Annotated in this window: 105 protein-coding genes and 2 pseudogenes (2 of these 107 running past the window's edge); 53 read left to right on the top strand and 54 right to left on the bottom strand. The window is 62.6% G+C overall.

The features are described from left to right. On the top strand, positions 1 to 914 hold the 3' portion of the coding sequence (locus ACIOAU_RS10700; RefSeq protein WP_150570335.1) for a GTP-binding protein. It extends 61 nt beyond the left edge of the window; only the last 914 of its 975 coding nucleotides appear in the window; its start codon lies beyond the left edge, outside the window; it ends in the stop codon at positions 912 to 914. Here ACIOAU_RS10700 and ACIOAU_RS10695 read toward each other — a convergent pair. Next, positions 905 to 1306 carry a DUF3301 domain-containing protein gene (locus tag ACIOAU_RS10695; protein ID WP_150570353.1) on the bottom strand — a complete coding sequence of 134 codons (402 nt, stop codon included), beginning with the start codon at positions 1304 to 1306 and terminating at the stop codon, positions 905 to 907. The genes ACIOAU_RS10700 and ACIOAU_RS10695 overlap by 10 nt on opposite strands. Before the next feature lie 120 nt (positions 1307 to 1426). Here ACIOAU_RS10695 and pdxY point away from each other — a divergent pair, with 120 nt between their 5' ends. After that, complete coding sequence (gene pdxY, locus ACIOAU_RS10690; protein WP_101322815.1) at positions 1427 to 2299, top strand: pyridoxal kinase PdxY; 873 nt, start codon at positions 1427 to 1429, stop codon at positions 2297 to 2299. Here pdxY and ACIOAU_RS10685 read toward each other — a convergent pair. Then, positions 2296 to 2781 carry an acyl-CoA thioesterase gene (locus tag ACIOAU_RS10685; protein WP_101322816.1) on the bottom strand — a complete coding sequence of 162 codons (486 nt, stop codon included), beginning with the start codon at positions 2779 to 2781 and terminating at the stop codon, positions 2296 to 2298. The genes pdxY and ACIOAU_RS10685 overlap by 4 nt on opposite strands. Before the next feature lie 375 nt (positions 2782 to 3156). On the opposite strand from ACIOAU_RS10685, the gene ACIOAU_RS10680 reads away from it, so the two are divergent. Beyond that, the gene (locus ACIOAU_RS10680) at positions 3157 to 4917 is read left to right on the top strand and encodes a cation:proton antiporter (RefSeq protein ID WP_150572367.1); all 1761 of its coding nucleotides are present in this window, start codon (positions 3157 to 3159) and stop codon (positions 4915 to 4917) included. 50 nt (positions 4918 to 4967) lie between these two features. Here the strand turns inward: ACIOAU_RS10680 and ACIOAU_RS10675 are convergent, their stop codons facing one another. The 3 genes from ACIOAU_RS10675 to uvrD all read right to left on the bottom strand — a co-directional run bounded on the left by ACIOAU_RS10675 (position 4968) and on the right by uvrD (position 8660). Continuing rightward, positions 4968 to 5375 (bottom strand): SMI1/KNR4 family protein, encoded by a 408-nt coding sequence (locus ACIOAU_RS10675; protein WP_101322819.1) that lies wholly within the window; start codon positions 5373 to 5375, stop codon positions 4968 to 4970. A 112-nt stretch (positions 5376 to 5487) separates the two neighbouring features. Then, complete coding sequence (locus ACIOAU_RS10670; protein WP_101322820.1) at positions 5488 to 6342, bottom strand: Tim44 domain-containing protein; 855 nt, start codon at positions 6340 to 6342, stop codon at positions 5488 to 5490. Between the two features lie 134 nt (positions 6343 to 6476). Next, entirely contained in the window at positions 6477 to 8660 is a 2184-nt protein-coding gene (gene uvrD / locus ACIOAU_RS10665; RefSeq protein ID WP_103435517.1) for a DNA helicase II, read from the bottom strand. A gap of 200 nt (positions 8661 to 8860) precedes the next feature. Between uvrD and ACIOAU_RS10660 the strand changes: the two genes are divergently transcribed. Continuing rightward, positions 8861 to 11227, top strand: coding sequence for a bifunctional diguanylate cyclase/phosphodiesterase (locus tag ACIOAU_RS10660; protein ID WP_101322822.1), 2367 nt, complete (start codon positions 8861 to 8863; stop codon positions 11225 to 11227). Here ACIOAU_RS10660 and zwf read toward each other — a convergent pair. Then, complete coding sequence (gene zwf, locus ACIOAU_RS10655) at positions 11224 to 12666, bottom strand: glucose-6-phosphate dehydrogenase (protein ID WP_101322823.1); 1443 nt, start codon at positions 12664 to 12666, stop codon at positions 11224 to 11226. The two genes, ACIOAU_RS10660 and zwf, sit on opposite strands and share 4 nt — an antisense overlap. A 104-nt stretch (positions 12667 to 12770) precedes the next feature. On the opposite strand from zwf, the gene hexR reads away from it, so the two are divergent. Both hexR and ACIOAU_RS10645 read left to right on the top strand, forming a co-directional pair. Then, positions 12771 to 13637, top strand: coding sequence for a transcriptional regulator HexR (gene hexR / locus ACIOAU_RS10650; protein WP_101322824.1), 867 nt, complete (start codon positions 12771 to 12773; stop codon positions 13635 to 13637). An 84-nt stretch (positions 13638 to 13721) separates the two neighbouring features. Next, positions 13722 to 13940 carry a PA3496 family putative envelope integrity protein gene (locus tag ACIOAU_RS10645; protein ID WP_101322825.1) on the top strand — a complete coding sequence of 73 codons (219 nt, stop codon included), beginning with the start codon at positions 13722 to 13724 and terminating at the stop codon, positions 13938 to 13940. Here the strand turns inward: ACIOAU_RS10645 and ACIOAU_RS10640 are convergent. Further along, positions 13882 to 14829: a LysR family transcriptional regulator gene (locus ACIOAU_RS10640; protein WP_181003831.1), complete on the bottom strand. Its 948-nt coding sequence runs from the start codon at positions 14827 to 14829 to the stop codon at positions 13882 to 13884. The two genes, ACIOAU_RS10645 and ACIOAU_RS10640, sit on opposite strands and share 59 nt — an antisense overlap. Before the next feature lie 202 nt (positions 14830 to 15031). On the opposite strand from ACIOAU_RS10640, the gene ACIOAU_RS10635 reads away from it, so the two are divergent. After that, entirely contained in the window at positions 15032 to 16447 is a 1416-nt protein-coding gene (locus ACIOAU_RS10635) for an acetyl-CoA carboxylase biotin carboxylase subunit (RefSeq protein ID WP_101322827.1), read from the top strand. Positions 16448 to 16458: 11 nt separating this feature from the next. Then, positions 16459 to 18267, top strand: coding sequence for a sodium-extruding oxaloacetate decarboxylase subunit alpha (gene oadA / locus ACIOAU_RS10630; RefSeq protein WP_101322828.1), 1809 nt, complete (start codon positions 16459 to 16461; stop codon positions 18265 to 18267). Positions 18268 to 18335: 68 nt separating this feature from the next. Here oadA and ACIOAU_RS10625 read toward each other — a convergent pair whose 3' ends face one another. Next, a complete protein-coding gene (locus ACIOAU_RS10625) occupies positions 18336 to 19154 on the bottom strand; it encodes an amino acid ABC transporter permease (RefSeq protein ID WP_401181799.1) in 819 nt (272 codons plus the stop codon). Next, complete coding sequence (locus tag ACIOAU_RS10620) at positions 19151 to 19969, bottom strand: ABC transporter substrate-binding protein (RefSeq protein WP_312389509.1); 819 nt, start codon at positions 19967 to 19969, stop codon at positions 19151 to 19153. The genes ACIOAU_RS10625 and ACIOAU_RS10620 overlap by 4 nt, the downstream gene beginning before the upstream one ends. Before the next feature lie 107 nt (positions 19970 to 20076). Between ACIOAU_RS10620 and ACIOAU_RS10615 the strand changes: the two genes are divergently transcribed. Next, positions 20077 to 20976, top strand: a complete 900-nt coding sequence (locus tag ACIOAU_RS10615; RefSeq protein ID WP_178080805.1) for a homocysteine S-methyltransferase family protein — start codon at positions 20077 to 20079, stop codon at positions 20974 to 20976. Position 20977: 1 nt separating this feature from the next. Here ACIOAU_RS10615 and ACIOAU_RS10610 read toward each other — a convergent pair whose 3' ends face one another. Genes ACIOAU_RS10610 through ACIOAU_RS10600 form a run of 3 tightly spaced genes read right to left on the bottom strand, consistent with a single transcriptional unit; the run spans position 20978 to position 22754 of the window. Then, entirely contained in the window at positions 20978 to 21652 is a 675-nt protein-coding gene (locus ACIOAU_RS10610) for a GNAT family protein (protein ID WP_312389512.1), read from the bottom strand. A gap of 14 nt (positions 21653 to 21666) precedes the next feature. After that, positions 21667 to 22113, bottom strand: coding sequence for a GNAT family N-acetyltransferase (locus tag ACIOAU_RS10605; RefSeq protein WP_101322833.1), 447 nt, complete (start codon positions 22111 to 22113; stop codon positions 21667 to 21669). A gap of 11 nt (positions 22114 to 22124) precedes the next feature. Beyond that, the gene (locus tag ACIOAU_RS10600) at positions 22125 to 22754 is read right to left on the bottom strand and encodes an FMN-binding negative transcriptional regulator (protein WP_150570339.1); all 630 of its coding nucleotides are present in this window, start codon (positions 22752 to 22754) and stop codon (positions 22125 to 22127) included. Positions 22755 to 22843: 89 nt separating this feature from the next. On the opposite strand from ACIOAU_RS10600, the gene ACIOAU_RS10595 reads away from it, so the two are divergent. Then, positions 22844 to 24370, top strand: a complete 1527-nt coding sequence (locus ACIOAU_RS10595) for a PLP-dependent aminotransferase family protein (RefSeq protein WP_401181794.1) — start codon at positions 22844 to 22846, stop codon at positions 24368 to 24370. 156 nt (positions 24371 to 24526) lie between these two features. On the opposite strand, the gene ACIOAU_RS10590 is transcribed toward ACIOAU_RS10595, so the two are convergent. The 4 genes from ACIOAU_RS10590 to aspA all read right to left on the bottom strand — a co-directional run bounded on the left by ACIOAU_RS10590 (position 24527) and on the right by aspA (position 29386). Continuing rightward, entirely contained in the window at positions 24527 to 25630 is a 1104-nt protein-coding gene (locus ACIOAU_RS10590; RefSeq protein WP_401181791.1) for a polyamine ABC transporter substrate-binding protein, read from the bottom strand. Positions 25631 to 25632: 2 nt separating this feature from the next. Then, positions 25633 to 26673 (bottom strand): histone deacetylase family protein, encoded by a 1041-nt coding sequence (locus ACIOAU_RS10585; protein WP_101322837.1) that lies wholly within the window; start codon positions 26671 to 26673, stop codon positions 25633 to 25635. 116 nt (positions 26674 to 26789) lie between these two features. Continuing rightward, positions 26790 to 27782, bottom strand: coding sequence for an AraC family transcriptional regulator (locus ACIOAU_RS10580; RefSeq protein WP_401181788.1), 993 nt, complete (start codon positions 27780 to 27782; stop codon positions 26790 to 26792). Positions 27783 to 27961: 179 nt separating this feature from the next. Continuing rightward, the gene (aspA, locus tag ACIOAU_RS10575; protein ID WP_101322839.1) at positions 27962 to 29386 is read right to left on the bottom strand and encodes an aspartate ammonia-lyase; all 1425 of its coding nucleotides are present in this window, start codon (positions 29384 to 29386) and stop codon (positions 27962 to 27964) included. 180 nt (positions 29387 to 29566) lie between these two features. On the opposite strand from aspA, the gene ACIOAU_RS10570 reads away from it, so the two are divergent. The 5 genes from ACIOAU_RS10570 (at position 29567) to ACIOAU_RS10550 (ending at position 33181) form a co-directional block, all read left to right on the top strand. Further along, positions 29567 to 30496: a LysR substrate-binding domain-containing protein gene (locus tag ACIOAU_RS10570; RefSeq protein ID WP_101322840.1), complete on the top strand. Its 930-nt coding sequence runs from the start codon at positions 29567 to 29569 to the stop codon at positions 30494 to 30496. Between the two features lie 174 nt (positions 30497 to 30670). After that, entirely contained in the window at positions 30671 to 31162 is a 492-nt protein-coding gene (purE, locus tag ACIOAU_RS10565; protein ID WP_101322841.1) for a 5-(carboxyamino)imidazole ribonucleotide mutase, read from the top strand. A 10-nt stretch (positions 31163 to 31172) separates the two neighbouring features. Further along, complete coding sequence (locus ACIOAU_RS10560; protein WP_101322842.1) at positions 31173 to 32255, top strand: 5-(carboxyamino)imidazole ribonucleotide synthase; 1083 nt, start codon at positions 31173 to 31175, stop codon at positions 32253 to 32255. A gap of 97 nt (positions 32256 to 32352) precedes the next feature. Beyond that, positions 32353 to 32598: a GlsB/YeaQ/YmgE family stress response membrane protein gene (locus ACIOAU_RS10555; RefSeq protein ID WP_101322843.1), complete on the top strand. Its 246-nt coding sequence runs from the start codon at positions 32353 to 32355 to the stop codon at positions 32596 to 32598. 49 nt (positions 32599 to 32647) lie between these two features. Then, positions 32648 to 33181, top strand: coding sequence for a DUF3299 domain-containing protein (locus ACIOAU_RS10550; protein WP_181088500.1), 534 nt, complete (start codon positions 32648 to 32650; stop codon positions 33179 to 33181). A 171-nt stretch (positions 33182 to 33352) separates the two neighbouring features. Here ACIOAU_RS10550 and ACIOAU_RS10545 read toward each other — a convergent pair whose 3' ends face one another. Then, positions 33353 to 34252 (bottom strand): D-hexose-6-phosphate mutarotase, encoded by a 900-nt coding sequence (locus ACIOAU_RS10545; RefSeq protein WP_401181781.1) that lies wholly within the window; start codon positions 34250 to 34252, stop codon positions 33353 to 33355. 70 nt (positions 34253 to 34322) lie between these two features. Further along, positions 34323 to 34721, bottom strand: coding sequence for an acyl-CoA thioesterase (locus ACIOAU_RS10540; protein ID WP_101322846.1), 399 nt, complete (start codon positions 34719 to 34721; stop codon positions 34323 to 34325). A gap of 353 nt (positions 34722 to 35074) precedes the next feature. Between ACIOAU_RS10540 and ACIOAU_RS10535 the strand changes: the two genes are divergently transcribed. The 8 genes from ACIOAU_RS10535 (at position 35075) to ACIOAU_RS10500 (ending at position 45513) form a co-directional block, all read left to right on the top strand. Then, positions 35075 to 36364 carry an MFS transporter gene (locus ACIOAU_RS10535; protein WP_150570346.1) on the top strand — a complete coding sequence of 430 codons (1290 nt, stop codon included), beginning with the start codon at positions 35075 to 35077 and terminating at the stop codon, positions 36362 to 36364. A gap of 161 nt (positions 36365 to 36525) precedes the next feature. Further along, on the top strand, positions 36526 to 37524 hold the full coding sequence (locus tag ACIOAU_RS10530) for a phosphate ABC transporter substrate-binding protein PstS (protein ID WP_150573458.1): 999 nt from the start codon (positions 36526 to 36528) through the stop codon (positions 37522 to 37524). A gap of 137 nt (positions 37525 to 37661) precedes the next feature. Next, positions 37662 to 39950, top strand: a complete 2289-nt coding sequence (locus tag ACIOAU_RS10525; RefSeq protein ID WP_262500194.1) for an ABC transporter permease subunit — start codon at positions 37662 to 37664, stop codon at positions 39948 to 39950. Positions 39951 to 39967: 17 nt separating this feature from the next. After that, positions 39968 to 41638: a phosphate ABC transporter permease PstA gene (gene pstA / locus ACIOAU_RS10520; RefSeq protein WP_401181776.1), complete on the top strand. Its 1671-nt coding sequence runs from the start codon at positions 39968 to 39970 to the stop codon at positions 41636 to 41638. Positions 41639 to 41737: 99 nt separating this feature from the next. Further along, positions 41738 to 42571, top strand: a complete 834-nt coding sequence (pstB, locus tag ACIOAU_RS10515; protein ID WP_101322851.1) for a phosphate ABC transporter ATP-binding protein PstB — start codon at positions 41738 to 41740, stop codon at positions 42569 to 42571. 80 nt (positions 42572 to 42651) lie between these two features. Further along, entirely contained in the window at positions 42652 to 43422 is a 771-nt protein-coding gene (gene phoU / locus ACIOAU_RS10510) for a phosphate signaling complex protein PhoU (protein ID WP_103435538.1), read from the top strand. A gap of 164 nt (positions 43423 to 43586) precedes the next feature. Continuing rightward, a complete protein-coding gene (locus tag ACIOAU_RS10505) occupies positions 43587 to 44486 on the top strand; it encodes a response regulator (RefSeq protein WP_101322853.1) in 900 nt (299 codons plus the stop codon). 127 nt (positions 44487 to 44613) lie between these two features. After that, positions 44614 to 45513 carry a peptidoglycan DD-metalloendopeptidase family protein gene (locus ACIOAU_RS10500; RefSeq protein WP_101322854.1) on the top strand — a complete coding sequence of 300 codons (900 nt, stop codon included), beginning with the start codon at positions 44614 to 44616 and terminating at the stop codon, positions 45511 to 45513. A gap of 145 nt (positions 45514 to 45658) precedes the next feature. Here the strand turns inward: ACIOAU_RS10500 and ACIOAU_RS10495 are convergent, their stop codons facing one another. From ACIOAU_RS10495 to phoB, 3 genes are all read right to left on the bottom strand, one after another. After that, positions 45659 to 46999 (bottom strand): hemolysin family protein, encoded by a 1341-nt coding sequence (locus ACIOAU_RS10495; protein WP_101322855.1) that lies wholly within the window; start codon positions 46997 to 46999, stop codon positions 45659 to 45661. Positions 47000 to 47144: 145 nt separating this feature from the next. Next, positions 47145 to 48455 carry a phosphate regulon sensor histidine kinase PhoR gene (gene phoR, locus ACIOAU_RS10490; protein ID WP_101322856.1) on the bottom strand — a complete coding sequence of 437 codons (1311 nt, stop codon included), beginning with the start codon at positions 48453 to 48455 and terminating at the stop codon, positions 47145 to 47147. Positions 48456 to 48504: 49 nt separating this feature from the next. Then, on the bottom strand, positions 48505 to 49194 hold the full coding sequence (gene phoB / locus ACIOAU_RS10485) for a phosphate regulon transcriptional regulator PhoB (RefSeq protein ID WP_101322857.1): 690 nt from the start codon (positions 49192 to 49194) through the stop codon (positions 48505 to 48507). A 150-nt stretch (positions 49195 to 49344) separates the two neighbouring features. Between phoB and ACIOAU_RS10480 the strand changes: the two genes are divergently transcribed. Next, on the top strand, positions 49345 to 49725 hold the full coding sequence (locus ACIOAU_RS10480; RefSeq protein WP_101322858.1) for a hypothetical protein: 381 nt from the start codon (positions 49345 to 49347) through the stop codon (positions 49723 to 49725). A 54-nt stretch (positions 49726 to 49779) separates the two neighbouring features. Here the strand turns inward: ACIOAU_RS10480 and ubiA are convergent, their stop codons facing one another. Both ubiA and ACIOAU_RS10470 read right to left on the bottom strand, forming a co-directional pair. Further along, positions 49780 to 50670: a 4-hydroxybenzoate octaprenyltransferase gene (gene ubiA / locus ACIOAU_RS10475; RefSeq protein WP_401181769.1), complete on the bottom strand. Its 891-nt coding sequence runs from the start codon at positions 50668 to 50670 to the stop codon at positions 49780 to 49782. Then, positions 50670 to 51227, bottom strand: coding sequence for a chorismate lyase (locus ACIOAU_RS10470; RefSeq protein WP_312391317.1), 558 nt, complete (start codon positions 51225 to 51227; stop codon positions 50670 to 50672). Before ACIOAU_RS10470 ends, ubiA begins: the two co-directional genes overlap by 1 nt. 182 nt (positions 51228 to 51409) lie before the next feature. Here ACIOAU_RS10470 and ACIOAU_RS10465 point away from each other — a divergent pair, with 182 nt between their 5' ends. The 4 genes from ACIOAU_RS10465 to ACIOAU_RS10450 all read left to right on the top strand — a co-directional run bounded on the left by ACIOAU_RS10465 (position 51410) and on the right by ACIOAU_RS10450 (position 53821). Beyond that, positions 51410 to 51577, top strand: a complete 168-nt coding sequence (locus tag ACIOAU_RS10465) for a rubredoxin (RefSeq protein ID WP_101322861.1) — start codon at positions 51410 to 51412, stop codon at positions 51575 to 51577. Positions 51578 to 51610: 33 nt separating this feature from the next. Next, positions 51611 to 52759 (top strand): NAD(P)/FAD-dependent oxidoreductase, encoded by a 1149-nt coding sequence (locus tag ACIOAU_RS10460; protein ID WP_150571437.1) that lies wholly within the window; start codon positions 51611 to 51613, stop codon positions 52757 to 52759. 189 nt (positions 52760 to 52948) lie between these two features. Next, positions 52949 to 53290 (top strand): HU family DNA-binding protein, encoded by a 342-nt coding sequence (locus ACIOAU_RS10455; RefSeq protein ID WP_101322863.1) that lies wholly within the window; start codon positions 52949 to 52951, stop codon positions 53288 to 53290. A gap of 153 nt (positions 53291 to 53443) precedes the next feature. Further along, positions 53444 to 53821 carry a helicase gene (locus ACIOAU_RS10450; protein ID WP_101322864.1) on the top strand — a complete coding sequence of 126 codons (378 nt, stop codon included), beginning with the start codon at positions 53444 to 53446 and terminating at the stop codon, positions 53819 to 53821. A 36-nt stretch (positions 53822 to 53857) separates the two neighbouring features. On the opposite strand, the gene ACIOAU_RS10445 is transcribed toward ACIOAU_RS10450, so the two are convergent. The 6 genes from ACIOAU_RS10445 to exbB all read right to left on the bottom strand — a co-directional run bounded on the left by ACIOAU_RS10445 (position 53858) and on the right by exbB (position 60570). Next, a complete protein-coding gene (locus ACIOAU_RS10445) occupies positions 53858 to 55261 on the bottom strand; it encodes an aminoacyl-tRNA deacylase and HDOD domain-containing protein (RefSeq protein WP_188036947.1) in 1404 nt (467 codons plus the stop codon). A gap of 78 nt (positions 55262 to 55339) precedes the next feature. Continuing rightward, complete coding sequence (gene recG, locus ACIOAU_RS10440; protein ID WP_101322866.1) at positions 55340 to 57418, bottom strand: ATP-dependent DNA helicase RecG; 2079 nt, start codon at positions 57416 to 57418, stop codon at positions 55340 to 55342. A gap of 3 nt (positions 57419 to 57421) precedes the next feature. Further along, positions 57422 to 58348, bottom strand: coding sequence for a LysR substrate-binding domain-containing protein (locus ACIOAU_RS10435; RefSeq protein WP_401181761.1), 927 nt, complete (start codon positions 58346 to 58348; stop codon positions 57422 to 57424). Between the two features lie 93 nt (positions 58349 to 58441). After that, a complete protein-coding gene (locus tag ACIOAU_RS10430; protein ID WP_101322868.1) occupies positions 58442 to 59176 on the bottom strand; it encodes an energy transducer TonB in 735 nt (244 codons plus the stop codon). After that, positions 59173 to 59601, bottom strand: coding sequence for a TonB system transport protein ExbD (exbD, locus tag ACIOAU_RS10425; RefSeq protein WP_101322869.1), 429 nt, complete (start codon positions 59599 to 59601; stop codon positions 59173 to 59175). The genes ACIOAU_RS10430 and exbD overlap by 4 nt, the downstream gene beginning before the upstream one ends. A gap of 3 nt (positions 59602 to 59604) precedes the next feature. Further along, positions 59605 to 60570: a tonB-system energizer ExbB gene (exbB, locus tag ACIOAU_RS10420; RefSeq protein ID WP_401181757.1), complete on the bottom strand. Its 966-nt coding sequence runs from the start codon at positions 60568 to 60570 to the stop codon at positions 59605 to 59607. A gap of 190 nt (positions 60571 to 60760) precedes the next feature. Here exbB and ACIOAU_RS10415 point away from each other — a divergent pair, with 190 nt between their 5' ends. Continuing rightward, positions 60761 to 61624, top strand: coding sequence for an NAD-dependent epimerase/dehydratase family protein (locus tag ACIOAU_RS10415; RefSeq protein WP_401181754.1), 864 nt, complete (start codon positions 60761 to 60763; stop codon positions 61622 to 61624). Positions 61625 to 61676: 52 nt separating this feature from the next. Here ACIOAU_RS10415 and ACIOAU_RS10410 read toward each other — a convergent pair whose 3' ends face one another. The 5 genes from ACIOAU_RS10410 to ACIOAU_RS10390 all read right to left on the bottom strand — a co-directional run bounded on the left by ACIOAU_RS10410 (position 61677) and on the right by ACIOAU_RS10390 (position 66440). Then, on the bottom strand, positions 61677 to 62411 hold the full coding sequence (locus ACIOAU_RS10410) for a hypothetical protein (RefSeq protein ID WP_101322871.1): 735 nt from the start codon (positions 62409 to 62411) through the stop codon (positions 61677 to 61679). A gap of 60 nt (positions 62412 to 62471) precedes the next feature. Continuing rightward, positions 62472 to 62852, bottom strand: coding sequence for a RidA family protein (locus ACIOAU_RS10405; protein ID WP_101322872.1), 381 nt, complete (start codon positions 62850 to 62852; stop codon positions 62472 to 62474). A 24-nt stretch (positions 62853 to 62876) separates the two neighbouring features. Beyond that, positions 62877 to 64985, bottom strand: coding sequence for a bifunctional GTP diphosphokinase/guanosine-3',5'-bis pyrophosphate 3'-pyrophosphohydrolase (gene spoT, locus ACIOAU_RS10400; protein ID WP_101322873.1), 2109 nt, complete (start codon positions 64983 to 64985; stop codon positions 62877 to 62879). Between the two features lie 59 nt (positions 64986 to 65044). Further along, the gene (gene rpoZ, locus ACIOAU_RS10395; RefSeq protein ID WP_101322874.1) at positions 65045 to 65308 is read right to left on the bottom strand and encodes a DNA-directed RNA polymerase subunit omega; all 264 of its coding nucleotides are present in this window, start codon (positions 65306 to 65308) and stop codon (positions 65045 to 65047) included. Between the two features lie 256 nt (positions 65309 to 65564). After that, entirely contained in the window at positions 65565 to 66440 is an 876-nt protein-coding gene (locus ACIOAU_RS10390; protein ID WP_101322875.1) for a LysR family transcriptional regulator, read from the bottom strand. Positions 66441 to 66648: 208 nt separating this feature from the next. On the opposite strand from ACIOAU_RS10390, the gene ACIOAU_RS10385 reads away from it, so the two are divergent. The 3 genes from ACIOAU_RS10385 (at position 66649) to ACIOAU_RS10375 (ending at position 70466) form a co-directional block, all read left to right on the top strand. Then, positions 66649 to 68031, top strand: coding sequence for a glutamine synthetase family protein (locus ACIOAU_RS10385; protein WP_103435549.1), 1383 nt, complete (start codon positions 66649 to 66651; stop codon positions 68029 to 68031). 4 nt (positions 68032 to 68035) lie between these two features. Beyond that, a complete protein-coding gene (locus ACIOAU_RS10380) occupies positions 68036 to 68809 on the top strand; it encodes a gamma-glutamyl-gamma-aminobutyrate hydrolase family protein (RefSeq protein WP_101322877.1) in 774 nt (257 codons plus the stop codon). A 109-nt stretch (positions 68810 to 68918) separates the two neighbouring features. Next, entirely contained in the window at positions 68919 to 70466 is a 1548-nt protein-coding gene (locus tag ACIOAU_RS10375) for an APC family permease (protein WP_101322878.1), read from the top strand. A gap of 34 nt (positions 70467 to 70500) precedes the next feature. Here the strand turns inward: ACIOAU_RS10375 and gmk are convergent, their stop codons facing one another. Together gmk and ACIOAU_RS10365 are read right to left on the bottom strand one after the other, a co-directional pair. Continuing rightward, the gene (gene gmk / locus ACIOAU_RS10370; protein WP_101322879.1) at positions 70501 to 71130 is read right to left on the bottom strand and encodes a guanylate kinase; all 630 of its coding nucleotides are present in this window, start codon (positions 71128 to 71130) and stop codon (positions 70501 to 70503) included. A gap of 13 nt (positions 71131 to 71143) precedes the next feature. Beyond that, positions 71144 to 72007 carry a YicC/YloC family endoribonuclease gene (locus tag ACIOAU_RS10365; protein ID WP_150571444.1) on the bottom strand — a complete coding sequence of 288 codons (864 nt, stop codon included), beginning with the start codon at positions 72005 to 72007 and terminating at the stop codon, positions 71144 to 71146. A gap of 225 nt (positions 72008 to 72232) precedes the next feature. Between ACIOAU_RS10365 and rph the strand changes: the two genes are divergently transcribed. Beyond that, positions 72233 to 72955 carry a ribonuclease PH gene (gene rph / locus ACIOAU_RS10360; protein ID WP_101322881.1) on the top strand — a complete coding sequence of 241 codons (723 nt, stop codon included), beginning with the start codon at positions 72233 to 72235 and terminating at the stop codon, positions 72953 to 72955. A 45-nt stretch (positions 72956 to 73000) separates the two neighbouring features. Here the strand turns inward: rph and ACIOAU_RS10355 are convergent, their stop codons facing one another. Further along, positions 73001 to 73780, bottom strand: a complete 780-nt coding sequence (locus tag ACIOAU_RS10355) for a catabolite repression control protein Crc (protein ID WP_401181744.1) — start codon at positions 73778 to 73780, stop codon at positions 73001 to 73003. Positions 73781 to 73861: 81 nt separating this feature from the next. On the opposite strand from ACIOAU_RS10355, the gene pyrE reads away from it, so the two are divergent. The 4 genes from pyrE (at position 73862) to ACIOAU_RS10335 (ending at position 78595) form a co-directional block, all read left to right on the top strand. Further along, complete coding sequence (pyrE, locus tag ACIOAU_RS10350) at positions 73862 to 74503, top strand: orotate phosphoribosyltransferase (protein ID WP_101322883.1); 642 nt, start codon at positions 73862 to 73864, stop codon at positions 74501 to 74503. A gap of 105 nt (positions 74504 to 74608) precedes the next feature. Further along, a complete protein-coding gene (locus tag ACIOAU_RS10345) occupies positions 74609 to 75127 on the top strand; it encodes a sigma-70 family RNA polymerase sigma factor (RefSeq protein WP_150571455.1) in 519 nt (172 codons plus the stop codon). Next, positions 75120 to 76088, top strand: a complete 969-nt coding sequence (locus tag ACIOAU_RS10340; RefSeq protein ID WP_150571445.1) for a FecR domain-containing protein — start codon at positions 75120 to 75122, stop codon at positions 76086 to 76088. The genes ACIOAU_RS10345 and ACIOAU_RS10340 overlap by 8 nt, the downstream gene beginning before the upstream one ends. Positions 76089 to 76165: 77 nt before the next feature. Further along, a complete protein-coding gene (locus ACIOAU_RS10335; protein WP_401181740.1) occupies positions 76166 to 78595 on the top strand; it encodes a TonB-dependent siderophore receptor in 2430 nt (809 codons plus the stop codon). A gap of 52 nt (positions 78596 to 78647) precedes the next feature. Here ACIOAU_RS10335 and ACIOAU_RS10330 read toward each other — a convergent pair whose 3' ends face one another. From ACIOAU_RS10330 to coaBC, 7 genes and pseudogenes are all read right to left on the bottom strand, one after another. Next, positions 78648 to 79307, bottom strand: coding sequence for a DUF799 domain-containing protein (locus ACIOAU_RS10330; RefSeq protein ID WP_401181737.1), 660 nt, complete (start codon positions 79305 to 79307; stop codon positions 78648 to 78650). After that, the gene (locus ACIOAU_RS10325) at positions 79304 to 79675 is read right to left on the bottom strand and encodes a DUF4810 domain-containing protein (RefSeq protein ID WP_401181734.1); all 372 of its coding nucleotides are present in this window, start codon (positions 79673 to 79675) and stop codon (positions 79304 to 79306) included. Before ACIOAU_RS10325 ends, ACIOAU_RS10330 begins: the two co-directional genes overlap by 4 nt. A gap of 30 nt (positions 79676 to 79705) precedes the next feature. After that, positions 79706 to 80386: a CsgG/HfaB family protein gene (locus ACIOAU_RS10320; RefSeq protein ID WP_101322886.1), complete on the bottom strand. Its 681-nt coding sequence runs from the start codon at positions 80384 to 80386 to the stop codon at positions 79706 to 79708. Positions 80387 to 80535: 149 nt separating this feature from the next. Beyond that, positions 80536 to 81447, bottom strand: a complete 912-nt coding sequence (gene argB, locus ACIOAU_RS10315) for an acetylglutamate kinase (protein ID WP_150571447.1) — start codon at positions 81445 to 81447, stop codon at positions 80536 to 80538. Positions 81448 to 81476: 29 nt separating this feature from the next. Then, positions 81477 to 82850, bottom strand: a pseudogene (locus tag ACIOAU_RS10310) (phosphomannomutase/phosphoglucomutase); the annotation flags it as partial. A gap of 137 nt (positions 82851 to 82987) precedes the next feature. Beyond that, on the bottom strand, positions 82988 to 83443 hold the full coding sequence (gene dut / locus ACIOAU_RS10305) for a dUTP diphosphatase (protein WP_150571449.1): 456 nt from the start codon (positions 83441 to 83443) through the stop codon (positions 82988 to 82990). Between the two features lie 5 nt (positions 83444 to 83448). Next, positions 83449 to 84660, bottom strand: a complete 1212-nt coding sequence (gene coaBC, locus ACIOAU_RS10300) for a bifunctional phosphopantothenoylcysteine decarboxylase/phosphopantothenate--cysteine ligase CoaBC (protein WP_101322890.1) — start codon at positions 84658 to 84660, stop codon at positions 83449 to 83451. A 123-nt stretch (positions 84661 to 84783) separates the two neighbouring features. Between coaBC and radC the strand changes: the two genes are divergently transcribed. After that, complete coding sequence (gene radC, locus ACIOAU_RS10295) at positions 84784 to 85464, top strand: DNA repair protein RadC (RefSeq protein ID WP_150572491.1); 681 nt, start codon at positions 84784 to 84786, stop codon at positions 85462 to 85464. Positions 85465 to 85470: 6 nt separating this feature from the next. On the opposite strand, the gene ACIOAU_RS10290 is transcribed toward radC, so the two are convergent. Then, entirely contained in the window at positions 85471 to 87063 is a 1593-nt protein-coding gene (locus tag ACIOAU_RS10290; RefSeq protein ID WP_150572492.1) for an ABC transporter substrate-binding protein, read from the bottom strand. Positions 87064 to 87424: 361 nt separating this feature from the next. Between ACIOAU_RS10290 and rpmB the strand changes: the two genes are divergently transcribed. Both rpmB and rpmG read left to right on the top strand, forming a co-directional pair. Further along, complete coding sequence (gene rpmB / locus ACIOAU_RS10285; RefSeq protein ID WP_101322893.1) at positions 87425 to 87661, top strand: 50S ribosomal protein L28; 237 nt, start codon at positions 87425 to 87427, stop codon at positions 87659 to 87661. Positions 87662 to 87672: 11 nt separating this feature from the next. Then, on the top strand, positions 87673 to 87828 hold the full coding sequence (rpmG, locus tag ACIOAU_RS10280) for a 50S ribosomal protein L33 (protein ID WP_021702025.1): 156 nt from the start codon (positions 87673 to 87675) through the stop codon (positions 87826 to 87828). Positions 87829 to 87963: 135 nt separating this feature from the next. Here rpmG and ACIOAU_RS10275 read toward each other — a convergent pair whose 3' ends face one another. Then, entirely contained in the window at positions 87964 to 88164 is a 201-nt protein-coding gene (locus ACIOAU_RS10275) for a hypothetical protein (RefSeq protein WP_101322894.1), read from the bottom strand. 96 nt (positions 88165 to 88260) lie between these two features. Then, complete coding sequence (locus tag ACIOAU_RS10270) at positions 88261 to 88620, bottom strand: cupin domain-containing protein (protein ID WP_150571452.1); 360 nt, start codon at positions 88618 to 88620, stop codon at positions 88261 to 88263. Between the two features lie 197 nt (positions 88621 to 88817). On the opposite strand from ACIOAU_RS10270, the gene ACIOAU_RS10265 reads away from it, so the two are divergent. Next, positions 88818 to 90311 carry an aldehyde dehydrogenase gene (locus tag ACIOAU_RS10265; RefSeq protein WP_101322896.1) on the top strand — a complete coding sequence of 498 codons (1494 nt, stop codon included), beginning with the start codon at positions 88818 to 88820 and terminating at the stop codon, positions 90309 to 90311. A gap of 129 nt (positions 90312 to 90440) precedes the next feature. Next, entirely contained in the window at positions 90441 to 91580 is a 1140-nt protein-coding gene (locus tag ACIOAU_RS10260) for an MFS transporter (protein WP_101322897.1), read from the top strand. Positions 91581 to 91710: 130 nt separating this feature from the next. Here ACIOAU_RS10260 and ACIOAU_RS10255 read toward each other — a convergent pair whose 3' ends face one another. Both ACIOAU_RS10255 and ACIOAU_RS10250 read right to left on the bottom strand, forming a co-directional pair. Next, entirely contained in the window at positions 91711 to 93267 is a 1557-nt protein-coding gene (locus ACIOAU_RS10255) for a phospholipase D family protein (RefSeq protein WP_103435563.1), read from the bottom strand. A 60-nt stretch (positions 93268 to 93327) separates the two neighbouring features. Continuing rightward, positions 93328 to 94758: a PLP-dependent aminotransferase family protein gene (locus tag ACIOAU_RS10250; RefSeq protein WP_401181723.1), complete on the bottom strand. Its 1431-nt coding sequence runs from the start codon at positions 94756 to 94758 to the stop codon at positions 93328 to 93330. A 179-nt stretch (positions 94759 to 94937) separates the two neighbouring features. On the opposite strand from ACIOAU_RS10250, the gene ACIOAU_RS10245 reads away from it, so the two are divergent. After that, on the top strand, positions 94938 to 95165 hold the full coding sequence (locus tag ACIOAU_RS10245; RefSeq protein WP_101322900.1) for a DUF1127 domain-containing protein: 228 nt from the start codon (positions 94938 to 94940) through the stop codon (positions 95163 to 95165). A 12-nt stretch (positions 95166 to 95177) separates the two neighbouring features. Here the strand turns inward: ACIOAU_RS10245 and ACIOAU_RS10240 are convergent, their stop codons facing one another. Next, positions 95178 to 96470 carry an FAD-binding oxidoreductase gene (locus ACIOAU_RS10240; RefSeq protein WP_150570449.1) on the bottom strand — a complete coding sequence of 431 codons (1293 nt, stop codon included), beginning with the start codon at positions 96468 to 96470 and terminating at the stop codon, positions 95178 to 95180. A 208-nt stretch (positions 96471 to 96678) separates the two neighbouring features. Between ACIOAU_RS10240 and ACIOAU_RS10235 the strand changes: the two genes are divergently transcribed. Beyond that, positions 96679 to 97032 carry a YkgJ family cysteine cluster protein gene (locus ACIOAU_RS10235; protein ID WP_101322903.1) on the top strand — a complete coding sequence of 118 codons (354 nt, stop codon included), beginning with the start codon at positions 96679 to 96681 and terminating at the stop codon, positions 97030 to 97032. 3 nt (positions 97033 to 97035) lie between these two features. Here ACIOAU_RS10235 and dadR read toward each other — a convergent pair whose 3' ends face one another. After that, the gene (gene dadR, locus ACIOAU_RS10230; protein ID WP_039581953.1) at positions 97036 to 97524 is read right to left on the bottom strand and encodes a transcriptional regulator DadR; all 489 of its coding nucleotides are present in this window, start codon (positions 97522 to 97524) and stop codon (positions 97036 to 97038) included. 155 nt (positions 97525 to 97679) lie between these two features. Here dadR and dadA point away from each other — a divergent pair, with 155 nt between their 5' ends. The 6 genes from dadA (at position 97680) to ACIOAU_RS10200 (ending at position 103665) form a co-directional block, all read left to right on the top strand. Then, positions 97680 to 98981, top strand: a complete 1302-nt coding sequence (dadA, locus tag ACIOAU_RS10225) for a D-amino acid dehydrogenase (protein ID WP_101322904.1) — start codon at positions 97680 to 97682, stop codon at positions 98979 to 98981. Continuing rightward, positions 98953 to 99306: a RidA family protein gene (locus ACIOAU_RS10220; RefSeq protein ID WP_101322905.1), complete on the top strand. Its 354-nt coding sequence runs from the start codon at positions 98953 to 98955 to the stop codon at positions 99304 to 99306. The genes dadA and ACIOAU_RS10220 overlap by 29 nt, the downstream gene beginning before the upstream one ends. Positions 99307 to 99399: 93 nt before the next feature. Beyond that, positions 99400 to 100473 carry an alanine racemase gene (alr, locus tag ACIOAU_RS10215; RefSeq protein ID WP_401181717.1) on the top strand — a complete coding sequence of 358 codons (1074 nt, stop codon included), beginning with the start codon at positions 99400 to 99402 and terminating at the stop codon, positions 100471 to 100473. 109 nt (positions 100474 to 100582) lie between these two features. Next, positions 100583 to 101131, top strand: a complete 549-nt coding sequence (locus tag ACIOAU_RS10210; RefSeq protein WP_101322907.1) for a cupin domain-containing protein — start codon at positions 100583 to 100585, stop codon at positions 101129 to 101131. Between the two features lie 135 nt (positions 101132 to 101266). Continuing rightward, positions 101267 to 101689, top strand: coding sequence for a cytochrome c5 family protein (locus ACIOAU_RS10205; RefSeq protein ID WP_224785531.1), 423 nt, complete (start codon positions 101267 to 101269; stop codon positions 101687 to 101689). Positions 101690 to 101802: 113 nt separating this feature from the next. Further along, entirely contained in the window at positions 101803 to 103665 is a 1863-nt protein-coding gene (locus tag ACIOAU_RS10200; protein WP_150570447.1) for an acetyl-CoA hydrolase/transferase C-terminal domain-containing protein, read from the top strand. 3 nt (positions 103666 to 103668) lie between these two features. Here the strand turns inward: ACIOAU_RS10200 and xpt are convergent, their stop codons facing one another. Continuing rightward, a complete protein-coding gene (gene xpt / locus ACIOAU_RS10195) occupies positions 103669 to 104241 on the bottom strand; it encodes a xanthine phosphoribosyltransferase (RefSeq protein ID WP_101322909.1) in 573 nt (190 codons plus the stop codon). Positions 104242 to 104307: 66 nt separating this feature from the next. Continuing rightward, a complete protein-coding gene (gene rep / locus ACIOAU_RS10190; protein WP_401181713.1) occupies positions 104308 to 106317 on the bottom strand; it encodes a DNA helicase Rep in 2010 nt (669 codons plus the stop codon). Positions 106318 to 106632: 315 nt separating this feature from the next. Between rep and ACIOAU_RS10185 the strand changes: the two genes are divergently transcribed. Further along, positions 106633 to 108297 carry a bifunctional diguanylate cyclase/phosphodiesterase gene (locus tag ACIOAU_RS10185; RefSeq protein WP_101322911.1) on the top strand — a complete coding sequence of 555 codons (1665 nt, stop codon included), beginning with the start codon at positions 106633 to 106635 and terminating at the stop codon, positions 108295 to 108297. A 141-nt stretch (positions 108298 to 108438) separates the two neighbouring features. On the opposite strand, the gene ACIOAU_RS10180 is transcribed toward ACIOAU_RS10185, so the two are convergent. Beyond that, positions 108439 to 109809: a NorM family multidrug efflux MATE transporter gene (locus ACIOAU_RS10180; protein ID WP_101322912.1), complete on the bottom strand. Its 1371-nt coding sequence runs from the start codon at positions 109807 to 109809 to the stop codon at positions 108439 to 108441. A 156-nt stretch (positions 109810 to 109965) separates the two neighbouring features. Here ACIOAU_RS10180 and ACIOAU_RS10175 point away from each other — a divergent pair, with 156 nt between their 5' ends. Both ACIOAU_RS10175 and ACIOAU_RS10170 read left to right on the top strand, forming a co-directional pair. Next, a complete protein-coding gene (locus ACIOAU_RS10175) occupies positions 109966 to 110898 on the top strand; it encodes a LysR substrate-binding domain-containing protein (RefSeq protein ID WP_150572504.1) in 933 nt (310 codons plus the stop codon). Between the two features lie 155 nt (positions 110899 to 111053). Continuing rightward, positions 111054 to 111490: pseudogene (locus tag ACIOAU_RS10170) on the top strand (Cache 3/Cache 2 fusion domain-containing protein); its annotated part runs 685 nt beyond the window's last position; the annotation flags it as partial.

Below are 111490 nucleotides of genomic sequence, written 5' to 3'. Positions count from 1 at the left end.
TGATTGGCCATTTGCTTGTGCAAAGGCCTGCCAATGAGCGCTGGGCAGTGCTGGTCAACGAGTTTGGTCAGATTGGCCTGGACGCTGCGCTGTTGCACCGTGACGAAGACGGCGTTGCCATCGCTGAGGTTGCCGGTGGCTGCTTGTGCTGCGTCAATGGCGTGCCGTTTCAGGTTGGGCTGGGTCGGCTGCTGCGCAAAGCTCGCCCGGACCGGCTGTTTATCGAGCCGTCCGGCCTGGGTCATCCGTTGCAGCTGTTGCAGCAGCTAAGCCAGGCGCCCTGGGCCGGCATACTGCAGTTGCAGCCACTGATGATGGTACTGGATGCGTCAGCATTGGTCAGGGGAGAGCGCTTGGCAGAGGCGCAGCAACAAGCGCTGGCGGCAGCGGAGCTGTTGATAATCAACAAGGCCGACGCTGTGGATAACCCTCAGCGGCTGGCGATAACCGCGCAGTTATCCGGCAAACCCGCTTTCTGGACCGAACAAGGACGGCTGGCGATCGCAGAACTTTTACAGTTTTCCACAGGCCCGACCCATGCTGTGACGGTTGCGCCGTTGCCTGAGGACAACTATCTCCAGCCAGCCGCCTCATTGTGGACAAGTAGCGACAAGCCATTGTTTGCCGCTAAAAAAGGCGAAGGTGGTTGGAGCTGTGGCTGGCGCTGGCATCCATCCCAACGCTTCGAACAAGGCCGCATCGAGCATTTTCTCAGCACCACGGCCTGGCTCAGAGCCAAAGGAGTTATCCACAGCACAACTGGCTGGCAGTCGTTCAACGGGCTAGCTGACGGCGCCTTGAGTTGGCAGCGCAGCGAATGGCGCAAGGATTCACGGCTGGAGCTGATCTTCGAGCAAGAGCAGCCTATAGCTGCGCTGCAGCAGGCCATGACCGACTGCCGTATTCAGCGCTGATCGTTGCTCCAGCGGTTGTGCTCCTGGCGCCACTGCTGCATCTCGATCACGTTGTCGCTGCGCGGCGCCGGTTTGATTTCGAACGGGTAGGGCGCCAGTTCGATCTGCATGGTGTGTGCACCAAACTGTGTGACCGTACCCGGATGGCGCTGCTCGCCCGTCACGGTGAACTCGAAGTTGTAGATCCGCGCCAGGCGCTTGCGGCCGTTGGCGTCGCGGACAAAGCCAATACGCTTGAGCGCTACGGCCTCGTCCAGCAGCTCCAGGTCGAGTTTGGCGCAATGCTGTTTGACCCGCTCGAGGGCTTTCTCGCGCAGCCCGTGGTTATGCCACAGCCAGGCGCCGCCGCTGGCCAGCAGCATCAGGAAGAACAGGTTCTCCAGGGTCAACATTTGCATATGCTCCAAACAGGTAGATCCAGCTTAACTGCGTCCCTGGCCTGTCGTACAGGTGGCAATCGGGTTCATACTGCGCAACGTTCTTATCTTGAAATCAGTTTTGGAAACCTCTGCATGAAACGCACGCCGCACTTGCTCGCGATCCAATCCCATGTGGTCTTCGGCCACGCCGGAAACAGCGCCGCGGTGTTTCCCATGCAGCGCATAGGCGTGAATGTCTGGCCGCTGAACACGGTGCAGTTCTCCAACCATACTCAGTATGGCCAGTGGGCCGGAGAAGTGCTTGCTCCAGCGCAAATTCCTGCGTTGGTGGAAGGCATTGCCAACATCGGCGAGCTGGGCAACTGCGATGCGGTGTTGTCCGGGTATCTGGGCAGCGCCGAGCAGGGACGGGCGATTCTGGCTGGCGTCGAGCGGATCAAGGCGGTCAACCCAAAGGCGCTGTATCTGTGCGACCCGGTCATGGGCCATGCCGAGAAGGGCTGCAGCGTGCCGGCCGAGGTCAGCGAGTTCCTTCTGCAACAGGCCGCGGCCAAGGCCGATATTCTCTGCCCTAACCAGCTTGAGCTGGACAGCTTCAGCGGGCGCAAGGCGCAGTCGCTGGAAGATTGCGTGGCCATGGCGCGCAACCTGCTCGCCCGTGGGCCGCAGGTGGTGCTGGTCAAGCACCTGAGCTATCCCGGCCGCGCCGAAGATTCTTTCGAAATGCTGCTGGTAACCGGCGAAGACTGCTGGCACCTGCGCCGGCCGCTGCTGTGCTTCCCACGCCAGCCGGTTGGCGTCGGTGACCTCACCTCAGGGCTGTTCCTGGCTCGCGTGCTGCTGGGCGACAGCTGGCTGCAAGCGTTTGAATACACCGCAGCGGCTGTCCATGAGGTGCTGCTGGAAACCCAAGCCTGCGCCAGCTACGAACTGCAGCTGGTGCGAGCCCAGGATCGCATTGCCCATCCGCGGGTGCGTTTCGAAGCGCAGCGCCTGAGCGTTTAAATCGAGTCGGTTTTCAGGTCCTGGTAGCGTTTTTCCAGCTCCTGACGAATCTGCCGGCGCTGTTTTCCTTGGAGGAAGCGGCGTTTTTCTTCGCTGCTTTGCGGCAGGCGCGCCGGGACCGGGACTGGCCGGCGATTGTCATCCACAGCCACCATGGTGAAGAAGCAGCTGTTGGAGTGGCGAACGGAGCGCTCACGAATGTTCTCGGTCACCACTTTGATGCCGACTTCCATCGACGTATTGCCGGTGTAGTTGACCGATGCCATGAACGTCACCAGCTCACCGACATGCACAGGCTCGCGGAACACTACCTGATCGACCGACAGGGTCACTACATACGTCCCCGCATAACGGCTGGCGCACGCATAGGCCACCTCGTCGAGGTATTTGAGCAAGGTGCCGCCGTGTACGTTGCCGGAGAAGTTGGCCATGTCCGGGGTCATCAGGACGGTCATAGTCAGCTGGGCGTTTCCAGGTTCCATAGAGTGCTCACGGTGAGGTTGCGCTGAATCGGGGCCGGTATCTGCAGACACTTCTTGGTACCCCTGTTGAATTTCCGATCTAGATACGGGACGCCGCAGAGCGCTCCATCGTCACGCGCATGGGCGGTCAGCGGTGTTGTGCACCACACCCGGGCAGCGGTCACAGCTCACATCACAAAACGTGCAGCAGCACATCAACCGATCTGTTTCTGCATATTGCGCAGACGTTTTGCGTCCGGGCGCGATGGTAACCTGAGTCGGCCCATGCAACATGGGCTTTCCCGCTTTAATCACAGTATGTACTTGCTGCCCGCTCAGGTTCGCCTCAGCGGAGGAGCGGTCTGCTCTGGCACCGTGAACAAGGAGTAGCACGCCATGCATGCCATAAGCTTCATCCAGGATCTTGCCGTAATCATGTTGGTGGCGGGCGTGGTCACCATCCTCTTTCATCGGTTGAAACAGCCGGTGGTCCTGGGTTACATCGTTGCCGGCTTTATCATCGGCCCGCACACCCCGCCATTTGGCCTCATTCACGACGAAGATACGATCAAGACCCTGGCCGAGCTTGGGGTGATCTTCCTGATGTTCTGCCTGGGCCTTGAGTTCAGCCTGCGCAAGTTGTTCAAGGTGGGTGCCACGGCATTTATCGCGGCCTTCCTGGAAATCGTCCTGATGATCTGGATCGGTTTCGAAATCGGCCGCTGGTTTGGTTGGAACACCATGGACTCGCTGTTCCTCGGCGCGATCCTGGCGATTTCCTCGACCACCATCATAGTAAAAGCCCTCAATGACCTGAAGATGAAGAACGAGCGCTTCGCGCAGCTGATCTTCGGCGTGCTGATCGTCGAGGACATCCTCGGTATCGGCATCATCGCCTTGCTCTCGGGTATCGCCGTCAGCGGCTCGGTAAGCTCTGGCGAAGTCTTCTCCACAGTCGGCAAGTTGTCGCTGTTCATGATCGTGGCGTTGGTCATCGGCATTCTGCTGGTGCCGCGGCTGCTGGCCTACGTGGCCAAGTTCGAAAGCAACGAGATGCTCCTGATCACCGTGCTGGGGCTGTGCTTCGGCTTCTGCCTGCTGGTGGTCAAGCTCGAGTACAGCATGGTCCTCGGTGCCTTCCTGATCGGTGCGATCATGGCCGAGTCGCGGCAACTGCTGAAGATCGAACGCTTGATCGAGCCGGTACGCGACATGTTCAGCGCGATCTTCTTCGTGGCCATCGGCCTGATGATCGACCCGCAGGTGCTGGTCGACTACGCCTGGCCGATTGTGGTGATCACCATTGCCGTGGTGCTGGGCAAGATGCTCTCGTGCGGCATGGGTGCGTTCATTGCCGGCAACGATGGGCGTACCTCGCTGCGGGTCGGCATGGGTCTGTCGCAGATTGGCGAGTTCTCGTTCATCATCGCCGCGCTGGGCATGACCTTGCAGGTCACCAGCGACTTCCTCTATCCGGTGGCAGTAGCGGTCTCGGCGATTACCACCTTGCTCACGCCGTACCTGATTCGGGCGGCTGATCCGCTGTCGATCAAGCTCGGCCAGATCATGCCCAGCCGGTTGTCGCGGGTGCTGTCGCTGTATGGCGAATGGCTACGCAGCATTCAGCCGCAAGGTGAGGGCGCCATGCTCGCGGCGATGATCCGGCGCATCCTGCTGCAGGTTGGGGTCAACCTGGCGTTGGTGATCGCGATCTTCTTTACCGGGGGCTACTTTGCCGAGCGGATCGGCCTGTGGCTGAGCGAGTGGCTGGGCGATGTCAGCCAGCAGAAGGCGCTGATCTGGGGCGCCGCGCTGTTGCTGTCGCTGCCGTTCCTGATTGCGGCGTACCGCAAGCTCAAGGCGCTGTCGATGCTATTGGCGGAGATGGGGGTCAAGCCAGAGATGGCCGGCCGGCATACGCAGCGGGTCCGGCGGGTGATCGCCGAGGTTATCCCGTTGTTGTCACTGCTGGTGATCTTCCTGCTGCTGTCGGCGTTGTCGGCGAGTATCTTGCCGACCAACGAGCTACTGCTGGTGATCGTGGTGGTTGCTGCGGTGGTTGTCGCGGTGCTGTGGCGTTGGTTCATCCGCGTGCACACGCGGATGCAGATCGCTCTGCTCGAAACCCTGGAAAACAACCGCGATCAGGCCCACTGACATTCAACGCAATCGCGGTGCAGAGTGCGCCGCGATTGCATTGAGCCGGATCAGCTTTCCAGCCAGACGTCGCGCGCCCAGTGCCAGACCGATTCCCAGCTTTCTTCGGTGACCAGCTCTTCTTCGCCCGACCACAGCACCACGGTGCCGTCTTCTTCGACGCAGTAGTAGTTCTCCCCGTCCTGACAGATCGGGATCAGCTCGCGTGGTACGCCGGCATCCCAGGCGTTGGCAGCAACTTCCGGCAGGTAGGTGTGTGACTGTGGGTCGGTGACGGTGACCGGCTCCAGGCTGCCGTAGATAACGTCGCTGACTGTCAGCAGATATTCCTTGAATACGAACGGAATATTGATGAACAGCTGCTCCTCGACTTCGACCAACTGATCTTCGTCAGGAAGCTCCAGGGGCACCGGCACCGGCTCATTGGCTTCACGCAGTTGTTCGATCACTTCTTCCACGGTTCACATCCTCTCGCTTGATGACAACGCTGCGGGTTATACCCTAGTAGGGCGCTCTGGCAAAAGCAAAAACCCCGGGCAAGCCCGGGGTTTTTTATGCAGCAAGCCTGGATCAGCCGTTTTGGCGGATACCGGCGACCAGCCAAGGCTGGTTGTCGCCTTGGGCGCGCTCCATGTGCCAGCTTTCGCTGAACGCCTCGCCCTGGTCGAAACGCGAGGTTTTCGACACACCGCTGAAGGTCAGGGTGGCGATAGTCTTGTCGGCGCGATCTTCGACACCGTCCAACTGTACTTCGAGGTTGTCGATGTAGGTGGACTGGAAGCCATCACCCAGATCAGCGCGCTCGCGCTTGAGGAACGCAAGCAGTTGCGGGGTCACGAACTCGGAGATCTTGTCCATCTCGTTGGCGTCCCAGTGCTGCTGCAGCGTCTGGAAGTGGCTGCGCGCGGCGTTCAGGAAGCTTTGCTCGTTGAACCAGGCGGGTGCGTTGATCGCAGGTGCGGCAGCAACAGGTGCTGCAGAACCACCGAAGATCGACGGCTGCGCTGCTTGCTGGTTGTAAGCCTCACGCTGGAACGGTGCATGGCCGGCAGCAGCAACTTGTGGTTGTTGCTTGCGGCGACGCGCAGCGATGAAGCGGAACACCAGGAAGGCGATCAGGCCCATGATCAGGAAGTCCATGATCTGCATGCCCTGGAAACCGTCACCCATGAACATGGAGGCCAGCAGACCACCGGCGGCCAGGCCAGCGAGTGGGCCCAACCAGCGCGAAGCACCGCTGGCGGCGGCCGGCGCACGACCTGCAGCATTTGGTGCGGCAGCTGGAGTGTTTGGCGTAGCCTGGCGAGTCTGGTGCATAGGCGCGGCGCCCGAGCTCTTGCCGCCGCCGAAGCGTTTGGCATTGGCGTCCAGGCTCAGCGTCAGGCCGAGGCACAGCGCCAGGGCGATGCTAAGAAAACGTTGCATAAGTGGGATATCCCCTGATTGTGGATTGCACGCGCGTCATGTTGCACATGTTGTAGCAGACATGACCAGCAGCATAATGTTTCGAGCTTTTGCCTGAACGGTCATTCAGCAACCGCTCAGGCATCCGCGTTGGCTTAGATGGCCTCGAGCTTGGCGTAACCAAGCATCAGCCACTTGCTGCCCTCGGCGAAATTCACCTGCACCCGTGCCTGGGCGCCAGAGCCCTCGAAGTTGAGGATCACGCCCTCACCAAACACCGAGTGCTGCACGCGCTGGCCAAGGTTGAACGAGGTCTGCGGGATGTTGGCATTGGCAAAGATACTGCTGGCCGGCGCCTGCGAGCCGCCGAACGGGCGGCTGACCGAGTTCGACAGGCGCACTTCCTGCACCAGCCCAGCGGGGATTTCGCGGACGAAGCGCGAGACCTTGTTGTAGGTCTCGCTGCCATACAGACGACGCGTCTCGGCGTAGGTCATGAACAGCTGGCGCATGGCCCGGGTGATGCCGACATATGCCAGACGGCGCTCTTCGGCCAGGCGGCCAGGTTCTTCCAGGCTCATCTTGTGCGGGAACAGGCCTTCTTCCAGGCCGACCAGGAATACGTAGGGGAATTCCAGGCCCTTGGCGCTGTGCAGGGTCATCAATTGCACGCTGTCTTCGTGTTCATCAGCCTGCGACTCACCGGCTTCCAGCGAGGCGTGGCCGAGGAAGGCCGACAGCGGCGACAGGTCGGCGTCTTCGTCGCTGCTTTCGAAGTTACGCGCAGCGCTGACCAGTTCCTCAAGGTTTTCTACCCGTGCCTGGCCCTTTTCACCTTTTTCTTCCTGGTGATAGATGATCAGCCCGGACTGCTCGATGACGGTCTGGGTCATTACGTGCAGTGGCATTTCGACGGCTTTGGCCGCCAGCCCTTCGATCAACTCGATAAAGGCACCCAGCGCACTCGCGGCGCGGCCTTTGAGGCCTTTGGCGGCGATCAGCTGGCACATCGCTTCCCACATCGACAGCTGCGCATGGCGAGCGTGGTCGCGGATCGCTTCAACCGTCTTTTCGCCGATGCCACGCGGTGGCACGTTGATCACCCGCTCCAGCGCAGCGTCGTTGCCACGGCCCTCGAGCAGGCGCAGGTAGGCCATGGCGTTCTTGATTTCGGCACGCTCGAAGAAGCGTTGGCCGCCGTAGATCCGGTAAGGGATGCGTTCGCGCAGCAGGGCCTCTTCAAGCACCCGCGATTGGGCGTTGGAGCGATAGAGGATGGCGATGTCGCTGCGCGCATGGCCTTGCTTGATCACGCTCTCGATCGACTCGACTACATAACGTGCCTCGTCGTGCTCGTTGTAGGCGGCGTACAAGGTCAGCGGCTCGCCTTCACCGACATCGGTCCACAGCTCTTTGCCGAGACGGTCGGTGTTGTTGGCGATCAGGGCGTTGGCGGCCTTGAGGATGCCGCCGGTGGAGCGGTAGTTCTGCTCCAGGCGGATCATCTCGGCGTCGGGGAAGTCTTCGGTGTACTGATGGATGTTCTCGATCTTGGCACCGCGCCAGCCGTAGATCGACTGGTCGTCGTCGCCCACCGCCATCAGGCTGTCGCCGCCTTTGGCGAGCAGGCGCAACCAGGCGTACTGCACGGCGTTGGTGTCCTGGAACTCATCCACCAACAGGTGGCGGAAGCGCCGCTGGTAGTGCTCGAGCAGGCCCGGGTTGTCGCGCCACAGGTCCAGCGCACGCAGCAGCAGTTCGGAGAAGTCGATCACGCCGGCGCGTTCGCAAGCTTGCTCGTAAGCTTCATAGACGCTGCGCATGGTCGCCAGGAACAGATCGCCGCCCGCTTGAATGTGCTGCGGGCGCAGGCCTTCATCCTTTTGCCCGTTGATGAACCACTGGGCCTGGCGCACCGGCCAGCGCTGCTCATCCAGGCCCAGCTCGCGCATCACCCGTTTGACCAGGCGCTGCTGGTCATCGCTGTCGAGAATCTGGAAGTTCTGCGCCAGCTTGGCTTCCTGCCAGTGTGCCCGCAACAAGCGGTGGGCCAAGCCGTGGAAGGTACCCACCCACATGCCGGCGGGGCTGATCCCCATCAGTTGCTCGATCCGCTGGCGCATTTCGGCGGCAGCCTTGTTGGTGAAGGTCACCGACAGGATCGAGTGCGGCGAGGCCTGTTCGACCTGGATCAACCAGGCGATACGGTGCACCAGCACGCGGGTTTTACCGGAACCGGCACCAGCAAGCACCAGTTGACGCCCGACCTTGGCCGCTACGGCCTGGCGTTGGGCATCGTTGAGGGAATTCAGCAGGAGGGAGAGGTCGTCTGTGCGCATCCGGCCATTCTAGGTTGCTGTGGGGGGAGGGGGCAAATCTCTACTGTATAAATATTCACCTCGGGCGCCAGCCGTTCATCGGTTCTGTGATGTCAATCCGCCGGTAACGGCAGTGGATGACATAGAGCAGTTTGGCCTGCGCCTTCGCTTGTGTAAGATCCGGGCAACTTTTTGTCGCCAGCCAATAACAAGAAAATGACATGACTCAGGATTGCACGGCGGTCGGCGTATTGCCGCAGATGTCGAGGAATGTGCGCAGGCAATTCGCCACTCAGCTTTCCATCGAGCGCACCCGGCTGCTGTATCAAGGCTCGCTGCTGCCTACACTATTGATGCTGTTCAACGGCCTGCTTTGCGCGTGGCTGTTGTGGAGCCCTGGACGCTATCTGCTGCTGGGCACCTGGCTGATCTGGTTGCTGGCGCTGGCGGGGCTGCGCCTGGTGCAGGTCACCGCGTTCGACGCCGCACCGACCCAGCGCCAGGCCAGCCTGAGCTGGCGGCGGATGTTTCTGCTGGGCTCGGCGTTCAGTGGCCTGACCCTGGCCAGCGCAGCGATTGCCCTGGTGCCGGTGGCCAATTTCGTCCAGCAGGCCTGGGTGTTCGGCTTGCTTGGGGTAGCGGCGTTGTCTGCCAGCGTGTCCTATGCCGTCAGCCTGCCGGCGTTTCTCAGTTTCGCCTTGCCCTGCCTGCTGCCGCCGATTGCCTTCCTGTTCTACTTCGACGCCGGCCAGCAACGCGGCTGGGGTTGGTTGGGGCTGATTCTGCTGGGGGCGCTGATGGTGGTCGCCTGGCAGGTCCATCGATTGGTCGATCGCAGCCTGTTACGGCGCTTTCAGAATCAGGCGCTGAACGAAGACCTGCAGCGCATCTACGCGCAAAAGGCGCTTGAAGAACAGCAACGCTTGGCGTCGTCTGTATTTGAAGCCTGCAACGACGGTATCGTGGTGCTCACGGCCGACTTCACCTTGCTTGCCGTCAACCAGGCCTACTGCCAGATGACCGGCTACTCCATTGCCGAGCTGCTCGCCCGCCAGTTGCTCGAGCTGCCCTGCAGCAGCGACGCCCGACGTTATCAGCAGTCCATGGAGCATGCCCTGGCCCAGCACGGCCAATGGCAGGGCGAGCTGGTCGAAGCCCGCCGCAATGGCGAGTTGTATCCGCAGTGGCTGCAACTCACAGCCGTGCGCGGAGCGTCTGGCAAGCTCAACAATATCGTCGGCTTTTTCACCGATCTGTCGGCGCGGCGCGCGTCTGAAGAGCGGCTGCGCTACCTCGCTCACTATGACGAGCTGACCGGCCTGGCCAACCGGGCGCTGTTCCGTTTGCGCGTACATGAGGCCGGCCAGCGCGCGCGGCTGAACGGGCGCAGCCTGGCCTTGCTGCACATCGACGTTGATCGCTTCAAATTGCTCAATGAAAGCCTCGGCCACGAGCTGGCCGACCAGTTGCTGAAAAAGATCGCCCAGCGGATCGCCAATGCCGTGCCCGAAGCCGACACCGTGGCGCGCCTGTCGGGCGACGAGTTTGCCGTGCTGTTCGACGGCTACAGCAACCTGTCCAGCCTCGTCCGGGTGACCACCCGCTTGCTCGACAAGCTGCGCGTGCCGTTGCGCCAGGATGATCATGAGGTGGTGATCAGTGCCTCGGTGGGCATCAGCCTGTTGTCTGACGCGGCGTTCGATGGCAATACCCTGATCAGCCAGGCGGACATGGCCAAGCGTCACGCCAAGCACCTGGGCGGTGACAACTTCCAGTTCTACACCGAGAGCCTTCGCGCCAGCACCCTGGAGCGCCTGCAGCTGGAGATTCAGCTGCGCAAGGCCATCGATGAGGGTCAGCTGTGCGTCTATTACCAACCCAAACTGTGCCTGCGCAGCGGCAAGCTGCATGCGGCCGAGGCATTGGTGCGGTGGCAGCATCCGCAACTGGGCATGGTCCCGCCCAGCGCGTTCATTGGCCTGGCCGAAGAAACCGGGTTGATCGCGCCGATGGGCGAGTTCGTTCTGCGCCAGGCCTGCCGGCAGGCGTGCCAGTGGCTGCGTGAGGGCGTGCAGGTTCGCGTCTCGGTCAACCTGTCGGTCTATCAGCTGCGCCAAGGCAAGCTGGTCAGCCTGGTGCGCCAGGTATTGGAAGAAACCGGGCTGGCGCCAGAGCAACTGGAGCTTGAGCTGACTGAGAGCCAGCTGCTGGATAGCGTCGAGCACATCATCGCCATCTTCGAGCAGCTGCATGCGCTGGGGGTCAAACTGGCGATCGATGACTTCGGCACGGGCTATTCATCACTGAGTTACCTGAAGCGCTTGCCGGTGGACTACGTGAAGATCGATCAGACCTTCATCAGCGGGCTGCACGAGGGCAGTCAGGACGCCGCGATCACCCGTGCGATCATCGTCATGGCCAATAGTCTCGGTTTGAAGGTCGTGGCCGAGGGTGTCGAGACCCAGGAGCAACTGGACGTGCTCACAGCCCAGGGTTGTGATGAGGCGCAAGGCTATCTGATCAGCAAGCCGGTGGATGCGGCAGCCTTTATAGGGTTGCTGAGCAACCCGGCCGCCGCCAAGGCTTAGCTGTACCAGTGCCTGCCGTGGCGGCTGAGCAAGCTGTTGGCCAGCTCTGGCCCATTGCTGCCGGCATGGTATGGCCGCGGCGCCTGGAAGTGCTCTTCCCAACCCTGCAGGATCGGGTCGATCCAGGCCCAGGCGGCTTCTACCTCATCGCGGCGCATGAATAGCGTCGAGTCGCCGTCGAGCACGTCCAGCAGCAAGCGCTCGTAAGCTTCCCAGCGGCGGGTCTGGCCGAACGCCTGAGCGAGGTTGAGGTTCAGCTCGACCGGCTCCAGACGCATGCCTTTGCCCGGGGTCTTGGTCATCATGCGCAGGCTGATGCGCTCATCGGGCTGGAGCTGGATCAGCAATTGATTGACCTGACCGCCGCTGAACAGCTCGTGCGGCACCGGCTTGAACTGGATGACGATCTGCGACGAGCGCCGCGCCATGCGCTTGCCGGTGCGCAGGTAGAACGGCACCCCGGCCCAACGCCAGTTGTCGATCTGCGCCTGAACGGCGACGAAGGTCTCGGTATCGCTGTCGTTGTCGACGTCTTTCTCGAAATAGTAGGCCGGCACTTCCTGGCCGCCGATATGCCCGGCGCTGTACTGGCCGCGCACGGTCTTGTCCTGCACGTCCTGGCCGCTGATGGGCTTGAGCGCGCGCAGAATCTTCACCTTCTCGTCGCGCACGGCCTCGGCCTCGAACTGCGCCGGCGGCTCCATGGCGACCAGGCAGAGCAACTGCAGCAGGTGGTTCTGCAGCATGTCGCGGGTGGCGCCGGCCCGGTCGTAGTAGCCGCCGCGGCTCTCGACACCGAGGGTTTCACACACGCTGATCTGCACATGATCGACCTGGCCATTGCGCCACACCGGCTCCAGCAGGGCATTGGCAAAGCGCAGCGCCATCAGGTTCTGCACGGTCTCTTTGCCCAGGTAGTGGTCGATGCGAAACACCTGCGATTCGGCGAACACTTCACCGATGGCCTGGTTGATCGCGGTAGCCGACTGCAGCGAGTGGCCGATGGGTTTTTCCAGCACGATGCGCGCTTCGTGGTCGGCCAATCCGGCGATGCGCAGGTGGGTGGCGATCGGTACGAACAAGTGCGGCGCGGTGGCCAGATAGAACACTCGGGTCAGCCCGCCAGGCTCGCCCAGATAGCGTGCCAGGCGACCGAAGTCAGCACTCTGCGAGGCGTCCATGGCGAAGTAGTCGAGCCGCGCGCAGAAGCGTCGCCATACCTCTTCATCGAAGTCGTTGCGGGCGATCTGCACCCGGCAATGGCGTTCGGCGAGCTTGAGGAAGTCGTCGCGGTGCAGGTTGCGCCGTGCCAGCGCGATGATCCGTACGGCATTGTGCAGGCGCGCCTCGCGGTACAGGTGATAGAGCGCCGGCAGCAGTTTGTGCAGGGCCAGATCACCGGTGCCGCCAAAGACCAGAATGTCGCAAGGAATCGTCAAGCCACCACTCTCCACGTTCGTTTAACTGGGCGCTTTGCCGGTCATGTAGTATAACTACAAGAAAGCTACATCCCCGGCCAGTCGATCATAACCGAGTCCAGCCCGTGAATCTGTTGCACCATATCGCCCAATCGCGCCACTTGCTGCGTAAATCGGAACTGAAAGTAGCCGACCATGTGCTGCTGGACCCCGCTGCCGTCATGCACAGCTCGATGGCCGACCTTGCCCACAACGTCGGTATCAGCGAGCCGACCATAGTGAGGTTTTGCCGGGCGATTGGCTGTTCAGGGTTTCAGGATCTGAAGCTGAAACTGGCGCAGAGCCTGGCTGCTGGCGCCAGTTTTGGTCAGTTCGCGATCCACGAAGACGACTCGGTTGCCGACTACAGCCTGAAGATTTTCGACACCACCCTGCATACCCTGATGGAGGTGCGCGAGCAGCTCGATCCGGAGGCCTTGCAGCGTGCTGTGGCAGCCATGGCCCAGGCCCAGCGGGTTGAGTTCTACGGCTTTGGTGCATCTGGCGCGGTCGCGGCCGACGCCCAGCACAAGTTCTTCCGCCTGCTGCTCAGCGCGGCGGCGTATTCCGACCCGCACATGCAGGCGATGTCGGCGGTAACCCTCAAGCCCGGTGACGTGGCGGTGTGCATCTCGCAGTCAGGGCGCTCCAAGGACTTGCTGATCACGGCCAATCTGGTCCGTGAGAGCGGCGCCAACCTGATAACCCTGTGCCCAAGCCAGACACCGTTGGCCGAGTTATCCACAGTCAATCTGGCCATCGACGTGCACGAAGACACCGAGATCTACACCCCGCTGACCTCGCGGATTGCCCACCTGGTGGTGATCGACGTGCTGGCCATGGGCGTGGCCATGGCGCGCGGGCCGAGCCTGGTCAACCACCTCAAGAGCGTCAAGCGCAGCTTGCGCAGCCTGCGCCTGTCGCCCAAGTCGATCAAGGCCATGGACGACTGACCAGAAAAGTTAATCGAGCTGTCACCTCACGGTAAACCAGCTCGGTCAGTCTGAAGCTCCCCGCACTCGCTCAGGGAGACAGGCATGACTCGTGACTTCGATGGCTCGTTTCAACCCAACGCCAAAGCGCGCAAACAACAGCAGAAGGATCAGCGCCGGATGGAATTCCGCCGGGCGATCGAAAGCTATTCCGAGCAACGGCAACTGTTGCGCGAAATCGCCGATTATTCCGAACTGAGGGATATCACGGTGTGGCAGGTACTGCCGGGGGCGTCGCCGAAAAACGCTCCACAAGCCCACTGATCAACGCACGTTCGCTGCGGATGAACGCCAGAAACGCCAGGGCAACCGGCGACTGACGCTTGGCTTTGGCCTGCACTACACACCAGCTGCGGTACAGCGGCAGCTCTTCCACTGGCAGCTCCTTGAGCCTGCCAGTGGCCAGTTCCAGGCGCAACGCATGGCGGGTCAGCAGGGCAATGCCGAGGCCGGCGCTGACACACTCGCGCTGCGCTTCTGCCGAGGCTACCTCGAGGGTCTGGGTGAAGTGCACGCGCTTGTCCTTGAAGTATTCTTCACAGGCTTTGCGCGTGCCTGAGCCCTGTTCGCGGATCAGCAGGGTATGCGGCTCGAGGTCTTGCAGGCGCAGCGTGTCGAGCTTGCACAGCGGGTGATCCGGTGGTGCCACGGCAACGATCGGGTTGTTCAGAAACGGCAGAAACTCAAGGCCCATGTCCTGCGGCACCATCGACATGATGATCAAGTCGTCGCGGTTGTCCGACAGGCGCCGGATCACCTGCGCCCGGTTGACCACGGTGAGGGTCAGGTTGACCTCGGGGTGACGCTCCTTGAAGGCCGCAAACAAGTGCGGCACGAAGTACTTGGCACTGGACTCGACGGCCAGTTTCAGCTGCCCCTGCAGCGAGCCCTGCATGTCCGACAGTTGCATGTCGAGGTTTTCCAGGCGGCCGAAGATGTCGCGGCTGGCGCGCTGCAACGCCTCGGCGGCTTCGGTCAGGTACAGCTTCTTGCCGACATACTCGAACAACGGCTGGCCAACCAGCTCTTCCAGCTGGCGGATCTGTAGACTTACGGCGGGTTGCGTCAACGACATCTCTTCGGCAGCGCGACTGTAAGAGCGCAAATCGCACACCTCATTGAAGATCTGCAACTGACGCAATGTCATACGCATCAATGACTTACGCATTTATACCCACCGTTTGGCAAAACCTTGTTACCGAACTATAAGCTTTTGCTAATGCTGCCCCTAACAAATATTGATTTTTGTTTATCGTGCGCTGGCGCTAGGGTGAATGTGCGACTGGCCAGCAGCGTCTGGCCGCGCCGAGCGGTAGAACCGGCTCGTATGTTCCAACGGCTTTGGGAAGAATCCAGTGATAAAAAAAATCCTGATCGCCAACCGGGGTGAAATTGCAGTTCGGATCGTGCGTGCCTGCGCTGAAATGGGCATTCGTTCGGTGGCGATCTATTCCGACGCCGACCGCCATGCGCTGCACGTCAAGCGTGCAGATGAGGCCCACAGCATTGGTGCCGAGCCACTGGCTGGCTACCTGAACCCGCGCAAGTTGGTCAACCTGGCGGTCGAGACCGGCTGTGATGCATTGCATCCTGGCTATGGTTTTCTCTCCGAGAACGCTGAGCTGGCGGAGATCTGCGCCGAGCGTGGGATCAAGTTCATCGGCCCGTCGGCGGATGTGATTCGGCGCATGGGCGACAAGACCGAAGCACGCCGGACCATGATCCAGGCCGGTGTCCCGGTCACCCCCGGCACCGAGGGTAACGTGGCGGATATCCACGAGGCGCTCAACGAAGGTGAGCGCATTGGCTACCCGGTCATGCTCAAGGCAACCTCCGGTGGTGGCGGCCGTGGTATCCGTCGCTGCAACAGCCGCGAAGAGCTCGAGCAGGCGTTTCCCCGGGTGATCTCCGAAGCCACCAAGGCCTTTGGCTCGGCTGAAGTATTCCTGGAAAAGTGCATCGTCAACCCCAAGCACATCGAGGCGCAGATCCTCGGCGACAGCTTTGGCAATGTGGTGCACCTGTTCGAGCGTGACTGCTCGATCCAGCGCCGCAACCAGAAACTCATCGAAATCGCCCCCAGCCCGCAGCTGACCCCGGAGCAACGCGCCTACATTGGCGATCTGGCGGTGCGCGCGGCCAAGGCGGTCGACTACGAGAACGCCGGTACCGTGGAGTTTCTGCTCGCCGATGGCGAGGTGTACTTCATGGAGATGAACACCCGGGTCCAGGTCGAACACACCATCACCGAAGAAATCACCGGTATCGACGTGGTCCGCGAGCAGATCCGCATCGCCTCCGGTCTGCCGCTGTCGGTCAAGCAGGAAGACATCCAGCACCGCGGCTACGCGTTGCAGTTCCGCATCAACGCCGAAGACCCAAAAAACAACTTCCTGCCAAGCTTTGGCAAGATCACCCGTTACTACGCCCCGGGCGGCCCGGGCGTGCGCACCGATACGGCGATCTACACCGGCTACACCATCCCGCCGTACTACGACTCGATGTGCCTGAAGTTGGTGGTCTGGGCACTGACCTGGGAAGAAGCCATGGACCGCGGCCTGCGCGCCCTGGACGACATGCGCCTGCAGGGGGTCAAGACCACCGCCGCGTACTACCAGGAAATCCTGCGTAACCCGGAATTCCGTAGCGGCCAGTTCAATACCAGCTTCGTTGAAAGCCACCCTGAACTGACCAACTACTCGATCAAGCGCAAACCCGAAGAGCTGGCCCTGGCCATCGCCGCCGCCATCGCCGCCCACGCAGGCCTGTGAGGAATACAACAATGTCCAAGAAAATCCACGTAACCGACACAATCCTGCGCGACGCCCACCAGTCCCTGCTGGCCACGCGCATGCGCACCGAAGACATGCTGCCGATCTGCGAAAAGCTCGACAAGGTCGGCTACTGGTCACTGGAAGTGTGGGGCGGCGCAACCTTCGACGCCTGCGTGCGCTTCCTCAAGGAAGACCCGTGGGAGCGCCTGCGCCAGCTGCGAGCGGCATTGCCCAACACCCGCCTGCAGATGCTCCTGCGCGGGCAGAACCTGCTCGGCTATCGCCATTACAGCGATGACGTGGTCAAGGCCTTCGTGGCCAAGGCAGCGGTCAACGGCATCGACGTATTCCGCATCTTCGATGCCATGAACGACGTGCGTAACCTGCGTGTGGCAATCGAAGCGGTCAAGGCTGCCGGCAAGCATGCCCAGGGCACCATTGCCTACACCGTCAGCCCGGTGCACACCATCGACGCTTTCGTGGCCCAGGCCAAGCAGATGGAAGCCATGGGTTGTGACTCGGTGGCAATCAAGGACATGGCCGGCCTGCTGACGCCGTTCGCCACTGGCGAGCTGGTCAAAGCGCTCAAGGCTGAGCAGTCGCTGCCGGTATTCATCCACTCCCATGACACCGCTGGCCTGGCCGCTATGTGCCAGCTCAAGGCCGTGGAAAACGGCGCCGATCATATCGATACAGCCATCTCCAGCTTCGCCTGGGGCACCAGCCATCCGGGTACCGAGTCGATGGTCGCTGCGCTCAAAGGCAGCGAGTTCGACACTGGCCTGGACCTGCAACTGCTGCAGGAAATCGGCCTGTACTTCTATGCCGTGCGCAAGAAGTACCACCAGTTCGAGAGCGAATTCACCGCGGTCGACACCCGTGTGCAGGTCAACCAGGTCCCTGGCGGGATGATTTCCAACCTGGCCAACCAGCTCAAGGAGCAGGGCGCCCTCAACCGCATGAACGAAGTGCTGGCAGAGATCCCGCGGGTTCGTGAAGACCTCGGCTTCCCACCGCTGGTGACCCCGACCTCGCAGATCGTCGGTACTCAGGCGTTTTTCAACGTGCTCGCCGGCGAGCGCTACAAGACCATCACCAACGAGGTCAAACTGTACCTGCAAGGCGGTTACGGCAAGGCTCCGGGTGTGGTCAACGAACAGCTGCGCCGCCAGGCCATCGGTAGCGAAGAAGTCATCGACGTACGCCCGGCCGATCTGCTCAAGCCCGAGATGACCAAGCTGCGTGCCGACATTGGTGCCCTGGCGCAAAGCGAAGAAGACGTGCTGACCTTCGCCATGTTCCCGGACATCGGGCGCAAGTTCCTCGAAGAGCGCGCGGCCGGCACCCTGACTCCTGAAGTGCTCCTGCCAATCCCTGAGGCTGGCGCAGTGGCTGCCCCTGGCGGCGAAGGCGTGCCTACCGAGTTCGTCATCGACGTGCACGGCGAGACCTACCGTGTCGACATCACCGGTGTCGGCGTCAAGGCCGAGGGCAAGCGTCACTTCTACCTGTCGATCGACGGCATGCCGGAGGAAGTGGTATTCGAGCCGCTCAACGATTTCGTTGGCGGTGGCGGCAGCAAGCGCAAGCAGGCCAGCGGGCCGGGCCATGTCAGCACCAGCATGCCGGGCAATATCGTCGATGTGCTGGTCAAGGAAGGCGATGTGGTCAAGGCCGGCCAGGCGGTGCTGATCACCGAGGCGATGAAGATGGAGACCGAAGTGCAGGCGCCTATCGCCGGCAAGGTTGTGGCCATCCATGTTGCCAAGGGCGACCGGGTTACACCAGGCGAGATTCTGATCGAGATCGAGGGCTGAGCAAGGCCTTCATCTACAAGCGGTTAACCTCATTGGGGAGCGGATAGCTCCCCTTTTTTTATCCAATCTCAGCGCTGATAGCCTTTGCTGAAGTAGCGCTCAAGCCTTGCCTGCACCAGTTCCAGCATGATCGACAGCACCCAATAGATCACCGCCGCTGTAGTCAGCATCTCCAGATACCGATAGCTGGAACGCCCATACGACTGCGCCAGAAACATCACCTCCCAAACCCCCATCACCGAAATCAGCGACGAATCCTTGAGCATCGAGATGAACTGGTTGGCGCTCGGCGGGATGATCGTGCGCATCGCCTGCGGCAAGGTGATATGCCAGAAGATCGCTGCCGGACGCATGCCCAGAGCGAGTGCCGCCTGGCGTTGGCCGAGCGCTACGCCGATGATCCCGGCGCGGAAGATCTCGCTCAGGTAAGCACCGTAGTTCAGCGACAGGGCGATGATCCCCGCAGCAATCGCCCCCGGCACCAGCCCCAACTGCGGCAGGCCGAGGTAGATCAGCAGAATCTGGATCAGCAACGGCGTGCCGCGGAAGAACGACGTGTAGAAACTGGCCACGCCAAACAGCACCGCGCTTGGCGACAGTCGCGCCAGCGCTGCGGCAAAGCCCAACAGCACCGACACCAGCATCGAGCACAGGCACAGGAACAACGTCAGCGCCGCGCCCTGCAGAAAGCCGTTAGGGCCCAGCTTGAAGCCCGCTAGATTGGGGAACTTGTCGACGATAATCGCGAAATTCAGATCAAAACTGAGAAAGAAGCCGACAAACAGCAGCAGCAACACCAGCCACGTCAGGTATAGCCGTGTGCGAAAGCCGAACATGCGCAAGGCGGTTTTACCTACGGGCTTGGGAGCGGGTTGATGAGCGTTCATTTACTGATGTCAGCGCCGATCCATTTCTGTGACAGCTTGGCCAGCGTGCCATCGGCTTTCAGCTCGGCAAACACCTGACGCACCTTGGCATCCCACTCCGGGTCGCCTTTTTCGATGGCCACCGAGTTGGGCTCTTCATACAGTGGCGCGCCCGCCAGCTTGAAGCGCTTGTCCTGATTCAGACGCGGTTGCGCGGTCACCAGGTTGGTGAGGATTGCATCCAGGCGTACGCCGGCACCCAGGCCGAGGTCCTGGAAAGCGACGTTGTCGGTGTCATACGGGGCAATCTGGACGAACTCGAACGGGTACTCCAGCTTTTGCTCTTCGGCGCCCTCGATCACCAGGTTCTTGTTCAGATAGCTCTCGTAGCTGGAGGCGCTGGTCAGGCCGACCTTGCGCCCTTCGAGGTCCTTGGCTGAATGAATGCGATCATCCTTGGCATTGACCACGATCACCGCCGGCGAGGCGTAGTATTCAACCGGGAAGTCGAACACTTCAGCGCGGGCCTTGCTCGGCGTCATCGAGCAGATGCACAGGTCATAGCGACCGCTCCAGCGGCCGGCGGCGATCACGTCCCAGGACGGTGTTTCCAGGCGCAGCTTGACCCCGAGTTTCTGTGCGACAGCCTTGGCCACGTCGACGTCAAAACCGTCGAGCTGGTTCTGGTCATTCAAGAAGGAGAACGGCGGATAGCTCTCCATCAATACGTTGACGACTTCCTTGCGCGACTCGACGCGGTCCAAGGTGGCACCGGCAAAGGCAGAGGTAGCGCTCAAGGCCAGCAGGCACGCGCAAAGCAAGGAAGGTAAACGCATAAGGACACCTGCAAAAAGGTTGTTAAAAAAACGCTGATGGTTATTTAATAGTTATAAGTTTTACATCACTAGTGAATATTATTCATATCAATATAAGCGGAAGTTATATGGCCGAGCGAGCGTTGGAAATTCTTGATGGCGGTATGGGTCGGGAGCTGCAGCGCCGTGGCGCGCCGTTCCGCCAGCCAGAGTGGTCTGCACTGGCCTTGAGCGAGGCGCCAGAGGCAGTGATCGCCGTGCACACTGCCTACATCGAGGCCGGTGCCGGGGTGATTACCAGCAACAGTTATGCGGTAGTGCCGTTCCACATTGGTGAAGAGCGCTTCGCCAATGAAGGCTTTGCTCTGGCCGCCACCGCTGGTCAGCTGGCGCGCACGGCTGCCGATGCCAGCGAGCGTGCGGTGAAGGTGGCTGGTTCGTTGCCGCCGCTGTTCGGCTCGTATCGCCCGGACTTGTACGAGCCGGAGCGCGTCAGCGAAGTGCTGTTGCCGCTGGTGGTCGGCCTCGCACCGTACGTCGACCTGTGGCTGGCCGAAACGCAGAGCGCGATCATCGAAGTACAGTCGATTGCCCGGCAGCTGCCGGCGGACGGCAAGCCGCTGTGGGTGTCGTTCACGCTGCAGGATGAAGACGTCGGTGACGTGCCGACCCTGCGTTCCGGTGAGACCGTGACCCAGGCCGCCGAAGCGGTCGCGGAGCTGGGCGTGGCTGCGCTGCTGTTCAACTGCAGCCAGCCAGAAGTGATCGGCGCCGCTATCGACGCCGCCCGTGCGGTATTCGAGCGCCTGGGTGCTGATATCGCCATCGGTGCCTACGCCAACGCCTTCCCGCCGCAGCCCAAGGATGCCACCGCCAACGACGGCCTCGACGAGTTGCGCGATGACCTCGACCCGCCGGGGTACCTGAGCTGGGCGCAGGACTGGCGTCAGCGCGGTGCAAGCCTGCTCGGCGGTTGCTGCGGCATCGGTCCGGAGCATATCGCCGAGCTGAAAAACAACCTGAGCTGATTCAGCTCGGGTTACGACAGGCTTCCAGCGTCTGCGCTTGACCTTCTGGGCGCTGGTTGTCGGCACTCAGCCAACGCTCAAAGCCCGCCGCAACGGTGGGCCATTCGTCATCGGTGATCGAGTACCAGGCCGTGTCGCGGTTCTGGCCCTTGATCACCATGTGCTGGCGGAACACCCCTTCAAAGACAAAACCGAAACGCTCCGCCGCGCGCTTGGAGCGGGCATTGGCGTTGTTGCACTTCCATTCCAGGCGGCGGTTGCCCAGGGCGAAACCCAGCTTGCCGAGCAGATAGACCGCCTCGCTACCTTTGGGCGTGCGCTGCATCGCGCCAGCAAAGGCGATGTGGCCGATCTCGATGCGGCCGTGGTCCTGCACTATCGACATCAAACTGAGAATGCCCTGTACCTGGCCACTGGCGCGGTCGATGACGCTGTAGAACAGCGGGTCGCGGCTGGCCGCGTTGCCGTCCAGCCAGCGATCAAAGCTCGCTCGCTCGCTGAACGGGCCGTAAGGCAGGTAATCCCACAGCGTCGGGTCTGCCTCGGGGCCCTGCAGCACCTCCCACAAGTCATCGCCGTGGCGAGCCGGGTCGAGCTTTTCCAGGCGGATGAAGCGGCCCTCGATCGGCTCGGCTTGCGGAGCTGTCGCGGGTTTCCAGTTACTTGGCTGACTCATCTACGGCTCCTGTCTTACAGCGTTTGCCGGAATTGGATAAAGCCTGGGCGTTCGGCCACCTGCTCGTACAGCTTGATGGCGGTGGCATTGGTCTCGTGGGTCATCCAGTAGACCTTGCAGCAACCGATGGCCTTGGCGGTACTGTGCACATGCTCGATCAACTGGCGGCCGATACCCAGGCCGCGCTGGCTGCCGTCGACGTAGAGATCCTGCAGGTAGCAGGCGTCGCTGACGCTCCAGTTGGTACGATGATAGATCCAGTTGACCATGCCCACCGCCTTGCCATCGACCCAGGCCAGCGCCGAGTGGGTGGGCTGCTGCGGATCGAGTTGGCGCTGCCAGGTTACCGCACTGACCTCGTCGGCCAGCTCGGTTTCATAAAAGCGTAGGTAGGCCTGCCACAGTGGCAGCCAGGCGGCGTGATCGTCGGCGGTGACGGGGCGGATAATAACGGCTGGCATGGGTGATTCCTTCACAGTGGCCGCATCTGCGCGGCGAGTTGGTTGTCTTGCGCGTCGGTGCTGCTGGCCAGGCCGTCGCGCACGCCTGCGACATCTTCGGCGGAGCGGTTCTGGCTAAGCTTGCGTGCGCCCTGTATGCGGCTAATCGGCAAGCGAAAACCGACGATGGCGCGCAACATGCCTTCGATGTAGTCGCTTGGCGCATCGCCTACCTGCCAGGGCGTGTCGCGGCCTTGTTCGTGGCGGTCGGTCAGGTGGCTGACGATGTCGAGCAGGGCGGCGCCATCCTCGATCACTTCAGCGCTACCGTAGGCATGCACGGCCAGGTAGTTCCAGGTCGGCACGACCTTGTGCGTGGCGGCTTTGCTTGGATAGAAGCTCGGGCTGACATAAGCATCGGCACCGGCAAACACCAGCAATGCTTCGCTGCCTTGTTGCAACTCCTGCCACTGGCGGTTGGCCCGGGCCAGGTGGCCATAAACCGTGCCGTACTCACCTTCGCCGGTGTCGATCAGCACCGGGATATGGCTGGCAAGCAAACCCTGTTCGCCGTGGGTGATGAGTACAGCCAGGCGGGTTTCCAGCATCTGTTGCTGCAAGCGCTGTAGATCATGCTCTTGATGGGGTTTGCTGTTGTACATGGTGGGATCCTTGTGCAATGGCTCTATCCTAGGCAGGCTATTGGCTCAGGTTAAGAGCCATTAATGACTGTTTTCATAGGTCCAATGCCATGTGTGATCAGCCGCTTGCACTGCCATTCGACCCGGCCGGGATCGTGCTCGACCGCCGTCGGGGTCTCAGCTTGCAGTTGTATCAGGCGTTGCGCGCGAGGGTGCTGGATGGTCGTCTGAGTAGTGGCACCCGGCTCCCAGCCAGCCGCGATCTGGCCAAGGTGCTGGCGCTGTCGCGCAACAGCGTGGTGCGCGCATACGACCAGTTGTACGCCGAGGGGTACATTGAAAGTCGGGTGGGCGATGGCACCTATGTCAGCCGCCTGCCAAAACTGTCCACAGAAGTATCCACAGGGTTATACCCTAGGTTATCAACAGGGTTATCCACATTTGTGGATAAAAGCACTGAGGATTTATCCAGCAATGCGTCTTCCAGCGTGTGGTTGGACCGTCTGAAAAATCATCATCTACCCGCGCCCCGCAGCGGTCCTCCTCGTGCGTTTCGGGTCGGCGTACCTGCGTTCGACCTGTTCCCCTTCGACGTCTGGGCCAAGCTGCATGCGGGTTTCTGGCGTAATCCCGATCCAGCCCGGCTTGGCTATGGCGACCCGGCTGGTGAACCGCAGCTGCGCGAACTGATCTCCGCTTACCTGCGCCAATCAAGGGGCATCAGCTGCACGGCTGGGCAAATAGTGATCACCAGTGGTGCACAGCAGGCGATAACCCTTTGTGCACAGCTGCTGGTGCAGCCTGGCCAGGCCGTAGCTGTGGAAAATCCGGGCTACCGGGCGGCAGGGCACGCCTTTGCAGTTGCGGGCGGTCAGGTCAAGGGAGTACCAGTGGACGCTGAGGGCCTGGATTGCGCCAGGCTCGAGCAGCTACCGGATTGCCGCGTGGCCTATGTAACGCCGGCTCATCAATACCCCACCGGCGTCACCATGAGCCTCGCCCGGCGCCTGCAATTGCTGGCCTGGGCCGAGCGCAGCGACGGTTGGATCATCGAGGATGATTACGACGGCGAGTACCGCTACAGCGGCGCACCGCTGGCGCCCTTGGCTGCGCTGGATCAGCAGGGGCGGGTGTTGTACGTAGGCACCTTTGGCAAGATTGCCTTCCCGGCCTTGCGGTTGGGGTATCTGGTGTTGCCGCAAAGCTTGGTCGAGCCCTTCAGCCAGGCCCGTGCGCTGGCGGTGCGTCATTCCGAGGTAGGTACGCAGTCGGTGATGGCGCAGTTCATGGCGTTGGGGCATTTCCAGCGCCACATCCGGCGCATGCGGCGGGTGGCACTGAGCAGGCGCAATGTGCTCAAGGCCGGTTGGCCGACCACCGTAGCGGGCTTGGGTGCGATGCCGGAAGTGGCGGCAGGGCTGCACGTGATGGTGCCTGTGGATAACTTTGCCAGAGAACAGGCGCTGGTGGCATTGGCGGAAGCGGCGGGGGTAGAGGTTAATCCGCTGAGCGGCTATTGGCTGGAAGACAGCGATGAACCTGTGGATAAGCGCGCAGGGCTGGTGCTCGGCTTTGCCGCGGTCCCGGAAGCGCAGATTGCAGACGCCGTGATGCGCCTGCGCAAGGCCTGGCGGTAGAAGAACCGCGGTGTGTAGGAGCGGCCTTGTGTCGCGAAAGGGGCGCGTAGCGGCCCCAGATTTCACCTTCGCAGCCGATATCGCCGGGCCAGCTACGCTGGCCTTTCGCGACACAAGGCCGCTCCTACAAAGAGCGGCGTGATGGCCCGAATGCTATCAGGTACCAGATTTGATCCGGGTCCAGGCGCGGGTCCGGGCTCGCTCGGCATCGCGCGCCAAGGGCTTGAGGGTGTACAGCGTTTGCATCGCCTCAGCCGTCGGGTACAGGTTGGGATTGTTGCGAATCGCCGCGCTGACCTTCTCGGTAGCGTCTTTATTGGGGTTGGGGTAACCGACAAAGTCGCTGATCGGCGCGATCACTTCCGGGCGCAGCAGGTAGTTGATGAACGCATGCGCGTCCTCGGCGTTGGCGGCATTCTTCGGAATCGCCAGCATGTCGAACCAGATCGGCGCGCCTTCTTTCGGCAGGCGCATATCCACGACTACGCCATTGTTGGCTTCCCGGGCACGGTTGGCGGCCTGGGAGAAGCTGCCGGAATAGCCGACCGCGACGCAGATATCGCCATTGGCGATGTCTGCCATGTACTTCGAGGAATGGAAGTAGGTGATATACAGGCGAATCTTAAGCAGCAACGCTTCGGCCTTCTTGTAGTCCTCGGCCTTGTTGCTGTTGGGGTCCAGGCCCAGGTACTTCAGCGCCAGCGGCAGCACCTCGGACGGCGAGTCGAGCACGGCCACGCCGCACTGCTTGAGCTTGGCCAGGTTTTCTTCCTTGAAGATCAGGTCCCAGCTGTCCACCGGCGCGTTGTCGCCCAGCGCTGCCTTGACCTTGGCCGGGTTGAAGCCGATCAGCACGGTGCCATACATATAGGGCACGGCGTACTTGTTGCCGGGGTCATTGGCTTCGATCAGCTTCATCAAGGCCGGGTCGAGGTGCTGCCAGTTGGGCAGTTTGCTGCGGTCCAGCGGCTGGAACACGCCGGCCTCGATCTGCTTGGCCAGGAACACATTGGACGGCACTACTACGTCATAGCCCGAGTTGCCGGTCAGCAGCTTGGCTTCAAGCGCTTCGTTGGTGTCGAAGATGTCGTAGATCAGTTTGACCTGGCTGTCTTTCTGGAAATCAGTGAGGGTCTGCGGGGTGATGTAGTCGAACCAGTTGTACACGCGCAACGTGCGCTGTTCGGCCTGGGCCTGAATTGTGCTGCTGAGCAGGCCAACGGCGAGCAACGGGGCGAGCATGTGCTTGAGGGTGATCATGTTCAGGCTCCTGGCTGGGCACGCTGGAAACCTTCCAGCACGTTGACTGCGTTGATGCCGATTTCTTCCACAGCGTAGCCACCTTCCATCACGAACAAGGTCGGCTTGCCCAGCCGTGCAATGTGCTCGCCCATCTCCAGGTAATCCGGGCTGTCGAGTTTGAACTGCGAAATCGGGTCATCCTTGAACGTATCGACGCCAAGCGAGATCACCAGCACATCCGGTGCATAGCGGGCGATGCGCTCGCAGGCCGCCACCAGCGCCTGCTTCCACGCCGTCCAATCACTGCCGGCGGGCAGCGGATAATTGATGTTGCAGCCCTCGCCGGGGCCTTCGCCAAGCTCATCGGCATAGCCGAGGAAGAACGGAAATTCGTCCTGCGGGTCGCCGTGGATCGAGGCGAAGAACACGTCGTCACGCCTGTAGAAGATGTCCTGAGTGCCGTTGCCGTGGTGATAGTCGACGTCAAGGATCGCCACTTTGTTGTGGCCCTGGTCGAGGAATGCCTGGGCAGCGATGGCGGCGTTGTTCAGGTAGCAGTAACCGCCCATGACTTCGCTGGCGGCATGGTGGCCCGGTGGCCGGCACAGCGCAAAGGCGGCGTGGGCGCCTTGCTGGATGGCGTCCTGGGCGGTGAGGGCGACCTGCGCAGCGCTGTAGGCGGCCTGCCAGGTGCCGGCGGTAATCGGTGCACCGGCATCGAAGCTGTAGTAACCCAGCTCACCATGCAGCCCTGTCGGTTTGACCTGGCGCAGAGTGCGCGCCGGCCAGGTGAATGGCAGTAGATCGCCGTCGTGGCCCAGTGCGGCCCAGCGCGCCCAGGCGCCTTCGAAGAAATTCAGGTAGTCGGCGCTGTGGATGCGCTGCAACGGTGCGCGGCCAAAGTCGCGAGGCGCTTGTACCGGGCCAAGATTGCGCGCCTTGACCCGCTCAAGCACATGATCGGCGCGCGAAGGCATCTCGAAGCAGGGCATCAGCTGCCCGTCGATAAGCTCGCAACGGCCGTGGTGCAGGCGGTGATCATCGGAATAGATCGTCAGCATTTTGTTGTTCTCCGAAGTAACTGGCGTGACCCATTGTCAGGGGCGGGCAGCTGAGGGAGAACGGCAGGCATGGCCAAAAGGGGATCAATGTGGCCAAGCTAGCTGGCCACTCAGGGCTAACCGCGAAAGTGGCTCGGCGCTACACCGCTCCAGCGTTGAAAGGCATGGCGGAAACTCGCCGTCTCGCTGAAGCCGAGGGTTTCGGCGATTCGGTAGATGGGCATCTGGTCCTCGGCGAGCAATTGCTTGGCACGCTCGAAGCGCAGGCTGTCGAGGATCTGCTGGTAGCTGCTGCCCAGCAACTGCAGGTGCCGGCGCAGGGTCCGCGATGAGCAGTTCATTTGCCGCGCCAGGCCTTCCAGGCCAGGTGCTGCATCCAGTTGCTGCAGCAACAGCTGGCGAATCCGCCCGAGCCAGGCCTGGCGCCCGGTGAACTCCAGATTTAGCTGGCGGCAGCGCTCGCTCATGGCCTTGTGGGTAATCGGGTCGGCCAGCGGCAGCGGCGTGTCCAGCCAGCGCCGCTCGAAGGCGAAAGCGTTGTCGCGGGCGGCAAAGCCCAGCGGGCAGTCGAAAGTCTCGGCATACAGCCCGTGATAGCCAGGCGCTGGCTGAGCGAAGCGGGCCGCCAGCAACGGTAGCGGCTGGCCGAGCAAGTCTTCGCAGATGGTTTTCAGTGATACCAGGCAGAATTCGGCATTGAAGCTGGCCAAGGCCGGGCTGTCGGCGTAGTCACTGGCACTCAGCCACACCCGCTGGCCATCTTCGATCAGGCGCAGGCTGAACACGGTGCCCAACAACGCCGGGTAGCGCAGCGCCAGGCGCAGGGCGTCACCCAAAGTGGCACTGGAGAGCAAGGCGTAACCGAGCATGCCGTAGCACGACACATGCATGCGCCGGCCGAGCTCCAGGCCGATCTCCTCGCGGCGAGCCACGGCGTTGGCACACACCTGCAATTCCTGCTGGGTGGTGATGCGCGCATCGGCATGGCCAAGGTCGGCCGGGCCAATGCCGCTGCCGGCCAGCAGGCTCGAGGCGTCGTTATGCTCTTCCTGAAAAACCTTGAGGATCAGCGAAACGGCATTGAGGGTGGTCAGGTGGCTGTGCAGCATGCTCGTCTATCCCGTGGCTTGGGAGGGATTAACGAGCAAGTTGTGTGCCGCACCGCAGGCTGATACCCCGCGGCGGCAAAGCGCAGATAAAAAAAGGGCCCGATGCATGCGCTCGGGCCCTTGAAAGGTCGAGAGGTGTCTAGTCCCTCAAACCTGGTGAGACGGGTTACAGCAGCCGGTTATGCCTTGAGTGGCACCAGGCGTGGAGCAATCATGTTTTCCGGACGCAGGATGTCGTTGAGCATCGCTTCGTCGAGCAGCTTCTCTTCACGCACCAGTTCCAGTACGCCGCGGCCTGTTTCCAGGGCGATGCGGGCGATACGGGTGGCGTTTTCGTAGCCGATGTACGGGTTCAGTGCGGTGACCAGGCCGATCGAGTGCTCGACCAGTTCACGGCAACGTTGTTCGTTGGCAGTGATGTCGACGATGCAGTGCTCGCGCAGCATGTCCATGGCGCGCTGGAGCAGGCGGATCGAGTCGAAGATCTTGTAGGCGATCAGCGGCTCCATCACGTTCAGCTGCAGCTGGCCACCTTCGGCGGCGATGGTCAGGGCGAGGTCGTTGCCCATGATCGCGAAGGCGACCTGGTTGACCGCTTCCGGGATAACCGGGTTGACCTTGCCGGGCATGATCGAGCTGCCTGGCTGACGCGCTGGCAGGTTGATCTCGTTGATGCCGGTACGTGGGCCGCTGGACAGCAGGCGCAGGTCGTTGCAGATCTTCGACAGCTTGACCGCAGTACGCTTGAGCATGCCCGAGAACAGCACGAAGGCGCCCATGTCGGAAGTCGCTTCGATCAGGTCGGCAGCCGGTACCAGTGGCTGGCCGCTGATGGCCGCCAGGCGCTGCACGGCGAGCATCTGGTAGCCCGGGTCGGCGTTGATGCCGGTGCCGATGGCGGTGCCGCCGAGGTTGATTTCGGTGAGCAGCTCAGGTGCCAGCGAGCGCAGACGGTTGAGGTCTTCGGTCATGGTCGTGGCGAAGGCGCGGAATTCCTGACCGAGGGTCATCGGTACGGCGTCCTGCAGCTGGGTGCGGCCCATCTTCAGTACGTGGTTGAATTCCTGACCTTTGGCAGCGAAGGCCTGGATCAGGCTGTCGAGGCTGGCCAGCAGAGCGTCGTGACCCAGCAGCAGACCCAGACGGATCGCAGTCGGGTAGGCGTCGTTGGTCGACTGCGCCATGTTCACGTCGTTGTTCGGGTGCAGGTACTGGTATTCGCCCTTCTGGTGACCCATGGCCTCCAGCGCGATGTTGGCGATGACTTCGTTGGCGTTCATGTTGGTAGAAGTACCAGCACCGCCTTGAATCATGTCGACCACGAACTGCTCGTGGTAGTCACCACGGATCAGGCGGGCGCAAGCCTCGCTGATCGCAGCATGCTTGGCATCGCTCAGGTGCCCCAGCTCACGGTTGGCATCAGCAGCAGCCTGCTTGACCATCGCCAGGCCGACTACCAGTTTCGGGTAGTGCGACAGCGGGACGCCGGAGAGGTGGAAGTTGTTGGCAGCGCGCAAAGTCTGGATGCCGTAGTAGGCATCAGCAGGGACTTCAAGGGTACCAAGCAGATCTTTTTCGACGCGGAACGATGCAGCGGAGGACATGATAGATATCATCTCGAGTTTGACCCGGCACCTGCCGGAATGCCGCCAATCCTAGGCTGGAGCGCATTTGTCGGCCAATGCTGTTAGGCGCTATCCTATGCACAAACGGCATAATGATTGATGTGACGTCAACTGACATTCGAGCGTGTTCCATTTTGGTGCATGCCGGGAGATGGCTGCATGAACCTAGAAAGCAAATGGCTGGAAGATTTCAGCGCGCTGGCCTCGACGCGCAGTTTTTCGCAGGCGGCCGAGCGTCGCTTCGTTACCCAGCCTGCTTTCAGCCGGCGCATCCGCAGCCTTGAAGCGGCACTCGGGCTGACCCTGGTAAACCGCTCGCGCACGCCGATCGAGCTGACTGAAGCCGGGCAGCTGTTTCTGGTCACGGCGCGCACTGTTGTCGACCAATTAAGCGAAGTTCTCCGCCATTTGCATCATTTAGAAGGCGGGCAGGGCGAGGTTATCCAGGTGGCTGCGGCGCACTCACTGGCTTCGGGGTTCTTCCCGCGCTGGGTGGCCCAGTTGCGCAACGACGGCCTCAACATCGCCACACGGCTGGTCGCGACCAACGTCGGTGATGCCGTGCACGCCCTGCGCGAAGGCGGCTGTGACCTGATGCTGGCCTTCTACGACCCGGACGCTGCGCTGCAGATGGATGCCGAGATCTTCCCGTCACTGCACATGGGCACCACCGAGATGCTGCCGGTTTGCGCAGTCGGGCCGGATGGTCAGCCACTGTTCGACCTGGAAGGTGAAAACAGCGTGCCGTTGCTGGCCTACAGCGCCGGGGCGTTTCTGGGCCGTTCGGTGAGCCTGCTGCTGCGTCAGCGCAACCTGCGCTACACCACCGTTTATGAAACGGCGATGGCCGACAGCCTCAAGAGCATGGCCCTGGAAGGCATGGGCGTGGCCTGGGTGCCGCGCCTGTCGATGCAGGGTGAGCTGGCCCGCGGCGAGCTGGCGGTATGCGGCAGCAGTGCCTGGCATGTGCCGCTGGAGATCCGCCTGTACCGCTGCGCACTGGTGCGCAAGGCCAACGTAAGGCTGCTGTGGCGCAAACTGGAAGGCGGCACAGTTGACCCGAAAGTCAGCCAAACCCCCGAAAAATAGGCTCGACAGTTGGTCGCCAGGGGTGCCGGGATGCGCTTGCGTTACGTTATACTGCGCGGCCCCTGGACCGGATAGATATTCCGGTCGTGATCAGCATACAAGCCACGCCGGTCGTCCCGCGTGGCTTGTTGTTTTTTGACGCGCCTGCGGGCGCACAAGCGAAGAGGCTCGACGATGAGTGCACTGGTTGGCGTGATCATGGGCTCCAAGTCCGATTGGTCCACCCTTAGCCACACCGCCGATATGCTGGAAAAACTCGGCATTCCCTACGAAGTGAAGGTGGTTTCTGCCCACCGTACTCCGGATCTGCTGTTCCAGTATGCCGATGAGGCCGATGGCCGTGGCATCGAGGTGATCATCGCCGGTGCTGGTGGCGCTGCCCACCTGCCAGGCATGTGCGCCGCCAAGACCCACCTGCCGGTACTCGGCGTGCCGGTCCAGTCGGCCATGCTCTCGGGCGTCGACTCGCTGCTGTCGATCGTGCAGATGCCGGCCGGCGTACCGGTCGCGACCCTGGCCATCGGCAAGGCTGGCGCGATCAACGCCGCGCTGCTGTCGGCGAGCATCCTCGGTGCCAAGTACCCGCAGTTCCACGCAGCGCTCAAGCAGTTCCGCGTAGAGCAGACCGAAACCGTCCTGGACAATCCTGACCCGCGTCAGGTTTGAGGCTTAGCACATGAAGATCGGTGTAATCGGTGGCGGCCAGTTGGGCCGCATGCTGGCCCTGGCGGGTACTCCGCTGGGCATGAACTTCGCATTTCTCGACCCGGCCCCGGACGCCTGCGCCGCGCCGCTCGGCGAGCATCTGCGGGCTGACTATGGCGACCAGGACCACCTGCGCCAGTTGGCCGACGAAGTCGACCTGGTAACCTTCGAGTTCGAAAGCGTCCCGGCCGAAACCGTGGCTTTCCTCTCGCAGTTCGTGCCGGTGTACCCGAGCGCCGAAGCGCTGCGCATCGCACGCGACCGTCTGTTCGAGAAGAGCATGTTCCGCGATCTGGGTATTCCGACCCCAGCCTTCGCCGACATCCTCTCGCAGGCTGACCTCGACGCGGCAGTCGCCAGCATCGGCCTGCCGGCCGTGCTCAAGACCCGTACCCTGGGTTACGACGGCAAGGGCCAGAAGGTGCTGCGCACAGTTGAAGATGTGGTCGGTACCTTTGCCGAGCTGGGCAGCGTGCCGTGCCTGCTCGAAGGCTTCGTGCCGTTCACTGGCGAAGTGTCGCTGGTGGCGGTGCGTGGTCGCGATGGCGAAACGCGCTTCTACCCGCTGGTGCACAACACCCACGACAACGGCATTCTGCGCCTGTCGGTCGCCAGTGAAGACCACCCGTTGCAGTCGCTGGCCGAAGACTACGTTGGCCGCGTGCTCAAGCAGCTCGACTATGTCGGCGTGATGGCGTTCGAGTTCTTCGAAGTCGACGGTGGCCTCAAGGCCAACGAAATCGCTCCGCGCGTGCACAACTCCGGGCACTGGACCATCGAAGGCGCCGAGTGCAGCCAGTTCCAGAACCACCTGCGGGCCATCGCCGGCCTGCCGTTGGGTTCAACTGCCAAGGTCGGTGAGAGCGCCATGCTCAACTTCATCGGTGAAGTGCCGGCGGTGGACAAGATCGTTGCGGTCGACGACTGCCACCTGCATCACTACGGCAAGGCCTTCAAGGCCGGGCGCAAGGTCGGCCACGCCACTCTGCGCTGCGCCGACATGGTCAGCCTGCATGAGAAAATCGCCGAAGTAGAGGCGTTGATCGCAGGCTGAGGGAACCTCTGCCGGTTGCCTGCCCTCTGAGATGGCAACATGCCAAAGCGCTGTCTAGGCTTTGGCATGCCTCATCTTCAAATGCAGAGGGATTGCCATGGGCATCATCGGAACCATTTTCATCGGCCTCATCGTTGGCTTGCTGGCGCGCTTCATCAAGCCAGGCGACGACAGCATGGGCTGGATCATGACCATCCTCCTGGGTATCGCAGGCTCCCTGCTGGCGACCTACGGCGGCCAGGCACTGGGCATCTATCAGGCCGGTCAGGCTGCAGGCTTCTTCGGTGCGCTGGTTGGCGCCGTGGTCCTGCTGGTGATCTACGGCATGATCAAGAAACGCTGATTGCACGGTAGAATGCTCGGCAATTCTCCCCGAGTTGCCGAGCGTTCTCATGCGTGCGTTGTTCCTCCTTCCCCTCCTGCTGGCCAGCACCCTGGCCCATGCCGAGCTGCCCGAAACCGACTGGCTGGAACTGATGCCCAAGTCGGACCAACTGGCGCTGGAGCAGATGCCAGAAATCGACCACGACTCGCCTGAAGCTACCGGTACCTTTACCGACAAGGGCGGCCTCAAGCAGAGCAAAGGCTTGCCGGCAGTGATGTACTCGAGCAAGACCGTGCCGGCCATGAACGGCAAGCAGATTCGCCTCGGTGGTTATCCGGTGCCGCTGGAAAGCGACGCCAAGGGTAACAGCACGTTGTTCTTCCTGGTGCCGTATCCAGGCGCCTGCATCCACGTACCACCGCCACCGCCCAATCAGTTGGTGCTGGTGCGCTATCCCAAAGGTCTAAAGATCGACGATATCTACACACCGCTGTGGGTCAGCGGGCGTCTGCAGGTGGAGAAGGTCAGCAATGATCTGGCGGATGCTGCCTATGCGTTGGAGGCCAAGCAGGTGCGGGTCGTGGAAGATGCGGACCTGTGATGTAGGCCACCAGGATATTTGCAGCACCGCAGAATTTTGGGGCCGCTTCGCAGCCCTTTCGCGACACAAGGCCGCTCCTACAGGGATCGCGCATTACCTGGCAACGCGGTCCCTTGTAGGAGGGGCCTTGTGTCGCGAAATGAGGGCGCAGCCCTCACCGGGGCCAGCAGATCAGAGCGTTTCGCTGGCGATCTGAACGCTCAAGACATTGTGCTCACCAGGCTTGAGCTCGACAACGTCATCCCAGACATTCGCCGTCTCGATGCACAGCATGCGCTGCCAGCCATCGTCTGCCATGTCCGGCAATTCGCGGGCGCGGTCGGTCCAGGGGTTCCAGATCACCGCCGAGCGCGAGCCGCTGCTGGTCAGGCTAATCCGTCGCTGCCAGTGCGGGTCGACAATGCTTAGCTGCTCAGGGCTATCGAGGTAGATGCGGTCGGTTTCGCCGCTGAACGCCAGCGCGCCCTGCTGCGTGCGCTGCTCCCAGTCAGCCAGGGTTTCGATGTAGCTCAGCCCTGCAACACCCTCGACCTGCGCCTGGCGCACATCGCTTACGGCAAAGTAGCTGTGCAAGGCCTGGCTGATGGTGACGCTGTCATCCCCGAGGTTGTGACTGGTGAGGGTGACACTGAGCTGCGCGCCAACTTCGATCAGCAGCTTGAGCTCGACCTTGTGCGGCCAGCCCGGCAGTTCGCCGTTGGCAGCCTCAGGCAGCGAGAACTGGATCTGGACCGTTTCGCCAACCTGCTCGATGCCCAGCAACTGCCAGTCCCGGCCACGCACCAGCCCATGAGCCGGGGCCTCTGTGCCGTTGTACATTTTTTGAACAGGCTGTGGGTTACGTTGCAGGTTGCCAAACCACGGCCAGCATACCGGGACCCCGGCACGCACCGATTTGCCCTGACGAAACAGCGCTTGTTCACTCAACCACAGCAGCGGCGGTTGGCCGATGCGCTGGTAGCTGAGAATCTGCGCGCCTTGCTGAGCAATCAGCAGTTCCGCCTGCGGGCAGCTGACGCGCCAGCAAGCAAGCTCGCCGTGGGTTTCGGTTTCGACCTGAAAGTTAGCCATACGCTCATCTCGTTGTTTGCACCTGGGTTTTCGACCCTGTGCTGTGCAACGAGTTTAACCCCGGCGTGGCTCAGCGACGAGGGACCGAGCGGGTGCGGCCACTGCCATCGATGGCGACGAACACGAACACCGCCTCGGTGACCTTGCGCCATTCGCTGGACAGCGGGTCGTCGCTCCACACTTCGACCATCATCTGGATCGAGCTGCGGCCGATTTCCACCGTTTGGGTGTAGAACGACAGTTGCGCGCCAACCGCCACCGGGACCAGAAAGGCCATGCGGTCGATAGCTACGGTTGCCACCCGGCCACCGGCAACGCGGCTGGCCATGGCGGTACCGGCGAGGTCCATCTGCGCGACCAGCCAGCCGCCGAAGATATCGCCAAAGCCATTGGTTTCGCGGGGCAACGCGGTGATCTGCAGAGCCAAATCGCCTTGCGGAATAGGATCTTCTTGTTCGAGCTCAATCATGCCGTGGGGCCTCTGACCCGTGACGCTTCGTTGGTTGGCGCAATCAAGGTCGCCGTGAAAACGATCAGCTCATACTACGCTGATTTCGTTTTGGAGGGCGGCCGCAGGGAAACTCTGCGAAACCGCCTGAGCATAATGACCGGCGTTTTCGCACAACATCCCACAACGGGAGCATTCTTTTCATTCGAATGGGCAGTATATAGACGCCTGCCGCCAGGCACGACCATGCATTGATGAATATCGAGAGAGTTTTTCTGCCGCTATGAGCGCCGGCAGGCAATTTGTTATCTTCCTCCCTCAACTATCCAGAAGCCGCGTTACAAGCGGCCTGCACGTCCTACAAGAGACCTCCGATGACCTCCGTGCCGAGCAGTATCGAGCAGCCTTCGCGGCCGCTGACCCGCAGTGACTACAAGACGCTCTCGCTGTCCGCCCTGGGCGGGGCGCTGGAGTTCTACGATTTCATCATCTTCGTGTTCTTTGCCACCGTGGTCGGCAAGCTGTTCTTTCCGCCGGACATGCCCGAATGGCTGCGCCTGATGCAGACCTTCGGCATCTTTGCCGCGGGTTACCTGGCTCGGCCCTTGGGCGGCATCATCATGGCGCACTTCGGTGACCTGCTCGGGCGCAAGAAGATGTTCACCCTGAGCATCTTCATGATGGCTCTGCCGACGCTGATCATGGGCCTGCTGCCGACCTACGCGCAGATCGGCCTGTGGGCGCCGATCCTGTTGCTGCTGATGCGGGTGATCCAGGGCGCGGCGATTGGCGGGGAAGTGCCCGGCGCCTGGGTGTTCGTCTCCGAGCACGTGCCGGCGCGCAATACCGGCTACGCTTGCGGCACCCTGACCGCCGGGCTGACCGCGGGCATCTTGCTCGGCTCGCTGGTGGCAACCCTGATCAACACCGTCTACACCCCGGTGGAAGTGGCCGATTACGCCTGGCGCATCCCGTTCCTGGTCGGCGGTGTATTCGGCCTGTTCTCGGTGTACCTGCGCCGCTGGCTGCACGAAACCCCGGTGTTCGCCGAGATGCAGCAACGCAAGGCCCTCGCCGAAGAGCTGCCGCTGCGGGCAGTGCTGCGTGACCACCGTGGTGCGATCGTGCTGTCGATGCTGCTGACCTGGCTGCTGTCGGCAGGCATCGTGGTCGTCATCCTGATGACCCCGGCGCTGCTGCAGACGCTGTACCAGGTCAGCGCGCTGGATTCGCTCAAGGCCAACAGCGTGGCCATCGTCCTGCTCAGCCTGGGTTGCATTGCCGCCGGTAGCCTGGCCGACCGCTTCGGTGCCGGGCGTGTGTTGGTGATCGGCAGCCTGGCGCTGCTGGCCAGCTCGTGGAGCTTCTACCACAGCCTGCCCAACCACCCCGAGCTGCTGTTCCCGCTGTATGCGGTCACCGGTCTGTGCGTGGGCGTGATTGGCGCGGTGCCGTATGTGATGGTCAAGGCGTTTCCAGCGGCGGTGCGCTTCAGCGGCTTGTCGTTCTCCTACAATGTCGCCTATGCGATCTTCGGCGGGCTGACGCCGATGGCGGTGACCGGTCTGTTGAAGATCAGCCCGATGGCGCCGGCTTACTACGTGGCGGTGCTGTGCACGGTCGGCCTGCTGGTGGGCTTGTATCTGCTGGCGAAAAAACGCTGACAAAGGCGTTTCAACTCGAGCAAAAGTGAAAGGCCATCTCGCGGGTGCGATGATGGCCTTTCATCCAATTGTCACATTGAAGTCATAGAGTGTTCATGCGCCCTGCAGATACTGGGGCCCGTTCCATCCAGCACACCCCCTATTCCTGCTAGGAGCAAGGCATGAAACTGAAGCGTTTGATGGCGGCCCTCACGTTCGTCGCCGCTGGCGTTGCAACCGCCAACGCGGTGGCCGCTGTCGACCCAGCGATCCCGACTTACACCAAGACCACCGGTGTATCGGGCAACCTCTCCAGCGTCGGTTCCGATACTTTGGCGAACCTGATGACTCTGTGGGCCGAGGCCTACAAGAAGGAATACCCCAACGTAAACATCCAGATTCAGGCTGCCGGCTCCTCGACTGCGCCACCCGCGCTGACCGAAGGCACCGCCAACCTCGGCCCGATGAGCCGCAAGATGAAGGACGTCGAGCTGCAGGCCTTCGAGCAGAAGTACGGCTACAAGCCAACTGCTATCCCAGTCGCGGTCGACGCCCTGGCAGTCTTCGTGCACAAGGACAACCCGATCAAGGGCCTGACCATGGCGCAGGTCGATGCGGTGTTCTCGTCGACGCGCCTGTGCGGTGCCAAGGCCGACGTGAAAACCTGGGGTGACCTCGGTGTGACCGGCGACCTGGCCAACAAGCCGGTGCAGCTGTTCGGTCGCAACTCGGTATCCGGCACCTACGGCTACTTCAAGGAAGAAGCCCTGTGCAAAGGCGACTTCAAGCCTAACGTCAATGAGCAGCCTGGTTCGGCTTCGGTGGTACAGTCGATCAGCAGCTCGCTGAACGGCATTGGCTACTCGGGCATCGGCTACAAGACTGCCAGCGTCAAGACCGTGCCGCTGGCCAAGAAAGAAGGTGGCGAGTTCATCGAAGACAACGAAGAGAACGCCCTCAACGGTAAGTACCCGCTGTCGCGCTTCCTCTACGTCTATGTCAACAAGGCGCCGAACAAGCCGCTGGCTCCGCTCGACGCCGAGTTCATCAAGCTGGTGCTGTCGCAAGCAGGCCAGCAGGTTGTAGTAAAAGATGGCTACATCCCGCTGCCGGCCAAGGTAGCTGCCAAGGCGCTGGCTGATCTGGGCCTGTCGCATGCCGGCAACGTTGCCAAGCATTAAGTAACACTGGACGGGGTTGGCCTGCGGGCCGGCCCTGTCAGCTATTTTCGGTCCGGCGCCAGGCTTACTGTGCGGCGGGCTTTGTTGCGTCAACGCACTGTCATGTTTTTGTAATATGGGACCGCTAGGGTGTGCGCATGAATGATCTGGCCAACTCCACCATGAGCGACAAGGCTCCGCCGGTGCGCATTGACTTCAATACGCCCGAGTTGCAACGCAAGCGCCGCATGCGCGCCCTCAAAGATCGCCTGACCCGCTGGTATGTACTGGTGGGCGGGCTTGCCGTGCTTGCGGCAATCACCTTGATCTTCTTCTATCTGGCTTACGTGGTGCTGCCGCTGTTCCAGGGCGCCGAGCTGACCCGCAAGCAGGCGTTGCAGCCCACCTGGCTGCAGCAGGATGCCGGCAAGCCGCTGTTGATCGCGCTTGAAGAACAAAACCTGGTTGGCCTGCGCGTGTCCGACCAAGGTCAGGCGTTGTTCTTCGACAGCAAGACCGGTGCCGAGCTGAAACGTGTTGACCTGCCAGTCCCGGCCGCTGCGCACGTGACCTCGATCAGCGCTGATCAACCGGGCAGCCCGCTGATCGTGCTGGGTCTGTCCAACGGTCAGGCACTGGTGTTCAGTCACACCTACAAGGTCACCTACCCGGACAACAAGAAGACCATCAACCCGGGCATCGACTTCCCTTACGGCGAGACGCCATTCGTGCTCGATAGCGCAGGTCGCGCGCTGGAACATGTCAACGTCAGCCTCAATGGTGAGTCGCTGATCCTGGCCGGCTCGCACGGCTCGCAGTTGCTGGTCAGCCAGCTGACCCGCGAAGAAAACATGATGACCGGCGAGGTCAGCAGCGAGCAGACCAGCATCGACCTGCCGCAGATGACCGAAACGGTCAAAGCGATCTATGTCGACCCGCGTCAGCAGTGGCTGTATGTGGTCAACGGTCGCGCCCAGGCCGATGTGTTCAGCCTGCGCGACAAGAATCTCAACGGTCGCTACAAGCTGCTCGAAGACGGCCAGGCAGAAATCACCGCGAGCACCCAGCTGGTGGGCGGTATCTCGCTGATCTTTGGTGATTCCAAGGGTGGCCTGAGCCAGTGGTTCATGGCCCGCGACCCGGATGGCGAGTCGCGCTTGAAACTGATCCGCAGCTTCCAGCTCGGTACCGCGCCGGTGGTGCAGATCGACGCCGAAGAGCGCCGCAAGGGCTTCATTGCTCTGGACAGCGCCGGCCAGCTGGGCGTGTTCCACAGCACCGCGCACCGCACCTTGCTGGTCGAGCCAGTTGCCGATGGCGCAGGCATTCTGGCCCTGTCGCCGCGGGCCAACCGCATCATCATCGAGCAAGGCGGCAAACTGCTGCCGTTGAGCCTGAAGAACCCGCACCCGGAAGTGTCCTGGAGCGCGCTGTGGGGCAAGGTCTGGTACGAGAACTACGAGGAGCCGAAGTACGTCTGGCAGTCGACTGCCTCGAACACCGACTTCGAGCCCAAGCTGAGCCTGTCGCCACTGACCTTCGGCACCCTCAAGGCAGCCTTCTACGCGATGATTCTGGCGGCACCGCTGGCCATCGCTGCTGCGATCTACACCGCCTACTTCATGGCTCCGGGCATGCGCCGCAAGGTCAAGCCGGTGATCGAGTTGATGGAGGCGATGCCGACGGTGATTCTCGGCTTCTTCGCCGGTCTGTTCCTCGCGCCGTACCTGGAAGCGCACTTGCCGGGCGTGTTCAGCCTGTTCCTGCTGATGCCATTGGGTATTCTTCTGGCCGGCTTTGGCTGGAGCCGCCTGCCTGAGTCGATCCGCCTGCGCGTGCCGGACGGCTGGGAAGCCGCGATCCTGCTGCCGGTGATCCTCTTCACTGGCTGGCTGTCGCTGTCCATGAGCCCGTTCCTCGAGAGCTGGTTCTTCGGCGGCGACATGCGCCTGTGGATCAGCAATGACCTGGGCATCACCTACGACCAGCGCAACGCCCTGGTGGTCGGTATCGCCATGGGCTTTGCGGTCATCCCGAACATCTACTCGATCGCCGAAGACGCCGTGTTCAGCGTGCCGCGGAGCCTGACCCTGGGTTCGCTGGCGCTGGGCGCAACGCCCTGGCAGACCCTCACCCGAGTGGTGATTCTGACGGCCAGCCCGGGGATTTTCTCGGCGCTGATGATCGGCATGGGCCGCGCAGTCGGCGAAACCATGATCGTGCTGATGGCCACCGGCAACACGCCGGTGATGGAGATGAACCTGTTCGAAGGCATGCGCACCCTCGCGGCCAACGTCGCGGTGGAAATGCCGGAGTCGGAAGTCGGCGGCAGCCACTACCGGGTACTGTTCCTCGCCGCGCTGGTGCTGCTGATGTTCACCTTTGTGATGAACACCCTGGCCGAGCTGATTCGTCAGCGTCTGCGCAAGAAATACTCGTCGCTTTGATAGAAAGGTAGAGATCCGTGAAAAAGGATTCCCTCAAAGGCTGGTTCAAGAGCGGCGCTCCCGGCGTTTGGATCAGCGGTGGCGCCGTCGCCATCGCCGTGATCATGACCGTTGGCCTGCTGGCGGTGATCGCCGTGCGCGGCCTTGGCCACTTCTGGCCGGCCGACGTGATCCAGGCCACCTACAAGGTGCCAGGGCAGGCCGAGCATATCGTCGTCGGCGAAGTAGTGCAGCAGGAACAGGTACCCCTGGCGCGGCTCAAGGGCGCTGGCCTGCCAGTGCCGGACAACGGCCCGGAATTCATGACTCGGGAGCTGATCAAGGTCGGCAACCGCGACATCAATGGCAGCGACTTCACCTGGGTGGTCGGCGACTGGCTGGTCGATCAGACCGCCCCGGCGGACTTGATCGCCTTGGAGCGCCGCGAGTGGGGCAACTTCTATGGCTACCTGGTCAGCGTCAAGCAGGACGGCCAGGTAGTGGCCCAGGGCGATGCGGCCTGGGGCGAACTGCAAGCCCGCCTGAAACGCGCGAGCGAACTTGCCGGCGAGCTTCAAGACCTTGAGAAGAAAGACATCGGTGCCATCAACCATGGCCTTGAACGCCTGCGCCTGCAGAGCCGCAAGCTGGAGCTGGCGGGCAAGCTGGACGCCACCGCGCAGGTAGACCTTGAGTCCGAGCGTGCCGAGCTGAACAGCCGCTACAAGGCCATCGAAGAACGCCTCGGCGCGCTGCACCGCGATTTCAGCCGGGACAGCCTGGTGGTGCGCGATGGCAATGGCCGCGAGCTGGAGATCAACCTCGACAAGGTCGTGCATGCCTATCAGCCGAACGGCATGGGCATCGTTACCAAGCTGGGCACCTATTTCGCCAAAGTATGGGAATTCCTCAGCGACGACCCGCGTGAGGCAAACACCGAGGGCGGGATCTTCCCGGCCATCTTCGGCACGGTGATGATGACCCTGATCATGGCCATCATCGTCACCCCGTTCGGTGTGCTCGCGGCGGTCTATCTGCGTGAATACGCCCGGCAGGGCCCGGTCACCCGGCTGATCCGCATCGCCGTGAACAACCTCGCCGGCGTCCCGGCGATCGTCTACGGCGTGTTTGGCCTGGGCTTCTTTGTCTACGTGCTGGGCGGCTCGATCGACCGGCTGTTCTTCCCGGAAGCGTTGCCAGCGCCGACCTTGGGTACCCCGGGCCTGCTCTGGGCATCGCTGACCCTGGCGTTGCTGGCCGTGCCGGTAGTGATCGTGGCCACTGAAGAAGGCCTGGCGCGAATCCCGCGGACCCTGCGCGAAGGCTCGCTGGCGCTCGGTGCGACCAAATCCGAGACGCTGTGGAAGATCGTGCTGCCGATGGCCAGCCCGGCGATGATGACCGGCATGATCCTCGCCGTCGCCCGCGCCGCTGGCGAAGTCGCGCCGCTGATGCTGGTGGGGGTGGTCAAGCTGGCGCCGACGCTGCCGGTCAACGGCAACTACCCTTATCTGCACCTTGATCAGAAGATCATGCACCTGGGCTTCCACATCTACGACGTCGGCTTCCAGAGCCCCAACGTCGAGGCCGCGCGGCCGCTGGTGTACGCCACCGCGTTGCTGCTGGTGCTGGTGATTGCCACGCTCAACCTGTCGGCGGTGTGGATGCGTAACCACCTGCGCGAGAAGTACAAGGCGCTCGACCACTGATTCAGCTTCACGCCACAAGCGCCGGGCTCAGCAGCCAGGCGCTTTTGCCCAGACCGCAGCTTGCAGCTCGAAGCCGGCAGCTACAAACGGAGTGAAACCATGCAACATGAAACTCAAGCTCATGGCATCGACATGTCGGCCCTGGGTCGCAACAAGCAGAGCCTGCGCCTGGCTGAAGAAGCTGTAGCCATCGAAGTGCCTGGCCTGTCTCTGTACTACGGCGACAAGCAGGCGCTGTTCGACGTCAGCCTGAATATCCCCAAGCAGCGCGTGACCGCCTTCATCGGCCCGTCCGGCTGCGGCAAGTCGACCTTGCTGCGCACCTTCAACCGGATGAACGACCTGGTTGACGGTTGCCGCGTAGAAGGCGAAATCAACCTCTACGGCACCAACATCTACCGCAAGGGCGAAGACGTAGCCGAGCTGCGTCGTCGGGTCGGCATGGTGTTTCAGAAGCCCAACCCATTCCCCAAGACTATCTATGAGAACGTGGTCTACGGCCTGCGCATTCAGGGCATCAACAAGAAGCGCACTCTCGACGAAGCGGTCGAATGGGCGCTGCGCGGCGCGGCCTTGTGGGATGAGGTCAAAGACCGCCTGCACGAGTCGGCTCTGGGCCTGTCCGGTGGTCAGCAGCAACGTCTGGTGATTGCCCGCACGATTGCCGTCGAGCCAGAAGTGTTGCTGCTCGATGAGCCGTGCTCGGCGCTCGACCCGATTTCCACGCTCAAGGTCGAAGAACTGATCTACGAGTTGAAATCCAAGTACACCATCGTCATCGTCACCCACAACATGCAGCAGGCGGCGCGCGTCTCCGACTACACCGCGTTCATGTACATGGGCAAACTGATCGAGTATGGGGACACCGATACGCTGTTCACCAACCCGGCCAAGAAGCAGACCGAAGACTACATCACCGGTCGTTACGGCTAGTAGCCGCTGCCGGCTTCACGCCGGCACCGACCCGAATACCTTGAAGCTTGCAGCAGCTGGCTTCTGCGCGGAGCGAACGCATGATCAACAAAGAAAGCCTTACCCATCACATCTCCCAGCAGTTCAATGCCGAGCTCGAAGAAGTGCGCAGCCACCTGCTGGCCATGGGCGGGCTGGTCGAGAAGCAGGTCAACGATGCGGTCACCGCGCTGATCGAGGCTGACTCGGGCCTGGCCCAGCAAGTGCGCGAAGTCGATGAGCAGATCAACCAGATGGAGCGCAACATCGACGAAGAATGCGTGCGCATTCTGGCCCGTCGACAGCCGGCGGCTTCTGACCTGCGCCTGATCATCAGCATTTCCAAATCGGTAATCGACCTTGAGCGCATCGGCGACGAGTCGACCAAGATCGCTCGCCGCGCCATCCAGCTGTGTGAAGAAGGCGAGTCGCCGCGTGGTTACGTCGAAGTGCGCCACATCGGCGACCAGGTGCGCAACATGGTCCGCGACGCACTGGACGCATTTGCCCGCTTCGACGCCGAGCTGGCGCTGTCGGTAGCGCAGTACGACAAGACTATCGACCGCGAATACAAGACTGCGCTGCGCGAGCTGGTCACCTACATGATGGAAGACCCACGCTCGATCTCGCGGGTACTCAGCGTGATCTGGGCATTGCGTTCGCTGGAGCGGATCGGCGACCACGCGCGCAACATCGCCGAACTGGTGATCTACCTGGTGCGCGGCACCGACGTGCGCCACATGGGCTTGAAGCGGATGAAAGCCGAGGTCGAAGGCACCGCAGGCCGCGAGGCTGAAATCGCTAATGTTTTGGCTGAATCGGACGATAAATAGGATTGCTCCCGAGCCTCAACGCCCGGCCCAGTGCCGGGCGTTTTCGTTTGCGGTCGAGCAGCCAGCAGGCACCCGCGAACAGTGTGCGACGTCCCGACCTGATTCGCTGCTTGGCAAATGGCCATCAGTGAGCGTTATGCTAGTCGGGATCAAGAGGAGTATCGATGAGTAAAGTCAATGTGCTGGTTGTGGATGACGCCCCGTTCATTCGCGATCTGGTAAAGAAGTGCCTGCGCAACGCCTTCCCGGGTATGGTCATCGAAGATGCAGTGAACGGCCGCAAAGCCATGGCATTGCTCGGTAAGGAGCATTTCGACCTGGTCCTGTGCGACTGGGAAATGCCGGAAATGTCGGGCCTGGAATTGCTCACCTGGTGCCGTCAGCAGCCAGAGATGAAAGCCCTGCAGTTCATCATGGTGACCAGCCGTGGCGACAAGGAAAACGTGATTCAGGCGATTCAGGCCGGGGTGTCCGATTTTGTCGGCAAGCCGTTCACCAACGAACAGCTGCTGACCAAGGTGAAAAAATCCCTGAGCAAGATCGGCAAGCTCGACAGCCTGATGTCGGGCGGCGTGGCCAAGGTCAATTCGGCGTTTGCCAATGACTCGCTGAGCGCCTTGACCGGTGGTCGCCCGGAGGCTGTCAGAGCCGCTCCGGTGGCCGCCGAGGCTGCCCGGCCGCTGGTCGCCGCAGCAGCACCGAAGGCCGCGCCAAGTGCCGCACCGGCCGGTCGTGGCCAAGGCCAATTGCGCCTCGCCAGCGGCGCGCAAGCCTGTGTGATCAAGGCCCTGAGCCTGAAGGAAGCGCTGCTGGTGGTGCGTCGCAGCGCCAACCTGCCGCAGGTGCTTGAAGGCGCGGTGCTCGACCTTGAGCAGGGTGACAACGCTGAAGTCGCGCGTCTGAACGGCTATCTGCATGCAGTGGCGGCGATGGAGCCGAAGCCGGACAGCGACTGGCTGCAGCTGACCTTCAAGTTTGTCGACCAAGACGCGCAGAAGCTCGACTACCTGTCGCGCTTGATTGCCCGCGGCACTACTCAGAAGCACTTCACTCCCGGCGCGTGAGGCGCTGTCCGACGCAGCCGCGGCCCCTGTCAGCACGGGCCGCGGCTGCGCCGACCAACTGCCATACCCAATGGCAATCCGCCTGCTAGGCTTCGACAGAACCCAACTGTCATAAAGCCACCATCCCATGCCCAGCCGCCTGCTGCTGTTCTGTGCCTTGCTCACGGCTTCGGCGTCGAGTGTGGCCATGACGTTGTATCGAACCACTGATGCCTACGGTGTTGTGTCGTACTCCGATCACGACAGCGAAGGCGCCAAGGCCTATGTGATCTTTCGCGAGCCGATCGTCGAGCGCCTCGACGGCCAGGTGCGGCTGTACAGCGAGGTGATTACCGGCGGGATGCGCTTCAGCGCGCACAACGAGCTGTTCGCGCCGGTCGAGGTCGAGTTGCGCCTGCAAGGGCTGAGCAATGCTCAGGGGGGCAACGCGCCGCGGATCGTGCGCAAGGTGCTGCCAGCACGCTCGACCCAGTTGCTCAGCGTGGTCATGGCCCAGCCCGGCAAGCAACTGGGTTATCAAAGCAAACTCGACTACGCCCTCGGCAGCCCGCTGCAGCGGCCGCAGGCATTTCGCTACCCGTTCCCCTGGCGTGGCGGGCCGTTTCGTTTGAGTCAGGGGCCGAACGGGCGCTACAGCCACTTCGGCGCCAAGGGCCGCTATGCGATGGACATCGCCATGCCTGAAGGCACGCCGATCGTCGCTGCGCGCGGCGGGGTGGTGATCAAGACCGAGAACAGCCAGAACGGCCGCGGTACCAATGCCTCAGGCAACTTTGTGCGCATTCTCCATAGCGATGGCACCATGGGCGTCTACCTGCACCTGATGCAGGGCTCGGTGGTGGTCGGCGAGGGGCAGCGGGTCAGCGTAGGGGATGCGCTGGCCAAGTCGGGCAATACCGGCAACAGCAGCGGGCCGCATCTACACTTTGTGGTGCAGCGCAATGTCGGCCTGGCACTGGAGTCGATCCCCTATCAGTTCGACCGGCCCCTTGGCGGGTTGCCTAATTTCACGGCGGGCAATCCGTGAAATTGGGGCCGCTGCGCGGCCCTTTCGCGACACAAGGCCGCTCCTACAGTTGACCGCGCATGACGTACTTGCGCGGACCCTGTAGGAGCGGCCTTGTGTCGCGAAAGGGCTGCGCAGCAGCCCCAAAGATGTGGCAGACCGCTGGTTATTCCAGCTTGAGCACCTTGGCCAGAACGATCTTGGGCCCTTTCATCTTCTTGATGATGATGCGCAGGCCTTCGACTTCGAGCAGTTCCTCTTCTTCAGGCACCCGATTCAGCGTCTCGTAGACCAGCCCTGCAAGGGTTTCGGCCTCGATGTGGTCAAGGTCAACGCCCAGCAGCCGCTCGACCTTGAACAGCGGAGTATCGCCGCGCACCAGCAGCTTGCCTGGCTGGTAGGCGAGGATGCCGCGCTCGGTCTTGCGGTGCTCGTCCTGAATATCACCGACCAGCACTTCCAGCACGTCTTCCATGGTCAGGTAGCCGATCACCTTGCCATCGGCTTCTTCAACCAGCACAAAGTGCGCGCCGCCCTTGCGGAATTGCTCGAGCAACTGCGACAGCGGCATGTGCCGGGACACCCGCTCGAGTGGCCGGGTCAGGTCGTCCAGGTCGACGCTGCCGGGGATATGGTCGAGGTCGGCCAGCTCCAGCAACAGGTCCTTGATGTGCAGCAAACCGGTGAATTCCTCACGCTCGGCATCGTACACCGGGTAGCGGCTGAATTTGTGCCGGCGGAACATCGCCAGGATTTCCTTGAGCGGCGCCTTGGCGTCGAGGCTGATCATGTCCTCGCGCGAGTTGGCCCAGTCGACCACCTCCAGCTCGCCCATCTCGACCGCCGACGCCAGTACGCGCATGCCCTGATCACTCGGGTCCTGGCCACGGCTGGAGTGCAGGATCAGCTTGAGCTCTTCGCGGCTGTAATGGTGCTCATGGTGCGGCCCCGGCTCGCCCTGGCCAGCCACCCGCAGGATGGCGTTGGCGCTGGCGTTGAGCAGGTAGATGGCCGGGTACATGGCCCAGTAGAACAGGTACAGCGGCACCGCCGTCCACAGCGACAACAGCTCGGGTTTGCGGATCGCCCACGACTTGGGCGCCAGCTCACCGACAACGATGTGCAGGTACGAGATAACGAAGAAGGCGATGAAGAACGACACGCCCTTGATCAGCTCCGGCGAGTCGACGCCAAAGTACGCCAGCAACGGCTCGAGCAGGTGGGCGAAGGCCGGCTCACCGACCCAGCCCAGGCCCAGCGAGGCGAGGGTGATACCCAGCTGACAGGCAGACAGGTAGGCATCGAGCTGGTTGTGCACCTTGCGCAGAATGCTGCCGCGCCAGCCGTGCAGCTCGGCGATCGAATCGACCCGGGTCGAGCGCAGTTTGACCATGGCGAACTCGGCGGCAACGAAGAAGCCGTTGAGCAAGACCAGGAACAGTGCAAAAAGAATCATGCCGAAGTCGGCAAACAGGGAGGTGACGCTGATACCAGGGGAAGGGTCCATGATGGGGTTTTACGGGGTCCGTCTGCGAAAATGATGATAAAAAGCCGCCAGCTGTGCCGGCGCAGGACAGCCAATGTAGCGGCTGAGGCGGCAAAAGCAAAGGGGGGGCAGGGCGGCGTCGGTCAGTGCCAGCCACCCGCTGTGGCTATCTGCCCTTGCCGATATCCATCTGCACAGCGGCAAAATGGCAGGTAAAGGTGCTGCCGTGGCCGGGCACGCTGCTGATCTCCAGCCGCGCGCGGTGGCGCAGCAGCACGTGCTTGACGATCGCCAGGCCCAGGCCGGTGCCGCCGGTGTGGGAGTTGCGGCTGGAGTCCACCCGGTAGAAGCGTTCGGTCAGGCGCGGCAGGTGCTTGGCCTCGATCCCCATCCCCGAGTCCTGCACCGACAGGTGCGCGCCCTGTTCATCGGCCCACCAGCGGATGCGGATGTTGCCGCCGTCCTGGGTGTACTTGACGGCGTTGAACACCAGATTGGAGAACGCACTGCGCAGCTCCGACTCGCTGCCCTTGAGGTAGACCCCAGGGCTGGCCTCGAGGCTGATGTTCTGCTGGCGCGGGCCAGACAGCGCCTGGGCATCGGCCTTGATCGCGGTGAGCAACGCATCGACTGCCACGGGCTGGTTGTCCGAGGGGTAGTCGGTGGCTTCGAGCTTGGCCAGCAACAGCAGGTCGTTGAGCAGCGTCTGCATGCGCGACCCTTGCTGGCTCATCTGCTGCAGGGCGCGGGTCCAGCGTGGATTGACGTCTTCGACGTTATCCAAGAGGGTTTCCAGGTAGCCGCTGATCACCGTCAACGGCGTGCGCAGTTCGTGCGAGACGTTGGCGACGAAGTCTTTGCGCATCTGCTCGAGCAGGTGAATGCGGGTGACGTCGCGCACCAGCATCAGGTGCTCGTTGTTGCCATAGCGGGTGATGTGCAGCTGCACCCGCATGCGGTCGTTGATCGGCGAGGGGATTTCCAGCGGCTCAAGGTAGTTTTCTGCTTCGAAGTATTCTTTGAAGCGTGGGTGGCGGACCAGGTTGGTTACCTGCTGGCCGCCATCCTGCGGGGTCTTGAAGCCGAGCAGGGTTTCCGCTGCGCGGTTCCACCATTCCAGATTGCCGTCGCTGTCGAGCATGATCACCGCGTCACGCAGGGCAGCTGTTGACTCCTGGACTCGGTCGATCACTGCCTGCAAGCGCCCGCGCACGCGCTGATCGCGGCGTTGCAGGTGGTAGATGCTGTCGAACACCTCGCCCCACAGGCCGTAGCCGTCGGGTGGTGCTTCGTCGGGTTGATGGTTGCGCAGCCAGTCGTGCAGGCGCAGCAACTGCTTGAGGGTCCAGCCCAGGTACAGCGCCAGGCCGATGGCAAAGCTCCAGCCATAGTAGCCGCTGACCAGGCCGCCAATGATGCAGACGGTGATCAACAGCAGCAGGTGGCGAATCAGGGTCGCATGCCAGTTCTGGTTCAATTGTTACGGTCCTTGTACAACAGTGTGCAGCCAGCTGCGCAGGCGTCGCTCAGCTTTTGGTCGAGAAACGATAGCCAGTGCCGCGCACGGTTTGTACCAGATTTTCGTAGACCTCACCCAGCGCCTTGCGCAGGCGGCGGATGTGCACATCGACGGTACGCTCTTCGACGTAGACGTTGCCGCCCCAGACCTGATCGAGCAACTGGCCACGGGTGTAGGCGCGCTCCTGGTGGGTCATGAAGAACTGCAGCAGGCGGTATTCGGTTGGGCCCATCTCGGCTGGCTTGCCGTCGATGGTGACGCGGTGGCTGATCGGGTCGAGCAGCAGGCCGCCGATCTCGATTGGCGACTCGCTGTCGCTCGGGCCGGTGCGGCGCAGCACGGCTTTCAGCCTGGCGACCAGTTCCCGCGGCGAGAACGGTTTGGTGATGTAGTCGTCGGCGCCGACTTCCAGGCCCTGGATCTTGTTGTCCTCTTCGCCCTTGGCGGTGAGCATGATGATCGGGATGTCGCCGGTCAGTTCATCACGCTTGAGGCGGCGCGCCAGCTCGATGCCCGAGGTGCCCGGGAGCATCCAGTCGAGCAGGATCAGGTCCGGCTTGCGGTCGACGATAATGGCGTGGGCCTGCTGCGAGTTCTCCGCCTCGAGGCAGTCATAGCCGGCCATTTCCAACGCAACGGCGATCATCTCGCGAATGGGCGCTTCGTCGTCGACGATCAGAATGTTCCTGCCAACCATGCTCTCAACCTCTCCTGAATTGGATGTCTTGGCCCGCATTAGATAACGGAATTATTGCAGTCGTGTGACAAGTCGTGGGCTGCCACTGCAAGTATCGACGGCTGAGCTAGGCTGTAAATCCCAACCCCCGAATAAATACGGTGAAATCCAATGACACGATCAACGCTGAACTGGATGGCCTTCTGCGCGGTTTTGGCGCTGCCGGGGGTAGCCCTCGCCGAGCATGGCGGCATGGGCATGGCCAAGGGCGGCATGCTGGTGGATGACAAGGGCATGACCTTGTACACCTTCGACAAGGACAGCGACGGCAAGTCGATGTGCAACGGCGACTGTGCCAAGAACTGGCCGCCGCTGATGGTCAAGGAAGATGACAAGGCTGCGGCAGGCAAGTGGACCCACATCAAGCGCGACGACGGCAGCATGCAGTGGGCCTACGATGGCAAGCCGCTGTACACCTTCGTCAAGGACACCGAAGCCGGCAAGACCACCGGCGATGGCATGAAGGACGTCTGGCATGTAGCCAAGCCCTGACGGCATCGCCGCGCCCTGCGCGAGCGCCTGACAGCGCTGGCACAGGGCGCGCAGTCAGCCCAGGGCGTAATCCAGCACCACGCCGATAAAGATCAGAAAGCCTGCCCAGTGGTTATGCAGAAACGCCTTGAAGCACGCGTCGCGATCCAGCTTGCGCGTCGACCAGAACTCCCAGGCAAAGCACACCAACGCACCCACCAGGCCGAGGTGGAACCAGCCGCCCAGGCCGAACTTGATGCCCGCCAGCAGCAGGCAGGCCAACGACAGCAGCTGCAAGCCAAGAATGATCGCCCGGTCGGCCTCGCCAAACAGGATCGCGGTGGATTTGACCCCGATCTTCAAATCGTCATCGCGGTCGACCATGGCGTAGTAGGTGTCATAGCCCACCGTCCACAGCAGGTTGGCGATGTACAGCAGCCAGGCGCTGGCAGGCAGATCGCCGCCGGCGGCGGTGAAGGCCATCGGGATACCCCACGAATACGCTGCGCCCAGGACCACCTGTGGGTAATAGGTGTAGCGCTTCATGAACGGATAGCAGAACGCCAGGGCGACCGCACCGAACGACAACCAAACCGTCTGGGCGTTGGTGCACAGCACCAGCAGGAAACTCGCCGCCACCAGCACGGCGAACAGCACCAGCGCCTCGCGTGGCTTGACCCGACCGCTGGCCAGCGGCCGGTCGGCGGTGCGTTTGACGTGGCCATCGACCTTGCGGTCGGCGAAGTCGTTGATGCAGCAGCCGGCCGCGCGCATCAGCACTACGCCTAGGCCAAAGATCAGCACATTGGCCACCGTCGGCGCGCCCTGGCCGGCAATCCACACCGCAGTCAGGGTCGGCCACAGCAACAGGTAGATGCCGATCGGCCGATCCATGCGGCTCAGCTGGACGAAGTCCCAGGCGCGCGGGTGCAGGTGGTTGAGTGATTTCAGCAGTTGCAGGTACATCAGCCGGTTACCTCGCTGGAGGCTTGCCACAAGGCCGGCAGAAACACCTCGGCCACCAGTAGTTGCAGGCCATCACGCTCGAAGCGCGAGCGCCGGCCCCACAGATTCGCAGCAGCGACTTCAATCGGTAGCCAGTGCTGCGGGTAGCTGCACACCTCGATAGGGTGGCGCACAAAGGCTTGATCGCAGAACAGCAGCTCACCCAGCGAACGGCTGCCCAGGGTTTCCAGGTCCAGCCCACCGCGCTCCAGCGCGCTGCGCCCGGCCACGCTGCGGGCGAATACCCAAGGCTGGCCATGGCCACGCAGGTAGACCTCACGGACCCAGCCCTGCGCACCAGGCTCAAGGCCAAGCGCCAGGCATTCGTCATCGCGCAGCGGCTGCCAGCCCTGGAACAACGGGGTGACACTGAAATGATCAGCAGACAGGGCAGTCAGGCGGCGGGTCAGCGAGCCTTCATCGAACAGCCAGTCGAGGGTCGGCTGGGCAGGCGTGGTTGCCAGCTGTGGATACGGCAGCCACGCAACAGCGGCTGCTAGCGGGGATTCGTACGACACGTCGGTATGCTTGTTACAGCCAGAGAGGCGCCGAGCTTAGCATGATTGCCTGCGCTGCTTGCATACTGCAGGCTGGGCCAGTAAAAAGCCCGTGGCAGCCGCACGAGCCATAACTCAGCCTGTTGCGTGCAACAGCGCGATAAGCGGCAAGGCCAAGCCTGAACCTGGATGAGGAGCTGTTGATGAAGAAGTGGCAATGCATTGTATGTGGCCTGATCTACAACGAAGCCGAGGGCTGGCCGGATGACGGTATCGCGCCGGGCACCCAATGGCAGGATGTCCCTGAAGACTGGCTGTGCCCGGATTGTGGCGTAGGCAAAAGCGACTTTGAAATGATCGAAATCGCCTGATAGCAACCCTTGGCAACGTAAAAGGAATACGGCATGACCTCCCCAGTAGTGATCATCGGCACCGGCCTTGCGGGCTACAACCTGGCCCGTGAGTTTCGCAAGCTCGACGGCGAAACGCCGCTGCTGTTGATCAGCGCTGATGACGGCCGTTCCTATTCCAAGCCAATGCTGTCCACTGGCTTCGCCAAGAACAAGGACGCCGACGGCCTGTGCATGGCAGAGCCGGGGGCCATGGCCGATCAGCTCAAGGCGGAGATCCGTACGCACACGCGCATCAGCGGCATTGATCCTGGGCACAAGCGGCTGTGGATCGGTGAAGAGGTGGTCGAGTACCGTGACCTGATTCTCGCGCTGGGCGCACAGACAGTACAGCTGCCGCTGCAGGGCGACGCGAGCGATGCGGTGTTTGCGATCAACGACCTTGTCGACTACGCCCGCTTTCGCCGCGCTGCGGCAGGCAAGCAGCGCGTGCTGATTCTCGGCGCCGGGCTGATCGGCTGCGAGTTTGCCAACGACATGAGCCTCGGTGGTTTCCAGGTCGATGTGGTTGCCCCTTGTGAGCAACTGATGCCGACCCTGATCCCGGCTGCCGCCGCAGGCGCGGTGCAGGCAGGCCTGGAGAGCCTTGGCGTGCGCTTCCACCTAGGTCCCGTGCTGGACCGCCTACAGCGCGATGGCGCTAGCTTGCAGGCGCACTTGTCCGACGGCCGCGTGATCGCCTGCGACCTGGTGGTCTCGGCCATTGGCCTGCGCCCGCGCACCGAACTGGCCGCCGCGGCCGGGCTGGCGGTCAATCGTGGGGTGGTGGTGGACCGTCAGTTGCGTACCTCGCACGGCAATATCTATGCCCTGGGCGATTGCGCCGAAGTCGATGGCATCAACCTGTTGTACGTGATGCCGTTGATGAGCTGCGTACGCGCGCTGGCGCAGACCTTGGCCGGCAATCCGCAGGCGGTGGCATACGGGCCGATGCCGATCACCGTGAAGACCCCCGCTTGCCCACTGGTGGTCGCGCCACCGCCGCATGGCCGCATGGGCGTGTGGCAAGTGGAAGGTGACGGCGCCGATCTCAAGCTGACCTGCCGCGATGAGGCGGGTGCGCTGCTCGGCTATGCCCTGACAGGCAGCGCCGTCATGGAAAAACTCGCTCTAAATCGGCAGCTTCCGGCGCTTATGGCGTAAATGGCTGGCGTTCTGTCGCTTATGCCGTTGGCTTGCCGACACAATGGCCGTGCTGATACTGGCGCGGTCCCGGTTGGCGTGCCATTCTCACTCGCGTCTGCCGCAGTTTAGAGCCTGCGGCGCCTTGAGCGCTGCCTCCCCTGGCAGCACGGCAATAACAACAAGAATTCCCGTCCAAGAGGCTTCACTATGCGCAAACCAGAACTCGCCGCTGTCATCGCTGAAAAGGCCGATTTGACCAAGGAAAAGGCCAATGAGGTACTCAATGCGATCCTCGACAGCATCACCGGGGCCCTCGATAAGGATACCGTTACCCTGGTTGGCTTCGGCACTTTCGAGAAGCGTCACCGTGGCGCCCGCACCGGCAAAAACCCGCAGACTGGCGAGCCAGTGAAGATCAAGGCCAGCAACACCGTTGCGTTCAAGCCAGGCAAGGGCCTCAAGGACACGGTCAACCCGACCGGCAAAGCGGCAGCACCGGCCAAGGCCGCAGCCAAACCCGCTGCCAAGGCTGCCGCGAAGAAAAAGTAAGCGGCTCGTTGCTAGCGGTTGCAGAGCCAATGAACGGGCGCCTTTATGGCGTCCGTTTTGCTTTCCATAGGGTAACGGTGGCGGGATTGTATAAAGTGTTCTGAAAGAGGATAAACTCAGCGCTTTCAGTCACATTACAGTCGAGTCTTGCCGATGAAGTTCCGTTTTATTCTGTGGGCCATGGGCTTGTTGATGGCCCGTGCCAGCCGCAACAATCCGGCGTTCCAGCAGCAGCTGCGGGACAAGGATCTGGTGTTCCAGATGCAGACCCTGGATGGCAAGGTCGCCCGTCACTTCATCGTCAGCAACGAGCGCATCAGCAGCAAGGCCGGGCAACATGCGCAGCCAGCCTTCGCGATTGCGTTCAAGGACGCCGCCTACGGCTTCGCCACCCTGCAGGCCAGCAACAAACAGCTGGCGTTCATGCAGGGGATTCAGGACAAGAACATCCAGATCAAGGGCAATCCGGCGCTGGTGATCTGGTTCCAGGGCCTGATGAAGTACCTGAAACCGCGCAAGCGCAAAGCCTGAGCGAGCGGGGCGCCTGACGCCCCGGTGCTGGTCAGCTCAATGCGGAGGGTGGAACTGCGAGGCCAGTTCGCGCAGCAGCGCTTCGGCTTCGAGCACCTTGCTGACGACATCGTCGGCCTTTTCGCGGCTCAGCCCCAAGCGCTCGAGCAGGGCATCGGGGATTTCTTCCTGCGGCCCTGAGCCAATCCCGCGCGAACGCAGCAGGCTGGTCGCCAGGCAGACCAGATTGGGGAACACCGCGAGTTCGCCATCGTAGCCAGGATCGTGCTGGAAGCGCAGCGCGTTGGACAGCTCTTCAGGCATGTCCCACAGCTTCATCAGCCACGCGCCGATCTGCTCACGACTGATGCCGAGCAGATGCTGTTCGATGTAGGTATGGCTCAGGTGCGGGTTGACCTCCAGGTGGCGGCAGATCAGCGAGAAGTGCGGCGGGAACACGTGCGCCAGCAGCAGGTAGCCAAAGTTGTGCAGCAGCCCGGCGAGGTAGGTCAGGCCAGCTTCCGGGCGCTCGGCGCGGGGCATGGCGCGGGTCAGGCCCTCGATCACGGCAGCGGTGTAGATCGACTGCTGCCAGTACGGCGTGGCCTGCTGCGGGTGGTCCTTGGGCAGGCTCAGGGTCTTGCCCAACGCCAGGCCCAGTGCCAGGTTGATCACCAGATCAAAGCCGAGCACACGCACGATGGCGTCTTCTACCGAACGGATCTTGCCAGGTGAGGCGTAGTACGGCGAACCGGCCCAACTGACCACTTGCGCGGCCAGCGCCGGGTCGGTTTCGACCACACCGGTGATGTCGTCGATGCTGGCGTTGGGGTCGACCCGCAGCTTGATGATCTTTTGCGCCGTGTCGGCCAGTGGTGGAATTTCGATGGTTTCTTCCAGGCGCTTCTGGATCCGCCGCGCGGTGAACGCCTGCACCGCCTGGGTGATCTCGTGGGGATCATCGTCAGGACGGTTGAGGTTGGGCTGGATGTCCGCCACGGTCTGGCCGAATTTGCCTGCGCTGGCCTTGCTCAGCATGCGCTTGAACGCGCCGCGCTCGATCTGCAGCAGCAGGCCGCGTTCGCCCGACTGGATCAGCAGCGCCTCGGCCTCGAGCAGGCGTTCGTCATACAGGCAGGGCGAGCTGGTCAGGGCCGGCAGGGCAGGCAGCGCTTTGAGTTTGTGCTTGTCGAGCATCTGGTTCAGGCGCGTCAGCGGCACGGCGTGCAGCTTGCGCCCGGTCAGCTCGGCGAGGCGATTGAGGTCCAGCAACTGAGTGTGCGGGAACAGCACCAGCAGCGCGCCGATTTCGTCATCGAGCAGCACCGCTTGAACACGCGAGGCTGCAGGCAGGGACGGATGCTCCGGCACCTCCTTGTAAGCTACGCCGAGCTTGTCCAGCAGTTGGCGGATAACAGACGGTGCTTGCGGGGATGCGGCGTCCAGGGCTGCTTCAGTCATGAGCTGGATCCAATAGTTTCTTTAAACGCGAAGTATAACCAGTCTGAACGGCAGGCTGGTTGCGTAGTGGGACTTGTGTCACACCTGGCCATATTGCTGGCCATGGCGCAGCCAGCGATCGAGCAACGGGCTGACGTGTGCCGGCCAACGCGTGAGCAGCGCCTGGGCGGCGTCGCGCACGGCTGGCAGCAAGTCGGCGTCGCGCATCAGGTCAGCGACCTTGAACTGGAGCAGGCCGGTCTGGCGCGTGCCGAGCATTTCGCCAGGGCCGCGCAGTTCGAGGTCTTTCTCGGCGATGACGAAACCGTCGTTGGTCTCGCGCATGATGCCCAGACGCTCGCGGCCGACCTGCGACAACGGCGGGTGATAGAGCAACACGCAGTGGCTGGCGGCGCTACCGCGACCGACCCGCCCGCGCAGCTGGTGCAGCTGGGCCAGACCAAGCCGCTCGGGGTTTTCGATGATCATCAGGCTCGCGTTGGGCACGTCGACGCCGACTTCGATCACCGTGGTTGCCACCAGCAACTGCAGGTTGCCCGCTTTGAACTCGGCCATCACTGCAGCTTTTTCGGCTGGCTTCATGCGCCCGTGGATCAAGCCCACGCGCAACTCGCCCAGGGCCGCGCCGAGGTCTTCGAAGGTGCTTTCGGCGGCCTGGCAAGTCAGCTCTTCGGATTCTTCGATCAGGGTGCAGACCCAGTACGCCTGGCGCCCTTCGGCGCAGGCGGCGCGGACCCGTTCGACCACCTCGAAGCGGCGGCTGTCGACCACCAGTACGGTATTCACCGGGGTGCGGCCGGGCGGCAGCTCATCGAGCACCGAGGTGTCGAGGTCAGCGTAGGCGCTCATGGCCAGCGTCCGCGGGATTGGTGTGGCGGTCATGATCAGCTGATGCGGGCATTGCTCGCCGGCCACGCCTTTCTTGCGCAAGGCCAGCCGTTGCTGAACTCCAAAGCGGTGCTGTTCGTCGATGATCGCCAGCGCCAGATGCTTGAACTTGACCTCGTCCTGGAACAGCGCGTGGGTACCGACCACCATCGGCGCGCCGCCGGCGATCTGCTCCAGGGCGCTGACCCGGGCCTTGCCCTTGAGCTTGCCGGCGAGCCAGGCGACTTCGATGCCGAGCGGCTCCAGCCAGCGCTTGAAGGTGATGAAGTGCTGCTCGGCGAGGATCTCGGTGGGTGCCATCAGGGCGACCTGGTAACCGGCTTCCAGCGCTTGCAGGGCAGCCAGGGCGGCGACCACGGTCTTGCCCGCGCCGACGTCGCCCTGGACCAGGCGCAGCATCGGCTCGGGTTGGCTAAGGTCGTAGGCGATCTCGTTGCCGACCCTTTGCTGGGCACCGGTGGGGTTGAACCCCAGGTTGGCCAGGTACTGCGCAGGCAGCCGGCTGGCTTTGGGCAATGCCGGCGCGCGCAGGCTGCGCAAGCTCTCGCGCAGGCGCTGCTGGGACAGCTGGTGAGTCAGCAGCTCTTCGAAGGCGAGGCGGTGCTGGGCCCAGTGATGACCCACCGCCAGCTCTTCCAGATCAGCATCGGCGGGCGGGTTGTGCAGGTAGCGGATCGCCTCGTCGAGCGGCGCCAGCTGATAATCGTTGGCCAGCTCCGGCGGCAGCCAGTCTGGCAGGCTGCGCGGGCCGAGCATGGCCAGGCTTTGCTGGCACAGCTGGCGCAGGCGCTGCTGGGTCAGGCCTTCGGTGGACGGGTAGATCGGGGTCAAGGTCTGCTCGACCGGCGGCGCCGGCTCGCTGCCGTTGAGGGCGCGGTATTCCGGGTGGTAGATCTCCAGCCCCGAAGCACCTGGGCGAGCCTCGCCGTAGCAACGTACATGAGTGCCGCGCTTGAGGGCTTCTTTCTGCGCATTGCTGAAGTGGTAGAAGCGCAGGCTCAGCACGCCGGTGCCGTCGCCCAAGCGCACCACCAGGCTTCGGCGCTTGCCCATGGTCACGTCGGCGCCACTGACCACGCCTTCGATGACCGCGTCCTGGCCTGGGCGCAACTGGCCGATTGGCACTACGCGGGTGCGGTCCTGATAACGCAGGGGCAGGTGGAACAGTACGTCCTGCAGGTTCTCCAGGCCGACCTTGGCAAGCTTTTCAGCCATTGCCTCGCCGACGCCCTTGAGTTCAGTGACCGGCACCTTGGACAGCTCGCTCATGACTCAGGCCGACTGTTCCACGGGTGGCTTGACCACCGAACACAGCCGGATCGAGTCGGCCAGGATCTCGATCGCCTTGGGCCGCGGGAAGCTCGCGCGCCAGGCAATCGCCACCGTGCGGAAGGGCGTCGGTGCGGTCAGCGGGCGCACTTCGATGATGCCTGGTGCGTAGTGATGGCTGTGCACTGCCGACAGCGGCAGGATCGAGATGCCCAGGCCCGAGGCGACCATGTGGCGGATGGTTTCCAGCGAGCTGGATTCGACCGTGGTGTGCTTGGAGCCGTCGTTGCTTTTGGCCAGGGTCGGGCAGGCTTCGAGCACCTGGTCGCGGAAGCAGTGGCCTTCACCGAGCAGCAGCAGGCTCTTGTCGTTGAGCATGGCCGGGTCGATGGTCTTGCGTGCGGTCCACGGGTGATCTGCCGGCATCAGCGCGCAGAACGGCTCGTCGTACAGCGGCAGGGTCAGCACGTCGGCCTCGTTGAACGGCAGGGCGATGATCACTGCGTCCAGTTCGCCGTTGCGCAGTTTCTCACGCAGTACGTGGGTGAAGTTTTCTTCGATATACAGCGGCATCTGCGGGGCGACCCGGTGCAGCTGTGGAATCAGATGCGGGAACAGGTACGGGCCGACGGTGTAGATCGCGCCGACCTTGAGTGGTGCGGTCAGCTGGTTCTTGCCGGCCTGGGCCAGTTCACGGATACCTTGCGCCTGCTCCAGGACCTTCTGCGCCTGGGCGACGATGGTTTCACCGACCGGAGTCAGGCGAACCGCGCTCTTGCTGCGTTCGAAGATCAACACGCCAAGCTCGTCCTCGAGCTTCTTTACCCCGACCGACAGGGTCGGCTGGCTGACGTGGCAACGCTCGGCAGCATGGCCGAAGTGCTGCTCTTGGGCGAGGGTGACGATGTAGCGGAGTTCAGTGAGGGTCATAACGTGCGTCCATGAAGTTGCAGCCCCAGCATAGCGGCTGCAATTGATAGACGCACGTTATCAGACTTGCGCTTTTGTGACAGAAACAAAGTGTCAGCGTTTATCCAGCGAGTAGACGAAGGGTGCTACCACTTCGATCGAGCCATTGGTCAGCAGCTCTGCCGGCGGCTTGGGCAGCGAGCCCGCACGGCGGATCATTTCCATGGTCGCTCGGTCCAGTGCTGCGCTGCCTGAACCACCGGCCAGCGAGTAGGACAACACCTTGCCGTCGGCGTCGACCACGAAGCGCAACCGGTTGATGCCTTGCAGGCCACGCCGGCGGGCGTCTTCAGGGTACCGCTTGTACTTGGCCAGGTGACGCAACAGATCGCTCTGCCAGGTCGGCAAGGCCTTGCTGTTGGAGGCGATGCTTGGCGCTGGCGCTGCCGATTTCTGCGGTGGCGTATTGCTCGGCGGCGTATCGACTACCTGCTCATCGGCGGGTGGCGCTTCCTTGGGCGGCTCAGGCTTCTTCTCGGGCTTGGGCGGCTGCGGTTTGGCCTTCGGCTTGGGCGGCTTGGCAATCGCGATTTTCGGTTTTGGAGCCTCCACCAACTTCGGTAGCGGCGGCTCTTCGACCGGAGTCGGAGGCTGCGGAGCGACCTTGGGCGGTGGTGGTGGCGCTGGCTCAGGCAGCGGTGCCAGCTCGACCATCATCGCTGCCGGGGGCAGTTCGATGGCCTGAGGCACCGACCAATTGAGCGTCAGCAGCACAGCGATGGCATGGACACCCAGCACGATCGCCAAGCTGCCGCTGTAACGCGCCAGTTTGTGCCGCGTCTTGATCATTTTTTGGCTGCCGTCTCGAGACCTACCAGACCGACCTTGAGGTAGCCGGCCGCGCGCATGTTGTTCATCACTTCCATCAGGTCGCCGTAGTCCACGCCTTTATCGGCCTGGAAGAAGATGGTGGTCTCCTTGTCGCCCTTGGTCTTGGCGTCGAGCATCGGGCCAAGCTGGCTGGGCTGAGCAACCATATCGTCGCCGACGTACAGCTTCTGGTCGGCCTTGACGCTGACAAACACCGGTTTCTCCGGCCTCGGCGCCGGTTTGGCGGTCGAGGCGGGCAGGTCGACCTTGATGTCGACGGTGGCCAGGGGAGCTGCGACCATGAAGATGATCAGCAGCACCAACATCACGTCGATGAACGGCGTAACGTTGATTTCGTGGTTTTCGGCGAGGTCATCGCCACCTTCGTTAAGATGCAGGCCCATGGCTTACCCCACTTTCACCATGTGCGGGGCGACGCGTTCGCCACCCTGGTGGTCGAGGTCGCGGCTGACCAGCAGCAGGACTTGCGCCGAAGCGTCGGACACCTGTGCGCGGTAGCCAGCGATGGAACGCGCGAAGACGTTGTAGATGACCACTGCCGGGATGGCCGCTACCAGGCCCAGAGCGGTCGCCAGCAGTGCTTCGGCGATGCCGGGTGCAACTACTGCGAGGTTGGTGGTCTGGGTCTTGGCGATGCCGATGAAGCTGTTCATGATGCCCCATACGGTACCGAACAGACCTACGAACGGCGCGGTCGAACCAATGGTGGCGAGCACGCCGGTACCGCTGCTCATGTTACGACCGCTGGCGGCAACCAGGCGCTCGAGGCGGAAGCTGACGCGCTCCTTGATGCCTTCTTTTTCGCGAGCGTTGGCCGACAGGCGCATTTCTTCGAGGGCGTCATGCACCAGGGTGTGGGCCAGGGTGCCTTCCTTGTTGGACGCTTCAGCAGCTTCCTTGAGGGTGGAGACGCGCTTGAGCGCTGCGATTTCGCCGCGCAGGCGGCGCTTGGCGCCCATCAGCTCGAAGCCTTTGGCGATCCAGATGGTCCAGGTGATGATCGAGGCGATGGCCAGGCCGATCATCACGATTTTCACGACGATGTCGGCGTTCTTGTACATGCCCCATGGCGACAGGTCGTGGGCCATGCCCAGCGAGGTGTCTTCGACCAGCGGCTGCACGTTGTCTTCGGCAGGTGCCTGCGCTTGCCCTTCGGCAGGTGCGGCGGTTGGGGCCTGGCCTTCAGCGGCGGGCGCAGCAGGCGCGGTAGCGGCAGCTGGGGTGGTGGCAGCGGTGGCGTTTGGCTCATCGGCCATGGCGACCGGGGCCAGCACCAGGCTGAACATCAGCGCGGCAATGGCGCGCCAGGCGCGCGACTGGGTTGGCGAAGCGGAGGGTTGAGTACGAGTCATGCTGGCCGGACCTGATGAGTAGAATGAGTTGACGTTCACCACGGCCCCGAGGCAGGCCGAGAACAGATAGGTCGCCATTATTGCAATTAATTCTTGTTAACAAAAGTAATACAGTATCTTTTTTTTACCTTTGTCTAGCCGTTGATCGCGCAATCCGGCTAGCCTGATCCTTTATCAGTGGAGCTGAATGATGTCGGAATTGTCTGCTTTGATCGTCGGCTGCGGCGATGTCGGCGGCCGACTGGCCCTGCAACTGCTTACCAGTGGCTGGCATGTGAGCGGCCTGCGGCGTTCGATCGATCAATTGCCGGAAGGCGTCCAGCCCGTCGCAGCTGACCTCACTGATGCGCAGATTCCTGCGGCCTGGCCTGAGCGTGCACCTGACTATCTGGTGTACTGCGTGGCTGCCAGCCAACATGACGAAGCCGGTTATAAGGCGGCTTACGTCGATGGCCTGCGTAATGTGCTCAGCTGGTTGCAGGTGCGCGGACAACAGCCGCGGCGGCTGCTGTTTGTTTCCAGCAGTAGTGTGTTTGCTCAGCAGGATGGCCAGTGGGTCGACGAAACGGCGCCGACCGAGCCTACGGGTTATTCCGGAAAAATCATGCTTGAAGCCGAGCAAGTGGCGTTGAAAAGCGGCATTCCCGCCAGCGTGGTGCGCCTGACCGGGATCTACGGGCCGGGCCGTGAGTGGCTGCTGAGCCAGGTTCGCCAGGGCTACCGGGTTGCCCAGCAGCCGCCACTGTATGGCAACCGGATTCACGCTGAGGACGCAGCAAGCCTGCTGGCCTATCTGCTCGCCGCGGATGTCCGTGGCGTTACCTTGGAAGACTGCTATATCGGCGTCGACGACGACCCGGCGCCGCTAGCCGATGTGGTCGCCTGGTTGCGCGAGTACCTTGGCGTTACCCAGTGGTCGGACGAACAGCGCGTGCGCCGCACCGGCAGCAAGCGCTGCAGCAATGCCCGGGCGCGAGCGTTGGGTTGGGCGCCGGTGTATCCGAGTTACAAGGAAGGCTATGCGGCGATTTTGCGGGGGTCAGCCGAGCCTTAGGGTGGGCCCAGTAATCGTTGGGGCCGCAATGCGGCCCCAACGCCACCGACTATCAGCTACGTTCCAGCAACCACTGCCGCGGCCCGGGCGCCAGCTGCGGCATCTCGTCCGGCTGGGCACGGTTGATAGCCTGGAAAATCTCCAGTTGGTCACCGCTGTGCTTGAAGATAAACGGCGCGCCACGTTGATCGCGCTCCAGCCACAGGCTGTCGTTGGCACCGCCCATGGTCGCGCAATCGCCGCCCAGGCACAGCGCATAGCGATTCGGCCCGGGCAGCCCGGTTACGCTGCCGGTGTCGCTGAACTGCACGGTCTCACCTTTGCCGGTGCCTTCGATGATCTTCCAGTTGCCACCCAGATACGCGCCATATAGCGCCTTCTCGAAGGTGCTACCGACCGGTGTATCGGCAGCGGCTGGCGTCAGCGCCTTGCTGAATGCCTGCTCTTTGCCGCCTTCGGTAACGGTAACCAGCTCCTTGCCTTTGAGCTGCAGTGGCGCGCTTGGGCCGCCGTCGAAGTCGACTTGCCATTGCTTGTCGCTCAGGCGCAGGCGGCCGTTGACGTTCTCGTAGCCGTTATAGAGGTAGCTGGCCTGTTGGCTGGCGACGTCGACACGGACTTCCGACACCGGGCCGTTGGCTGCCAGCGCCTGGCGCAGGCTGCCACCTTTGGCGGCGGCGTCGATGGCTGCCTGGTTGATCCAGGTGCCGTTGTAGTCTTCAGGTTTGTGGCTGGAGCAGCCGCCCAGAATCAGGGCTGCCAGCGCGAGGGGCAGGGCGTGACGCATGGTGGGGAGACCTTCAGGCAGAGAGGAGGGTGACGGGCAGGGCGCCCGTCACCTCAGGCATCACTCGATGACGAGGATGGCGTCCATTTCGACCTGGGCGCCCTTGGGCAGAGCTGCCACGCCGATGGCGGCACGCGCCGGGTAAGGCTGCTCGAAATAGCGGCCCATGACTTCGTTGACCTTGGCGAAGTGGCTCAGGTCGGTCAGGAAGATGTTCAGCTTGACGATGTCCTTGAACGAACCACCGGCAGCTTCAGCCACCGACTTGAGGTTCTCGAACACCTGAACGGTCTGCGCTTCGAAACCTTCGACCAGCTCCATGGTGGTCGGATCCAGCGGGATCTGGCCAGACATGTAGACAGTGTTGCCGGCCTTGATCGCCTGGGAGTAAGTACCGATGGCGGCGGGGGCCTTGTCGCTGGTGATGACGGTCTTGGTCATGGTGACTCCTTGCGGTTGGCGGATTTACGCACGCATGCGGGTGATGCGGACCACGCCGGTCAGGGTGCGCAACTTCTTGATCACACGAGCCAGGTGCACGCGGTCGTGCACGCTGACCACCAGCTGGACCACGCTGATGCGGCCATCGCGTTCGTCCATGCTGATTTTCTCGATGTTGCCGTCGGCGGCGTTGACGCTGCTGGCGAGCAAGGCAATCAGGCCGCGCTGGTGCTCAAGCTCGACGCGCAGCTCGACGTTGAATTCGCCGGTGACATCCTTGGCCCAGGACAGCTGCAGGCACTTCTCCGGGTTGTGGCGGATTTCACTGATGTTGCGGCAGTCTTCCAGGTGCACGACCATGCCTTTGCCGGCCGACAGATGGCCAACGATCGGGTCGCCCGGGATCGGTGTGCAGCATTTGGCGTAGCTCAGCACCAGGCCTTCGGTGCCGCGGATGGCCAGCGGGCCTTCCGGGCTTGGCAGCTGTTCGCCTTCGGCCGAGAGCAGCCGACGGGCGACCACGTAGGCCATGCGATTGCCCAGGCCGATGTCTTCGAGCAGGTCTTCGATGACTTCCAGGCGATACTCGTTGAGGATCGGCTGGATACGTTCCTGTGGGATCTTTTCCAGGCTGCTGTCGAAGCCGGTCAATACCTTGTTCAGCAGACGCTCGCCAAGGTTGATCGACTCGGAGCGGCGCTGCTGCTTGAGCGCGTGGCGGATGTGCGTGCGCGCCTTGCCGGTGACCACGAAGTTGAGCCAGGCCGGGTTCGGCCGTGCGCCCGGGGCACTGACGATTTCCACCGTCGAGCCGCTCTGCAAGGGCTCGGACAATGGCGCCAGGCGGCGGTTGATGCGGCAGGCAATGCAGCTGTTGCCGACGTCGGTGTGCACCGCATAGGCAAAGTCGACAGCGGTGGAGCCTTTGGGCAGCTCCATGATTCGCCCTTTCGGGGTGAACACGTAGACCTCGTCCGGGAACAGGTCGATCTTCACGCTCTCGATGAATTCCAACGAGTTGCCGGCACGTTGCTGCAGCTCGAGGATGCCTTTGACCCACTGACGGGCGCGGGCGTGGCTGCCCTTGGGCTGCTCTTCCTCGTTGGACTTGTACAGCCAGTGCGCAGCGATGCCGTTGTTGGCCAGCTCTTCCATTTCGCGGGTGCGAATCTGGATTTCGATGGGAACGCCGTGCATGCCGAACAGGGTCGTGTGCAACGACTGGTAGCCGTTGGCCTTGGGGATCGCGATGTAATCCTTGAAGCGCCCCGGCAGCGGCTTGTACAGGTTGTGCACAGCGCCGAGCACGCGGTAGCAGGTGTCGACCTTGTCGACGACGATGCGAAACGCGTACACGTCCATGATCTCGTTGAAGGCGCGACGCTTGCCGCGCATCTTCCGGTAGATGCCATAGAGGTGTTTCTGGCGGCCGCTGATCTCGCCCTGGATGCCGTCGCTGCCGAGGCAATTGGCCAGGGACTGTTCGATCTTGGCGACGATTTCCTTGCGGTTGCCGCGGGCGCGCTTGACTGCCTGGTGGATGCGCGCCGAGCGCATCGGGTGCATCGCCTTGAAGCCAAGGTCTTCGAACTCTACGCGCACATTGTGCATGCCCAGGCGGTTGGCAATCGGAGCGTAGATCTCGAGGGTTTCCTTGGCAATGCGTCGGCGTTTTTCGCCCGACAGCACTTCCAGGGTGCGCATGTTGTGCAGGCGGTCGGCGAGCTTGACCAGGATCACGCGGATATCCCGCGCCATGGCCATGGCCATCTTCTGGAAGTTTTCGGCCTGCGCCTCGGCCTTGGTCTCGAAGTTCATCTGGGTCAGTTTGCTGACCCCATCGACCAGCTCGGCCACCGTCTCGCCAAACTGCTGACTGAGGGCTTCCTTGGCGATGCCGGTGTCTTCGATCACATCGTGCAGCATGGCCGCCATCAGGCTTTGATGGTCCATGTGCATGTCGGCGAGGATGCCGGCAACTGCCAGCGGGTGAGTCACGTAGGGTTCGCCACTGCGGCGGCGCTGCCCATCGTGCGCCTGTTCGGCGTAGAAATAGGCTCGCCGAACCAGGTTGACCTGGTCCGGACCGAGGTAGGTCGATAGCCGTTCGGCGAGGGTGTCTATGCTCGGCATGGGTATACCTCCTGCCGAGGAAGAAGTCCGGTTGCCGCGCGACGTCGACCTGGCATCAATCAGACAGCCTCGTTGGACTCGTCCTCGAACGCGGCGAATACCGGATCTTCGGTGACGATCTCTTCGGCAGCCAGGAATTCGTTGGTGATGATGCCTTCAGCGATTTCGCGCAGGGCAACAACCGTAGGCTTGTCGTTTTCCCATGCAACGCGTGGCTCTTTACCACCGGTGGCCAGCTGACGGGCGCGCTTGGTGGAGAGCATGACCAGCTCAAAGCGGTTATCCACGTGTTCCAGGCAGTCTTCTACAGTTACGCGGGCCATGGTCTTCCTCAGTAGCAATGCGGTAGGGCGTACAGCCCATAATGGGCGGTGGACTGGGTAGTTTAAAAAATCACCAGCCAATAGGGAAGGGCTGTTTTATAGCCAGCCTTGCCCGTCAGTCCTGAAACTGCCTCGATCATGCCGCTTTGGCCTGGCCCGCAAAGGCCGGCCCGCAGCGCGAAAGCACCGTTTCAGACGCCTCGATAGCGCTGACGATAACGGTTTCCGGGGCTGCAATACAACAGCCGCAAACGGCTTATCGCAACAATGCTGCGCGCAAATGTGGGGTCAGCTCCTCAAACAGCGTCTGCACCGAGCGCAGGGCACGGCAATCGGGGCGTGTCAGCAGCCACAACTGCGTGTCGCAGCCTGCCAGCGGTGCGCTCAGCGCCTCGACATCAGGCATGTCGTGAACCATGTAATCGGGCAGTGCTGCCACGCCCAGGCCGGTGCTCACCAGCTGCGCGATGGTCGACATGCCGCTACATTGGTAGCGCGGGTTCAGGCCGGGATACTGCTGGTTGCGCCAGACCACCGTGGGGTGGTCCTGCATCGAGTCATCCGGTGCGATCCAGGCCACGCTGCTGACCGACTGCTCGAGCCGCTCGCGCAGGCTGGCATGGCCGCAGATAACGTAGGAGGTCGAGCCCAGGCAGCGTCCGACCAGATGCTCCGGCGGGGTGTTGGTCAGGCGCAGGGCGATGTCGGCGTCGCGCCGGCTGAGGTTGGCGAAAGTGTTCGAGGTGCCCAGCTCCAGCGACAGCGCCGGGTAATTGGGCATGAACGTCGCCAGTGCCGGCAGCAGCAGGCTGTGCAAAACGGCCTCGGTGCAGGTCAGGCGCACCGTGCCGCTGACCACCTGCTCACCGCTGGTCAGGGCAATCCTTGCCGCTTCCAGTGCCAGCTCGGCACGTTCAGCCTGCTCGGCCAGGGCCTGGGCAGTGTCGGTGGGCAGGTAGCCTTTGCGGCTTTTGACGAACAGCGCGGTGCCCAACGCCGACTCCAGGCGGCGAATCGAGCGGAACACCGTCGAAACGTCGACTTTGAGTAGCTCTGCGGCCTTGGCCAGCGAGCGACCGCGCTCAAGTGCCAAGACTAGCGAAAGGTCGGCATGAGTTATCTGATATTGCATTGGTGCACGCTCTGCTTGCCGAAATGCCAATGTCTGTTGCGTTGAGGCCATTTTATAGTGAAACGGCCTGCGGGAATCAATGCACCCCGTCGGGCCGACAATCCCCACGATGGGACAGTGAAAAGAACAACAGCAGCATCCATCGTCGCCCATGAGGCGCCAGCCGTATCTCTCCACATCGCCGCTCCACACCCAAAGGATGTACACCATGACGTCGGTAAACCCGCGCGCCAGCACTTCCAGCGAGATGTCCGACTTTCTCAAGGCGCATCCGGACATCCAGTACGTTGATCTGCTGATCTCCGACATGAATGGCGTGGTTCGCGGCAAGCGTATCGAGCGTGCCAGCCTGCACAAGGTCTACGAGCGTGGCATCAATTTGCCGGCGTCGCTGTTCGCCCTCGATATCAACGGCTCGACCGTGGAGAGCACCGGCCTGGGCCTGGACATCGGCGACGCCGACCGGGTCTGCTATCCGATCCCTGGCACCCTTTGCTACGAGCCATGGCAGAAGCGCCCGACCGCGCAGCTGCTGATGACCATGCACGAAATCGAAGGCGAGCCGTTTTTCGCCGACCCCCGTGAGGTGCTGCGCAAGGTAGTGAGCAAGTTCGACGATCTGGGCCTGGATATCTGCGCCGCGTTCGAGCTGGAGTTCTACCTGATCGATCAGGACAACCTCAACGGCCGGCCGCAGCCGCCACGCTCACCGATCTCCGGCAAGCGCCCGCAATCGACCCAGGTATACCTGATCGACGACCTCGATGAGTACGTCGACTGCCTGCAGGACATGCTCGAAGCCGCCCGCGAGCAAGGCATCCCGGCCGACGCCATCGTCAAGGAAAGCGCCCCGGCGCAGTTCGAGGTCAACCTGCATCACGTTGCTGATCCGATGAAGGCCTGTGACTACGCGATCCTGCTCAAGCGCCTGATCAAGAACGTCGCCTATGACCATGAGATGGACACCACCTTCATGGCCAAGCCCTATCCAGGCCAGGCCGGCAACGGCCTGCACGTGCACATCTCGCTGCTCGACAAAAAGACCGGCAAGAACATCTTCACCAGCGAAGACCCGCTCGAAAGCGCGCCGCTGCGCCATGCCATTGCCGGCGTGCTGGAAACCATGCCAGCGTCGATGGCGTTTCTCTGCCCGAACGTCAACTCGTACCGCCGTTTCGGCGCGCAGTTCTATGTGCCCAACGCGCCGAGCTGGGGCCTGGACAACCGCACCGTGGCCGTGCGCGTGCCGACCGGCAGCAGTGACGCAGTGCGCCTCGAACACCGCGTCGCCGGTGCCGATGCCAACCCGTACCTGATGATGGCGTCGATCCTGGCCGGCATTCACCACGGCCTGACCAACCAGCTCGAGCCGGGTGAGCCGATCGAGGGCAACTCCTACGAGCAGCTCGAACAGAGCCTGCCGAACAACCTGCGCGACGCCCTGCGTGCGCTGGATGACAGCGAGATCCTCAACCAATACATCAGCCCGGACTACATCGACATCTTCGTCGCCTGCAAGGAAAGCGAGCAGGCCGAGTTCGAGGTGTCGATTTCCGACCTCGAGTACAACTGGTACCTGCACACGGTGTAAGCCCATGAGCGCAAACGTGGTCCCTCTGATCGGTGTCAGCGCCTGCCGCCAGCAGGTCGGCAAGAATGCTTCGCACACCGTTGGCGACAAGTACGTGGAGGCGGCCGGCTATGCCGGGATCCCGTTGATCCTGCCTGCGCGCGATGTCGGCAGCGACCCGCTGGCACTGCTATCGATCCTCAATGGCATCGTTTTCACCGGCTCGCCTTCCAATGTCGAGCCGCACCACTACAATGGCGCCGCCAGCGTTGCCGGCACCCGCCATGATCAGGCGCGTGATCGCCTGACCCTGCCTTTGCTGCGCGCAGCCATCGCCGCCGGCGTGCCGGTGCTGTGTATCTGCCGCGGCTTTCAGGAATTGAATGTGGCCTTGGGCGGCAGCCTGCACCAGCGCGTGCAGGAGCTGCCCGGTTACCTCGACCACCGCGAACCGCAGGACGCGCCGCTGGAGGAGCAATACGGCCCTCGGCATCTGGTGCGCACTGAGGCGGGCGGGCTGTTCGAGCGTTTTGGCCTGCCTGAGCAGTTCGAGGTCAACTCACTGCACAGTCAGGGGATCGACCGTCTGGCCGCTGGCCTGCGTGTCGAAGCACGGGCCCCGGATGGCCTGATCGAAGCGGTGTCGATGCTGGACGCGCCGGGCCTGGTGCTCGGCGTGCAGTGGCACCCGGAGTGGCGTTTCGCCGAAAACCCGGTCTCGCTGCGCCTGTTCAAGGCGTTTCGCGAGGCCTGCAAGGCCCATGCTGTGCGGGAGGTTTCACGCCAGAAAACAGTCTGACGTCAGCCGAAGGTCTCGGATGACTCACCCCCGACAGCAAGCTTTCAATGAGTGAAAGCGGACCCTCAGCGGTCTGTGAAAACAATACCAATATCGACGGCGAATACTCATGAGCGAAAACACAGACAACGGCCGCCCGCCCGGTGCGGCGGCCGCTTCAGACGGCAGCGCCCCTCGCGCCAGCAAAGGCCTGGCCAAGGGCCGGCTGGGCTTGCTGGCCAGCGTGGTGCTGGGCATTTCCACCATTGCCCCGGTCTACACCCTGACCGGCGCGCTTGGCCCGACCGTGCGTGAGGTCGGCGCACACCTGCCAGCAGTGTTCATTGTCGGCTTCCTGCCAATGCTGTTGGTTGCCCTCGGCTACCGTGAGCTGAACGCGGCAGAACCCGACAGCGGCACCTCGTTCACCTGGTCGGCCCGGGCGTTCGGTCCGATGATCGGCTGGATCGGCGGTTGGGGCCTGGTGGTGGCGACCACCATCGTGCTGTCCAACCTAGCCGGCGTGGCGGTGGACTTCTTCTATCTGTTCCTCGCGCAGATCACTGGCGATCAATCGCTGGCCGCGTTGGCCGACAATCTGCTGATCAACATCATCACCTGTTGCGTGTTCATCGCACTGGCGGTATGGATCTGTTGTCGCGGCATGGGCACCACCATGACAGTGCAGTACGGCCTGGTGGCCTTGCAGTTGCTGGTGCTGATCGGTTTCGCCTTTGCTGCCTTCGGCGAAACCACCGCGCCGCCACCACTGGCGTTTGACCTGGCCTGGTTCAACCCTTTCGGCGTCGAGTCGTTCTCGGCGTTCGCTGCGGGCTTGTCGTTGTCGATCTTCATCTTCTGGGGCTGGGACGTATGCCTGACCGTCAGTGAAGAGTCGATCGGCAGCGATGAAGTGCCGGGCAAGGCAGCGACCTGGACGGTGCTGTTGATTCTCTGCCTGTATCTGCTCACCGCCATCGCCACGCTGCAGTTCGCCGGGATCAGTGATGTCGGCCTGGGCCTGGGTAATCCGCGCATTCAGGAAAACGTCTTCGCTCACCTGGCCGGCCCGGTCATGGGCCCGTTGGCGATCCTCATGTCGATTGCGGTGTTGGCCAGTACTGCAGCGTCGTTGCAGTCGACGTTCGTTTCGCCGGCGCGCACGTTGCTGGCGATGGGTTACTACGGCGCGGTACCAAAGCGTTTCGCCAAGGTCTGCCCGCGTTCGCAGACGCCACGCTACGCCACCATTTGCGCGGGCATTGCCGCAGCACTGTTCTACGTGACCATGCGCACCCTCAGCGAGAACGTGCTGGCCGACACCATCACCGCGCTGGGCATGATGATCTGCTTCTATTACTCGCTGACTGCCTTTGCCTGCGTCTGGTACTTCCGCCGCAGCCTGTTCAGCAGCCTGCGGCACTTCCTCATGCGCGGCGTCTGCCCGTTGCTGGGTGGCGCAATCCTGTCGGTGATCTTCGTGCGCACGGCAATCGACAGCGCTTCGCCAGATTTTGGCAGCGGCTCGCATGTGGGTGGGCTGGGGCTGGTGTTCGTGATTGCGGCGATCATCTCGCTGCTGGGCATCTGCCTGATGCTGCTGTCGCGGCTGCGCCTGCCGGCGTTCTTCCTCGGCGCCACCTTGCAGCAGCAGGCCAAGCTGCAACTGCAGGAGTGAAGTGATTTGGGGCCGCTATCGGCCCCAAGACAGATCAGCCAACCAATTGCTCGAGCAGCGCACCATGGCGCTGCTTTTGCTTTGCAAGCAGCAGGCGATTGGAGCGGAATACCGCTTTGATGTCCGCCAGCGCCGCATCGAAATCATCATTGATGATCACGTAGTCGTACTCGTCGTAGTGAACCATCTCGTTGACCGCTTCCTTCATGCGCCCTTCGATGATCTCTTCGCTGTCCTGGCCGCGCCCGGTCAGGCGTTGGCGCAGCGCATCCTGGCTCGGCGGCAGGATGAAGATCGACAGGGCATCAGGCATCAGTTCGCGCACTTGCTGGGCGCCTTGCCAGTCGATTTCCAGAATCAGGTCAAAGCCCTCATCCAGGGTGGATTGCAGGGCGCTGCGGGAGGTGCCGTAAAAGTTGCCGAACACCTCGGCGTGCTCGATGAAGTCACCCTTGTCGATCAGGCTCTGGAACTGCTCGCGGTCGACAAAGTGATAGTTGACCCCGTCTTTTTCGCCCGGTCGCATTGCACGGGTGGTGTGCGAGACCGATACGCGGATATGCGTGTCTTCCCGAGTGATCGCCGTGAGTTCGGTAACCAGGCTGGTCTTGCCCGCGCCAGATGGCGCCGAGATGATATAGAGAGTGCCGCTGCAGTGGTTCATGGTCGGGATGGCCTTACTCGATGTTCTGTACTTGTTCACGCATCTGCTCGATCAACACCTTGAGGTTGACCGCCGCCTGCGTACTGCGCGGGTCGAATGCCTTGGAGCCAAGGGTGTTGGCTTCGCGGTTGAGTTCCTGCATGAGGAAATCCAGGCGTCGACCTGCAGCACCTCCGGACTTGAGCACCCGGCGCACTTCAGTGATGTGGGTGTTGAGGCGATCCAGCTCCTCGGCGACGTCGCTTTTTTGCGCGAGCAGGACCATCTCCTGCTCCAGTCGCTGCGGGTCGAGTTCGGCCTGCATGTCATGAAAGCGATCGAGGATCTTCTGCCGCTGCACCGCCAGCATCTGCGGCACCAGCGCGCGTAGGGTAGTCACTTCACTGGTCATGCCGTCGAGGCGCTCGTTGATCAGCCGGGCCAGCTCCTGGCCTTCGCGCTGGCGACCGGCCTTGAGCTCCTGCACCGCTTCGTCGAACAAGGCGATGGCTTCGGCATTGAGGGCCTGCGGATCGCTGGCATCGGCCACCAGCACGCCGGGCCAGGCCAGCACTTCCAGCGGGTTCAGCGGCGCGGGCTGCTTGATCAGGCTGGCGACGGTTTCGGCGGCGGCGACCAGTTGCGCGGCGCGCTCGCGGTCGACCTGTAGCGGCTTGCCGGTGCTGTCTTCATTGAGGCGCAGGGTACATTCGACCTTGCCCCGTGACAGCCCTTGGCGCAGGCCTTCGCGCACCGCGCTTTCAAGCTCGCGCAGGGCTTCTGGCAGGCGCAGATGCGGCTCCAGGTAGCGGTGGTTGACCGAGCGCAGCTCCCAGACCAGAGTGCCTTGGCTGCCGGCGCGCTCGACGCGAGCAAAAGCGGTCATGCTGTGCACCATGGCGGACTACCTCGCATAAGAATGATGGGGCAGCCGGGTCAGGCTGCAAGGCGCGCGATTGTAACGCAGAGTGGGCTGCGCGCCCAATTTCGGCCATGTCATCGATCGCCTTGGCCGCAGCTAGGAGTGGTCGACAGGCTGGCGCCTGCGACGATAGGCATGTCCTCGCCGGGCTGCGGGCTTTATAATGCTCGGCAGATTCGAATCCCAGTACAGGTATCCCAAATGAAACGTCCAAGTGGTCGCGCCGCCGATCAGCTCCGCTCGATCCGCATCACCCGCAACTACACCAAGCACGCCGAGGGCTCCGTACTGGTCGAGTTCGGTGACACCAAGGTCATCTGCACGGTCAGCGTCGAAAACGGCGTGCCGCGCTTCCTCAAAGGCCAGGGCCAGGGTTGGTTGACTGCCGAGTACGGCATGCTGCCGCGTGCGACCGGTGAGCGTAACCAGCGCGAAGCCAGCCGTGGCAAGCAGGGTGGTCGCACCCTCGAAATCCAGCGCCTGATCGGCCGCTCGCTGCGCGCTGCGCTGGACATGAGCAAGCTCGGCGATGTCACCCTTTACGTCGACTGCGACGTGATCCAGGCTGACGGCGGTACCCGCACCGCTTCGATCACTGGTGCCATGGTTGCGCTGGTCGACGCCCTGGCGGTGATCAAGAAGCGCGGCGGCCTCAAGGGCGGCAACCCGCTCAAGCACATGATCGCTGCTGTATCGGTAGGCATGTATCAGGGCGAAGCAGTGCTCGACTTGGACTACCTGGAAGACTCCGCGGCCGAGACCGACCTCAACGTGGTCATGACCAGCGCGGGTGGCTTCATCGAAGTGCAGGGTACCGCTGAAGGTGCACCGTTCCAGCCGGAAGACTTCAACGCCATGCTGGCGCTGGCGCAGAAAGGCATGAACGAAATCTACGACCTGCAGAACGCGGCTTTGGCTGACTGATTGCATTCGTAACTTCTGGGGCCGCGCAGCGGCCCCAAAAGCAGGTCAGATCGTCAACGTCCAGTCGTAGTCCACAATCAGTGGCGCATGCTGGGAGAACCGCGGCTGACGCGGCAGGCGGGCACTGCGCACAAAGCGGCGCAAGCCTGGCGTGAGGATCTGGTAGTCGAAGCGATAACCCAGGTTGAGCATCTCGGCCTGCTCGTTATCGGGCCACCAGCTGTACTGATCGCCTTCGCGGCTGACTTCACGCAGCGCGTCGACATAACCCATGTCACCCACGATCGAATCCATCCACGCCCGCTCGGGCGGCAGGAAACCAGGTGACTGCTGGCTGTCGCGCCAGTTTTTGATGTCGAGCTTCTGCTGCGCCACGTAGAACGAGCCGCAATAGATGTATTCACGACGCTTGCGCCGCTGTTTGTCCAGGTACTTGCCGAAATCGTCCATCAACTTGAATTTCTGGTTCAAGTCTTCGTCGCCGTTCATGCCCGAAGGCAGCAACAGGCTGGCAATACTGACTTTGTCGAAATCTGCTTGCAGGTAACGTCCGTAGCGGTCGGCTGTCTCGAAGCCCAGGCCGGTGATGACTGCCTTGGGCTGCATCCGCGAATAGAGCGCCACACCACCTTGGGCGGGCACCTCTGCATCGCAGGCATAAAGGAAATAGCCATCGAGCTGGAAAGCTGGGTCGTCGAGTTCAAAGGCCGAGGCGCGGGTATCCTGAAGGCAGATGACGTCGGCATTCTGGGCTTGTAGCCAACTGAGCAAACCACGCTCGGCTGCAGCCTGAATGCCATTAACGTCCACACTGATGATCCGCATAAATGGCCCCAAAAATCTCGTGCGTGTATGATACCCGAGCTCAACTCATTTAGCTAAATCCGTGGTGTCTGGGACTTTTTCATGCAGCCGTATCAGCGCGACTTCATCCGTTTTGCCATCGATCGCGGCGTTCTGCGCTTCGGTGAATTCACCCTGAAATCGGGGCGTACCAGCCCGTACTTCTTCAATGCGGGGCTGTTCAACAGCGGCTCGGCACTGGCGCAGTTGGGACGTTGCTACGCGGCGGCCATCGTCGACAGCAAAATCCCCTTCGACGTGCTGTTTGGCCCGGCCTACAAAGGCATCCCGCTGGCTTCGGCCACTGCGGTCGCCCTGGCCGACCAGCATCAGCTGGACGTGCCGTGGTGCTTCAACCGCAAAGAGGCCAAGGCCCATGGCGAGGGCGGTAGCCTGGTCGGCGCACCGCTGGAAGGCAATGTACTGATCATCGATGACGTGATCACCGCCGGTACCGCGATCCGTGAAGTGATGCAGATCATCAGCGCGCAGCAGGCCAAAGCCGCCGGCGTACTGATCGCGCTCAACCGCGAAGAGCGTGGCAACGGCGAGCTGTCGGCGATCCAGGAAGTGGAGCGCGACTTCGGTATCCCGGTGGTCAGCATCGTTTCGCTGACCCAGGTGCTCGAGTTCCTCGCTGACGATCCGCAGCTCAAGCAGCACTTGCCAGCGGTCGAGGCGTACCGCGCGCAATACGGGATCTGATCCCGCAGCAGGGCCCGTGCTTGCGCGGGCCACTGGTTATGCTGGTAGAATGAGACCAATTCTCATTCACGCTTGTCATATCCTGTGCATCCTAATTCAGCGGCGATTCACACTCAGCATCAGGCCATCGATCAACTTTACAGCCATCATCACAGTTGGCTGCAGGGCTGGTTGCGCCGACGCCTGGGCAATGCCGCCGACGCTGCCGACCTGGCGCAGGATACCTTCCTGCGGCTGCTGCGCAGCGGCACTGGCGAGCCGTCGTGCGTCACCGCTCCGCGTGCGTATCTGGCGACCATCGCCAACCGCCTGAGCCTCAACCTGTACCGCCGGCGTTCGCTGGAGCAGGCCTACCTGGACGCTCTGGCGCTGACGCCGGAAGCGTTGTCGCCGTCGCTGGAGCATCAGGCGCTGGTGCTCGAAGCCCTCGACGAGATCGATCAAGTGCTCGCCGTGTTGCCGGGCAAGACCCGCCAGGCGTTCCTGATGTCGCAGCTTGAAGGATATACCCAGGAAGAGATCGCCAGCCGGCTCGACCTCAGCTTGCGCTCGGTGCAGCGCTATCTGGCGCGCGCATTCGAAGAGTGCATCGTGCTCGCCAGTGAAAACCTGCCGTATGAATAACACACCGATCGACCGGCGCATCGCTCGCGAAGCTGCCAGCTGGTTCGTGCGCCTGCAGCACAGCGCTGCCGGGCCCGCCGAGCACGCCGCTGGCGCGGAGTGGCGTGCGCGTCATGCCGACCATGAGCGTGCCTGGCAACTGGCCGCGCGCTTCAGTGCCCAAGCGCAGTTGCTCGCCGGTGATGCCGAGCGCACCGCCCTGGAGCGGCCACGAGCGGTCGAGCGCCGCCAGGTGCTCAAGACCTTGGCATTGCTGATCGTTGCGGCTCCGCTGGGCGTTACCGCTTATCGCAGTCTGCCCTGGCGCGAGTGGCAGGCGGACCAGCGCACCGCCAGTGGTGAGCAGCGCAATGTGCCCTTGCCCGACGGTGGCCAGATCCAGCTCAACACCGCCAGCGCCATCAATATCGACTACGACGAGAGCGTGCGCCGGGTACGCCTGATCGCCGGCGAAATACTCATCGAACTGCCCCGCCAGCCGTCCAGTCGGCTGTTCATCGTCGAGACCAGCGAAGCGCAGTTGGAGCTGCTTGGCAGCCGCTTTGTACTGCGCCAGTACCCGCAAAGCACCTATCTCGCTGCGCTGGATGGCGCCGCGCTAGTGCGCCCGAAGTTATCCCGAGGTGAGGAAGGCCGGTTGCGACTGGCTGCCGGCCAGCAGACCTACATCAGCGCACTGGCTGCGCAACCCGCGACGGCGCTGGCGCAGAACCATCTCGACTGGCTCAGTGGCACGCTGCGTGTAGAAAAAATGCGCCTGGACGACTTCATCAACGAGCTGGGCCGCTATCGCTCCGGCCTCCTGCGCTGTGATCCGGCAGTCGCTGGGCTGCTGATCTCGGGTACGTTTCAGCTGCGCGACACCGACCAGATCCTGCGCGGCCTGAGCCAGACTCTGCCGGTCAGCGTGACTTACCGAACGGCCTACTGGGTCACCGTCACGGCACGTGCGAACGTTTAGCAAATCGCTGGCGGGTTTTTCTCAGGCTGCGTGTCCCTCCCATAACTACATCACTTTTGCAGGGCAGGGACGGACACATGGCGACGACGCAGGGCACGCAACCACTGGCGCGGGCAGTACACGCGGCTGCATTGGGTTTGATCATCGCGGGCAGCGGCCTGACTGCTGCGGCGCTGCAGGCAGCTGAGCAGGCTGCCCAGCAGCAGCGCACGTACAAGGTGCCAGCCGGTAACCTGAGCAATGCCCTGTCTGACTTCGCCAGCCAGGCCGGTATCACGCTGCCCATCGAGCCGGGGCTGGTGGAAGGCTTGCGCAGCCCGGGCCTGAATGCCGCCACCAGTGTACAGGGCGGCCTGCAGCAACTGCTGCAAGGGACCGGCCTGCAAGCCGGGCCGCAGGGTAATGGCCTGTACCTGCTGAGCCCACAGAAAGCTGGCAGCGGCCTTGAGCTGGGCGCTACCAGTATCCATGGCCAAGGCCTGGGCGAGACCACCGAGAACAGCGGCTCTTACACCACTGGCGCCATGCAGACAGCCACCAAGCTGCCACTGACCCTACGCGAGACGCCGCAATCGGTCAGTGTGGTTACTCGCAAGCGCATGGACGACAAGGCCATGACCAGCATCAGCGATGTGGTCAAAAGTGCGCCGGGATTGTTCTTGAACAACTCTGGCGGCCCGGGCCGGCCCAGCTTCAGTGCGCGCGGCTTTGACGTCGACAACGTCCTCTACGATGGTTTTCCCACCAGCTTGCTGACCTACGTGCCCAGCGGCGAGGCCAACCTGGCCATGTATGACCGGGTCGAGATCGTCCGTGGTGCTGCCGGCTTGACCCAGGGTGCGGGCAACCCTGCGGGCGCGATCAACCTGGTACGCAAGCGCCCGACCCATCAGTTTCAGGCCACCCTTACCGGCACCGCCGGTAGCTGGGACGACTACGGCGGTACGCTGGACGTCGGCGGCCCATTGAATGAGAACGATACCCTGCGCGCGCGCACCGTGGTATCGCGGCAGGACTCAAAAAGCTTTCGCGACTCGGTAGAGAGCGATCATGACCTTTTCTACGGCGTGGTAGACGCCGATATCAGCGACAGCACCACCCTTACCGTTGGCGCCTACCGGCAGAAAAACCACACCAACTACATTTGGGGCGGCTTGCCCATGGCCCGTGGCGGCGGCCATCTGGGGCTACCCCGCGACACCTTCCTGGGGCACGACTGGGAATACTCGGACGACCGCACTACCGGTTATTTCGCCACTCTCGAACAGGGGCTGGGCGATGACTGGACGCTGCGCATGGCCGCGATGCAGGCGACCACCGAAACCGAAGTGTTGGCCTCTTCGGTGTGGGCCTACAATCGCCACTATCTGTGGGCGGAAGACATGCAGCAAAAGGAAACCGGCTATGATCTGGCGCTCAATGGCCCCTTCCAGTTGCTTGGCCAGAGCCATGACCTGACCTTAGGGGTCAGCAAGCGCAAGCTGGATTATCGCTCAACCACGCCCTGGGGCATTTTTCTTGACTCGGGCACCAACCTGTTTGCCTGGAATCCACGCGGGCATGTCAAACCGGACTTCGATACTGGCGCCTACGGCCGTCCCGAAACCACCACTCAGGACAGCGTCTACGCCAGCACCCGTCTGCGTCTGACCGAGCCGCTGTCGCTGATTGTTGGCGGCCGTGTCGACTGGTACGAATTCGAGGACAGCAAAAACAGCGAAGCGAGCTACAAGGTCACCCGCAATCTGACCCGCTATGCCGGGCTCGTCTACGATCTGGACGTCCACCATTCGGTGTATGTCAGCTACACCGATATCTTCAAGCCGCAGAGCAGCAAGGGCCTGGACCGGAAAGTGCTTACACCGGTGGTGGGCGAGAATTACGAGATTGGCATCAAGGGCGAGTACTTCGAGGGTGCGCTGAACGCCAGCATGGCGCTGTTCCAGATCGACCAGAAAAACCGTGGCCAGGAACTGCCCGACGCCAAAGGCTGCGGCGCAGGTGCCGCCAGTGCCTGCTATGAAGCGTCAGGGTTGGTCCGCAGCCGTGGTATCGACCTGGAAGTGCAGGGCGCATTAACCGACAACTGGCAGCTTGCCGCTGGTTATACGTATACCCAGACCAAATATGTCAGTGATGCCAATCCAGCTCGCGAAGGCGAGGACTTTGATCGGACCAAGCCGCGTCAGCTGTTCAAGCTGTCGACCATCTACACCCTGCCGGGTGAGTTGCAGCGCTGGCGGGTGGGGGGAGATGTCTACCAGCAGAGCCGCATTCGTACCGCGGGCGGCACGGGTAGCACGGCGTGGGAGAACCAGCAGGGATCCTACACCGTGGTCGGTCTGGTGGCGGGTTACCAAGCCAGCGAGCAGCTGGATCTGCAGGTCAACCTCAACAACCTGTTCGACCGCACCTACTACAGCAGTGTGGCCAATGGCGCTTACAGCCCGTATGACATCTACGGCGATCCACGCAACGTCAAACTGACGGCCCGTTACAGCTTCTGATCAAGTTGGGATTGCTGGGGGCGCTTTCGCGCCCCTTCGCAAGACAATGGATTCAGTCTGTACCGTACTTGGGCGAGCGCGGGCCATACAGAATGCCGCCGTTCGGATACGGTGACAGCAACCGCGCGCTGGTCATGCCGGCAATCGGGTAGCCGGCGTCATCCTGCACGCTGCTGATGACCTGGTTGACCGCCGCCATCACCAACATGCCGATCAGGCCACCCTGGTTCTGCCGACCTTCCTCACTGGACGCTGTGGCGTTACCGGTCCACAGCGTGGTGCCGGTCTTCAGGTCGACCAGCTTGGCGCTGGCGGTAACGATGGTCGCGCTGCTGAGCACCATGTAGCGGGTGCCGTAGTCACTCACGGTCACGTACAGGCCGGCATCGGCGCCGAAGATTTCCTGCAACTTGCTGGTCGGCAGCTCATGGATATCCGACGGCGTAGTCATGCCGTTCTGGCGGAAGGTCTCGTCGACCAGCGCCACCGGCATTACGTAATAACCCGCTTCGGCCAGCGGATAGGTCACCTGCGCAAGCATGCTGTAGGTGGCCTTGACGTCCGGCGACTGGTTCAGCGGCGGCAGAATCAGGATCGACTTGGGCCGCGCCTGCTTGTACGCCGAGTAGTCCACGCTGCGGCGCTCGGCGCAACCGGAGAACAAGGCCAGCACGCAGGCGCCGACGATCAGTTGGGTGATCCGCTTGATCATTGCTCGGCTCCTTTGCGCGCGTTGTTCATGAGAAAGTCCATGTACTTGGCCGACTCAGGGAACAAGGCCTTTTCAGTCTGGAACTGCTGAATCATCTGGTCGTCCTTGCCCAGGCTGGAATAGATCAGCCCAAGCTGCGCGTGGTAACCCGGCGGCACGGCGCCATTCTTGGCCTTGATCTTCTCCAGGTCGCGCTCAAGGGCGATGGCCTGTTCTTCCTTGGCCTGGCCCTTGAAGTACTCGTTGACCTGCGGCTGGTAGCTTTCCCACTGATACAGTGGTTTGTGCGGGGTGCCGCAGCCGGTCAGCAGAACGCTGCCCAGCACAACGCCGGCGACCAGGCGCCAGCCTTGAGGGATGATGCTCATGAAGGTGTCTTCCTTGTTGTGCTGCTCAGCTTATCGGGCTTGAGGCTTCCATTGGCCGTTGTCGATCGCGTCGACCATCTTGTTGATCGCTTCGCGCATGGCCAGATCGAGGACCTTGCCGTTGAGCGTGGAGTCATAGCTGGCGGTACCGCCAAAGCCGATGATCTCGCGATTGGAAAGGGCGTACTCGCCGGCACCCTGGGTCGAATAGACCACTTCCGAGGTGCTGATATTGACGATGTTCAGCGCCACTTTGGCGTAGGCGATCTGGGTCTTGCCGCGGCCAAGAATGCCGAACAGCTGGTGGTCGCCGACTTCTTTGCGGCCGAACTCGGTGACGTCACCGGTGACCACGAAATCCGCACCCTTGAGCTTCTGCGCCATGCCCTTGATGGTTGCTTCCTGCTGGATCTCGCCCATGTTGTCGCGATCAAGCACATTGAAGCGGTTGGTCTGCTGCAGGTGGGTGATGAGGATGGTCTTGGCCTGGCCGCCGAGGCGGTCGACGCCGTCGGAGAAGATCCCGCGCATGTAGCTGGAACGGTTGTCGAACTTACCCACAGCGATTGGGGTGCGTTGGCCGCTGTACGGGCGGTTGACGCTTTCGACCTGTTGCACGGCAACAGCTTTGGACGTTTCAGTGGCGCAGCCGGCGAGGGACCCGACAGCCAGAACGGCTGCCAGCACGAGTCCATGTGATGCGTATTTCACGCGCTTTCTCCAGGGTAGATATTAGTTTTGCAGGGGTGTTGCGGGTCCGCTTTGCGGCCCTTCGCGGGCAAGCCCGCTCCCACAGGATGCACTGCTGGCCCTGTGGGAGCGGGCTTGCCCGCGAAGGGCTGCCAAGCAGCCCCGACAAATCAGGCCAAAGCGCGCTTGCTGTTGGTGATCAAAGTGCCTACACCGCTGTCGGTGAAGATCTCCAGCAGCACCGCGTTCGGTACGCGACCGTCGATGATGTGCGAACTCTGCACGCCGCCCTGGACTGCTTCCAGTGCGCATTTGATCTTCGGCAGCATGCCGCCGTAGATGGTGCCGTCGGCGATCAGCTCGTTGACTTGCTCGGTGGTCAGGCCGGTCAGGACCTGGCCCTGCTTGTCCATCAAACCGGCAATGTTGGTCAGCAGCATCAGCTTCTCGGCCTTCAGCGCTTCGGCAACCTTGCCGGCAACCAGGTCGGCGTTGATGTTGTACGACTCACCGTTGGCGCCGACACCGATCGGCGCGATGACCGGGATGAAGTCACCACGGACCAGCATGTTGAGCAGGTCGGTGTTGACCCCGACCACTTCGCCAACGTGGCCAATGTCGATGATCTCGGGCGAGGTCATCTCTGGCGTCTGGCGGCTGACCTTGAGCTTTTTCGCGCGGATCAGCTCGGCGTCCTTGCCGGTCAGGCCGATGGCGCTGCCGCCATGGCGGTTGATCAGGTTGACGATGTCCTTGTTGACCTGGCCACCGAGCACCATCTCGACCACATCCATGGTCGCCGAGTCGGTCACGCGCATGCCGTCGATGAAGTGGCTCTCGATCGACAGACGCTTGAGCAGGTCACCGATCTGCGGGCCACCGCCGTGCACTACCACCGGGTTGATGCCGACCGCTTTCATCAGCACGATGTCGCGGGCAAAGCCGGTCTTGAGCTCTTCGCTCTCCATCGCGTTGCCGCCGTACTTGATCACCAGCGTCTTGCCGACGAAGCGACGGATGTAAGGCAGCGCTTCGGACAAGACTTCGGCTACATGGGAGGCAGCTTCGCGATCGAGGGTCATGCAGGGCTCCAGTGGGTACGGATAATCGGTCAGAACGGCAGTTGCAGGTCAGGGGCAACCCGCAGCAACTGCGCGCGGAAAACATCCTTGATACGTTGCAATTCGGCCTCGCTGTCGGCTTCGAAGCGCAGCACCAGCACCGGCGTGGTGTTGGAGGCGCGGACCAGGCCCCAGCCTTTGGCGTAGTCGACCCGCACACCGTCGATGGTGGTCAGGTTGGCTTCACCCCAGTCGGCGTCGCGTTGCAGTGCATCAATGATGCTGAATTTACCCTCGTCGGTCACATCAATATTGATTTCCGGCGTAGAGATGTCGTTCGGGAATGCAGCGAACAGGCTCTCGGCGTCCTGCTCGGCCTGGCTGAGGATCTCGAGCAGGCGTGCGGCGCTGTAGATGCCGTCGTCAAAGCCGAACCAGCGTTCCTTGATGAAGATGTGCCCGCTCATTTCGCCAGCCAGCAAGGAACCGGTCAGCTTCATCTTCTTCTTGATCAACGAGTGACCGGTCTTCCACATTAGCGCGCGACCGCCGTGTTGTTCGATCAGCGGGGTCAGGCGACGGGTGCATTTGACGTCGAAGATGATCTCGGCGCCTGGGTTGCGCGACAGCACGTCCTGGGCAAACAGCATCAGCAGGCGGTCGGGGTAGACAATGCTGCCGGTGTTGGTCACCACGCCCACGCGGTCGCCGTCGCCATCGAAGGCCAGGCCGATATCGGCGCCGGTTTCCTTGACCTTGGCAATCAGGTCTTGCAGGTTTTCAGGCTTGCCCGGGTCCGGGTGGTGATTGGGGAAGTTGCCGTCGACCTCGCAGAACAGCGGGATCACTTCACAGCCCAGGGCTTCGATCAGTTGCGGGGCATTGACGCCCGCTGCACCGTTGCCGCAGTCGACCACTACCTTGAGTTTTTTCGCCAGTTTCACATCGCCGACGATCTGCTGATGGTAGCGCTGGAGGATCTCGACCTGCTCGACGCTGCCTTCGCTGCGGCTCAGGTCATCTGTTTTCAGGCGGGTCAACAGGGCCTGGATCTGCTCGTTGGCGAGGGTGTCGCCGGCGATGACGATCTTGAAACCGTTGTAGTCGGACGGGTTGTGGCTACCGGTGAGCATCACCCCGGAGGTACCGGCCAGCACGTTGGCGGCGTAATACAGGGCAGGGGTTGGCACCAGGCCAACGTCGCTGACCTTGCAGCCGGCTTCGACCAGGCCCTTGATCAGTTGCTCGACCAGCATCGGCCCGGACAGGCGACCGTCACGGCCAACCGAGATATTCGGCTCGCCCTGAGCGAGGGTCTGGGCGCCGATGGCACGACCGATCCAGTAAGCGGTTTCAGCGTGCAGGGTCTTGCCGACCACGCCGCGGATGTCATAGGCGCGGAAGATGCTCTCAGGCAGTGCAGGGACCAGCTGGGCCATATCGTTCATCTCTGGGAAAGCTCCAATGTCTAAGGCTTCTGGGTAGGCGCAAACTGCACGCTTGGACGGTACTTTCGCCAGAGAGTTCGCCATCCGTGGCGCAAACGATCGTTCTCTGGCCGTTATTGGCTGCCCGAATGACCGAAGCCGCCAGCGCCACGTTGGCTCTCGTCGAAGGCCTCGACGATGTCGAAATGCGCTTGTACCACAGGTACCAGGACAAGCTGTGCAATACGCTCGCCAATGTTGATGGTGAAAGCGCTATTGCCGCGGTTCCAGCACGACACCATCAGCTCGCCCTGGTAATCCGAGTCGATCAAACCGACCAGGTTGCCGAGCACGATGCCGTGTTTGTGGCCCAGCCCCGAGCGCGGCAGGATCAACGCCGCCAGGCCTGGATCGCCGATGTAGATCGACAGGCCGGTCGGGATCAGCAGGGTCTGGCCCGGCTCGAGAACGGTGTCCTGTTGCAGCATGGCGCGCAGGTCCAGGCCGGCGGAGCCAGGCGTGGCGTACTGCGGCAGGGGGAATTCGGCGCCGATGCGCGGATCGAGAATCTTGGCTTGAAGAGCGTGCATGTAACTTATTGAACCTGCTTGAGTCGTTCGGCGATAAAAGCAACCAGCTGGCGGGCGATCTTGCCCTTGCTGGTCTGCGCGAATAGGGTCTGGTGCTGCTGGCGGTCGATCACGGTCAGGGCGTTTTCCTCGCTGTTGAAGCCGATGCTGGGGTTGGCCACATCATTGGCGACGATCAGGTCGAGGTTCTTGTCCTTGAGCTTGCGCGTGGCGTAATCGAGCAAGTGTTCGGTCTCGGCGGCAAAGCCGACGCTGAACGGGCGGTCGGCACGGCCAGCAATGGTCGCAAGGATATCCGGATTACGCACCATCTGCAGCAGCATGCCGTCGCCGGTCGTAGGATCCTTCTTGAGCTTCTGCGTGGCGACTACTTCCGGGCGGTAGTCCGCAACCGCAGCCGAAGCGATGAACAGGTCGCACGGCATAGCGGCTTCGCACGCCGCGAGCATGTCCCGCGCGCTTACCACGTCAATCCGGTTGACCCGGTCGGGGGTCTGCAGGTGCACCGGGCCGGTCACCAGGGTTACCCGAGCCCCGGCTTCGGCAGCCGCTTCGGCCAGGGCGAAACCCATCTTGCCGGAGCTATGATTGGTGATGTAGCGCACCGGGTCGATGTTTTCCTGGGTCGGCCCGGCGGTGATCAGCACGTGCTTGCCGGTCAGTGCCTGGCGCTTGAAGCTCTCGGCGGCGCACCAGGCCAGGTCGGTGGCTTCAAGCATGCGGCCAAGGCCGACATCACCACAGGCCTGGCTGCCGGAGGCCGGGCCGAATACCTGAATGCCACGGCTTTGCAGCAGTTCCAGGTTGGCCTGGGTCGCCGGGTCGCGCCACATCGCCTGGTTCATCGCCGGGGCGACGGCGACGGTGGCGTCGGTGGCCAGCACCAGGGTGGTCAGCAGGTCATTGGCCATGCCTTGGGCCATGCGCGCCATGAGGTCGGCGGTGGCCGGGGCAATGAGCACCAGATCGGCCCACTTGGCCAGTTCGATGTGGCCCATCGCCGCTTCGGCGGCAGGGTCGAGCAGGTCCATGTGCACCGGGTGACCAGACAGCGCCTGCAAGGTCAGCGGAGTGATGAACTCGGCACCGCCGTGGGTCATCACCACGCGCACCTGGGCGCCGTGTTCCAGGAGTCGGCGAATCAGCTCGGCGCTCTTGTAGGCGGCGATGCCGCCACCGACGCCGAGAACGATGCGCTTGCGATACAGCCGCTGCATAGGCTTGCCTTTTTTCAGTAAGCGGATGACGACGATGGGGCCTGCGGCAGATCGTCGCATTTTCGAAGCGAAATAGATTAACACACGGCTTAAACGCGCCGCAGCAGCACTCAAGGAGCAGTAATGAACATCAGGGAATGGCCGGCCGACGAACGGCCGCGAGAAAAGCTGTTACAGCGCGGCGCAGCCGCATTGTCCGATGCCGAATTGCTCGCCGTGCTGCTGGGCTCGGGGGTGGCCGGGCGCAATGTCGTCGACCTTGCCCGCGGCTTGCTGGTGCGCTTTGGCGGCCTTCGCCAGTTTCTCGAGGCGCCACGCAGCGCAGTGCTCGGTGAGCCTGGGCTGGGACCGGTGAAGTACGCGCAGTTGCAGGCGCTGCTGGAGACCGGGCGGCGTTATCTGCACGACACCATCGAACGTGCCCCCGCGCTGGAAAGCCCGATGGCAGTGAGGCGTTACCTGAAATCGATGCTGCGCCATGAACCTAGTGAGGTATTTGGCTGCCTGTTTCTCGACTCCAAGCACAGGCCGTTGGCGTTCGAGATCCTCTTTCGCGGCACCATCGACCGGGCCAGCGTGTACCCACGTGAGGTAGTCCGGCGCTCGCTGGTGCACAACGCCGCGGCGCTGATCATCTGCCACAACCATCCTTCCGGGAGCAGCGAGCCGAGCCAGGATGATGTGCACCTGACCATGACTCTCAAACGCGGGCTGGCGCTGATCGATGTGCGTGTGCTCGATCACCTGATCATCGGCGAGGGCGAGCCGCTGTCCATGGCCGAGGAGGGCTGGATCAGCGGCTGATCATGCTTAGCGAGTGACCGAGACCTTGCTGAAGTCCAGCCGCCCGAACGGGCTCACCTGGTAGCCCTCGACACCCTTGGCCAGCAACGTTGCGGCGGTTGGGTGAGCCAGCGGCAGCCACAAAGCCTGTTGCTGGATCAGTGCCTGGGCCTGCTGATACAACCGGCTGCGCACGCTTTGGTCGTTGGTGGTGCGGCCAGCGTTGATCAGCTGGTCCAGACGGCTGTCGCAGAAGCGCGCGAAGTTGGTCCCGGACTTGACCGCCGCGCAGGAAAACTGCGGGCTGAGGAAGTTGTCTGGGTCGCCGTTGTCGCCGGCCCAGCCCATGAACAGCAAGTCATGCTCGCCGGCTTTGGCGCGGCGGATCAGCTCGCCCCACTCGATCACGCGGATTTCGGCCTTGATGCCGATCTTGGCCAGGTCCGCCTGCAGCATCTGTGCGCCGAGGTTGGGGTTGGGGTTGAGCAGGCTGCCCGACGGGCGGGTCCAGATGGTGGTGCTGAAGCCGTCTGGCAGGTCCGCCTTGGCCAGCAGCGCCTGGGCTTTTTTCAGGTCGGTCGGGTAGCCAGGCAGGTCCTTGGCGTAACTCCAGGTGTTGGCCGGGTAAGGGCCATTGGCGGCGGTTGCGGTGCCCTCGAACACGGCTTTGAGATAACTCGACTTGTCGAAGGCGAGGTTGATCGCCTGACGCACCTCGGGCTTGTCCAGCGGCGGATGCTGGCTGTTGATGGCGACAAAGGCGGTCATGAAGGCAGGGGTGGACTCGACCTTGAGCTTGTCGTCCTCGTTGGCCGCAGTGATATCCAGCGGCTTGGGCGAAAGCGCCACCTGGCATTCGTTGCGCTTGAGTTTCTGCAGGCGCACGTTGGCGTCCGGGGTGATCGCGTAGATCAGCGGCCCGACCGCAGGTTTGCCGCCGAAGTACTCAGGGTTGGCCTCGTAGCGCACCTGCGCGTCCTTCTGGAAGCGTTTGAACACGAACGGGCCGGTACCTATCGGTTGCGTGTTGAGCTTCTCTGGGGTGCCTGCCTTGAGCAGCTGATCGGCGTATTCAGCCGAGTAGATCGAGGCAAAGCCCATGCTCAGGGTGGCCAGGAAGGTCGCATCCGGATGGCTCAGGGTGAAGCGCACGGTGTGCGGGTCGCTGGCATCGATCGATTTGATCAGGCTACCCAGCTGCAGCGACTGCGCGTGCGGGTAGCCGCCGGGCGCGGTCTTGTGCCAGGCGTGAGCGGGGTAGAGCATGCGCTGGAAGCTGAACAGCACATCGTCGGCGTTCAGGGCCCGGCTTGGCTTGAAGTAGGCGGTGCTGTGGAATTTGGCGTCGTCACGCAGCTTGAAGTCGTACACCAGACCGTCGGCCGAGACCGTCCAGCTCAGCGCCAGGCTTGGCACCACTTTGCCCTGCTTGGCATCGAATTCGACCAGACGGTTCATCAGCACGTCGGCCGAGGCATTGGTGGTAGTCAGCGAGTTGTACTGCACCACGTCGAAGCCTTCCGGGCTGGCTTCGGTACACACCACCAGTGGTGCGGCCTGGGCGAGGCCGGCCAGCAGCAGGCTGGATGAAAACAACAGGGAACGAGCGGCGGCGCGCATGTAAAGTCCTTGGCTGATCAGTGACCCATCTGCCGGTGCAGTCTGGAAATGTCCTACCCTAGTGTGCGAACTGACAAATGACCACACCCTTTTTTACAAACGTAGCGACGAGCGGTCGACAGCCTGCAACCCTAGTCGTTATGCTTGCCGCACTCGCTTGGCCTGCTGCAGAAAGTCATTTTCTGTTGTTGTGGTCGAGTCTTTCTGATATAAAGCAGCGCTCTTTTCTAGGGGCTCGCTCTGTCGCGAAAGCGGATCAGGTTGATAAGACCCCCGGAAACACGGCGCCTAGCGCCATAGACTGAGAGATTAAGCGGCCAACCCATGCCGGGTTGGGCATGTGGTTTTAGAGGGCTGAGGCATGTCGAGAGTCTGTCAAGTTACCGGTAAGGGTCCGGTGACTGGGAATAACATTTCCCACGCAAACAACAAAACCCGTCGTCGTTTCCTGCCAAACCTGCAGCACCACCGTTTCTGGGTTGAGTCCGAGAAGCGTTTCGTGCGTCTGCGCGTTTCCGCCAAAGGCATGCGTATCATCGACAAGCGCGGCATTGATGTCGTTCTGGTTGAAATCCGCCGTGCTGGCGCCAAGGTTTAAGGGAGAGCATCATGCGTGAATTGATCCGTCTGGTATCGAGTGCTGGCACTGGCCACTTCTACACCACTGACAAGAACAAGCGCACCACCCCGGACAAGATCGAGATCAAGAAATATGATCCGGTCGTCCGTAAGCACGTGACCTACAAGGAAGCCAAGATCAAGTAATTGATCCGGCGACCGAAAAAAACCCGCTTCCTCACGGAAGCGGGTTTTTTTTTGCCTGAATGGCTGGGCAGATATCGTTCAAGCAAGGCGCTGGTCTGCGGCTATAGCGCCTTGCTCAAGACCTGCCCGGCGCGCTCAGGAAATCACCAGGCCAGTAATGCAGTTGTCGCCATCAGCCTGGATAAGTACGCGGTCGCTGCGAAGATCCATGGTGCTGATGTCGTTGGGGCCGACTGCGATATGCAGGCCGGTCAGCTCGAGAATGTAGGCTTTGACGCTTTCTACATAACGCGAGCCGATGACGTGACGAGCAGGGCCGAGGATGTCGGTGGTCATGGTGAATCTCCTTGAAGTGTCCGAAATTGGACGCTTGCATGATTCACTGCAGCGCTTGCCAAGCTGCGGTACATGTTCAGCACGCCATGGCGTGACTTACTTCTGCTCGAACATCACGTAAATCTTGCGGCAGGGCTCAAGTACTTCCCAGGTGCCGTGGAAGCCTGCCGGAATGACGAATCGGTCACCTGCACGCAGCGTCTTCGCATCGCCGGCCTTGTCACGCAGCACCGATACGCCGTGGACGATCTCGCAGTACTCATGTTCGGTGTAACTCACCGTCCATTGGCCGACCGCGCCTTCCCACACGCCCGCTGCAAACTGACCGCATGGGCTTGAGTAGTGGTTGTAGACAGCCTGATCCGGCTCGCCCTTGAGGATTTTCTCGGCCGCCGGGCGGTAGCGTTCCGCTTCGGTCAGCACCTGGGCAAAGTCGATAATGCTGGAGATGGTCATCGGTCAAACCCTGTTGTTGTTTAATAAAATTAACATCTGTAGGCGTTTGGGCCTTTGGTGTCAAATATATTGATAGTTTATCCGGGCTGGTTTAGGGTAACTCCTGCCCGCGTGCGCTTGTCGCCCGGCCAGAATTTTTGCCAGCGCCCGAGAATCTTCAGTGCGGCGCTGCACCTTAACAAGAGGAGGAGTTTCCTATGACCACCCTGACGCGTGCAGACTGGGAACAGCGTGCCCAGCAACTGAAGATCGAAGGCCGCGCCTTCATCAACGGCGAGTATACCGACGCCGTTTCCGGCCAGACCTTCGACTGCCTGAGCCCGGTGGACGGACGCTTCCTGGCCAAGGTTGCCAGCTGCGACGTGGCCGACGCCGATCGCGCTGTTGAAAACGCCCGTGCTACCTTCGAGTCTGGCGTCTGGTCGCGTCTGGCGCCAGCCAAGCGCAAGGCCAAACTGATCCGCTTCGCCGAGCTGCTGCGCAGCAATGTCGAAGAGCTGGCCCTGCTCGAGACCCTCGACATGGGCAAGCCGATCAGCGACTCCTCCAGCATCGACATCCCCGGCGCGGCGCAAGCCCTGCACTGGAATGCCGAAGCTATCGACAAAGTTTACGATGAAGTCGCGCCAACCCCGCATGACCAGCTTGGCCTGGTGACCCGCGAGCCGGTTGGTGTGGTCGGCGCCATCGTACCGTGGAACTTCCCTCTGCTGATGTCCTGCTGGAAGCTCGGCCCAGCGCTGGCGACCGGTAACTCGGTGGTGCTCAAACCGTCCGAGAAGTCGCCGCTGACGGCCATTCGCATTGCCCAGCTGGCAATTGAAGCGGGTATCCCGGCTGGTGTTCTCAACGTGCTGCCAGGCTACGGTCACACTGTAGGCAAGGCGCTGGCCCTGCACATGGACGTCGACACGCTGGTGTTCACTGGCTCGACCAAGATCGCCAAGCAGTTGATGATCTACGCCGGCGAGTCGAACATGAAGCGCATCTGGCTGGAAGCCGGCGGCAAGAGCCCGAATATCGTCTTCGCCGACGCACCGGACCTGCAAGCCGCTGCCGAAGCCGCTGCCAGCGCCATCGCCTTCAACCAGGGCGAGGTCTGCACTGCCGGTTCGCGTCTGCTGGTCGAGCGTTCGATCAAGGACAAGTTCCTGCCTATGGTCGTCGAAGCGCTCAAGGCCTGGACCCCCGGCAACCCGCTGGACCCGGCCACCACAGTCGGTGCGCTGGTCGACACCCAGCAGATGAACACCGTGCTGTCGTACATCGATGCCGGCCATCAGGACGGCGCCAAGCTGGTTGCCGGTGGCAAGCGCATCCTTGAAGAAACCGGTGGCACCTATGTGCAGCCGACCATCTTCGACGGCGTGACCAATGCCATGAAGATCGCCCAGGAAGAAATCTTTGGCCCGGTCCTGTCGGTGATCAGCTTCGACACCGCCGAAGAAGCCATCGCCATCGCCAACGACACGCCATACGGCCTGGCCGCAGGCATCTGGACCTCGGACATCTCGAAGGCGCACAAGACAGCTCGCGCCGTGCGTGCTGGCAGCGTGTGGGTCAACCAGTATGACGGCGGCGACATGACCGCGCCGTTTGGTGGCTTCAAGCAGTCGGGCAACGGCCGTGACAAGTCGCTGCACGCACTGGAGAAGTACACCGAGCTGAAGGCGACCTGGATCAAGCTGTAATCCTCTAGGTAGCGTCTGCGGGCAAGCCCGCTCCTGGCGGTTCGGCGTCAGTCTCACTGACTGCGCCGTGCCTTTGGGGGCGGGCTTTGCTGCTGTTGGGTGAAAGACAATTCTGCCTGGGAGGCAGTCATGCGTTGGGCAACCTACTTTGCCGTGCTGGCCTCAGTGCTCAGCGTCGGCCTCGCGCTGGGCGTGAGCATGCCGCTGGTGTCGCTGCGCCTGGAAACCTGGGGTTACGGGAGCTTCGCCATCGGCGTGATGGCGGCAATGCCGGCAGTGGGCGTGCTGATCGGCGCCAGCCTGGCCAGCCGCCTGGCTGGCTGGGTCGGCGTGCCGGCCGCCATGCGCTTTTGCCTGTGGGGCGGAGCGTTGTCGATCGCCCTGGTTGCGCTGCTGCCCAGCTACCCGTTGTGGCTGGCGCTGCGGTTGGTGATCGGTATGTCGCTGACGGTGGTGTTCATCCTTGGCGAGAGCTGGATCAACCAGTTGGTGGTCGAGCAGTGGCGCGGCCGGCTGGTGGCGCTGTATGGCAGCAGCTACGCCTTGAGCCAGCTGGCGGGGCCGCTGGTGCTGGGTATGCTTGGTTCGGATGATGACTTTGGCTTCTGGGCGGCCACCGGGTTGTTGATCCTTGCGCCGTTGCTGCTGTTTGGCCGTGGCGGTGCGCCGACCACCGAAGCGTGCAGCGTGACCTTCCGCGACCTGCTCGGATTCTGCCGCCGACTGCCGGTGATTGCCTGGGCGATTGCCTTGTTTGCGGCGTTCGAGGCGATGATCTTGACGCTGCTACCGGTGTATTGCCTGCAGCAGGGGTTCAGCACTGAGGTGGCGTTGTTCATGGTCAGTACAGTGGTGGTCGGTGATGCGGTGTTGCAGCTGCCAATTGGCCTGTTGGCCGACAAGATGTCGCGGCGCACCCTGTTCAGTGGTTGTGCGCTGACGTTGATGGTGTCCAGCCTGGCGATTCCGTTGTTGATGGAGACCGCGTTGATCTGGCCGCTATGGGTATTGTTCGGTGCCAGTGCCGGTGGCTTGTTCACCTTGTCGCTGATCCTGATCGGCGAGCGCTACCGCGATGATGAATTGGTGCGGGCAAACGCCCATGTGGCGCAGTTGTGGGGCATTGGTTGCCTGCTCGGGCCGCTGTTGGCCGGGGCGGGCAGCCAGTGGATCAGTGGGCATGCATTGCCGTTGATCATGGCCTTGGGGGCGGCGGGGTTGGTCCTGCTGACCCGCCGGCCTGGGGCGTTCGAGCCGGTGCCTGACTGAAGATGGCTGGGACCGCCGCGCAGCCCTTCGCGGGTGAACCCGCTCCCACAGGGTTTTGCAGCGCCCCCTAAACCTGTGGGAGCGGGTTCACCCGCGAAGGGCTGCGCAGCAGCCCCCCAGCGGTCTCGAATCAAAGCATCTTCTCCAACCCCACCGCCTTGCTCACCCAGGCATTGAACCGCCGCCACATGCCGCCAGGCTCCTTGCTCAGCACATGCCGCTGGCCGTTGTCCTCGGTCACCCAGACCATCTTGCCGTCCTCCAGCAGCGGCTGATAACTCAGCGCCGGCGCCATACCCTGCAAGGCCAGCTCGCGGGTATATTCGGCCAGCTCCGGGCTGTCTACCAGCACGCCGACTTCGGTGTTCCACAACACCGAGCGTGGGTCGAAGTTGAACGAACCGATAAAGGTCTTGTGCCGATCGAACACGATCGCCTTGCTGTGCAGGCTCGAATCCGAACCGCCATGGAAATTCAGGCCGCGCCCGGCACTCGGATCACCCGGCTGCCGGCGCAGCTCGAACAGCTGCACTCCGTGTTCGAGCAGGGCACGCCGATACGGCGCATAGCCGCCATGCACCGCAGGTACGTCAGTGGCTTCCAGCGAGTTGGTCAACAGCCGCACCGACACTCCAGCGTCAGCCCGGCTGGTCAGATACACCAGCCCCGATTCACCCGGGACGAAATACGCCGACACCAGAATCAGCTCTTGCTTGACGTTGTTCAGGTCCGGCGCCAACTGCCGCGTCAGCAGCAGATGCGGATCCGGTTCGTCCTGCGCCAGCACCTTGCTCGGTGCGTCCCACAGCGCCTGGCTGTGGGCCCAGATCAATTCGTTGCGCCAAGTGTCCAGGCGCGGCTGCGATTGATACGCCATCAGCCGGTCATACAACGCCTTGCGTTTGATCCGCGCCTCGGCCAGTGACACCTCGAGACGCCGGCGACTGGCGCGCAGGTCGTCGGCATCCGGCATGCTCCAGAGGAAATCGCCGATCGGCCGGCTGAGGGCGCTGTTCCAGTACTGGTCGAAACTGTGCCCAAGCTGCTCGGCTACCGGGCCGACGCCGAGCATGTCGATGTCGGTGAAGTTCAGGTTGGGCTCGGCGTCGAAGTACTCGTCGCCCAGGTTGCGCCCGCCGACAATGGCCATGCTGTTGTCGACCAGAAACAGCTTGTTGTGCATGCGTCGGTGCTGGCGCGACAGGTTGAACAGGCGGCCGACGCCGCGGGTGACACCGGTACTGCGGCCCAGGTGCAGCGGATTGAACACGCGCATGTGGATGTTGGGGTGGGCGGCGAGGGTGGCCATCAGCGTGTCGAGGCCGTCACTGGTGGTGTCGTCGAGCAGAATCCGTACGCGCACGCCACGGTCGGCGGCTTGCAGCAGTTCATGCACCAGCGCCCGGGTACTGAGGCCGTCATGGACGATGTAGTACTGCACGTCGATGCTGGCCTGGGCGTTGCGGATCAGCTCGGCACGGGCGCGGAAAGCCTCGTTGCTGTTGGGCAGCAGGCGAAAGCCCGAGCGACCTTCATAGGGCGCTGCCTGGCGCTGCACCGAGCGGCCAAAGGCCGAATCACTGGCCGGTAGCGCCTGGCTGACTTCACGAACCGGATTGACGCTGGCGCAGCCAGAAAGGCCGAGCAGCAGCGCCAGCATGAGAGGCAAAGCTCGCTGAAGTCTCAAGGATGAATCGTCCTGTGCGCAGAAGGCTGAGTGCTATGGACCATGCCAGGTGGGGCAAAGTTACGCCTCGCTGTGATCATCGACCAGCAGGCGCAAGGCGGTTTCGCCGACCTTGCGTACCGCCGCCTCGATCTCGGCGCTGGGCCGCGCCGCGTAGTTCATGCGCAGGCAGTGCCGGTACTTGCCGGAGGCGGAGAAGATACTGCCCACCGCGATCTGTACCCCTTGTTCGAGTAAAGCGCGGTTCAGCCGCAGCGTGTCGAAACTTTCCGGTAGCTCGACCCACAGCATGAAGCCGCCCTGTGGCCGGCTGACGCGGGTGCCTGGCGGGAAGTAGCGCGCCACCCAGTCGCTCATCAGATCGCGCCCGCGCTGATACTGGCTGCGCATCCGGCGTACATGCGGGTGGTAGTGGCCGCCTGCGATGAAGTCGGCGATGGCCAGCTGCGGTTGCACGCAGGTGCTGCCAGTGCCGATGTATTTCATGTGCAGCACCCGCTCCAGATAGCGCCCAGGCGCCACCCAGCCGATGCGCAGGCCCGGCGCCAGGGTCTTGGAGAATGAGCTGCAGAGCAGCACGCGGCCGTCTTCGTCGAACGACTTGACCGTTGGCGGGCGCGGGTAGTTATAGGCCAGATCGCCGTAGACGTCGTCTTCCAGAATCGCCACGTCGTAGCGCTGGGCCAGGGTCAGCAGGGCCTTCTTGCGCGCCTCGGGCATGATGTAGCCCAGCGGATTGTTGCAGCTGGGGGTGATCTGGATGAGCTTGATCGGCCACTGCTCCAGGGCCATTTCCAGCGCCTCCAGGCTGATCCCGGTGGTCGGGTCGGTGGGGATCTCCAGCGCCTTCATGCCCAGGCCTTTGAGCGTCTGCATGGCGCCGTGAAAGCTGGGCGAATCCACCGCAACGATGTCGCCCGGTTCGCACACCGCGCGGATGCTGGTCGACAGCGCTTCGTGGCAGCCGGTGGTCACCACCAGGTCGGCCGGGCTGACGTGGCAGCCGGAATCGAGCATCAGCCGCGCGATCTGTTCGCGCAGGGCGATGTTGCCGTGGATGTTGTCGTAATACAGACCGGGCATGTCCTGGCGCCGGCTGAGCCGGGCCAGGCTGCGCAGCAAGGGCTTGAGGCTTGGACTGTTGACGTCGGGCATGCCCCGGCCAAGCTGAACCACGTCCGGCCGAGGCGTGCCGCGCACCAGCTCCAGCACCTGCTCCCACTGTGAAATCTCCACCGGGCGTTGCGCTGGCCGGGTCACGGCGGGCAGGGCTGGCAGGCTGCGATGGTCGGTAACGAAGTACCCCGATTTTGGCCGCGGCGCGACCAGGCCGTTGTCCTCGAGCATGCGGTAGGCCTGCTGTACGGTGCTCAGGCTGACCCCGTGTTCAACACTCAACGCGCGCACCGACGGCAGCCGCTGGCCGGGCCGGTAGAGACCTTGTTCGATGCGCGCGCCGAGCATCTCAGCGAGGTTCAGATACAGCGTCACGGCAATACTCCTGCAGCGCTTGAGGTGACTTACCAGTACAGATCGGGCAAAAATACAGCATTCAGCGCCAGATCCGCCAATTCTGTATGGGAATAATAAAGGTTTTTTGCGTCTGTATTGGCTATGGCTCAGGCGCGCATGCTTTCTCCACGGTGGATCTGGAACAGGAGCAAGCAGCAATGGGTGTTTTCAGTGATGTGCGCGTGCAACCCGCAGTGGAACAGCTTGAGGCGCATCAGCCCCAGGTCGCCAGCGCTCAAGCAGGCTTTAGCGGTGCTGGCCTGATGCTGCACCGCTGGCGTACCCGGCGCGCCCTGCTCGAGCTCGATGATCAGCAACTGCGTGATATCGGCCTGAGCTGGGAGCAGGCGCGCCAAGAGGGCAGCAAGCCGTTCTGGAAGGCCTGAAGCGCGTGGCGCCTACACCAGCTCTTTGAGTCGATGCCAGAGCATGCCCAGCGCCAACAGCGGCGAGCGCAGGTGCCGGCCGCCGGGGAAGGTCATGTGCGGCACCTTGGCGAACAGGTCGAAGCGCCCGCTGTGCTGGCCGCTGATCGCCTCGCCGAGCAGGCGTGCGGCCAGGTGCGTGGCGTTCAGGCCGTGACCGGCGTAGGCCTGGGCGTAATACACGTTGGCCTGGCTGGCCAGTCGGCCTACCTGCGGCAGACGGTTGGCGCCGATGCCGATCATGCCGCCCCATTGATAATCGATGCGCACGTCCGCCAGCTGCGGGAACACCTTGAGCATCTTCGGCCGCATGTAGCCGGCGATATCCTGCGGGTCGCGCCCGGAGTAGTGGCAGGCGCCGCCGAACAGCAGCCGGTGATCGGCCGAAAGGCGATAGTAGTCGAGCGCCACGCGTTGGTCGCAGACCGCCATGTTCTGCGGCAGCAAGGCCCGCGCGCGTTTCTCGCCCAGCGGCTCGGTGGCAATCACGTAGCTGCCGGCGGGCAGTACCTTGCCGCCCAGTTCGCGGTTGAGGTCGTTGTGATAAGCGTTGCAGCACAGCACCAGCGTGCTGGCGCGGACCGTGCCGCTGGCAGTGTGCACCTGCACTTGCGGGCCATAGTCGATGCGCGTGACCTCGGAGTGTTCGTGCAGGCGCACGCCCAAGCCCGCAGCAACAGCCGCCTCGCCCAGTGCCAGGTTGAGCGGATGCAGGTGGCCCGAGCCCATGTCGATCAGGCCGCCGACATAGCGCTCGGAGTTGACCACTGTGCGGATGTCTTCTGCCGGTACCAGACGCAGCTCATGGCCATAACCGAGGCTGCGCAGCTCTTCGGCGTCGGCGGCAAAGCCCTGCAGCTCGCCGGGCTTGTTCGCCAGGTCGCAGTAGCCCCAGGTCAGGTCGCAGGCAATCGCATGGCGCTCGACCCGCTGGCGGACGATATCCACCGCTTCCAGGCCCATCAGCTTGAGGCTGTGTACACCCTGCTCGCCGAGCACCGGCAAAAACTGCTCAAGGCCATGGCCGACCCCGCGAATCAGCTGACCACCGTTGCGCCCGCTGGCGCCCCAGCCGATTTTGCGCGCTTCGAGCAAGATCACCGACAGGCCGCGCTCGGCCAGTTCGATGGCCGTGTTCAGGCCCGAATAGCCACCGCCGACGATGCACACGTCGGCGCTGTGCTGGCCTTGCAAAGCCGGGTGATCCGTCTGTGGCGCGCTGCTGGCGGCGTAATAGGAGGCGGCGTGCTGCGCGCTGTGGATCATCGGATCGGCCTTGGCGGAGAGTGGAAGGCGGCGAGCATAAGCCGGGGGTTTGGCTTGCGGCAACCGGCGAGGGCTGCGCCCTCGTTCGCGGGCAAGCCCGCTCCCACAGGTACAGCGCTAGAGTCAGACCTCGCCCGATCCCTGTGGGAGCGGGTTTACCCGCGAATGGGCCTATAATCCACTTCACCTTCCAGATCCCTGTCACGCCATGTCCTGCAACCGCCACAAGATCCACTTTCTGCGCGAACTGATCCCTTCTTTCGAATGCGAGCCCGGCTGCCACGACTGCTGCGGGCCGGTGACCACCTCGGCGGAAGAAATGGCCGCACTGCCGCGTAAATCCGCTGAAGAGCAGGCCGCCGCGCTGGAGCGGCTCGACTGCGTGCACCTCGGCGCGCAAGGTTGTACGGTGTACGCTGAGCGGCCAATGATCTGCCGTCTGTTCGGCACCACGCCGCGCCTGGCCTGCCCGCGCGGGCGCGGCCCGGCCGAGCCGATCGAGCCCGAGGCGGAGCAACTGGTGCACCAGTTCATTGCCAGCACCCGCCAGGTGCTGGTCTGAGCCTCAGTCCGGAATCGGCAGGCACAGGCTCTCTTTGACTTCTTCCATGACGATGTAGCTCTTCGACTCGCGCACGTGCGGCAGCTTCAGCAGGATGTCGCCGAGCAGCTTGCGGTACGAGGCCATCTCGGAAATCCGCGCCTTGACCAGATAATCGAAGTCGCCCGACACCAGATGGCACTCAAGCACATGCGGCAGCTTGAGTACGGCGCGGCGAAACTCCTCGAAAGTATCCCCTGACTTGTAGTCCAGGCTGATCTCGACAAACACCAGCAGGCTGCCCTTGAGGTGCTGCGGATTGAGCCGGGCGTTGTAGCCCATGATGATCCCCTCGCGCTCCAGGCGGCGCACGCGCTCGGTGCACGGGGTGGTGGAGAGGCCGACCTTTTCACCCAGCTCGGTGAACGAGATACGGCCGTCACTCTGCAGGATCCGCAGGATATTGCGGTCGATCTTGTCCAGTTCACGCTTGCTCTGATGCTGGGTTCTCATAGGGGATGCCCCTCCGTAAAAGCCGACATGGCCAAGAATTGTCGCCAAATATAGGCCTTTATATAGTGAAATGCACTGGCCGGTCCTTCATATACTGCGCCCATTCATGCCATATAAACAAAATGTCGCGGCGTGCCGCGTGCGAGGGATAGACGATGCGAGTTCTGGTGCTTGGTAGCGGTGTAATCGGTACCGCCAGTGCCTACTACCTGGCCCGGCAAGGTTTCGAGGTGACGGTGGTCGACCGCCAGCCAGCGGTGGCCATGGAAACCAGTTTTGCCAACGCCGGCCAGATCTCGCCGGGCTACGCCTCGCCCTGGGCCGCCCCGGGTGTGCCGCTCAAGGCCATCAAGTGGCTGCTGGAGCGCCACGCCCCGCTGGCGATCAAGCTCACTGGTGATGTAGACCAGTACCTGTGGATGGCGCAGATGCTGCGCAACTGCACCGCCAACCGCTATGCCGTGAATAAAGAGCGCATGGTGCGGCTGTCCGAATACAGCCGCGACTGCCTCGACGAGCTGCGCGCCGAGACCGGCCTGAGCTACGAAAACCGTGCGTTGGGCACCACTCAGCTGTTCCGCACCCAGGCGCAGCTCGATGCGGCGGCAAAAGACATCGCCGTACTCGAGCAGTCGGGTGTGCCGTACGAGCTGCTCGACCGCGATGGCATTGCCCGTGTCGAGCCGGCCCTTGCCGGGGTTACCGACATTCTCGCCGGTGCCCTGCGCCTGCCAAACGACCAGACCGGCGACTGTCAGCTGTTCACCAACAAGCTGGCCGAGATGGCCATCAAGCTCGGTGTCGAGTTCCGCTTCGGTCAGGACATCCAACGCCTGGACCATGCCGGTGATCGCATCAACGGCGTGTGGATCGACGGCAAGCTGGAAACCGCTGACCGCTACGTGCTGGCACTGGGCAGCTACTCGCCGCAGATGCTCAAGCCACTGGGTATTAAAGCGCCGGTGTATCCACTCAAGGGTTACTCGCTCACTGTGCCGATCACCGACCCTGGCATGGCGCCGACTTCGACCATTCTCGACGAGACCTACAAGGTCGCAATCACCCGTTTCGACAACCGCATCCGCGTCGGCGGCATGGCCGAGATCGCCGGTTTTGACCTGTCGCTGAACCCGCGCCGGCGCGAAACGCTGGAGATGATCGTCAACGACCTTTATCCTCGCGGCGGCGACCTGAGCCAGGCCAGCTTCTGGACCGGCCTGCGCCCGGCCACCCCGGACGGTACGCCGATCGTGGGTGCAACCAGTTTCCGCAATCTGTTCCTCAACACCGGTCACGGCACCCTGGGCTGGACCATGGCCTGTGGCTCCGGGCGTTTGCTGGCCGACCTGATCGCCAAGCGCAAGCCGCAGATCAGTGCTGAGGGCCTCGATATTTCCCGTTATGGCAACCACAAGGAGTTCGCCAAGCATGGCAATCCAGCGCCAGCTCACCAATGAGCGCATGAGTCAGATCGTCACCCACAACGGCACGGTGTACCTGGCAGGTCAGGTCGGTGATGACCTCAGCGCCGGCATCGAGCAGCAGACCCGCGAGACGCTGGCGACCATCGAGCAACTGCTTGATCAAGCCGGTACCGACAAGACCCGCTTGCTCTCGGTGACCATCTACATGAAAGACATCGACGCCGACTTCGCCGGCATGAACGCGGTCTGGGACCAGTGGCTGCCGGCCGGCGTCGCGCCAGCCCGGGCCACAGTTGAAGCCAAGCTGTGCGAGCCGGAAATCCTCGTCGAGCTGTCGGTGGTCGCTGCACTGCCGTAACCCGTTCCCTCACCCCGGCGCGGTGGCTACCTACTCCCCACCCACCGTGCCGGGGGCTTATTCAACAACCCGTACTGCCAGAAGGCTGCCGCCATGCGTCCCGCCCGCGCCCTGATCGACCTCCAGGCCCTGCGCCACAACTATCGTCTGGCCCGTGAACTGTCCGGTGCCAAAGCCCTCGCCGTGATCAAGGCCGATGCCTATGGGCATGGCGCGGTGCGCTGTGCGCTTGCCTTGGAAGCCGAGGCCGATGGCTTCGCTGTGGCCTGTATCGAAGAGGCGCTGGAGCTGCGCGCCGCTGGCATCAAAGGGCCGATTCTGTTGCTCGAAGGCTTCTTCGAAGCCAGCGAGCTGGCGCTGATCAGCGCCAATGATCTGTGGTGCGTGGTGCATTCGTTGTGGCAACTGGAAGCGATCGAACAGAGCGCTGTGGCCAAGCCGTTGAAGGTCTGGCTCAAGCTCGACAGCGGCATGCACCGAGTGGGTCTGCATCCAGAGGATTACCAGCAGGCCTATCAGCGCCTGCTGGCCAGCGGCAAGGTGGCGCGCATCGTCTTGATGAGCCACTTCGCCCGCGCCGACGAGCTTGATGTGCAGGCCACGGCGCAGCAGCTCGCGGCATTCGAAGAGGCGCGCCAAGGCCTCAGCGCCGAATGCAGCCTGCGCAACTCACCGGCCGTGCTTGGCTGGCCGCAGGTGCCGAGCGACTGGGTGCGCCCTGGCATCATGCTGTACGGAGCGACGCCGTTCGAGGTGCCCCAGGCCGAGGCGAGCCGACTGCAACCGGTCATGACTCTGCAATCGCGGGTCATCAGTGTGCGCGAACTTCCTGCGGGTCAACCGGTCGGTTATGGCGCCAGGTTCATCAGTCCACGGCCGACCCGGGTCGGCGTGGTTGCGATGGGTTATGCCGACGGTTACCCACGCCAGGCCCCAACTGGCACCCCGGTGCTGGTGGCCGGCAAGCGCAGCCAACTGATCGGCCGGGTGTCGATGGACATGCTCTGCATCGACCTGACCGATGTCCCCGAAGCGACCCTGGGCAGCCCGGTCGAGCTGTGGGGCAAGCAGGTGTTGGCCAGTGACGTGGCCGGGCATGCCGGGACCATTCCTTACCAGCTGTTCTGCAACCTGAAGCGGGTGCCACTGGAGTACATCGGCAAATAAAGCTGCGCTGCGGACGGGCAGGGGTGTGGAGTGTTGTAAATACTGAACGGCATTGCCATGATATCGTTCACATTCGACCCCACCCCCACCGTTTCAGGAGGCGCAAGCTTTGGACGTCGGCGAACGACTGCAAGCCATCCGCAAGCTCAAGGGCCTGTCCCAGCGGGAACTCGCCAAGCGCGCGGGGGTAACCAACAGCACCATCTCGATGATCGAGAAAAACAGCGTGAGCCCTTCGATCAGCTCGCTGCGCAAGGTGCTCAGTGGCATTCCGATGTCGATGGTCGAGTTCTTTTCGGTAGAAATGGAAGTCGAAAGCCAGGCCCAGATCGTCTACAAGGCCCATGAGCTGATCGACATCTCCGACGGTGCGGTGACCATGAAACTGGTCGGCAAGTCGCATCCCAATCGCGCCATTGCCTTCCTCAACGAGGTCTACCCGCCTGGCGCCGACACCGGTGACGAGATGCTCACCCACGATGGCGAAGAGACCGGCATCCTCCTCGAAGGCCGCCTGGAGCTGGTAGTCGGTAGCGAGACCTTTGTGCTCGAAGCTGGCGACAGTTATTACTTCGAGAGCACCCGCCCGCACCGTTTTCGCAACCCGTTTGCCGAGCCCGCACGCTTGATCAGTGCCGCGACACCGTCGAACTTTTGATCCAGCGCAGCGTATTGATTCGCCAATAGCCCTTTCACTTGTGTGGTCGTTTCGCGGCTGTGGTGTAGCCGCTATACTTTTCAACGCCCGCAATTCGTGGCTGCGGGCGTGATCAGCCACCATGAGGGTGAACGCGTGAACCAAATCAAGAAGATGCTGGCCATACCAGCTGCCGTTTTCGCCCTGTGGGCAGTCACCGCAAACGCGGCGACCAACGATGATATTGCCAAGCGCCTGGCGCCGGTCGGCCAGGTGTGTGTTCAGGGCCAGGAATGCAAGGGCATGGCCGTGGCGGCTGTGGCCAGCGGTGGCGCGGCCAAGTCGGCTGATGACGTGATCGCCAAGCACTGCAATGCCTGCCATGCCACCGGCCTGCTCAATGCGCCGAAGATCGGCGATACCGCTGCGTGGAAAGAGCGTGCCGATCATCAGGGTGGGCTTGATGGGATCCTCGCCAAGGCGATTACCGGGATCAACGCCATGCCGCCCAAGGGCACCTGCGCTGATTGTTCGGACGATGAGCTGAAGGCGGCGATTCAGAAGATGTCCGGGCTTTGACCTATCGATTGCTGGGGCTGCACAGCAGCCCCAGCAATCCCAAGCCAGGTGCAGCAAATCCCGCCCGCCCACGGTCCAACCTCCTGACCGCACGGACGTCACAGGAGGCACCGATGGCCCACAGCTGCAGCATCGACCAGGCCGTAGATCACGTTCTGGCCCATTTGCCCGCCCATATTCACATGGGCCTGCCGCTCGGCCTGGGCAAACCGAATGCCTTCGTCAACGCGCTCTATGCCCGCATCCGTGAGCTGCCCGAACGCCGCCTGACCATCTACACCGCGCTCAGCCTCGGCCGGCCGCCATTGGGCGATGGCCTGCAGAAACGCTTCCTCGAACCCTTCATCGAACGGGTCTTCGCCGACTACGAAGAGCTCGACTACCTGGCCGACCTGCGCGGCGACAAACTGCCCGCCAATATCCGCGTCGAGCAGTTCTTCATGCAGCCCGGCAGCCTGCTGCACAGCTGCATGGCCCAGCAGGACTACGTCAGCAGCAACTACAGCCACGCCGCCCGCGATATCAACGCCAAGGGCCTCAACCTGATCGCGCAACTGGTGGCCGAAACCCCGGAGCGCCCGGATCATCTGAGCCTGGCCTGCAACCCGGACATCACCCTCGACCTGCTGCCGATGGTCGCCAAGCGCCGCGCCGCCGGCGAGACCATTCTTCTGCTCGGCCAGGTGCACACCGAGCTGCCGTACATGCCCGGCGCTGCCGAACTGGGGCGCCAGGCCTTCGACCTGTTGATCGACGAGCCCGAGCAGCGCCGGCTGTTTTCCACCCCGAACATGCCGGTTGCGACTCAGGACCATTGTATCGGCCTGCACGCCAGCGCCCTGGTGCGTGACGGTGGCACGCTGCAGATCGGCATCGGCGCCATGGGCGATGCGGTAACTGCTGCGTTGTTGGCGCGCCAGGGCGACAACGAGGGTTACCGCGCCGTGCTGGACGAGCTGGATATCCAGCCGTGGCTGGCGCTGATCGAACGTGAAGGCGGCCTGGATGGCTTCGCCCAAGGCCTGTATGGCTGCAGCGAAATGTTCGTCAACGGCCTGCTGGCGCTGGCCGAAGCCGGCGTGGTGCGACGTCCGGCCGATGAACACGGGGTGCTGGTGCACGGTGGTTTCTTTCTCGGCCCACAGGCGTTCTACCAGCGTCTGCGCGAGATGCCGCTGGAGCAGCGCCAGCGCTACGCAATGACCGCCATCAGCTACATCAACGAGCTGTATGGCCAGGAAGAATTGAAACGCCGCCAGCGCCGCGATGCACGCTTCATCAACACCGTATTCGCCATGACCCTGCTCGGCGCCGGCGTCGCCGACCAGCTGGAAGACGGTCGCGTTCTGAGCGGGGTAGGCGGGCAGTACAATTTCGTCGCCCAGGGCCACGCGTTGCAAGGCGGCCGCTCGGTGCTGCTGCTGCGCAGCTGGCGTGAGGCCGGTGGCGAGGTGAGCTCCAACCTGTACTGGACCTATGGCCACTGCACCATCCCGCGGCACCTGCGCGATATCGTCGTCACCGAATACGGCATCGCCGACCTGCGCGGGCAGACCGACAGCGAAGTCATCGCCCGGCTGCTGGCGATCAGCGATTCACGTTTTCAGGGCGAGTTGCTCGAGCAGGCCAAGGCCGCCGGCAAACTGGCCAAGGACTTCGTGCTGGATCAGCGCTTTTGCGACAACACCCCGGAACGCCTCGAAGCGCTGCGTGAGCGGCATCCACGGTTGTTCCCGGAGTATCCGCTGGGCACGGACTTCACCGCCGAGGAGCGTGATTTGTTCAGGGCGCTGAACTGGCTCAAGAGCAAGTTCAAGCTGAGCGAGGTGCTCGAGCTGGGCAAGGCGGCGCTCGATGCACCGCCGCCCGAAGCCTATCCGGCGCAGCTGGCGCGGATGGGCCTGGAGCAGCCGCAGGGGCTGAAACAAGAGCTGTATCAGCGCCTGCTGCTGGCCGGGTTGCAGGCAACCCGGTGAGCGTCACTCAATGAAGGTGACCACGCCGCCTGCAAGCGACTTGACCCGCGCTAGCGACTCAACCCGGTAACCCTGGCTGTCGAGCTCGGCACGGCCGCCCTGGAATGACTTCTCGATGACGATGCCCAGCCCGGCAACGGTAGCGCCAGCCTGCTTGATGATCGAGATCAGCGCCTGCGAGGCCTTGCCGTTGGCGAGGAAGTCGTCGATGACCAGCACGCGGTCGCTGCTGTTGAGATGACGCGGCGAAATCGCCACGGTGTTCTCGGTCTGCTTGGTGAACGAATACACCGAGGCAGTCAGCAGGTTTTCGGTCAGGGTCAGCGACTGGTGCTTGCGGGCGAACAGCACCGGTACACCGAGTTTCAGGCCGGTCATGATCGCCGGAGCGATGCCCGAGGCTTCGATGGTAACGATCTTGGTCACGCCGGAGTCTGCGTACAGTCGGGCGAATTCGTCACCGATCAGCTGCATCAGCGCAGGATCGATCTGGTGGTTGAGAAACGCGTCGACTTTGAGAACCTGGTCGGAAAGCACGATGCCTTCTTCGCGAATCTTCTGCTGCAGTGCTTCCACTGTGGTATTCCTCGATGTAGCAAAAAGTGGCCACGGCTGGCTGCCGTGACAAAAGTGTAAAAGGGTTCAGCGCTTGAGCATTGCCCGTATATCGGCCAAGGCGTTGTTGCCGCGCGCGGCTTTGACTTCAACCGGCGCATCGTCCAGACCTTCCCAGCACAGATCATCCGGCGGTAGTTCGTCAAGGAAGCGGCTGGGCGTGCAATCGATGATTTCGCCGTACTGCTTGCGCTTGGCAGCGAAGGTGAAGGCCAGGGTCTGGCGTGCGCGGGTGATGCCCACGTAGGCCAGGCGCCGCTCTTCTTCGATGGTGTCGGCCTCGATGCTGGAGCGGTGCGGGAGGATTTCCTCTTCCATGCCCATGATGAACACGTAGGGGAATTCCAGGCCTTTGGAGGCGTGCAAGGTCATCATCTGCACGCCTTCGGCGTTTTCCTCTTCTTCCTGCTGGCGCTCGAGCATGTCGCGCAGGACCAGTTTGCCGATGGCGTCCTCGATGGTCATGTCACCCTCTTCGTCTTTCTCGAGGGTGTTTTTCAAGGCATCGATCAGGAACCAGACGTTGCTGATCCGGAAATCCGCCGCCTTGTCACTGGCGGTGTTCTGGCGGATCCAGTTTTCGTAGTCGATGTCGCGGACCATCTCGTGCAGCGCTGCGATCGGGTCATCCAGCGCAACCTTGTGGCGAACGCCGTCGAGCCAGTGCTTGAAGCGCTGCAAGCGCTCGGTGTAGCGCGCATCGAGGTGCTCGCAGAGGCCAATTTCGTCGCTGGCGGCGTACATCGACACGCCACGCTCGGTGGAATAGTTGCCGAGCTTTTCCAGGGTGGTCGAGCCGATTTCCCGGCGCGGCACGTTGATCACGCGCAGGTAGGCGTTGTCGTCATCCGGATTGACCAGCAGGCGCAGGTAGGCCATCAGGTCCTTGACCTCCTGGCGCCCGAAGAAGCTGTTGCCGCCCGACAGGCGATACGGCACCTGGTGGTGCTGCAGCTTCAATTCGATCAGCTTGGCCTGGTAGTTGCCGCGGTAGAGGATGGCAAAGTCGCTGTAGGGACGGTCGGTGCGCAGGTGTAAGGTGAGGATTTCCATGGCCACACGCTCGGCCTCGGTTTCCTCGTTCTTGCAGCGGATCACGCGGATTTCGTCACCGTGGCCCATCTCGCTCCACAGCTGCTTTTCGAAATCATGCGGGTTGTTGGCGATCAGCACGTTGGCGCAACGCAGGATGCGGCTGGTCGAGCGGTAGTTCTGCTCGAGCATGACCACCTTCAGCGACGGATAGTCCTCTTTCAACAGCATGAGGTTTTCCGGGCGGGCACCGCGCCAGGCGTAGATCGACTGGTCATCGTCGCCGACCACGGTGAACTGGTTGCGCATGCCGATCAGCATCTTCACCAGCAGGTACTGACTGGCGTTGGTGTCCTGGTATTCGTCGACCAGCAGGTAGCGCACCTTGTTCTGCCAGCGCTCAAGCACCTCGGGGTGCTCCTGGAACAGTTTGACCGGCAGCAGGATCAGGTCGTCGAAGTCCACCGCGTTGTACGCCTTGAGCGTGCGCTGATAGTGGGTGTAGACGATGGCGGCGGTCTGCTCGCGCGGATTGCGGGCTTTTTCCAACGCCTCGGCGGGCATGATCAGCTCGTTCTTCCAGGCACCGATCATGTTCTTGATCTCGTCGATGCCGTCGTCGCCGGAGTACTCCTTCTGCATGATGTCCGACAGCAAAGCCTTGATGTCGGCCTCGTCGAAGATCGAGAAGCCCGGCTTGTAGCCCAGGTGCTTGTGCTCCTTGCGGATGATGTTCAAGCCCAGGTTGTGGAAGGTGCAGACGGTCAGGCCGCGGCCCTCACCTGCGCGCAGCAGGGTGGCGACCCGCTCCTTCATCTCGCGCGCGGCCTTGTTGGTGAAGGTCATGGCGACGATGTACTGCGCACGGATGCCGCAGTTCTGGATCAGGTGGGCGATCTTGCGGGTGATCACGCTGGTCTTGCCGGAGCCAGCACCGGCGAGCACCAAAAGAGGGCCGCCGACATAGTCACAGGCTTCTTGTTGCCGGGGATTGAGTCGGGACATGCTAGAACCGGGGTCGCCAGAAAATAGCCGCGCATTCTAACAGGCAAGTCACGCTTGTGGCGCGACCGTCTGACGCCGGAGTCAGACTTTTGTGACGTCCGGTGCCCTACCTGGCGGGAGTGGATCATGGCCTTGCCGGCACAATCGAGCTATTACTCAAATCAGATTTGCCGGTTGTACGACTTTTGGAGCAGGATGCGCGACAGAATACGACGGAGTGCAGCCCCGGGATGGGTGTTAATAAGAGTGAATATCATTTGGCTCTTGAGGTAGGATACCCCCGTCACGGTTAACGACCTCGCCTAAGGAGCGCGCTTGTCCACGCCTGTCGAACCCTTGCGTTTGCTGCTGTTGGCCGATGAGCCGGAGTGGGCCGCCAGCTTGCGCGACTGCCTGCAGCCTCTGGCTGGCAGCGCGGTGCTGCTGACCGCGCCCAACTGGGAGGCGGTCAACAGCCTGTTTGCCCATGACCGTCAGGCGGTGGTGCTGGCAACGCCTGCGCTGCTGCCGACCCCGGGCCGCTGCGAGTTGCCGACCATTGTCCTGCTCGACGACGAGCCCGAGGCGCCGCCTGCCGGCGTCAGTGACTGGCTGGTGCTGGCGCAACTGAGCAGTGACAGCCTGCGCCGCTCGCTGCGTCATGTGCGCGAGCGCGGCGTGCTGGTCGCCACCCTGCAGCGCCTGGCCGAACAGGACCCGCTGACCGGCATCGCCAACCGTCAGGGCTTTCAGGCCCTGCTGACCACGCGCCTGGCCGAACACGACGGCCGTGGCGTTGCTCTTGGCCATCTGGATCTGGACAACTTTCGCCACGTCAACGATGCACTCGGCCATCAGGGCGGCGACCGGCTGATCCTGCAGGTGGTGACCCGGCTCAAGTTGCAGCTGGAGGCGGGCGATCAGCTGGCCCGGCTGGGCAGCGACGAATTCGCCCTGCTGATCGACACCCGTCGCGAGCCGAACCGCGCCGAATGGGTGGCCGAGCGCATCGTCGAAGCGCTGGGTGAGCCGTACTGGGTCGATGGCGAAAGCCTGCTGGTGGGCTGCAGCCTGGGTCTGGCCCATGCTCGCGCGCAGGCCGGCGCCGACCCACTGATGTGGCACGCGCACATCGCCATGCGCCAGGCCAAGAGCGTGCAGGGTTGCAGCTTTCATGTGTTCAACGAGCGGATCAACCGCAATGCGCGCAGCCTGGCTGACCTTGAAGGCGAACTGCGCCGCGCCCTGCGCCGCGACGAGCTGGAACTGCATTACCAGCCACGGCTGAACCTCGTCGATGGCCGCATCGTTGGCCTCGAAGCACTGGTACGCTGGAACCACCCCGAACGCGGCCTGCTGCCGCCGAGCGAATTCGTGCCGCTGGCCGAGCAGAGCGGCCTGATCGTGCCGCTCGGCTACTGGGTCATCTCACGTGCCCTGCGCGACATGCAGGGCCTGCGTGAGCACGGCATTGCGCCGCTGCACATGGCGGTCAACCTTAGCTTTCGCCAGTTTCAGGACAGCCAGCTGCTGGCGACCCTGAGCCGGCTGATCATCGAGCATGGCGTCGATGCCCGGTGGCTTGAGTTCGAACTGACCGAAACCGCGGTGATGCGCCGCAACGAGCTGGTGCGCCAGACCATGGACGCCCTGGGCCGCCTGGGTGTGCGCTTCTCGCTGGATGACTTTGGCACCGGTTTTTCGTCGTTCGTGCACCTGAACAGCCTGCCGATCACCTTGCTCAAGGTCGACCGCAGTTTTGTCGGTGGTATGGAGCTGCGCGAAGAAAACCGCAAGCTGGTCCACGCGATGATCAACCTGGCGCACAACCTCAACCTCGAAGTGGTCGCCGAGGGTGTCGAAAGCGAAGAGCAGATGGCGCTGCTGCGCGGCTTTGGCTGCGACCAGGTGCAGGGTTTTCTGGTCAGCCAGCCGCTGCCGGTGGATGAGCTGGTGACCTACCTGCAGCAGGTGCCGGTCAGTGCGATCCGCGCTGTCTGAGTGCGCCGGGGCTGCTTTGCAGCCCTTTCGCGACACAAGGCCGCTCCTACAGGAACCATGTCGTCTGGGCATTTCGCGGTCCCTGTAGGAGCGGCCTTGTGTCGCGAAAGGGGCGCAAAGCGCCCCCAGCATTCCCGACCGTCACCCCCCCACGGCAACCTTGCGCAACATCCGCCGCACTCGCCATTCAAACGCGAAGGTCAGCGCCACCGAGGAGCAGGCCAGGCCCAGCGCCAGGCCCCACCAGATGCCGAGTGCACCGCCGCCGAGGTTGAAGGCAAACAGCCACGCACTTGGCGCGCCGATCAGCCAATAACAGCCCAGACCGATCAGGAAGGTGGTCTTGGCGTCTTGCAGGCCGCGGATCGAACCCATGGCGATGGTCTGCACACCATCGAACAACTCAAACCACGCCGCCACCATCACCAGCCCCACTGCCAGCTGGAAGATGCCGGCAAAGGCAGGGTCATTGCGGTCGATGAACAATCCCACCAACTGCTCGGGCAGCAACAGGAACAGCGCGGCGAAGGCAAACATCAACAGCGCACCAAAGCAAATACCGACCCGCCCGGCACTGCGCGCTGCAAGCAGGTTGCCGCCGCCGTAATACAGGCCGACCCGCATGGTCACCGCATAAGACAACCCGGTCGGCACCATGAACGCGGTCGAGACGATCTGCAGGGCGATCTGATGCGCCGCCAGCTCGGTGCTGCCGAGCACACCCATGCACAGCGCGGCGAAGGCGAACAAGCCGACTTCGACCATGTACGTGCCGCCAATCGGCAGGCCCAGCCGCCACAGCTCGCGCAACGCCGACAGCGATGGCCGCGCCAGGCCCTTGCGCAGCGGGTAGGCGTCGTAGAAGCGGTGCCAGCGGATATACAGCGCCAGGGCGATGGCCATGCCCAGCGAGACCAGCGCGGTGACCAGGCCAATGCCGACCAGGCCGAGTTTGGGCAAACCGAACATGCCCTCGATCAGCGCATGGTTGAGCAAGTAGTTGAGTACCGTGCCGACCAGGCTGATGACCATCACCGGCGTCGACCGGCCAAGGGCGCTGGTGAAGCCGCGCAAGGCCATAAACGTCAGGTAGCTGGGTAGTGCCAGTGGCAACAGGGTGAGAAAGGCCATGGCCGCCTCGACGTTTTCCGGCTGCTGACCAAACATCAGCAGCACCGGGCCGAGGTTCCACAATGCCAGCGCGGCGCCCAGCGCCAAAGCCCAGGCCAGCCAGATGCCGGCCTGAGCGAGGCGGGTGGCGCCGGCGATATCCCCGGCACCCTTGCGGATCGCCACCAGCGTGCCGACGGCGGCAATCACGCCCAGGCAGAAGATCGACACGAATGAATAGCTCGCCGCGCCCAGGCCGCCACCGGCCAGGGCCTGCGGGCTGATCCGCGCCATCATCAAGGTGTCGGTCAGCACCATCAGCATATGCGCCAACTGCGAGGCAATCAGCGGCCCGGCCAGGCGCAGCAGAGCCTTGAGTTCAACGGTGGGCGCGACGTGCATGGTGAGAGTCCTTGATGCTGGGGGATGAACAGGAGGTAGATTCTGAGGCCTGGGTCAACTTTCCACAAAAGGATAAATGCGATCGCTCCCATGAGTTGAACTCATGTATGTATGATTTGCCTTGCTCGTTCGTGCCCCCCGTATTGCAGGTGCCCCATGTCTAGACAACTCCCTCCGCTCTATGCGCTGCGCGCATTCGAGGCGGCTGCACGGCATTCCTCGTTTACTCGCGCCGGCGAGGAGTTGTCGATTACGCAAAGCGCCGTCAGCCGGCACATCCGCACGCTGGAGGAGCACTTCGCCTGCCGCCTGTTCGTGCGCAGCGGCCGCAGCCTGCAGCTGACCGAGGCGGCGCGGATGCTGCTGCCCGGCGTGCGCGATGGCTTCGCTTCGCTGGAGCGCGCCTGCGATACCTTGCGCGGCGAAGATGACATCCTGCGCATGAAAGCCCCGTCGACCCTGACCATGCGCTGGCTGCTGGCGCGGCTGAGCCGCTTTCGCCATCTGCAACCGGGCAACGAAGTGCAACTGACCAGCGCCTGGATGGACGTCGACCATGTCGATTTCAATCACGAGCCGTTCGACTGCGCGGTATTGCTCAGCGATGGCCAGTTCCCGGTCGACTGGGAGGTGCGGCGGTTGTTCTCCGAGTTGCTGATCCCGGTCGGCGCTGCGCAGCTGATCGACGAGGGGCCTTGGGATGAGCAGCGCCTGGCTGACATCGAACTGCTGCATCCGACCCCGGACAAACGTGACTGGCGTAGCTGGCTGGCGCGCATGGGCCTGGCTGACAAGGTTTCGCTCAAGGGTGGGCAGGTCTTCGACACGCTTGAACTGGGCATGATCGCTGCGGCGCGTGGCTACGGGATCTCCATGGGCGATCTGTTGATGGTGGCCGAAGACGTCGCTCAAGGCCGGCTGAGCCTGCCGTGGCCGACCGCAGTGGCCAGCGGCATGGACTATTACCTGGTCTGGCCACGCACCAGGCCCGGCACAGAGCGCCTACGTCGCTTGAGCGGGTTTCTCCAGGAAGAGGCGGCGGCAATGGACTTGCCAGCGGTGCAAATCCTGCCAGCGCTTGCGCAGTAAAACGTTTGCGAATGTCCCGGTCCGGCACTCAAGTATTCGTCCGCGACGCCGATTTAGTGGCACCAGCGTCCCGCAAGAGGACGCGATTACCCGTCGAATGCAGCGGGCGGTCAGCGCGATCAGGATGATCCCGGCCCCTTGCCAGGAGCTTGCACATGCCTCAACCCCGTGCCCGGATTGCCTCACAGCTCGGGATCGCCCTCGCCATCGTGCTGGCGCTGGTGATCACCGGCAGTACCCTGTTTGCCCTGCGCTCGCTGGACAACGCCAACCTCGCCACCCGCCAGGAACACCTGGCCAGTGAAGCGCGGCTGCTGGCTGACCAGCTGGATACCTTCCATGGTTCGCTGAAGGACAACACCCAGCGCCTCAGCGGCCTGTTCGAGCGCCGTTTCGCCTCGGGTCTGAGCCTGCATGCCGGCGAAACCGCCTCCGTCGCCGGCCAGGCCACGCCGGCGCTGTATCTGGGGGATCACCTGCTCAACAACGATTTCCAGCAGGTCGACGAGTTCAAGCAGATGACTGCTGGCGTCGCCACCGTGTTCGTGCGCAGTGGCGATGACTTCATCCGCATCAGCACCTCGCTGACCAA

Source organism: Pseudomonas sp. NPDC088322 (assembly GCF_044740745.1).
In the GTDB taxonomy this organism is placed as follows: Bacteria; Pseudomonadota; Gammaproteobacteria; order Pseudomonadales; family Pseudomonadaceae; genus Aquipseudomonas; species Aquipseudomonas shirazensis.
The sequence above is the reverse complement of the archived record's forward strand: the minus strand, read 5'-3'. Positions and strand labels throughout refer to the sequence as shown.

Excerpts from the sequence above, each read along its gene's own strand:
- ACIOAU_RS10525 (WP_262500194.1), top strand. The coding sequence starts at position 37,662 with ATGAATGATCTGGCCAACTCCACCATGAGCGACAAGGCTCCGCCGGTG.
- rep (WP_401181713.1), bottom strand. The coding sequence starts at position 106,317 with ATGTCCCGACTCAATCCCCGGCAACAAGAAGCCTGTGACTATGTCGGC.
- ACIOAU_RS10220 (WP_101322905.1), top strand. The coding sequence starts at position 98,953 with ATGGCAATCCAGCGCCAGCTCACCAATGAGCGCATGAGTCAGATCGTC.
- ACIOAU_RS10625 (WP_401181799.1), bottom strand. The coding sequence starts at position 19,154 with ATGAACGCTCATCAACCCGCTCCCAAGCCCGTAGGTAAAACCGCCTTG.
- dadA (WP_101322904.1), top strand. The coding sequence starts at position 97,680 with ATGCGAGTTCTGGTGCTTGGTAGCGGTGTAATCGGTACCGCCAGTGCC.
- ACIOAU_RS10450 (WP_101322864.1), top strand. The coding sequence starts at position 53,444 with ATGAAGTTCCGTTTTATTCTGTGGGCCATGGGCTTGTTGATGGCCCGT.
- ACIOAU_RS10375 (WP_101322878.1), top strand. The coding sequence starts at position 68,919 with ATGAGCGAAAACACAGACAACGGCCGCCCGCCCGGTGCGGCGGCCGCT.
- ACIOAU_RS10570 (WP_101322840.1), top strand. The coding sequence starts at position 29,567 with ATGAACCTAGAAAGCAAATGGCTGGAAGATTTCAGCGCGCTGGCCTCG.
- ACIOAU_RS10640 (WP_181003831.1), bottom strand. The coding sequence starts at position 14,829 with ATGCGTATGACATTGCGTCAGTTGCAGATCTTCAATGAGGTGTGCGAT.
- ACIOAU_RS10645 (WP_101322825.1), top strand. The coding sequence starts at position 13,722 with ATGACTCGTGACTTCGATGGCTCGTTTCAACCCAACGCCAAAGCGCGC.
- ACIOAU_RS10175 (WP_150572504.1), top strand. The coding sequence starts at position 109,966 with ATGTCTAGACAACTCCCTCCGCTCTATGCGCTGCGCGCATTCGAGGCG.
- ACIOAU_RS10615 (WP_178080805.1), top strand. The coding sequence starts at position 20,077 with ATGGCCGAGCGAGCGTTGGAAATTCTTGATGGCGGTATGGGTCGGGAG.
- aspA (WP_101322839.1), bottom strand. The coding sequence starts at position 29,386 with ATGTCCTCCGCTGCATCGTTCCGCGTCGAAAAAGATCTGCTTGGTACC.
- ubiA (WP_401181769.1), bottom strand. The coding sequence starts at position 50,670 with ATGTACCTGCAACTGCTGAAATCACTCAACCACCTGCACCCGCGCGCC.
- ACIOAU_RS10530 (WP_150573458.1), top strand. The coding sequence starts at position 36,526 with ATGAAACTGAAGCGTTTGATGGCGGCCCTCACGTTCGTCGCCGCTGGC.
- rpmB (WP_101322893.1), top strand. The coding sequence starts at position 87,425 with ATGTCGAGAGTCTGTCAAGTTACCGGTAAGGGTCCGGTGACTGGGAAT.
- ACIOAU_RS10325 (WP_401181734.1), bottom strand. The coding sequence starts at position 79,675 with ATGAGCATCATCCCTCAAGGCTGGCGCCTGGTCGCCGGCGTTGTGCTG.
- gmk (WP_101322879.1), bottom strand. The coding sequence starts at position 71,130 with ATGAACCACTGCAGCGGCACTCTCTATATCATCTCGGCGCCATCTGGC.
- rpoZ (WP_101322874.1), bottom strand. The coding sequence starts at position 65,308 with ATGGCCCGCGTAACTGTAGAAGACTGCCTGGAACACGTGGATAACCGC.
- ACIOAU_RS10380 (WP_101322877.1), top strand. The coding sequence starts at position 68,036 with ATGAGCGCAAACGTGGTCCCTCTGATCGGTGTCAGCGCCTGCCGCCAG.
- ACIOAU_RS10265 (WP_101322896.1), top strand. The coding sequence starts at position 88,818 with ATGACCACCCTGACGCGTGCAGACTGGGAACAGCGTGCCCAGCAACTG.
- ACIOAU_RS10670 (WP_101322820.1), bottom strand. The coding sequence starts at position 6,342 with ATGCAACGTTTTCTTAGCATCGCCCTGGCGCTGTGCCTCGGCCTGACG.
- ACIOAU_RS10590 (WP_401181791.1), bottom strand. The coding sequence starts at position 25,630 with ATGATCACCCTCAAGCACATGCTCGCCCCGTTGCTCGCCGTTGGCCTG.
- ACIOAU_RS10605 (WP_101322833.1), bottom strand. The coding sequence starts at position 22,113 with ATGCCAGCCGTTATTATCCGCCCCGTCACCGCCGACGATCACGCCGCC.
- phoU (WP_103435538.1), top strand. The coding sequence starts at position 42,652 with ATGATCAACAAAGAAAGCCTTACCCATCACATCTCCCAGCAGTTCAAT.
- ACIOAU_RS10235 (WP_101322903.1), top strand. The coding sequence starts at position 96,679 with ATGTCCTGCAACCGCCACAAGATCCACTTTCTGCGCGAACTGATCCCT.
- exbD (WP_101322869.1), bottom strand. The coding sequence starts at position 59,601 with ATGGGCCTGCATCTTAACGAAGGTGGCGATGACCTCGCCGAAAACCAC.
- ACIOAU_RS10480 (WP_101322858.1), top strand. The coding sequence starts at position 49,345 with ATGACACGATCAACGCTGAACTGGATGGCCTTCTGCGCGGTTTTGGCG.
- ACIOAU_RS10445 (WP_188036947.1), bottom strand. The coding sequence starts at position 55,261 with ATGACTGAAGCAGCCCTGGACGCCGCATCCCCGCAAGCACCGTCTGTT.
- exbB (WP_401181757.1), bottom strand. The coding sequence starts at position 60,570 with ATGACTCGTACTCAACCCTCCGCTTCGCCAACCCAGTCGCGCGCCTGG.
- ACIOAU_RS10260 (WP_101322897.1), top strand. The coding sequence starts at position 90,441 with ATGCGTTGGGCAACCTACTTTGCCGTGCTGGCCTCAGTGCTCAGCGTC.
- ACIOAU_RS10365 (WP_150571444.1), bottom strand. The coding sequence starts at position 72,007 with ATGGTGCACAGCATGACCGCTTTTGCTCGCGTCGAGCGCGCCGGCAGC.
- uvrD (WP_103435517.1), bottom strand. The coding sequence starts at position 8,660 with ATGCGCACAGACGACCTCTCCCTCCTGCTGAATTCCCTCAACGATGCC.
- ACIOAU_RS10600 (WP_150570339.1), bottom strand. The coding sequence starts at position 22,754 with ATGTACAACAGCAAACCCCATCAAGAGCATGATCTACAGCGCTTGCAG.
- ACIOAU_RS10495 (WP_101322855.1), bottom strand. The coding sequence starts at position 46,999 with ATGGACCCTTCCCCTGGTATCAGCGTCACCTCCCTGTTTGCCGACTTC.
- recG (WP_101322866.1), bottom strand. The coding sequence starts at position 57,418 with ATGAGCGAGCTGTCCAAGGTGCCGGTCACTGAACTCAAGGGCGTCGGC.
- dadR (WP_039581953.1), bottom strand. The coding sequence starts at position 97,524 with ATGAGAACCCAGCATCAGAGCAAGCGTGAACTGGACAAGATCGACCGC.
- purE (WP_101322841.1), top strand. The coding sequence starts at position 30,671 with ATGAGTGCACTGGTTGGCGTGATCATGGGCTCCAAGTCCGATTGGTCC.
- ACIOAU_RS10465 (WP_101322861.1), top strand. The coding sequence starts at position 51,410 with ATGAAGAAGTGGCAATGCATTGTATGTGGCCTGATCTACAACGAAGCC.
- ACIOAU_RS10500 (WP_101322854.1), top strand. The coding sequence starts at position 44,614 with ATGCCCAGCCGCCTGCTGCTGTTCTGTGCCTTGCTCACGGCTTCGGCG.
- ACIOAU_RS10390 (WP_101322875.1), bottom strand. The coding sequence starts at position 66,440 with ATGCAATATCAGATAACTCATGCCGACCTTTCGCTAGTCTTGGCACTT.
- ACIOAU_RS10290 (WP_150572492.1), bottom strand. The coding sequence starts at position 87,063 with ATGCGCGCCGCCGCTCGTTCCCTGTTGTTTTCATCCAGCCTGCTGCTG.
- ACIOAU_RS10240 (WP_150570449.1), bottom strand. The coding sequence starts at position 96,470 with ATGATCCACAGCGCGCAGCACGCCGCCTCCTATTACGCCGCCAGCAGC.
- ACIOAU_RS10680 (WP_150572367.1), top strand. The coding sequence starts at position 3,157 with ATGCATGCCATAAGCTTCATCCAGGATCTTGCCGTAATCATGTTGGTG.
- pdxY (WP_101322815.1), top strand. The coding sequence starts at position 1,427 with ATGAAACGCACGCCGCACTTGCTCGCGATCCAATCCCATGTGGTCTTC.
- ACIOAU_RS10275 (WP_101322894.1), bottom strand. The coding sequence starts at position 88,164 with ATGACCACCGACATCCTCGGCCCTGCTCGTCACGTCATCGGCTCGCGT.
- ACIOAU_RS10335 (WP_401181740.1), top strand. The coding sequence starts at position 76,166 with ATGGCGACGACGCAGGGCACGCAACCACTGGCGCGGGCAGTACACGCG.
- rpmG (WP_021702025.1), top strand. The coding sequence starts at position 87,673 with ATGCGTGAATTGATCCGTCTGGTATCGAGTGCTGGCACTGGCCACTTC.
- alr (WP_401181717.1), top strand. The coding sequence starts at position 99,400 with ATGCGTCCCGCCCGCGCCCTGATCGACCTCCAGGCCCTGCGCCACAAC.
- ACIOAU_RS10340 (WP_150571445.1), top strand. The coding sequence starts at position 75,120 with ATGAATAACACACCGATCGACCGGCGCATCGCTCGCGAAGCTGCCAGC.
- rph (WP_101322881.1), top strand. The coding sequence starts at position 72,233 with ATGAAACGTCCAAGTGGTCGCGCCGCCGATCAGCTCCGCTCGATCCGC.
- ACIOAU_RS10355 (WP_401181744.1), bottom strand. The coding sequence starts at position 73,780 with ATGCGGATCATCAGTGTGGACGTTAATGGCATTCAGGCTGCAGCCGAG.
- ACIOAU_RS10270 (WP_150571452.1), bottom strand. The coding sequence starts at position 88,620 with ATGACCATCTCCAGCATTATCGACTTTGCCCAGGTGCTGACCGAAGCG.
- argB (WP_150571447.1), bottom strand. The coding sequence starts at position 81,447 with ATGACCCTCGATCGCGAAGCTGCCTCCCATGTAGCCGAAGTCTTGTCC.
- ACIOAU_RS10460 (WP_150571437.1), top strand. The coding sequence starts at position 51,611 with ATGACCTCCCCAGTAGTGATCATCGGCACCGGCCTTGCGGGCTACAAC.
- ACIOAU_RS10545 (WP_401181781.1), bottom strand. The coding sequence starts at position 34,252 with ATGGCTAACTTTCAGGTCGAAACCGAAACCCACGGCGAGCTTGCTTGC.
- pstB (WP_101322851.1), top strand. The coding sequence starts at position 41,738 with ATGCAACATGAAACTCAAGCTCATGGCATCGACATGTCGGCCCTGGGT.
- ACIOAU_RS10540 (WP_101322846.1), bottom strand. The coding sequence starts at position 34,721 with ATGATTGAGCTCGAACAAGAAGATCCTATTCCGCAAGGCGATTTGGCT.
- ACIOAU_RS10550 (WP_181088500.1), top strand. The coding sequence starts at position 32,648 with ATGCGTGCGTTGTTCCTCCTTCCCCTCCTGCTGGCCAGCACCCTGGCC.
- ACIOAU_RS10595 (WP_401181794.1), top strand. The coding sequence starts at position 22,844 with ATGTGTGATCAGCCGCTTGCACTGCCATTCGACCCGGCCGGGATCGTG.
- ACIOAU_RS10435 (WP_401181761.1), bottom strand. The coding sequence starts at position 58,348 with ATGACCCTCACTGAACTCCGCTACATCGTCACCCTCGCCCAAGAGCAG.
- radC (WP_150572491.1), top strand. The coding sequence starts at position 84,784 with ATGAACATCAGGGAATGGCCGGCCGACGAACGGCCGCGAGAAAAGCTG.
- ACIOAU_RS10695 (WP_150570353.1), bottom strand. The coding sequence starts at position 1,306 with ATGTTGACCCTGGAGAACCTGTTCTTCCTGATGCTGCTGGCCAGCGGC.
- coaBC (WP_101322890.1), bottom strand. The coding sequence starts at position 84,660 with ATGCAGCGGCTGTATCGCAAGCGCATCGTTCTCGGCGTCGGTGGCGGC.
- ACIOAU_RS10535 (WP_150570346.1), top strand. The coding sequence starts at position 35,075 with ATGACCTCCGTGCCGAGCAGTATCGAGCAGCCTTCGCGGCCGCTGACC.
- ACIOAU_RS10330 (WP_401181737.1), bottom strand. The coding sequence starts at position 79,307 with ATGATCAAGCGGATCACCCAACTGATCGTCGGCGCCTGCGTGCTGGCC.
- ACIOAU_RS10585 (WP_101322837.1), bottom strand. The coding sequence starts at position 26,673 with ATGCTGACGATCTATTCCGATGATCACCGCCTGCACCACGGCCGTTGC.
- ACIOAU_RS10660 (WP_101322822.1), top strand. The coding sequence starts at position 8,861 with ATGACTCAGGATTGCACGGCGGTCGGCGTATTGCCGCAGATGTCGAGG.
- spoT (WP_101322873.1), bottom strand. The coding sequence starts at position 64,985 with ATGCCGAGCATAGACACCCTCGCCGAACGGCTATCGACCTACCTCGGT.
- ACIOAU_RS10505 (WP_101322853.1), top strand. The coding sequence starts at position 43,587 with ATGAGTAAAGTCAATGTGCTGGTTGTGGATGACGCCCCGTTCATTCGC.
- pyrE (WP_101322883.1), top strand. The coding sequence starts at position 73,862 with ATGCAGCCGTATCAGCGCGACTTCATCCGTTTTGCCATCGATCGCGGC.
- ACIOAU_RS10580 (WP_401181788.1), bottom strand. The coding sequence starts at position 27,782 with ATGCTGCACAGCCACCTGACCACCCTCAATGCCGTTTCGCTGATCCTC.
- ACIOAU_RS10245 (WP_101322900.1), top strand. The coding sequence starts at position 94,938 with ATGGGTGTTTTCAGTGATGTGCGCGTGCAACCCGCAGTGGAACAGCTT.
- ACIOAU_RS10455 (WP_101322863.1), top strand. The coding sequence starts at position 52,949 with ATGCGCAAACCAGAACTCGCCGCTGTCATCGCTGAAAAGGCCGATTTG.
- ACIOAU_RS10410 (WP_101322871.1), bottom strand. The coding sequence starts at position 62,411 with ATGCGTCACGCCCTGCCCCTCGCGCTGGCAGCCCTGATTCTGGGCGGC.
- oadA (WP_101322828.1), top strand. The coding sequence starts at position 16,459 with ATGTCCAAGAAAATCCACGTAACCGACACAATCCTGCGCGACGCCCAC.
- ACIOAU_RS10555 (WP_101322843.1), top strand. The coding sequence starts at position 32,353 with ATGGGCATCATCGGAACCATTTTCATCGGCCTCATCGTTGGCTTGCTG.
- dut (WP_150571449.1), bottom strand. The coding sequence starts at position 83,443 with ATGCACGCTCTTCAAGCCAAGATTCTCGATCCGCGCATCGGCGCCGAA.
- ACIOAU_RS10415 (WP_401181754.1), top strand. The coding sequence starts at position 60,761 with ATGTCGGAATTGTCTGCTTTGATCGTCGGCTGCGGCGATGTCGGCGGC.
- ACIOAU_RS10560 (WP_101322842.1), top strand. The coding sequence starts at position 31,173 with ATGAAGATCGGTGTAATCGGTGGCGGCCAGTTGGGCCGCATGCTGGCC.
- ACIOAU_RS10405 (WP_101322872.1), bottom strand. The coding sequence starts at position 62,852 with ATGACCAAGACCGTCATCACCAGCGACAAGGCCCCCGCCGCCATCGGT.
- ACIOAU_RS10200 (WP_150570447.1), top strand. The coding sequence starts at position 101,803 with ATGGCCCACAGCTGCAGCATCGACCAGGCCGTAGATCACGTTCTGGCC.
- ACIOAU_RS10385 (WP_103435549.1), top strand. The coding sequence starts at position 66,649 with ATGACGTCGGTAAACCCGCGCGCCAGCACTTCCAGCGAGATGTCCGAC.
- phoB (WP_101322857.1), bottom strand. The coding sequence starts at position 49,194 with ATGGTTGGCAGGAACATTCTGATCGTCGACGACGAAGCGCCCATTCGC.
- ACIOAU_RS10620 (WP_312389509.1), bottom strand. The coding sequence starts at position 19,969 with ATGCGTTTACCTTCCTTGCTTTGCGCGTGCCTGCTGGCCTTGAGCGCT.
- ACIOAU_RS10685 (WP_101322816.1), bottom strand. The coding sequence starts at position 2,781 with ATGGAACCTGGAAACGCCCAGCTGACTATGACCGTCCTGATGACCCCG.
- ACIOAU_RS10610 (WP_312389512.1), bottom strand. The coding sequence starts at position 21,652 with ATGAGTCAGCCAAGTAACTGGAAACCCGCGACAGCTCCGCAAGCCGAG.
- ACIOAU_RS10180 (WP_101322912.1), bottom strand. The coding sequence starts at position 109,809 with ATGCACGTCGCGCCCACCGTTGAACTCAAGGCTCTGCTGCGCCTGGCC.
- ACIOAU_RS10430 (WP_101322868.1), bottom strand. The coding sequence starts at position 59,176 with ATGATCAAGACGCGGCACAAACTGGCGCGTTACAGCGGCAGCTTGGCG.